95 protein-coding genes, 1 tRNA gene, 1 other RNA gene and 1 pseudogene (1 of these 98 running past the window's edge) are annotated in these 115,343 nt (G+C 34.5%); 61 read left to right on the top strand and 37 right to left on the bottom strand.

Translation table 11 applies throughout. From position 1 onward, the window contains the following. On the top strand, nt 1–909 hold the 3' portion of the coding sequence (thrC, locus tag ACNQGJ_RS09390; RefSeq protein WP_417972552.1) for a threonine synthase. The gene continues 381 nt to the left of window position 1, outside the view; 909 of the gene's 1,290 nt are visible here — the last part of the coding sequence; the start codon falls outside the window, past its left edge; its stop codon occupies nt 907–909. 654 nt (nt 910–1,563) lie between these two features. After that, nucleotides 1,564–2,994 (top strand): hypothetical protein, encoded by a 1,431-nt coding sequence (locus ACNQGJ_RS09385; RefSeq protein ID WP_417972458.1) that lies wholly within the window; start codon nt 1,564–1,566, stop codon nt 2,992–2,994. Between the two features lie 206 nt (nt 2,995–3,200). On the opposite strand, the gene ACNQGJ_RS09380 is transcribed toward ACNQGJ_RS09385, so the two are convergent. Continuing rightward, entirely contained in the window at nt 3,201–4,109 is a 909-nt protein-coding gene (locus ACNQGJ_RS09380) for an SH3 domain-containing protein (protein WP_417972459.1), read from the bottom strand. A 519-nt stretch (nt 4,110–4,628) separates the two neighbouring features. Here ACNQGJ_RS09380 and ACNQGJ_RS09375 point away from each other — a divergent pair. Both ACNQGJ_RS09375 and ACNQGJ_RS09370 read left to right on the top strand, forming a co-directional pair. Continuing rightward, nucleotides 4,629–4,868, top strand: coding sequence for a hypothetical protein (locus ACNQGJ_RS09375; protein WP_417972460.1), 240 nt, complete (start codon nt 4,629–4,631; stop codon nt 4,866–4,868). A 341-nt stretch (nt 4,869–5,209) separates the two neighbouring features. Further along, the gene (locus tag ACNQGJ_RS09370; RefSeq protein ID WP_417972461.1) at nt 5,210–5,695 is read left to right on the top strand and encodes a hypothetical protein; all 486 of its coding nucleotides are present in this window, start codon (nt 5,210–5,212) and stop codon (nt 5,693–5,695) included. A 69-nt stretch (nt 5,696–5,764) separates the two neighbouring features. Here the strand turns inward: ACNQGJ_RS09370 and ACNQGJ_RS09365 are convergent, their stop codons facing one another. Beyond that, nucleotides 5,765–6,241, bottom strand: a complete 477-nt coding sequence (locus ACNQGJ_RS09365; RefSeq protein WP_417972462.1) for a lipid-binding SYLF domain-containing protein — start codon at nt 6,239–6,241, stop codon at nt 5,765–5,767. Between the two features lie 261 nt (nt 6,242–6,502). On the opposite strand from ACNQGJ_RS09365, the gene ACNQGJ_RS09360 reads away from it, so the two are divergent. The 4 genes from ACNQGJ_RS09360 to ACNQGJ_RS09345 all read left to right on the top strand — a co-directional run bounded on the left by ACNQGJ_RS09360 (nt 6,503) and on the right by ACNQGJ_RS09345 (nt 10,831). Beyond that, nucleotides 6,503–7,012 carry a GNAT family N-acetyltransferase gene (locus ACNQGJ_RS09360; protein WP_417972463.1) on the top strand — a complete coding sequence of 170 codons (510 nt, stop codon included), beginning with the start codon at nt 6,503–6,505 and terminating at the stop codon, nt 7,010–7,012. A gap of 145 nt (nt 7,013–7,157) precedes the next feature. Beyond that, nucleotides 7,158–7,661 (top strand): SRPBCC family protein, encoded by a 504-nt coding sequence (locus tag ACNQGJ_RS09355; RefSeq protein WP_417972464.1) that lies wholly within the window; start codon nt 7,158–7,160, stop codon nt 7,659–7,661. 307 nt (nt 7,662–7,968) lie between these two features. Beyond that, on the top strand, nt 7,969–9,498 hold the full coding sequence (locus tag ACNQGJ_RS09350) for a S10 family peptidase (protein ID WP_417972465.1): 1,530 nt from the start codon (nt 7,969–7,971) through the stop codon (nt 9,496–9,498). Between the two features lie 142 nt (nt 9,499–9,640). Then, nucleotides 9,641–10,831: a BaiN/RdsA family NAD(P)/FAD-dependent oxidoreductase gene (locus tag ACNQGJ_RS09345; protein WP_417972466.1), complete on the top strand. Its 1,191-nt coding sequence runs from the start codon at nt 9,641–9,643 to the stop codon at nt 10,829–10,831. A gap of 255 nt (nt 10,832–11,086) precedes the next feature. On the opposite strand, the gene ACNQGJ_RS09340 is transcribed toward ACNQGJ_RS09345, so the two are convergent. From ACNQGJ_RS09340 to ACNQGJ_RS09330, 3 genes are all read right to left on the bottom strand, one after another. After that, on the bottom strand, nt 11,087–11,470 hold the full coding sequence (locus ACNQGJ_RS09340) for a DUF3037 domain-containing protein (RefSeq protein WP_417972553.1): 384 nt from the start codon (nt 11,468–11,470) through the stop codon (nt 11,087–11,089). Further along, nucleotides 11,448–12,242, bottom strand: a complete 795-nt coding sequence (locus tag ACNQGJ_RS09335) for a HipA family kinase (RefSeq protein WP_417972467.1) — start codon at nt 12,240–12,242, stop codon at nt 11,448–11,450. Before ACNQGJ_RS09335 ends, ACNQGJ_RS09340 begins: the two co-directional genes overlap by 23 nt. 77 nt (nt 12,243–12,319) lie before the next feature. Further along, nucleotides 12,320–13,174, bottom strand: a complete 855-nt coding sequence (locus ACNQGJ_RS09330) for an NAD(P)H-hydrate dehydratase (protein ID WP_417972468.1) — start codon at nt 13,172–13,174, stop codon at nt 12,320–12,322. A 373-nt stretch (nt 13,175–13,547) separates the two neighbouring features. Between ACNQGJ_RS09330 and gcvT the strand changes: the two genes are divergently transcribed. The 3 genes from gcvT to ACNQGJ_RS09315 all read left to right on the top strand — a co-directional run bounded on the left by gcvT (nt 13,548) and on the right by ACNQGJ_RS09315 (nt 18,094). Continuing rightward, complete coding sequence (gcvT, locus tag ACNQGJ_RS09325) at nt 13,548–14,630, top strand: glycine cleavage system aminomethyltransferase GcvT (protein ID WP_417972469.1); 1,083 nt, start codon at nt 13,548–13,550, stop codon at nt 14,628–14,630. Between the two features lie 57 nt (nt 14,631–14,687). Then, on the top strand, nt 14,688–15,401 hold the full coding sequence (locus tag ACNQGJ_RS09320) for a YebC/PmpR family DNA-binding transcriptional regulator (RefSeq protein ID WP_417972470.1): 714 nt from the start codon (nt 14,688–14,690) through the stop codon (nt 15,399–15,401). A gap of 620 nt (nt 15,402–16,021) precedes the next feature. After that, a complete protein-coding gene (locus ACNQGJ_RS09315) occupies nt 16,022–18,094 on the top strand; it encodes a hypothetical protein (protein ID WP_417972471.1) in 2,073 nt (690 codons plus the stop codon). An 86-nt stretch (nt 18,095–18,180) separates the two neighbouring features. Here the strand turns inward: ACNQGJ_RS09315 and ACNQGJ_RS09310 are convergent, their stop codons facing one another. Both ACNQGJ_RS09310 and ACNQGJ_RS09305 read right to left on the bottom strand, forming a co-directional pair. After that, nucleotides 18,181–19,221 (bottom strand): cysteate synthase, encoded by a 1,041-nt coding sequence (locus tag ACNQGJ_RS09310; protein ID WP_417972472.1) that lies wholly within the window; start codon nt 19,219–19,221, stop codon nt 18,181–18,183. A 70-nt stretch (nt 19,222–19,291) separates the two neighbouring features. Further along, entirely contained in the window at nt 19,292–21,427 is a 2,136-nt protein-coding gene (locus ACNQGJ_RS09305) for a S9 family peptidase (RefSeq protein ID WP_417972473.1), read from the bottom strand. 69 nt (nt 21,428–21,496) lie between these two features. Between ACNQGJ_RS09305 and ACNQGJ_RS09300 the strand changes: the two genes are divergently transcribed. Next, a complete protein-coding gene (locus ACNQGJ_RS09300) occupies nt 21,497–21,817 on the top strand; it encodes a YbaB/EbfC family nucleoid-associated protein (RefSeq protein WP_417972474.1) in 321 nt (106 codons plus the stop codon). Between the two features lie 71 nt (nt 21,818–21,888). Here the strand turns inward: ACNQGJ_RS09300 and ACNQGJ_RS09295 are convergent, their stop codons facing one another. Next, entirely contained in the window at nt 21,889–22,908 is a 1,020-nt protein-coding gene (locus ACNQGJ_RS09295) for a threonine aldolase family protein (protein ID WP_417972475.1), read from the bottom strand. A gap of 189 nt (nt 22,909–23,097) precedes the next feature. On the opposite strand from ACNQGJ_RS09295, the gene prfB reads away from it, so the two are divergent. The 6 genes from prfB (at nt 23,098) to ACNQGJ_RS09265 (ending at nt 31,066) form a co-directional block, all read left to right on the top strand. Continuing rightward, a protein-coding gene (prfB, locus tag ACNQGJ_RS09290; protein ID WP_417972476.1) for a peptide chain release factor 2 occupies nt 23,098–24,196 on the top strand; the annotation gives its coding sequence in 2 pieces (ribosomal slippage) (nt 23,098–23,160 and nt 23,162–24,196; 1,098 coding nt in all). Nucleotides 24,197–24,860: 664 nt separating this feature from the next. After that, nucleotides 24,861–26,243, top strand: coding sequence for an NAD-dependent succinate-semialdehyde dehydrogenase (locus ACNQGJ_RS09285; RefSeq protein WP_417972477.1), 1,383 nt, complete (start codon nt 24,861–24,863; stop codon nt 26,241–26,243). A gap of 112 nt (nt 26,244–26,355) precedes the next feature. Continuing rightward, nucleotides 26,356–27,354 carry an NADP-dependent oxidoreductase gene (locus tag ACNQGJ_RS09280; RefSeq protein ID WP_417972478.1) on the top strand — a complete coding sequence of 333 codons (999 nt, stop codon included), beginning with the start codon at nt 26,356–26,358 and terminating at the stop codon, nt 27,352–27,354. A gap of 215 nt (nt 27,355–27,569) precedes the next feature. Beyond that, nucleotides 27,570–28,568, top strand: a complete 999-nt coding sequence (gene lpxD, locus ACNQGJ_RS09275) for a UDP-3-O-(3-hydroxymyristoyl)glucosamine N-acyltransferase (protein WP_417972479.1) — start codon at nt 27,570–27,572, stop codon at nt 28,566–28,568. Nucleotides 28,569–28,734: 166 nt separating this feature from the next. Next, the gene (locus tag ACNQGJ_RS09270; RefSeq protein WP_417972480.1) at nt 28,735–30,363 is read left to right on the top strand and encodes an acyl-CoA carboxylase subunit beta; all 1,629 of its coding nucleotides are present in this window, start codon (nt 28,735–28,737) and stop codon (nt 30,361–30,363) included. Between the two features lie 280 nt (nt 30,364–30,643). Further along, on the top strand, nt 30,644–31,066 hold the full coding sequence (locus tag ACNQGJ_RS09265) for a DoxX family protein (protein ID WP_417972481.1): 423 nt from the start codon (nt 30,644–30,646) through the stop codon (nt 31,064–31,066). A gap of 188 nt (nt 31,067–31,254) precedes the next feature. Here ACNQGJ_RS09265 and ACNQGJ_RS09260 read toward each other — a convergent pair whose 3' ends face one another. Next, a complete protein-coding gene (locus tag ACNQGJ_RS09260; protein ID WP_417972482.1) occupies nt 31,255–32,304 on the bottom strand; it encodes an AMP-binding protein in 1,050 nt (349 codons plus the stop codon). Between the two features lie 36 nt (nt 32,305–32,340). Next, nucleotides 32,341–33,252 carry a CPBP family intramembrane glutamic endopeptidase gene (locus ACNQGJ_RS09255; protein WP_417972483.1) on the bottom strand — a complete coding sequence of 304 codons (912 nt, stop codon included), beginning with the start codon at nt 33,250–33,252 and terminating at the stop codon, nt 32,341–32,343. Between the two features lie 107 nt (nt 33,253–33,359). On the opposite strand from ACNQGJ_RS09255, the gene ACNQGJ_RS09250 reads away from it, so the two are divergent. Together ACNQGJ_RS09250 and ACNQGJ_RS09245 are read left to right on the top strand one after the other, a co-directional pair. Continuing rightward, a complete protein-coding gene (locus ACNQGJ_RS09250; RefSeq protein ID WP_417972484.1) occupies nt 33,360–33,704 on the top strand; it encodes an arsenate reductase family protein in 345 nt (114 codons plus the stop codon). A 96-nt stretch (nt 33,705–33,800) separates the two neighbouring features. Continuing rightward, a complete protein-coding gene (locus ACNQGJ_RS09245; protein ID WP_417972485.1) occupies nt 33,801–36,254 on the top strand; it encodes a TonB-dependent receptor in 2,454 nt (817 codons plus the stop codon). A 121-nt stretch (nt 36,255–36,375) separates the two neighbouring features. Here the strand turns inward: ACNQGJ_RS09245 and ACNQGJ_RS09240 are convergent, their stop codons facing one another. Continuing rightward, entirely contained in the window at nt 36,376–36,540 is a 165-nt protein-coding gene (locus tag ACNQGJ_RS09240) for a hypothetical protein (RefSeq protein ID WP_417972486.1), read from the bottom strand. Nucleotides 36,541–36,790: 250 nt separating this feature from the next. Here ACNQGJ_RS09240 and fumC point away from each other — a divergent pair, with 250 nt between their 5' ends. Further along, nucleotides 36,791–38,188 (top strand): class II fumarate hydratase, encoded by a 1,398-nt coding sequence (gene fumC / locus ACNQGJ_RS09235; protein ID WP_417972487.1) that lies wholly within the window; start codon nt 36,791–36,793, stop codon nt 38,186–38,188. A gap of 199 nt (nt 38,189–38,387) precedes the next feature. Here fumC and ACNQGJ_RS09230 read toward each other — a convergent pair whose 3' ends face one another. Both ACNQGJ_RS09230 and ACNQGJ_RS09225 read right to left on the bottom strand, forming a co-directional pair. Then, on the bottom strand, nt 38,388–39,395 hold the full coding sequence (locus ACNQGJ_RS09230) for an LLM class flavin-dependent oxidoreductase (protein ID WP_417972488.1): 1,008 nt from the start codon (nt 39,393–39,395) through the stop codon (nt 38,388–38,390). Nucleotides 39,396–39,566: 171 nt separating this feature from the next. Next, on the bottom strand, nt 39,567–40,769 hold the full coding sequence (locus ACNQGJ_RS09225) for an NAD(P)-dependent oxidoreductase (RefSeq protein WP_417972489.1): 1,203 nt from the start codon (nt 40,767–40,769) through the stop codon (nt 39,567–39,569). A 204-nt stretch (nt 40,770–40,973) separates the two neighbouring features. Here ACNQGJ_RS09225 and ACNQGJ_RS09220 point away from each other — a divergent pair, with 204 nt between their 5' ends. Further along, entirely contained in the window at nt 40,974–42,173 is a 1,200-nt protein-coding gene (locus ACNQGJ_RS09220) for a serine hydrolase domain-containing protein (protein WP_417972490.1), read from the top strand. Between the two features lie 111 nt (nt 42,174–42,284). Then, nucleotides 42,285–42,681, top strand: a transfer-messenger RNA (tmRNA) gene (ssrA, locus tag ACNQGJ_RS09215). 275 nt (nt 42,682–42,956) lie between these two features. On the opposite strand, the gene ACNQGJ_RS09210 is transcribed toward ssrA, so the two are convergent. The 5 genes from ACNQGJ_RS09210 to ACNQGJ_RS09190 form a co-directional block, all read right to left on the bottom strand. After that, complete coding sequence (locus tag ACNQGJ_RS09210; RefSeq protein ID WP_417972491.1) at nt 42,957–43,802, bottom strand: DUF2911 domain-containing protein; 846 nt, start codon at nt 43,800–43,802, stop codon at nt 42,957–42,959. 52 nt (nt 43,803–43,854) lie between these two features. Then, nucleotides 43,855–44,529, bottom strand: coding sequence for an HAD family hydrolase (locus ACNQGJ_RS09205; protein ID WP_417972492.1), 675 nt, complete (start codon nt 44,527–44,529; stop codon nt 43,855–43,857). 101 nt (nt 44,530–44,630) lie between these two features. Further along, entirely contained in the window at nt 44,631–45,344 is a 714-nt protein-coding gene (locus ACNQGJ_RS09200; RefSeq protein ID WP_417972493.1) for a tRNA threonylcarbamoyladenosine dehydratase, read from the bottom strand. Nucleotides 45,345–45,423: 79 nt separating this feature from the next. Next, nucleotides 45,424–46,077, bottom strand: coding sequence for a TatD family hydrolase (locus ACNQGJ_RS09195; protein ID WP_417972494.1), 654 nt, complete (start codon nt 46,075–46,077; stop codon nt 45,424–45,426). After that, nucleotides 46,077–46,679 (bottom strand): DUF1684 domain-containing protein, encoded by a 603-nt coding sequence (locus tag ACNQGJ_RS09190; RefSeq protein WP_417972495.1) that lies wholly within the window; start codon nt 46,677–46,679, stop codon nt 46,077–46,079. Before ACNQGJ_RS09190 ends, ACNQGJ_RS09195 begins: the two co-directional genes overlap by 1 nt. A gap of 96 nt (nt 46,680–46,775) precedes the next feature. Between ACNQGJ_RS09190 and ACNQGJ_RS09185 the strand changes: the two genes are divergently transcribed. The 4 genes from ACNQGJ_RS09185 (at nt 46,776) to ACNQGJ_RS09170 (ending at nt 50,751) form a co-directional block, all read left to right on the top strand. Beyond that, nucleotides 46,776–47,993: an MFS transporter gene (locus ACNQGJ_RS09185; RefSeq protein ID WP_417972496.1), complete on the top strand. Its 1,218-nt coding sequence runs from the start codon at nt 46,776–46,778 to the stop codon at nt 47,991–47,993. A 296-nt stretch (nt 47,994–48,289) separates the two neighbouring features. Then, nucleotides 48,290–48,658: a BlaI/MecI/CopY family transcriptional regulator gene (locus ACNQGJ_RS09180; protein WP_417972497.1), complete on the top strand. Its 369-nt coding sequence runs from the start codon at nt 48,290–48,292 to the stop codon at nt 48,656–48,658. Between the two features lie 23 nt (nt 48,659–48,681). Continuing rightward, the gene (locus ACNQGJ_RS09175) at nt 48,682–50,538 is read left to right on the top strand and encodes a M56 family metallopeptidase (RefSeq protein WP_417972498.1); all 1,857 of its coding nucleotides are present in this window, start codon (nt 48,682–48,684) and stop codon (nt 50,536–50,538) included. Nucleotides 50,539–50,610: 72 nt separating this feature from the next. Beyond that, the gene (locus tag ACNQGJ_RS09170; protein ID WP_417972499.1) at nt 50,611–50,751 is read left to right on the top strand and encodes an SsrA-binding protein; all 141 of its coding nucleotides are present in this window, start codon (nt 50,611–50,613) and stop codon (nt 50,749–50,751) included. Nucleotides 50,752–50,847: 96 nt separating this feature from the next. Here ACNQGJ_RS09170 and ACNQGJ_RS09165 read toward each other — a convergent pair whose 3' ends face one another. Beyond that, entirely contained in the window at nt 50,848–52,071 is a 1,224-nt protein-coding gene (locus ACNQGJ_RS09165) for a porin (protein WP_417972500.1), read from the bottom strand. A gap of 94 nt (nt 52,072–52,165) precedes the next feature. Between ACNQGJ_RS09165 and prmA the strand changes: the two genes are divergently transcribed. The 3 genes from prmA to ACNQGJ_RS09150 all read left to right on the top strand — a co-directional run bounded on the left by prmA (nt 52,166) and on the right by ACNQGJ_RS09150 (nt 54,217). Then, nucleotides 52,166–52,999 carry a 50S ribosomal protein L11 methyltransferase gene (gene prmA / locus ACNQGJ_RS09160; protein WP_417972501.1) on the top strand — a complete coding sequence of 278 codons (834 nt, stop codon included), beginning with the start codon at nt 52,166–52,168 and terminating at the stop codon, nt 52,997–52,999. 45 nt (nt 53,000–53,044) lie between these two features. Next, nucleotides 53,045–53,320: an ATP-dependent Clp protease adaptor ClpS gene (locus tag ACNQGJ_RS09155; protein WP_417972502.1), complete on the top strand. Its 276-nt coding sequence runs from the start codon at nt 53,045–53,047 to the stop codon at nt 53,318–53,320. 225 nt (nt 53,321–53,545) lie between these two features. Continuing rightward, nucleotides 53,546–54,217: a lysoplasmalogenase gene (locus ACNQGJ_RS09150; protein WP_417972503.1), complete on the top strand. Its 672-nt coding sequence runs from the start codon at nt 53,546–53,548 to the stop codon at nt 54,215–54,217. Nucleotides 54,218–54,261: 44 nt separating this feature from the next. Here the strand turns inward: ACNQGJ_RS09150 and ACNQGJ_RS09145 are convergent, their stop codons facing one another. Further along, nucleotides 54,262–54,678 carry a DUF6691 family protein gene (locus tag ACNQGJ_RS09145; protein WP_417972504.1) on the bottom strand — a complete coding sequence of 139 codons (417 nt, stop codon included), beginning with the start codon at nt 54,676–54,678 and terminating at the stop codon, nt 54,262–54,264. Between the two features lie 45 nt (nt 54,679–54,723). After that, nucleotides 54,724–55,284, bottom strand: a complete 561-nt coding sequence (locus ACNQGJ_RS09140) for a YeeE/YedE family protein (protein WP_417972505.1) — start codon at nt 55,282–55,284, stop codon at nt 54,724–54,726. Nucleotides 55,285–55,477: 193 nt separating this feature from the next. Between ACNQGJ_RS09140 and ACNQGJ_RS09135 the strand changes: the two genes are divergently transcribed. From ACNQGJ_RS09135 to ACNQGJ_RS09125, 3 genes are all read left to right on the top strand, one after another. Then, nucleotides 55,478–55,930 (top strand): 2-dehydro-3-deoxyphosphooctonate aldolase, encoded by a 453-nt coding sequence (locus ACNQGJ_RS09135; protein ID WP_417972506.1) that lies wholly within the window; start codon nt 55,478–55,480, stop codon nt 55,928–55,930. Between the two features lie 200 nt (nt 55,931–56,130). After that, nucleotides 56,131–56,949 (top strand): 3-deoxy-8-phosphooctulonate synthase, encoded by an 819-nt coding sequence (gene kdsA, locus ACNQGJ_RS09130; RefSeq protein WP_417972507.1) that lies wholly within the window; start codon nt 56,131–56,133, stop codon nt 56,947–56,949. Nucleotides 56,950–56,967: 18 nt separating this feature from the next. Continuing rightward, complete coding sequence (locus tag ACNQGJ_RS09125) at nt 56,968–57,813, top strand: hypothetical protein (protein ID WP_417972508.1); 846 nt, start codon at nt 56,968–56,970, stop codon at nt 57,811–57,813. Nucleotides 57,814–58,061: 248 nt separating this feature from the next. Here the strand turns inward: ACNQGJ_RS09125 and ACNQGJ_RS09120 are convergent, their stop codons facing one another. The 12 genes and pseudogenes from ACNQGJ_RS09120 to ACNQGJ_RS09065 all read right to left on the bottom strand — a co-directional run bounded on the left by ACNQGJ_RS09120 (nt 58,062) and on the right by ACNQGJ_RS09065 (nt 69,358). Then, nucleotides 58,062–59,324, bottom strand: a complete 1,263-nt coding sequence (locus tag ACNQGJ_RS09120; RefSeq protein WP_417972509.1) for an alginate export family protein — start codon at nt 59,322–59,324, stop codon at nt 58,062–58,064. Between the two features lie 2 nt (nt 59,325–59,326). Then, on the bottom strand, nt 59,327–60,007 hold the full coding sequence (locus ACNQGJ_RS09115) for an SCO family protein (protein WP_417972510.1): 681 nt from the start codon (nt 60,005–60,007) through the stop codon (nt 59,327–59,329). 18 nt (nt 60,008–60,025) lie between these two features. Next, the gene (locus ACNQGJ_RS09110; RefSeq protein WP_417972554.1) at nt 60,026–60,790 is read right to left on the bottom strand and encodes a formylglycine-generating enzyme family protein; all 765 of its coding nucleotides are present in this window, start codon (nt 60,788–60,790) and stop codon (nt 60,026–60,028) included. 35 nt (nt 60,791–60,825) lie between these two features. After that, nucleotides 60,826–61,131 (bottom strand): annotated as a pseudogene (locus tag ACNQGJ_RS09105) (c-type cytochrome); the annotation flags it as partial. Nucleotides 61,132–61,255: 124 nt separating this feature from the next. After that, on the bottom strand, nt 61,256–62,746 hold the full coding sequence (nirK, locus tag ACNQGJ_RS09100; protein ID WP_417972511.1) for a copper-containing nitrite reductase: 1,491 nt from the start codon (nt 62,744–62,746) through the stop codon (nt 61,256–61,258). Nucleotides 62,747–62,854: 108 nt separating this feature from the next. Then, on the bottom strand, nt 62,855–63,091 hold the full coding sequence (locus ACNQGJ_RS09095) for a cytochrome C oxidase subunit IV family protein (RefSeq protein ID WP_417972512.1): 237 nt from the start codon (nt 63,089–63,091) through the stop codon (nt 62,855–62,857). Nucleotides 63,092–63,094: 3 nt separating this feature from the next. Continuing rightward, on the bottom strand, nt 63,095–63,676 hold the full coding sequence (locus ACNQGJ_RS09090; protein WP_417972513.1) for a cytochrome c oxidase subunit 3: 582 nt from the start codon (nt 63,674–63,676) through the stop codon (nt 63,095–63,097). A gap of 23 nt (nt 63,677–63,699) precedes the next feature. Beyond that, complete coding sequence (locus tag ACNQGJ_RS09085; protein ID WP_417972514.1) at nt 63,700–64,665, bottom strand: DUF438 domain-containing protein; 966 nt, start codon at nt 64,663–64,665, stop codon at nt 63,700–63,702. A gap of 8 nt (nt 64,666–64,673) precedes the next feature. Further along, the gene (locus ACNQGJ_RS09080; protein ID WP_417972515.1) at nt 64,674–66,449 is read right to left on the bottom strand and encodes a nitric oxide reductase activation protein NorD; all 1,776 of its coding nucleotides are present in this window, start codon (nt 66,447–66,449) and stop codon (nt 64,674–64,676) included. Nucleotides 66,450–66,573: 124 nt separating this feature from the next. Continuing rightward, nucleotides 66,574–67,353, bottom strand: coding sequence for a CbbQ/NirQ/NorQ/GpvN family protein (locus ACNQGJ_RS09075; protein WP_417972516.1), 780 nt, complete (start codon nt 67,351–67,353; stop codon nt 66,574–66,576). Nucleotides 67,354–67,484: 131 nt separating this feature from the next. Continuing rightward, on the bottom strand, nt 67,485–68,912 hold the full coding sequence (locus ACNQGJ_RS09070) for a cbb3-type cytochrome c oxidase subunit I (RefSeq protein WP_417972517.1): 1,428 nt from the start codon (nt 68,910–68,912) through the stop codon (nt 67,485–67,487). Nucleotides 68,913–68,923: 11 nt separating this feature from the next. Then, a complete protein-coding gene (locus ACNQGJ_RS09065; protein ID WP_417972518.1) occupies nt 68,924–69,358 on the bottom strand; it encodes a c-type cytochrome in 435 nt (144 codons plus the stop codon). A 305-nt stretch (nt 69,359–69,663) separates the two neighbouring features. Here ACNQGJ_RS09065 and ric point away from each other — a divergent pair, with 305 nt between their 5' ends. The 11 genes from ric to tamL all read left to right on the top strand — a co-directional run bounded on the left by ric (nt 69,664) and on the right by tamL (nt 84,982). Beyond that, nucleotides 69,664–70,395: an iron-sulfur cluster repair di-iron protein gene (ric, locus tag ACNQGJ_RS09060; protein WP_417972519.1), complete on the top strand. Its 732-nt coding sequence runs from the start codon at nt 69,664–69,666 to the stop codon at nt 70,393–70,395. 39 nt (nt 70,396–70,434) lie between these two features. Then, nucleotides 70,435–72,546 carry a ribonucleoside triphosphate reductase gene (locus tag ACNQGJ_RS09055; protein ID WP_417972520.1) on the top strand — a complete coding sequence of 704 codons (2,112 nt, stop codon included), beginning with the start codon at nt 70,435–70,437 and terminating at the stop codon, nt 72,544–72,546. Between the two features lie 111 nt (nt 72,547–72,657). Continuing rightward, on the top strand, nt 72,658–72,822 hold the full coding sequence (gene nrdD / locus ACNQGJ_RS09050; RefSeq protein ID WP_417972521.1) for an anaerobic ribonucleoside-triphosphate reductase: 165 nt from the start codon (nt 72,658–72,660) through the stop codon (nt 72,820–72,822). Continuing rightward, nucleotides 72,806–73,495, top strand: a complete 690-nt coding sequence (locus ACNQGJ_RS09045) for an anaerobic ribonucleoside-triphosphate reductase activating protein (RefSeq protein WP_417972522.1) — start codon at nt 72,806–72,808, stop codon at nt 73,493–73,495. Before nrdD ends, ACNQGJ_RS09045 begins: the two co-directional genes overlap by 17 nt. Before the next feature lie 54 nt (nt 73,496–73,549). Continuing rightward, on the top strand, nt 73,550–73,999 hold the full coding sequence (locus ACNQGJ_RS09040; RefSeq protein ID WP_417972523.1) for a CopD family protein: 450 nt from the start codon (nt 73,550–73,552) through the stop codon (nt 73,997–73,999). Nucleotides 74,000–74,010: 11 nt separating this feature from the next. Next, entirely contained in the window at nt 74,011–74,475 is a 465-nt protein-coding gene (locus tag ACNQGJ_RS09035; RefSeq protein ID WP_417972524.1) for a hemerythrin domain-containing protein, read from the top strand. Nucleotides 74,476–74,552: 77 nt separating this feature from the next. Beyond that, a complete protein-coding gene (locus ACNQGJ_RS09030; protein ID WP_417972525.1) occupies nt 74,553–74,987 on the top strand; it encodes an RrF2 family transcriptional regulator in 435 nt (144 codons plus the stop codon). Nucleotides 74,988–75,313: 326 nt separating this feature from the next. After that, nucleotides 75,314–75,387, top strand: a tRNA-Arg gene (locus ACNQGJ_RS09025). Nucleotides 75,388–75,756: 369 nt separating this feature from the next. Then, nucleotides 75,757–77,439: a Na/Pi cotransporter family protein gene (locus tag ACNQGJ_RS09020; protein ID WP_417972526.1), complete on the top strand. Its 1,683-nt coding sequence runs from the start codon at nt 75,757–75,759 to the stop codon at nt 77,437–77,439. 166 nt (nt 77,440–77,605) lie between these two features. Then, complete coding sequence (locus tag ACNQGJ_RS09015; protein WP_470303338.1) at nt 77,606–82,582, top strand: translocation/assembly module TamB domain-containing protein; 4,977 nt, start codon at nt 77,606–77,608, stop codon at nt 82,580–82,582. A 105-nt stretch (nt 82,583–82,687) separates the two neighbouring features. Next, complete coding sequence (tamL, locus tag ACNQGJ_RS09010) at nt 82,688–84,982, top strand: translocation and assembly module lipoprotein TamL (protein ID WP_417972528.1); 2,295 nt, start codon at nt 82,688–82,690, stop codon at nt 84,980–84,982. 76 nt (nt 84,983–85,058) lie between these two features. On the opposite strand, the gene ACNQGJ_RS09005 is transcribed toward tamL, so the two are convergent. After that, complete coding sequence (locus ACNQGJ_RS09005) at nt 85,059–87,566, bottom strand: M14 family zinc carboxypeptidase (protein WP_417972529.1); 2,508 nt, start codon at nt 87,564–87,566, stop codon at nt 85,059–85,061. A 450-nt stretch (nt 87,567–88,016) separates the two neighbouring features. Here ACNQGJ_RS09005 and ACNQGJ_RS09000 point away from each other — a divergent pair, with 450 nt between their 5' ends. The 4 genes from ACNQGJ_RS09000 (at nt 88,017) to ACNQGJ_RS08985 (ending at nt 90,820) form a co-directional block, all read left to right on the top strand. Then, nucleotides 88,017–89,444: an L-serine ammonia-lyase gene (locus ACNQGJ_RS09000; RefSeq protein ID WP_417972530.1), complete on the top strand. Its 1,428-nt coding sequence runs from the start codon at nt 88,017–88,019 to the stop codon at nt 89,442–89,444. Nucleotides 89,445–89,529: 85 nt separating this feature from the next. Next, nucleotides 89,530–89,700 carry a hypothetical protein gene (locus ACNQGJ_RS08995; protein ID WP_417972531.1) on the top strand — a complete coding sequence of 57 codons (171 nt, stop codon included), beginning with the start codon at nt 89,530–89,532 and terminating at the stop codon, nt 89,698–89,700. Between the two features lie 135 nt (nt 89,701–89,835). Then, nucleotides 89,836–90,468 carry a SatD family protein gene (locus tag ACNQGJ_RS08990; RefSeq protein WP_417972532.1) on the top strand — a complete coding sequence of 211 codons (633 nt, stop codon included), beginning with the start codon at nt 89,836–89,838 and terminating at the stop codon, nt 90,466–90,468. 4 nt (nt 90,469–90,472) lie between these two features. Then, complete coding sequence (locus tag ACNQGJ_RS08985) at nt 90,473–90,820, top strand: hypothetical protein (protein ID WP_417972533.1); 348 nt, start codon at nt 90,473–90,475, stop codon at nt 90,818–90,820. Between the two features lie 42 nt (nt 90,821–90,862). Here ACNQGJ_RS08985 and ACNQGJ_RS08980 read toward each other — a convergent pair whose 3' ends face one another. Next, a complete protein-coding gene (locus ACNQGJ_RS08980; protein WP_417972534.1) occupies nt 90,863–91,306 on the bottom strand; it encodes a Cif family virulence factor in 444 nt (147 codons plus the stop codon). A 102-nt stretch (nt 91,307–91,408) separates the two neighbouring features. Here ACNQGJ_RS08980 and panB point away from each other — a divergent pair, with 102 nt between their 5' ends. The 9 genes from panB to ACNQGJ_RS08935 all read left to right on the top strand — a co-directional run bounded on the left by panB (nt 91,409) and on the right by ACNQGJ_RS08935 (nt 104,036). Then, entirely contained in the window at nt 91,409–92,227 is an 819-nt protein-coding gene (gene panB / locus ACNQGJ_RS08975) for a 3-methyl-2-oxobutanoate hydroxymethyltransferase (RefSeq protein WP_113665547.1), read from the top strand. 93 nt (nt 92,228–92,320) lie between these two features. Beyond that, complete coding sequence (locus ACNQGJ_RS08970; RefSeq protein WP_417972535.1) at nt 92,321–93,010, top strand: RluA family pseudouridine synthase; 690 nt, start codon at nt 92,321–92,323, stop codon at nt 93,008–93,010. A gap of 161 nt (nt 93,011–93,171) precedes the next feature. Then, entirely contained in the window at nt 93,172–94,500 is a 1,329-nt protein-coding gene (locus ACNQGJ_RS08965; protein WP_417972536.1) for an aldehyde dehydrogenase, read from the top strand. A 3-nt stretch (nt 94,501–94,503) separates the two neighbouring features. Then, nucleotides 94,504–94,749, top strand: coding sequence for a nitroreductase family protein (locus ACNQGJ_RS08960; RefSeq protein ID WP_417980350.1), 246 nt, complete (start codon nt 94,504–94,506; stop codon nt 94,747–94,749). Nucleotides 94,750–94,837: 88 nt separating this feature from the next. Next, nucleotides 94,838–95,614: a DUF2189 domain-containing protein gene (locus ACNQGJ_RS08955; protein WP_417972537.1), complete on the top strand. Its 777-nt coding sequence runs from the start codon at nt 94,838–94,840 to the stop codon at nt 95,612–95,614. A gap of 289 nt (nt 95,615–95,903) precedes the next feature. Then, nucleotides 95,904–99,761, top strand: coding sequence for a PAS domain S-box protein (locus ACNQGJ_RS08950; RefSeq protein WP_417972538.1), 3,858 nt, complete (start codon nt 95,904–95,906; stop codon nt 99,759–99,761). Between the two features lie 84 nt (nt 99,762–99,845). Next, complete coding sequence (ypfJ, locus tag ACNQGJ_RS08945) at nt 99,846–100,706, top strand: KPN_02809 family neutral zinc metallopeptidase (protein WP_417972539.1); 861 nt, start codon at nt 99,846–99,848, stop codon at nt 100,704–100,706. 201 nt (nt 100,707–100,907) lie between these two features. Beyond that, a complete protein-coding gene (locus tag ACNQGJ_RS08940; RefSeq protein ID WP_417972540.1) occupies nt 100,908–102,197 on the top strand; it encodes a DEAD/DEAH box helicase in 1,290 nt (429 codons plus the stop codon). A 363-nt stretch (nt 102,198–102,560) separates the two neighbouring features. Further along, on the top strand, nt 102,561–104,036 hold the full coding sequence (locus tag ACNQGJ_RS08935; RefSeq protein ID WP_417972541.1) for a hypothetical protein: 1,476 nt from the start codon (nt 102,561–102,563) through the stop codon (nt 104,034–104,036). A gap of 168 nt (nt 104,037–104,204) precedes the next feature. Here ACNQGJ_RS08935 and ACNQGJ_RS08930 read toward each other — a convergent pair whose 3' ends face one another. Further along, complete coding sequence (locus ACNQGJ_RS08930) at nt 104,205–105,740, bottom strand: YifB family Mg chelatase-like AAA ATPase (protein ID WP_417972542.1); 1,536 nt, start codon at nt 105,738–105,740, stop codon at nt 104,205–104,207. Between the two features lie 229 nt (nt 105,741–105,969). Between ACNQGJ_RS08930 and ACNQGJ_RS08925 the strand changes: the two genes are divergently transcribed. From ACNQGJ_RS08925 to ACNQGJ_RS08910, 4 genes are all read left to right on the top strand, one after another. After that, the gene (locus tag ACNQGJ_RS08925) at nt 105,970–108,966 is read left to right on the top strand and encodes an amidohydrolase family protein (RefSeq protein ID WP_417972543.1); all 2,997 of its coding nucleotides are present in this window, start codon (nt 105,970–105,972) and stop codon (nt 108,964–108,966) included. Nucleotides 108,967–109,039: 73 nt separating this feature from the next. Continuing rightward, nucleotides 109,040–110,344, top strand: a complete 1,305-nt coding sequence (locus tag ACNQGJ_RS08920) for an amidohydrolase family protein (protein ID WP_417972556.1) — start codon at nt 109,040–109,042, stop codon at nt 110,342–110,344. A 7-nt stretch (nt 110,345–110,351) separates the two neighbouring features. Further along, the gene (locus ACNQGJ_RS08915; protein WP_417972544.1) at nt 110,352–110,729 is read left to right on the top strand and encodes a PH domain-containing protein; all 378 of its coding nucleotides are present in this window, start codon (nt 110,352–110,354) and stop codon (nt 110,727–110,729) included. Between the two features lie 333 nt (nt 110,730–111,062). Then, nucleotides 111,063–112,379 (top strand): ammonium transporter, encoded by a 1,317-nt coding sequence (locus tag ACNQGJ_RS08910; RefSeq protein WP_417972545.1) that lies wholly within the window; start codon nt 111,063–111,065, stop codon nt 112,377–112,379. Nucleotides 112,380–112,753: 374 nt separating this feature from the next. Here ACNQGJ_RS08910 and ACNQGJ_RS08905 read toward each other — a convergent pair. Further along, nucleotides 112,754–115,343, bottom strand: a 2,590-nt coding sequence (locus tag ACNQGJ_RS08905) for an HYR domain-containing protein (protein WP_417972546.1), incomplete at its 5' end; no start/stop codon positions are given.

Raw genomic sequence — 115,343 nt, 5'->3', positions numbered from 1 at the left:
AGTAAAAATACGGTACTTGTAGCCACTTCCGGCGATACTGGTGGTGCAGTGGCGAGCGGTTTTCTAGGTATAAAAGATGTGGAAGTGATTATTCTGTATCCATCGGGAAAAGTGAGCGATATTCAGGAACGACAATTGACTACTTTAGGACAGAATATTAAAGCGCTTGAAGTAGACGGTGTTTTTGATGATTGCCAGGATATGGTGAAGAAAGCTTTTCTTGATGAAAGTTTAAAACATAAAAACCTGACTTCGGCTAATTCAATTAATATTGCGCGCTGGTTGCCACAAATGTTTTATTTCTTCTTTGCGTATAAATCCTTAAAGCAACAAAATAAACCGTTAGTTTTCTCTTGCCCAAGTGGAAATTTTGGGAATATTTGCGCGGGTATCATTGCCAAAAAAATGGGCTTGCCTATTGAACATTTTGTAGCAGCTACGAATGTGAATGATACGGTGTCGAGGTTTTTAGAAAACGGAATTTACAATCCAAAACCGTCGATAGCGACGATTTCGAATGCAATGGATGTTGGGAATCCAAGTAATTTCATCCGAATTCAGGAAATGTACCACAATGATTTGGAGCAGTTCAAAAAAGATTTTTCTTCGTTTACTTTCAGTGATGAAGAAACGATAGAAGCCATGAAAACTATTTATAATACTGACGGTTACATTGCAGAACCTCATGGCGCGGTTGGTTATTTAGGTTTGAAAAAAGAATTACAAAACCACCCTAATGCAATTGGTATTTTCTTAGAAACCGCCCATCCAATAAAGTTTTTGGATACCGTTGAACCAACATTAAACGTAAAACTACCAATTCCTACCCAAATTGAAAGTGTTTTAGGAAAGGAAAAAGTAAGCATTAAAATTAAAACGTATGAGGAATTGAAAGCTTTTTTGGGATAAAAGCTTCTCAAAATAACTAAACTACTATGGATTTAAAGTCCATAGACTTGGTTTGGTAGACTTAAAACCTGCAAGGTTAAAGCTTTTTAATTTGCCACAGATTAAAAAGATTCGCACAGATTAATCTGTGATAATCCATTTAATCTGTGGCCAAACATTTTTTAGAAGCGAAATGCACTAAAATGCATAGTTCTAACTATTTCTGTGACCAATAAAAAAAAGACTAAGAATCCAATTTTAGTCGTTTTTTTATGCCTAAATAAATCTAGTTATAAAGTAATCCTAAACTTGCATTTTGGAACACAAAAAAAAATTCCACCCGTTTGAGACTTCAATTTTAAGTCTATAATTATGAGTGATTTACAGGTAAATAAAACAATAAATTCCGCTGCAAAAAAATAATATTCCAGTTCTGAAAATATAGCTTGAATAATGATTTATTATACCTACTTTTGCAAAAAAATTAAGTTGTTTATATTCAAGTCTCGTACGAGTAAAAACAACCTGAACCCCATTAAAAAAGAACTAAGTATTTAAGAAGCTGTTTGAATTTTAACTAACAAATCAACAGATTAAAAAATATTTCAAAAAAACTACCTGATAAAGTAGCTTCCCATATCAACATAATTTATTAAAAGAAGGAGAAAAAAGTTTATGACGGATCATAGTATGAATGATGTTAGTTTTGAAATTGAATTGTTGGATAAACACAAAGATTATAGGAATCAATATAGGTCAAATGATTTGTATTGGGGCGTAGGAATCGAAAATGAATGTTATTTAGAGTTTGAAAATCATCGTGTGGTGGACAAACATTTTTTGCTGACTAAAGGAATTCCTGAAAAGTATAGTGTCAATCATTTTAAGAATTACAAAGAAAATATATACACCAATTCATTGCAAAAAATATTATCCGATAAAGAATATTATTTGCCCGTATTAATGAACTCTCATTCGTTTACAAAAACGGACATCAACAACCAGCATAAGACTTTTGACCCCATAGATAATGAACCAAATCCTGAATATTCAGGGGAAAGTATATTTGAAATATTACAAAAAAACAATCCTTATTTTATAGACGAGCTTCAAAAAGAATTCATTTTTGACGGCGACACAGTTGAATTTGTTACACAAAAATTTTACAAAACAGATATTGACTTGGCCATTACTGAACTAGCTACAATAAAACAAGGTTTCATAAACAATTTGCAAAGCGCCTTTCATAAAGAGAAAATCTTTACGGAATACGGCCCCATAAAAATATGTTCTGAAAACCATCCCTTTGCCATATTTATTTCAAACAACACTAATTATTCTGTTTTTAATAACATGACCTATCACTTCAATTTAACTATTCCTACTGAGTTAAATAAGGACGGTGAAATTACGGACAAATTAGGTTTTATAAAAAAACACCAGAGGGCTATTCGATTATTCCAATGGTTGAGTCCTTTATTTATGATAAAATTCGGTTCTTCTGATTATTTATCGCATAATGATAGCAGCGTCAATTTGACAAAAGCATCACAACGATGTGCCATGTCAAGATACATTGGGGTGGGTACCTATGACACCAATGTGATGAAAACCGGGAAAATTGTCCAGATGAATTTTGACGAACACCCCATGCATGCGAATCCAATGTGGTGGGTGAACCGTTATGCTGAAATATCAGATTATGAAAAAATTGATAAAATTGGGCTTGACATCAATTTCCACAAGCACAAAAATCATGGAATCGAGTTTAGAATATTTGATTATTTCGACGAAAAATACTTACAGGAGGTTTTGAATTTTCTTGTTTTTATTATGGATCATGCCCTATTAAACGAAATCGAAAATCCTATTTGTGATTTGGAATGGAATAACTTTGTCTATGAATCTATTATACATGGCAAAGAAACCTGTGTACCATCAAACCTTATCGTTCTTTTAGAAAACATATTGTCTATTAAAATAGAATCGAATGATCCTTTATTAATCTACGATCAAATATACAGCAGTTTACACGCTACCTATTATGAAAAAGGCTTTTGCAGTTCTTTACTAATTAAAAAACAAGCGACATTGCAAATGCAATAGTGTCTTTTTAAAAGAACCAGTAAACTCTTTGGGTATAATTAAAAAACGGTTCTCGATACATTTTTTGTTCCGTTTTACTTCACAAAAAACACTCGAACTGACGTTTTGAATAATTGCACCCAACGGAACGGGTTAACTAGTAAATAATTACACTTCTTGTTGACTGTAAGCCTACAAGAAGTGTAAGTATTCATAAGAAGTTTTATCTAATCATGATAATAAAAGATAGCAGAGGCATACCCATTTTGAGGATCTTTATTATCCCACCAATCTTCTCTGATTTCTGAAAAATAATTATAGTTATTAGTCCCTGCTTGGGACTGCAACGGATAAATTACTTTGCCGTCTTTCCTAAAGGCTTTATCAGTATCCGTTTCTGGAACCACCACTACAATATGCCCTGATTTGTTCAAGATAAATCTTTTAGCACAGATGATTCCCACTCCGCCATTGGCATTTACTTTCTTTTGAAGTTCATCAACATCATTAATTCTTTCCCATCCAAACTCATTACCCGATTGTAAAAACCAATCATAGATATAATTTGAATAAAAAGGTTTTACCGTATCATTAAAAACCACAGCCACTTCTTCGCCTTTTTTAAGTTGCTCGATTGCCTTATCAGTCCATCTCAGTCTGGGGATATACACCTTGGCAAAAAAACAATAATCAAAAGTATAAATATTACAATAGGTATCCGATGTATCTTTCTGATACCGGAAACTTTTTGAAACATCCAGCGCGTTGATGATGTTGCGAATTGACGTCAGTTTAGACTCAAGACTCGTTAAATCCCTAAACGGAATTGAAGGATCGCCAATAGGTTTGTACGTTTCCTCTTTACTGTCCAGACTTGCTTTTGCACCCAGTTCAAAATTAGGCACTTCAATATCAATACTTTTTTCCTTGGTTTCATCCACGAGCTCGATATCTTTTGAAAACACATATCCCTCTTTTTCAGTGTTTAAAAGTTTAACTTTCCACCAATCTGATGCTGTTTTCTCAATTAATTTAACGGTATGTCTAAAAGGTATTTGTATTAAAATTTTGGAATTATCCTGCGTTGCCGGAAAATCTCTTAGATTTAATGACGGGGTAGCGACTCTATATTTCATACTAATCAGTTCATTATAAATGATTCTACTGCCAAAATACTAAAAACAACCAAGAAAGCACCATAGGAACCCATTATTTTAAGATTTTTTTTAGAACTAATTGTAAAAACCAATAGTGCCAAACAGCAATAATGAGTCCTATTTAGCCTGAAGAAAAAGGGAGTGCATAAATTTAGATTTAGAAGGAATTGAAAGTGTTTTTAGGTATAGCGTTCAATATATATTTAAAAATGCACAACAACTGAGAAGTGATTTCCATTCGGTTTTTTTATAAAAACAAACCAAAACGTCTTTTTAGTGATGAGTTACTTTTCTGTAGGTAAAATCACTAATTTTGGTAGAACTAAAACATATTGAACTTTGACACAAAGCCAAGAAAAAAAGATTACAATATAGCCGCTTTATGGCTGTTTTCTAAAAGTTAGCTACAATTTACACGTAAAATAAAAATTAACGATATAATCAAATAATGACCCAAATTCTCAACAATTAATTAAAAAAATACAGCAAAATAATTTAGTGCTTTTTACAGGTGCTGGAATTTCTATAAATTCAGGATTACCAAATTGGAATCATCTAATTGAAAAAATGTTAGATGGGCTTGGTTCAAAAGAAGAAAAAAGCGAAAAATTTAAATTAGCGTTAAAAGACGAATTATTTACTCCTATTGAAATTTTGAATAAAAAATATAATAGAAATGATTTGATCAAAGTTTGCTACATCAATAGAGAAATTTCAGAAAATAAATCAAAAAAATAGAAAAAGACATTTATGATAGAAAATGTGTAATTATTGAGTAGGATACAACCGATTGTGGCAAGGGGAAATAAAACACGATTCAAATTGAATAGGCACGAGCGGAACGCCCTCAACACCAAAGGAAAACGCTGAATGCACAGATATCTACAATTCCCCTCAATTCGACAGGTAGAAATGCTACCCGTGCCCACAATGCTGAGACACAACAATGAGACAAAAAACAAAATAAGCTACTGACTTAAAAGGATGTAGCTTTTTTTTATATCTTGGCTTTAAAATAAAACCGGAACGATACCTATAAAATAGACGTTTAACAATTTGAATAACGAATAGGAAAAATTATGAACACAACAGAGCAAGTGTTACAAGAGCAGAAGCAATCAAGGTTCAGTATCAAAAATATTTTTCTTCCTGACTATGAGAACTACGAAGGGGTTCGCAGAATCAATATTTATGTGATGCGACTGTTCTTCGCGCTAATGTTTGTTTTCGTTGCCCCTGATTCGTGGACCGTTATTCTTACCCATGAAGGTGAATGGGATCCTACAAGAGCTGTTGCTTGGTGTACTTGGGCCGCTTACTCAACACTGGCACTTTTCGGAGTATTTCATACGTTGCGCATGTTACCCATAATGCTTTTTATGATTTTTTATAAAGGACTTTGGCTTGCAGTTGTCGCTTATCCGTTATGGTCTGCCGGCACGCTTAAAGGTTCTCCAGCCGAGGAAATGGCGTATATGTTCTCCGGAATTATCATCCCGATACTCTTCGTACCTTGGAAATACGTATTCAAAAAATACATTTTGATAGAGAAGAAAAAGAAATGATTACAGCATTTCATATATCTACTAAAAAGCAAAACGGCTGAGAAATTTTCTCAGCCATTTTGCTTTTTATCACAATTTATTAAACTTAAACTTTTGTCCTCCAATTGATGCCTCGTACATGAGCCCGCCTTTTTGCATGGTGAACACCATTACGCCATCGGTATATTTTACATTTGCTGAAGCGCCTTCTGTTACAGCGACCGCTGAGGCTTGCGCCGAAAACTCAAATCGGCTTTCTTTAAAGCGGTCAAGTTCGTTTTTTGACTCAAAAAATATCACCTCTCGATACGCTTGTCCACCAGCCTGAAATCCAATGCTCAATTGCGACAACTTGGCCATACCTACAATCGTGTTCTGTTCATATACCACTCCGTTACCAGCTGCTCCCCCAATACCGAGTCCTCCTTTGCCAACATTAGGGAATATAGCATAGCCATAGGCATTTTCAAAAATTCCTTTCATGAGAGCATCTTTTTTAATGAACTCCGCCATTGCTTTTTTGCTGTCAGCAATAACTTTATTCTTTTTAGCGGTAGATTGCCCCATAATAGGCGCTATATTGAGTAAGCAAGCCATCACTATCACCCAAAAAATATGTAACTTTTTCATAATCTTATATTTTAAATTGTTTTAAAGTTTCTTTAGTCAAAGATAAAAAAAATAATCTTATTTAATACTTAAATACATTGATTATCAAGTATTTATAAACTATTATAACTAATTATTTCATTAAAAATGAAGTGATTACGACCTTTTTTTTACCTTTGAAAAACATAAAGCAATAACTCAACAATCTAAGTATAATCCATGATTACAAAAGCAACAGTAGAAGATGTTTCCCTTTTAAATACATTAATCAATTCAGCGTATCGCGGCGAATCGTCTAAAAAAGGATGGACGACTGAAGCCAACATTTTAGAAGGACTGCGAACTACTGAAGCAGAATTGATTGAAATTATGCAAGAGCCTAAAAATACGATTCTGAAATTTATAGCGAACGAACAAATTATTGGTTGTGTATTGCTGACTGAAAAAAAACAGCATTTGTATTTAGGTATGCTGACAGTTAATCCGGAGCTACAAAATAGCGGCGTTGCCAAAAAATTATTGCAACAGGCAGAAATCCATGCTTCGGGATTAGGGTTGCTAAAAATTGTAATGACTGTAATATCTGTTCGAGAAGAATTAATTGCATGGTACAAACGCAACGGCTACATAGAAATTGGACCACGAGAACCCTTTCCGGCAAGCGATGTTCATATTCCAATTACGGAACAACCTTTGGAATTTATTGTTTTGGAAAAAAGGATTGGATAGTTTTTATAACTTGATTCTTCATAAATTCGATAATCGTTTGAGTAAAATAAAAGAGCTTTAAAAGTTGATTTTTCATTTTTATGAAAAAAATAACAACTAAATCAATCAATTAGAACTAGTATAATCAATCTTAAATCAAAATAAAATGGCAACTACTCTCAAAACACAGGTTGTAAAAAATTTAAAAGAAAAATCAATTTTGGTTTCCAGAACGTTTAGCGCCCCGCTTGAAAAAGTTTGGCGCGCGTACACGAAAAGTGAATTGTTGGAACTATGGTGGGCTCCAAAACCTTGGAAAGCAGAAACCAAAACGATGAACTTTTCTGTTGGCGGTTATTGGTTGTACGCAATGATGGGTCCTGAAAATGAAAAACATTACGGACGCATGGATTATACAGCTATAACGCCACATTTAAGTTTTGAAATTAGAGATAGCTTTTGTGACGAAGAAGGAACTGTAAACAATTCCCTGCCGATTTCTACCGGAACTATTGTTTTTACTACAACAGAATCAGGTACTTTGGTAGAATTTAAGATGTTTTATTCCAATGAAAAAGAGATTGAAACCATGATTGAAATGGGTTTTGAACAAGGTATTACTGCTAGTCTCGAGCAATTGGAAATGCTATTTCAAGAAAAAAAAATTTAGGGATACGTAATAGGAAATCTATAATTTCCATCAATCTTCGGGCGGCTCGCGTAAGGGATTGCGGCGGCATCCTTTATTTTTTTTCTTTAAAAAAATAAAGATAAAGCCAAAAGCCCGACCCCAAAGCTGCAGATATGTAAATGGGAAATGGCGTTTTTGTGCTTTGGGGTTACGCCCAAATGATGTTTCACGCTTCGGAAATTACAATTCCGCATCCGACTTTTGTCACTCTATTAAAAAACAATATATTAGTGCTGTCAAAATTGTTTTAAAAAAACAGTATTGAACACCCCTAACCAATCTACTTATGAAAAAAACAGTACTGTCCTTGCTCTTAGTTGCATTTTTTACGGCTTTACATGCCCAGCTACCAAAAACAACCATTACACCTACCGTTCCGAAAGAAGAAAATTCAGCAGCAAATTTAATTTTTAATCCAGATTCCCATGTGGTGACGGAACATACTACGACTATCAAAGGTCAAAAAGTGGTCTACAAAGCTACAACTGGTACGATGCCAGTTTGGGATGAAGACGGAAAAGCGATTGCCGGTTTATTTTACACGTATTATGAGCGCTCCGATGTAAAAGATCGTGCTGCCCGTCCGTTGGTTATTTCCTTTAATGGCGGTCCTGGTTCAGCTTCAGTTTGGATGCAGATTGCGTATACCGGTCCCAGTTTAATCAATATTGATGATGAAGGCTATCCGTTACAGCCTTATGGAATCAAAGAAAACCCGTATTCGATTTTGGATGTTGCCGATATTGTTTTTGTAAATCCGGTCAATACGGCGTATTCAAGAGCTACGAGTAAGGAAATACCAACTACTAAGTTCTTTGGTGTAAATGCCGATATTAAATACCTCGCCGATTGGATTAATGGTTTTGTATCCCGAACCAATCGTTGGGCTTCTCCAAAATATTTAATTGGTGAAAGTTATGGTACTACACGCGTTTCCGGACTTGCTCTAGAGTTGCAAAACAGTGAATGGATGTACCTGAACGGCGTTATTTTAGTATCGCCTACTGAATTGGGAATCGCTCGCGGAGTCGCTTCTGAAGCCGCACTGAAACTGCCTTATTTTGCCGCTACGGCTTGGTATCACAAAATGCTGCCTTCTGATTTACAGAACAAAGATTTAACTGATATGTTGCCGGAAGTGGAAGATTTTACCATAAATGAACTGCTTCCCGCAATGAGTAAAGGAGGGGCATTAGACGACCAATCAAGAAAAGAAATGGCTGTAAAAATTGCGCGCTATTCCGGACTTTCGGAAAAAGTGGTGATGCAAAATAATTTAGACGTGCCGTATGATTATTTTTGGAAAGAATTGTTGCGCGAGCAAGGATTTACAATAGGAAGATTAGATTCCCGCTACAAAGGAATTGACCGCAAAGCGGCTGGTAACGCACCTGATTTTAATGCGGAACTTACCTCTTGGCTTCATTCCTTTACTCCTGCCATCAATATGTATTTGCGAAATAATTTGAATTACAAAACTGATTTTAAATACAATATGTTTGGTCTTGTCAGACCTTGGGATGATTCCAATGATAAAACCGGAGAAAACCTGCGTCAAGCCATGGCACAAAATCCGTATTTGCATGTAATGGTTCAGTCCGGCTACTATGACGGGGCTTGTGATTATTTCAATTCAAAATACAACATGTGGCAAATGGATCCAAGCGGAATACTAAAAGATCGAATGTCATGGAAAGGTTACAGAAGTGGGCACATGATGTATTTAAGAAAAGTTGATTTAGAAACCGCCAATGAAGATATCAGACAATTTATAAAACAGTCCTTACCTAAAGCCGGAGAATCAGCGAAATATTAGGTTTAGCGTATTTATTTTACATTAAGAATTAAAAGGCTGTTCAATATGATTTTGAACAGCCTTTTTTGTGCTCTGCCAAAAAGCAACTAATATAAAAATCGATATTAAGTTTAATCCGTAAAACAAAACCTATTTTTGCAGGGTGAAGAAAACCGTTTCAATTATTGGAGGAGGACCCGCAGCACTTATACTTGCTGCTTTACTCGATTGTCAGAAATTTAAAGTTACCATCTATGAAAAGAATAAGACACTAGGAAGAAAATTTTTGGTGGCCGGAAAAGGAGGATTTAACCTCACCCACTCGGAACCTATTGCTGAATTGATTGCACGCTATACACCAGCTGATTTTCTAGAAAAAGCACTCCTTAATTTTGACAACGACGATTTTCGGAAATGGATTGATACCATCGGTATTTCAACCTACATCGGCAGTAGCAAACGAGTGTATCCTGAACGTGGTATCAAACCCATAACTGTACTGAACGCAATCCTGGACGTTCTCGACAAGCAAGGTGTTGCCATTCAGTACCAACACACTTGGACAGGCTGGACGAACAACGATAACCTTGTTTTTAATGCTACTACAGAAATAAAATCGGACTATACCATTTTTGCCTTAGGCGGTGGTAGCTGGAAGATCACCGGTTCTGATGGCACTTGGCTAGATTTATTCGAACAGCAAGATATCGCTATCGTTCCGTTTCAATCTTCTAATTGTGCATATCGTGTTGACTGGCCGGAAGATTTTATCAGCGAACATGAAGGCAGCCCGCTTAAAAATATTGCCATTAGCTGTTTGAATAAAAAACAAAAAGGCGAAGTCGTTATCACGCGTTTCGGTTTAGAAGGAAATGCCATTTATGCTCTTAGTCCACAAATTCGGGAAGAATTGCAAAGCCAACAAAAGGCGATTGTTTTCTTGGATATGAAACCAACTTTGCGTTCCGATGATTTGCTTCAAAAAATCAAAAAATCTACTTTTAAAAAGACGAGCGAAACACTGCAAAAAGAAATTAAATTGAGTCCTGCGCAGATCGGGCTTTTGAAAAAATACCTTTCGAAAGAAACCTACCTGAATCCAGCGCTACTGGCACAAAATATTAAGAAATTGAGTATCGAGATCACCGGTTCTGCCCTATTGAACGATGCGATATCAACAACAGGCGGTATCCAACTGAATGCTGTGGACGAAAATTTTCAACTAAAAGATAAAAAAAGTAATTATTGCATTGGTGAAATGCTCGACTGGGATGCACCTACCGGCGGCTATCTCTTGCAAGCTTGTTTTAGCATGGGGATGCATCTTGCGCGTCATCTGAACAGTCTTCCTTAAATTTTTTACACTATTTTCGTGACTCATTCCTAGTAAATCACGCATCAACGTTTTTAAAAAATTAGCCACAGATTCACAGATTAAAAATAGATTTTTGGCAAAAAAAACATAGATATTATCCAATTTAAAATCAGTGAATCCGTGGCAAAAAATGGTTAATACGTTTTGCGGACAGTCATACCCTCTCTATTCTATTGTTGACAGCATAAAAGTATTTTAATTATGAATTGACTTTCCAACAGTTTTAAAATTTATTTACAATACCATTTCTTCAAACAAGCGTTGTGCTGTTTGCTCTAAATCATCACTTAGTCCCGGATGTGGTCTTGAGGTTTGAATAGCGGAACTGCGAAGTGCAGTCAACCATCGGAAACGCGATGGAATATCAAATTGTCCTATTGGTCCACCTGATTTTTCTCCATGCGCTACTTTCTCAAATGCCTGTACATTTAAGTGCACTTGTTCTAAATCTAAGTCGGCTGAAAACAGTTGCAATTTTGCTTCGTTCATTGAACACAAAACTTTTATAAACTTTGCTTTTTTACAAAAAAGAATAATACCTACATTGAGGAATTCTTCGCGTTCTACCCTTGGCACAACCCGGATTACGGCGTACTCATATAAGTGCTTCTCTTGCATTTTGCGCTTCATTTATAAAAATTTCGGAATGGTTTAAACGTATGGATAAAAACTGAAAATAAACGTCTCGAATGGCCTCTGGAGTTTCATCGACATCTTCCCAATTGAGCCATACTTCTGGAATCATATTCACGATATTTTGCAGTATATCGTCAGTCAATATTTTTTTAAATACCGCATCCGTTTCTAACAATAAGGAAGCCTGAGGCAACATTACATGGTCTTTTATCAGTGCAAAAGGACTTTGCGCATGCTTTTCCCAATTGGTCCACGAATGATGAAAATAAAGGCAAGCGCCATGGTCGATCAGCCATAATTCTTTATGCCAAATCAGCATATTGGTGTTTCTAAATGTTCGGTCAACATTTGTAATAAAAGCATCCAACCAAACAATTTGGGAAGCAATTTTTGCGTCAACCAAAGTGACAACAGGATCAAAATTGATGGCTCCAGATAAATAATGTAACGCTAAATTAAGTCCTTGACTGCCTTGAAGCAAGTCTTGAATCTCTTCATCTCCTTCTGAACGTCCAAAAGCTTCATCGAGATTTGCGAAAACAAGTTCTGGCATTTTAAGATTTAAAGCACGTGCAATTTCTCCACCTATTAATTCGGCAATTAAGGCTTTTACGCCGTGTCCTGCACCTTTGAATTTTAATACATATTTAAAATCATCATCGGCTTCAGCAAGAGCAGGCAAAGAACCGCCTTCTCGCAACGGAGTGATGTATCGCGTAACATTTACGGTTCTGAGATGGGGAGTTTTTTCCATAATCGAATTGGATAAAGCAATTTTGCTTGGATACAAACTTACAAATAAGTGAGATAAAATTCATTTATGAGCGCTATTTACTCCATTTTTTTTAAACTCAAAAAAGCTTTTCCAATATTCGCAATTACATCAGAGGCGATAAAAGATTGATAACCCGTTTCAGGAAGTGCTATATCAGCGGTTAATCCGTGGAGGTACACACCTAGAATTGCTGCGTTTATTGGTTTATAGGATTGCGCTAGTAAACTCGTTATCATTCCCGTCAAAACATCACCACTTCCTGCAGTTGCGAGAGCTGCATTTCCGGTGGTATTTTCGTAAAAAGTTTCTCCATCTATGATTTGGCTTGGTGCGCCTTTCATCACGATTATCACTTGGTACTGTTTTGAAAAGGAGATCGCTTTATTGATTTTGTCCTCTTCGGAATGCCATTTTCCTATTAATCGTTCCAATTCTTTGGGATGTGGCGTTACGATTGTTTTGGGAGGTAATAAGGAAAGCCATTCTTTGTTTTGGGATAAAATATTCAACGCATCGGCATCAATTACTAGTGGGATTTTATTTGTTTTTAAAAAATGATGCAAAGCATTTTGGGTTGCAACTGCCTGACCTAAACCGGGACCAATTCCGATGGCTTGCGGCGTTATGTCGAAAGTGATATTTGTGATTATTTTTTCTTCATTATCAGTGAGAACCATGACTTCGGGAACAGCGACTTGCAGGATGTTATAGCCACATTCAGGGATTAAAACAGTGACTAATCCGCAACCGGTTTTCAAGCAAGCTTTGGCCGATAAGCTCACGGCGCCTATTTTCCCATAACTTCCGCCAATGATCAAAGCGTGTCCCTGAATTCCTTTGTGGGTGTGTTTATCCGGTATTTTGTAGCGTTTCAATATTTCTTTTTGCTCGATATAAATAAGATTTGTCATGGCTATTTGTTTGTTTAAAATTACATATTTAATAGGAAACTAATTCGTTATTTGAGCCTAAATTACTTAGCCCTGAATCCTTAACTTTTCTTCAATTTCAATAAAAGTTCAGTGAACTTCGTTTGCAACGGAAATCCTTCTTTTTACCCTGTCAGGGTTCAAAACCCTGACAGGGTAATACAAGATTGATGTGAAAAGCAGGACACGAGCGGAGCGAACTGACGAAGTAAATAACACCTGAAAATAATTGTCATAATCCTACAGAACGAGTTATTGCAAAAACGTTTGAAACTTTAAACTTTGCATCACTCCGCCTTTGTCACTCGAAATAAAATCAATAAATTAGCGACTTCAAATTTAATGTAAAAATACAATGAAAAATACTGCGCTTACGCACATACATGAGAGTTTGGGAGCAAAAATGCTTCCTTTTGCCGGATATAATATGCCCATTTTATATGAAGGTGTGAATGCCGAACATGAAACGGTGCGCAACGCCGTGGGAGTTTTTGACGTTTCACACATGGGTGAATTCCTGCTTACGGGTCCAAATGCAATGGCTTTGATTCAAAAAGTGACTTCAAATGATGCTTCTACTTTGACTATAGGAAAAGCGCAATATTCTTGTTTACCGAACAATGATGGTGGAATTGTAGATGATTTGCTGGTTTATAAAATGAAAGAGGAGCAATATTTATTAGTCGTAAATGCATCGAATATTGACAAGGATTGGGATTGGATTTCGGCTAAAAATGATTTGGGTGTGGAGATGAAAAACCTTTCGGATGATTATTCTTTATTGGCCATTCAAGGACCAAAAGCGGTTGAAGCGATGCAATCCTTGAGCTCAAAAGATTTATCTGCGATTCCATATTACCATTTTGAAGTGGGTGATTTTGCCGGTATCGAAAACGTAATTATTTCGGCTACAGGATATACCGGTTCTGGAGGTTTTGAAATTTATTGTAAAAATTCCGACGCAGAACAAATTTGGAATAAAGTTTTTGAAGCGGGTGCAGCTTTTGGCATCAAACCAATTGGTCTTGCGGCTCGTGATACGTTGCGATTGGAAATGGGTTTCTGTTTGTACGGAAATGATATAAATGACACGACTTCTCCACTGGAAGCTGGTTTGGGATGGATTACAAAGTTCACAAAAGAATTTACAAATTCTGAAAACCTGAAAAAACAAAAAGAAGCAGGAGTTTCTAAAAAACTGGTTGCGTTTGAAATGCAGGAACGTGCGGTGCCAAGACACGATTACGAAATTGTAGATGCATCAGGAAATGTAATCGGAATTGTAACTTCGGGAACAATGTCACCATCCATGAATAAAGGAATAGGAATGGGTTATGTCACGGTAGAAAATAGTGCTTTAGAGAGTGACATATTTATCAGGATCCGTAAAAATGATGTTCCTGCTAAGGTGGTAAAATTACCTTTTTACAAGAAATAAAATCATTGGATAAAGTATAGAATAACTGTATTTTTGCAGTTCAAAATAAAAATAGAAATGGGAAGAGCGTTTGAGTTTAGAAAAGGAAGAAAAATGAAACGTTGGTCAGCAATGGCCAAAGCATTTACCAGAATTGGTAAAGATATCGTAATGGCTGTAAAAGAAGGCGGTCCTAATCCCGATGCCAACTCTAGATTAAGAGCAGTTATTCAGAATTCCAAGGCCGTAAATATGCCAAAAGAAAATGTAGAACGTGCCATAAAAAAAGCTACCGATAAAGACACCGCTAACTATAAAGAAGTTTTATTTGAAGGGTATGCACCGCATGGAATTGCCATTCTAATTGAAACTGCCACGGATAATAATAACAGAACCGTAGCTAACGTTCGCAGTTATTTTAACAAATGCAGTGGAACTATGGGAACCCAAGGATCGGTCGAATTTATGTTCGATCATACCTGTAATTTTAGAATACCAACAAACGGAATCGACCCTGAAGAACTCGAATTAGAATTAATTGACTTTGGTGCTGAAGAAGTTTTTGAGGACGAAGATGGTATTTTAATATACGCGCCTTTTGGTAATTTCGGAACGATTCAAAAAGAATTAGAAAACAGAGGACTTGAAATTCTATCTTCTGGATTTGAAAGAATTCCGCAAATAACAAAAAAATTAACGGAAGCTGAAATGGCCGATGTAGAGAAACTGATCGAAAAAATGGAAGAAGATGATGACGTGATGAACGTATATCATACAATGGAAGAAGCTTAGACTTCATTTAAATTATATTTAAAACTCTAGCTTTAGCTGGAGTTTTTTTGTTTCACAATTATAAATTAAGAATTAAGCCTTTTTTATTTCTTTTTTTAATTAACCTTTGCTGCGTAACTGCTGCGTTTTTTAAAAATCGGCCTAAAGCATATTTTAAACATAAAGTAGAAAGTTACTTATAATTATGCATTTGCCCTCTTGCCCTTCCCTTTCTATCAAGTTTTCTTATAATAAATCAATTTATAAAATATAGTTTTTTAATACGCTTTTACCTGTAAATTATTATATCAATACAGTTTAAATAACGGAATATGGTGAAAGACAGAAAATTTAGCAAAAGAGTATTTTTTGATATCTTTTTTACTGCTAACAAGTTTCTTATATTTGCTAACTTTTACTAAGTGTAAAGCCTTAAAAACAAGCGATACATCAAACTATTGGGAGCACAATTATTTTGCAAACTAAATTTCCTTATTTGAGACAAAAAAGACTTAATAAAAATTTAGTTTTTGTGACGATTTTTTACAAAATATAGTCCGTAATTGAATGCGTTTTGTTAATTAGCTAAATATTCCTAATACAGAATATCGTTCCAAGGAACGTATAAAATTATAATACACATGACAAACAACATCCTGATTGAAAATCAATATAAGAGAACAAGTTTATTTGAAAAAGAAAATGTAAACTATTTAGTTCGCGTTTTAAAAAGATTTAATACCGTACCAAAGATAAATAATATCAATATTATCACCTCAACTAGTGAGCCTACTATTTTCAAAATTGTACCCAACAAATCAATTATAATTGGTTCATCCTTTTTGAGTAAACCCATTTTAGCTTTAGTCTATTTAAGATATGGCATCGAATGGCAGCTATGGTACAAAGCTTTGAATACCGAAAAACAAGATGTAGTTTTATGCGATATTGCAGCTCTTGAAGTAACTCGAATATTTTATAATTTGCTACCTAAAGATGATAAAGAAAAATTAGAAAATCTTGATTATGTTCTAATTAATTTAATTAAAAATAATATCTATTTAAATACTGAATCTTCATTAATAAACGAAGAACTCCAATCTTTTCATGGTTTAAAAAATTCGAACACTGAACTCAAAAAATCTTGGAAAGCTATTGTCGAAAATCTTGCAAAACCCACAGAATATATGTTGATGTCTGGAGGAGATCTTCGTTTGAATATCGATGAAATTCATTTGCTAAACAAGTACGGATGTCGTCCATTCCCCAGACCTGATGCATTTACTTTTGCTTCATCTACGGCGTCTAGCGTTTCTAATTTTGCTTTTGATAAAACAGATAAAGTGAGAAGTATATTAATTAGAAATAGCTTAAAAAATGGTTTTAAAAATACTACTATAGATTTTTCTGAATTACTAAAAAATAACCTTAGAAAAATATTTAGATTAAGTGAGGAATGTGAAATAATTTTTTCACCATCAGGTACTGATTCTTCACTTCAAATAGCTGCTATAACGCAAATTATTTCCGATAAAGAAATTACACATATTTTAGTGGCCTCTGATGAAACTGGTAGCGGTGTAGCTACGGCTTTAAAGGGATGTCATTTTGAAAATACTACTGCTTTAAATTATCCAATTAAAAAAGATGCTAAAATTGAAGGTTTTAGAGATGTTGATTTAGTACAAATCCCTTTTAGAGATCAAAATGGCGCATTAAAAACTTCTGCTCAATTAGATAAGGAAGTATTCGATGCCGTTATTAGGACTAAAAATCAAGGCAGGCATGTAGTATTACATACTATGGACCAATCAAAATTAGGGTATCAAGCTCCTAGTGACGAATTTATAAAAAAATTAAATAAACTTGAAAACTTATCAATTCAAATAATTGTTGATGGATCACAGTTGAGATTAGATCCAAAAGACATCCAAAATTATTTAAATAAAGGATATATTGTTACCATAACGGGGAGTAAATTCTTCACTGGGCCGCCATACTGCGGTGCATTAATTTTACCTCAAAGTGTCAATAAATTAATTCAATCTGTAAAAAATACATTACCAAAAGGCTTAAACAAATATTATAATAGTTCTGATTGGCCGACTTCATGGTTTTGTTCCAATGAATTATCTGACGGATATAATTATGGTTCTTACATGCGTTGGAATGCTGCCGTGGTTGAAATGGACAGGTATTACAAAACACCAATTTTATATCGAAATATGGGTATTGAGATGTTTTGCAATTTTGTTGATGACTCTATAAAAGAGGCCACATTTTTACAGCCTATTTATAGTGATGAAACAAAAACAAAGAGCTTTAGCAGTAAAGAATTTGGAATAAGAAACATCCGTACAATTTTTCCTTTCTTTATTTTTAAAAACAATGAGGTCTTAGCTGTTGATAAAGTAAAAAAATTGTACACCCTATTAAATTCTGATTTATCCGATCATTTTGAAGGTTCTTCATTAGAAATTATTCGACTTGCTGCCCAAAAATGTCATATTGGTCAAGCAGTTAATGTCAAATATACTACTGAAATTGAAAGTGCTATTTTAAGAATTAGTTTGGGCGCAAGAGTTATTTCTGAAAGTTGGGTCAGTAGAGATATCAGTCTTTTTTTTAGAAATATAGAATTACAAATGAGTCAGATCACAATCACAATTAAAAAAATTGAATTGATACTTAATAATTCTGAATTATTGGATTAAATTAAAAGTGTCCTTATTTATATTCAATAAAAAAGTCCCATTTACAAAAGCAAGTAGGACTTTTTTATTTACCTATAATTTTTAACTTATTTTATCATTTCAATTTTTTGAACTTCTTCTTCGTTGATGCTATCAAAGAAACCTTGTTCGTTCATCCAGTCATCGCTAAATACTTTACTCATGTAACGAGAACCGTGATCCGGGAAAATTGCAATTACATTACTGTTTTCGTCGAATTCACCTTCTTCAGCATATTGTCTTATCGCTTGCATTACTGCACCTGATGTATACCCTACAAATAAACCTTCTTTTCTGGTAATTTCTCTCGCAGCATGAGCACTTTCCTCATCCGTTACTTTCATGAACTTATCAATGATATCAAAATCCGTTGCGGACGGAATTAAATTTTTACCCAAGCCTTCAATTCGGTACGGATAAATTTCATCATTATCGAATTCTCTTGTTTCATGATATTTCTTCAATACAGATCCAAAAGCATCCACCCCAAGAATCCTAATATTTGGATTTTGTTCTTTTAAGTATTTTGCAGTACCAGATATGGTTCCACCTGTTCCACTACAGGCAATTAAATGCGTAATTGCACCATTAGTTTGTTTCCAAATTTCCGGACCGGTAGATTTATAATGGGCATCAACATTCAACTCATTAAAATATTGATTGATGTAAATCGAACCTTTCGTTTCTTCGTGCAAACGTTTGGCTACATTATAATAAGAACGTTCATCATCAGCAGATACGTGCGCCGGACAGACATAAACTTTTGCTCCTAAACTACGAAGCATGTCTATTTTGTCTTTAGATGATTTAGAACTAACTGCAAGAATGCAGTTGTAACCTTTTATGATACTGACCATTGCTAAACTAAAACCCGTATTACCGGAAGTGGTTTCAATTATCGTATCACCTGGAGATAAAACACCTCTCTTTTCAGCTTCTTCAATTATGTATAATGCTATTCTATCTTTTGAGGAATGTCCTGGATTAAAAGCTTCTACTTTAGCGTAAAAATTTCCTTTTAAATCTTCAGTAACTTTATTTAGCTTAATAAGTGGAGTATTACCTATCAATTCTAAAACATTATTACAAGCAGTTATTTCTTTTTTCATAAAAAAATAGTTAGTCGTAGCAATTTTTAATCAGACCACGAATATTACAAATTTAACAAAAAAAATCTAATTAGTTTTTAATTCCTTCTAAATCTAATAAAAAACTATATTCTTTTGCCAATTCTTTAATGGCTTCAAATCGTCCTGAAGCACCGCCATGTCCCGCATCCATGTTTGTATTTAAATACAAAACGGTATCATTAATTTTTTTAGTTCTTAATTTAGCAACCCATTTTGCGGGTTCCCAATACTGTACTTGCGAATCATGAAGTCCAGTAGAAACGAACATATTAGGATAGTTTTGCTCTTTTACGTTGTCATATGGCGAGTACGATAACATGTAATCGTAATATTTTTTCACGTTTGGATTCCCCCATTCATCATATTCTCCAGTTGTAAGCGGTATTGTATCGTCGAGCATGGTGCTTATTACATCCACAAAAGGAACCTGAGCAATCACTCCATTGTATAATTCTGGTGCCATATTTATTACTGCTCCCATTAATAAGCCTCCTGCTGAACCGCCTTCGGCGTATAAATGTCTCGGAGAAGTATATTTTTCCTGAATTAAAAATTTAGAGCAATCGATAAAATCAGTGAATGTATTTTTCTTTTTCAGTAATTTCCCGTCTTCATACCATTGTCTTCCTAAATCTTCACCACCACGAATATGGGCTATTGCGAATACAAAACCTCTATCCAGAATAGACAGACGTGTCGACGAAAAGTAAGTATCCATCGTGACGCCATACGAGCCGTACGAATAAAGCAATAAAGGATTTTTACCGTCTTTCTTTAAGCCTTTTCGATACACCAAAGAAATAGGCACTTTTGTACCATCGATAGCCGTGGCCCAAATGCGTTCTTCGATGTAATTGCTTTTATCAAATTTGCCACCAAGAACTTGCTGCTCTTTCTTGATTTCTTTTTCTTTAGTTTTCATGTTAAAATCGATAACCGATGACGGTGTTGCTAATGATTGATAGCTATAACGCAGGATATCAGTGTCAAAATCAACATTGGTAGTCGTATAGGCATTGTACGTTTCGCTCCCAAAAGGCAAGTAATATTCTCCTGTTCCGCTCCAAGGCATAATTCGGATGTGATTCAGTCCATTCGAACGTTCCTCGACAACCAAATAGTTTTCGAAAATCTCGATATCTTCCAGCAGAACGTCTTCTCGATGGGCAATTATATCTTTCCAATTTTTTTTAGCAGTAGCGTTCTCGGGCGTTTTCATTAATTTAAAATTAGTGGCCTTATCTTTATTGGTCAGAATATAAAAAGAATCCCCAAAATGAGAAATACTGTATTCTAAACCACGAACTCTGGGTTGAAAAACCACAAACTCACCTTCTGGCGTATCTGAATTAAGTATTCTATATTCTGTAGTCAATGTGCTCTCGGAACCAATTATGATGTATTTTCTTGATTTTTCTTTACCCACTGAAACGTTGAAAGTATCGTCCTTTTCATTAAAAACCAAAATATCATCGGTAGCATCAGTGGCTAATCTGTGTTTGAAAACTTTATCAGATCGCAAAGTAACTTCATCCTGTCTGGTATAAAAAATAGTTTTATTATCATTTGCCCAAACGGAGTTTCCTGTAGCATTTTCAATACTATCAGAAAGGATTTCTCCCGTTTCAAGATTTTTTATTTGTATCGTATAAATTCTTCTTCCTACAACGTCTACGCCAAAACTTGCAAATTTATTGTCTTGACTCACACTTAAACCTCCTAATTGAAAATAGGAATGCCCTTTGGCCAAATCATTGCAATTGAATAAAATTTCTTCATTGGCAGAAAGACTTCCTTTTTTTCGGGAATAAATAGGATAACCCTGCCCTTTTTCAAAACGTGTGATGTAATAATAGCCATTAAATAAATAAGGAACTGATTGATCATCTTCCTTTATTCTTCCTTTCATTTCATCAAACAATTCTTTTTGAAAATCTTTAGTATGTGCCGTCATTGCATCATAATACGTGTTTTCTTTATTCAGGTAATCAATAACTTCGGGATTTTCTCTGTCATTTAACCAGAAGTAATTATCAATTCTTGTTTCATTGTGTTTTTTTAATGATTTAGGAATTATTTTAGCGACTGGAACTGGACTTTTTTTTAACATTTGTTGTGCTTTTGTATTAGTAAATGAAGTTGCAAAAATAACACAAAGAGAAGTTATGATAAGTCTATTTTTCATGAATATTTTGTTGAATATGACTGTGCAATATACTAATTTTGTAATTCAATTAATTTAAAAAATTAAAATATGGACTTAATGGGAATGATGGGCAAACTTAAAGAAACCCAACAAAAGATAGAAGAGACTAAAAAACGTTTAGACACTGTTCTCATAGAGGAACAAAGTACCGATGGTTTATTGAAAGTGACACTAACGGCCAACCGATCAATAAAATCAATTACTGTCGATGATTCGTTGCTGGAAGACAAAGAACAATTAGAAGATTATATTATTTTGGTACTGAACAAAGCTATCGATAAAGCAACAAAAGTAAATGAAGCTGAGCTTGATGCAGTTGCAAAAATGGATATGCCAATGATTCCAGGAATGGATAATTTGTTTAAGTAATTAAGAATTATAAGTTGTGAATTATGAATTTTTCAAGTTATCAAATCTCATAATTCACAACTGCTTTTTTTTTACATTTTTTCTAGTGTCTCCAAAACATACGTGTGCATCACTTCTCTATAATCAAGATGCGTTACAATTCTCAATTTTCCATGTCCCATCGAGCTAATCGAAATGTTTTTTTGTTTTAGAACTTCAATTAAATTCTTCTCATTACAATTTGGTGCCAATGAAAAAATCAAAATATTAGTCTCAACTGGCTCCACTGATGCAACCCAACTTACCTTTTTTAATACCGCAGCAATTTCTTTAGCTCTTCGATGATCTTCGGCTAGACGTTTTATGTTGTTATCCAAAGCATAAATTCCGGCTGCCGCCAAATAGCCTACTTGACGCATTCCGCCACCTAATATTTTTCGAATACGTAACGCTCTGTGAATTGTAGCTTTGTCAGCCAATAAAACAGAACCAATCGGCGCTCCCAGACCTTTAGACAAACAAACTGAAATAGTATCGAATAATTTTCCAAATGCTTTTGGATCTTGTTTTTTGGCTACCAAAGCATTCCAAATTCGGGCGCCATCCATATGAAATTTCAAATGATTAGCGTCGCAAACTTGTTTTATTCGCTGTAAATCTTCTAATTCATAACAAGCACCACCGCCTTTATTCGTAGTGTTTTCCACACAAACTAAACTCGTCAACGGACTATGATAAAACTCAGGATCATTGATCGCTCCTGCCACTTGCTCTGCGGTTATCATTCCGCGGTTTCCGTCTAATAAACAACAAGAAACCCCGCTGTTAAAAGAAGCGCCACCACCTTCGTAATGATAAACGTGTGCATATTTGTCAGCTATTAATTGTTCTCCGGGTTGTGTGTGTAATTTTATCGCCGTTTGATTGGCCATTGTTCCAGAAGGAAAGAAAAGTCCGGCCTCCATACCAAACATCGCTGCTACTTTTGCTTCTAATTCAATAACGGTAGGATCCTGTTTGTAAACATCGTCTCCTACTTCTGCTTTGAACATATATCGTAACATTTCGTTAGAGGGCTTAGTAATTGTGTCACTAATTAAATTTATTTCCATATTTTTTTATTGTCAGTATGAACAATTTGAGAATTGTCCCTTCGTAAAATTTTTCTATTTTTGTGCCACAAATTTACATAATACCGTTTGTTAATTCAAGCTAGTTCAGTTAAAACTAAACTAAATTTATTACACAGCGGAATTTTATATAAATATTGAAAACAGAACTATCAAAATAATATAATATTTATGACAACTACCGAACAAATTAAAGGTATTGTGGAGCGCCTTGGTGCGTTGAGGAGGTATCTTTGACGTTGATGCCAAACTAATTGAGATTTCTAATGAAGAAGAGAAAACTTTTGCACCCAATTTTTGGAACAATGCAAAAGACGCTGAAGTCATTGTAAAAAATCTTAGAAACAAGAAAAAATGGATTGAAGATTACAATAAAGCCGTCGAGATGACGGACGAATTGCAACTCGCCTATGATTTTTACAAAGAAGGAGAGCTTACGCTAGAAGAATTAGACGAACAATACAATGCAACCCAAGCTCATATTGAAGCTATAGAATTTAAAAATATGCTTTCGGACGAAGGCGATACTTTGAGTGCTGTTGTACAAATAACCGCTGGTGCCGGCGGAACCGAAAGTTGCGATTGGGCCGAAATGCTCATGCGCATGTACATGATGTGGGGCGAAAAATACGGTTATAAAATCAAAGAACTAAATTTTCAGAAAGGAGAAGCTGCGGGTATAAAAACCGTAACACTCGAATTTGAAGGCGATTATTCTTTTGGATATTTGAAAGGTGAAAACGGTGTACATCGATTGGTTCGAATATCCCCTTTTGACAGTAATGCCAAGCGTCATACTTCCTTTGCTTCCGTTTATGTATATCCGCTTGTAGATGACAGCATAGAAATTGATATTAATCCTGCTGATATCGAGATTACAACGTCTCGATCCAGTGGTGCGGGAGGACAAAATGTAAATAAAGTAGAAACGAAAGTACAATTGTTCCATAAACCAACCGGAATTCAAATACAGTGTTCCGAAACACGTTCGCAACAAGACAACAGACAACGTGCGATGCAAATGTTACGCTCTCAGTTGTACGAAATTGAGTTAAAAAAGAAACAGGCACAACGCGCGGATATCGAAGCTGGAAAAATGAAAATAGAATGGGGATCGCAAATCAGGAATTATGTAATGCAGCCCTATAAATTAGTCAAAGATGTTAGAACCGGCCATGAAACCAGTAATGTTGATGGGGTTATGAATGGAGAAATCGACGAATTCTTGAAAGCCTACTTAATGATGATGGGACAAAAAGAGGAGGAATAATTTGCACTAAACATTTCATCTTACAACGTAAATAAAAACTAATCCTACTCGCTTCAAAACCGGTAGAATTTTTTTTTAGTATATGAATTGTCTTTGAAGATTTAAATAAAAAAGCAAAAGTTTGCAATATTAATCACAAAGTATAATCAATTAAACGAGCAGAAAAACTGTTTAAAAAAGTGTTATGATTATACTAACTTTAACCCGTTGGGTGTAATTAATAAAAATTTCAATTAATCTTATATAAAAAAATTGAACCACATAGAAACATAGGAATAAAGAGTAGGATAGCCTTATTCTTGGGTTCACATAGTATGGTTTTCTCTAAAAAAATGAAACGTTTTACATAATTTTAAAATCTATGTTTCTATGTGGTTAAAAAATCAAACAAATTTGAATTACACCCAACGGGTTAACTTTTAAACATAAAAAAAAGTTAATGTGGAAATTGTGTAAGTCCCCTTCTCTACCATATTTTTATCTTTGTTATTCAATAATTGGCTAACAAAAATTAAAGCACGTTTATTTTCAAAAAATAAAAATCTACTTTTTAAAAATTCAATTAATCAATTATTGAACATTAAATATGCAAAATAATGTGTTTTGCACACTAAATTAATTTTGACAGGTGCCGAAATAGTAATCATTTTTAAAACATAAAATTATGTCAATACAAACAGTTAATCCCGCAACCAATAAAGTAGTAAAATCGTTTGAAGAAATGACGGACAAACAAGTAGAACAAGCTGTTAATCAGTCCAATATTACTTTTCATGAATGGAAAAAAACATCTTATCCCGAGAGAGCAGCTGTTTTAAACAAAGTCGCATCATTAATGCGAGAGAAAAAAACAGCTTTAGCCACATTAATTACCCTTGAAATGGGGAAAATATTTTCTCAGGCTGTAGGTGAAGTAGAATTAAGTGCCAATATTTTAGACTATTATGCTGAAAATGGCGAAACATTTTTAGCCGATAAAAAGTTAGAACCTGAATTAGGTGAAGCTTTTATCAGATCAAGCCCAATAGGAGTATTATTAGGAGTTCAACCTTGGAATTTTCCTTTTTATCAGGTGGCTCGTTTCATAGCGCCAAATATGATGGTAGGGAACACCATCTTATTAAAACATGCTTCGATGGTTCCGCAATGTGCTATTGCAATTGAGGATTTATTTAAAGAAGCGCAAGCGCCAGTTGGATTATATACCAATTTGTTACTGTCAGGAAAAAGAGCTTCACTACTTGTTTCTGACAAGAGAATTAAAGGTGTTTCGCTTACCGGTAGCGAAGCCGCAGGTGCGAGTTTAGCCTCAGAAGCTGGAAAAAATCTTAAAAAATCAGTGTTGGAATTAGGAGGTAACGATGCCTTTATTGTTCTAGAAGATGCCGATATAGATAAAACTGTTGAATGGGCCGTGGTAGGTAGAATGAATAACAACGGGCAAAGCTGTATTGCCTCTAAGAGAATTATTGCTGTCGAGGCTATTGCCGATGAATTTATCGAAAAATACACCGCCAAATTAGCACAATTAAAAGTGGGTGATCCGATGGATCCAAACACTGAATTAGGCCCCTTAAGTAGTGAAGAAGCTTTATTACACTTGCTAGATCAAGTAGATAGATCCGTTGCAGCCGGAGCCACTGTTTTATTAGGAGGCAAACGGGTAAATGGACCAGGAGCATTTATGGAACCTACTATTTTGTCTGATTTAAACCCAGAAATTCCTGCTTATCATGAAGAATTATTTGGTCCAGTTTCCTCTTTTTACAGAGTTAAAGATGAAGCGGCAGCAATTATATTGGCAAATGATTCTGATTTTGGTTTAGGAGGTTCCGTATTTACACAAGATATCGAACGTGGAAAACGAGTTGCAGATCAAATTGACTCTGGAATGATATTTATTAATCACCCAACTTGGACGCAAACCGATTTGCCTTTTGGTGGAACCAAAGGTTCAGGTTATGGTAGAGAACTTGCAGAAATTGGAATTCATGAATTTGTAAATAAAAAATTAATTCGTGTCATTGGATTATCTGATCCGTTTTAGAAATTATTAATTAGCTAACGCCTATCTATTCTACTGCCAATTTAAAATTAGTAGAATAGATAGGCTTTGGCATTTATAGGTTTTTAAATACTCACTTTTAAAAAATACAATCATGACAACTAAACAAATCGTATTAGCAGCGAGACCTAATGGAACTCCAATATTGAATGATTTTAGATTTGAAAATATAGAATTAGACGCACTGCAACATGGCGAAGTACTGGTACAAGGAATGTATTATTCCGTAGATCCTTACATGCGTGGACGAATGAATGAAGGAAAGTCTTATGTACCTCAATTTGAATTAAACAAAGCCATAGAGGGCGGAGTCTTGGCAACTGTACTCGAATCAAAATCTGATCTTTTTAAAACGGGAGATGTTGTATTGGGAGCTTTGCCTTGGAGCGAAAAAATGATTGCCTCGGATAAAAACCTGCAAAAAATTGAATCAGCAGTAGAATCCTTGACGTATTATTTAGGAATCTTGGGAATGACAGGATTAACTGCTTATTTTGGTCTCATGCGCATTGGTAAACCAAAAGCAGGTGAAACTGTTGTAGTTTCTGGAGCAGCAGGAGCAGTTGGAATTGTAGTTGGCCAAATTGCAAAAATCCACGGAGCCCGTATAATCGGAATTGCTGGTTCTGACGAAAAAGCAACAATGCTAAAAGAAAAATTTGGTTATGACGATGTCATCAATTACAAAACAACCACTGATATAAATACCGCAATAGCTAATTTATGTCCAAATGGAGTTGACGTCTATTTTGACAATGTGGGCGGAAGCATTTCTGATGCGGTCATCCAAAACTTGAATTTTCACGCGAGAATTGCTTTGTGCGGGCAAATTTCTTTATACAATAGTACTGAAATTCCTATGGGACCCCGTATTCAACCGTTGTTATTAACCCACAGTGTATTAATGCAGGGTTTTATTATCAATAATTTTCAAAAAGACTTTCCAGTAGGAATTGCTCAATTATCAAAATGGGTAAATGAAGGAAAATTGAAATTCACAGAAACAATAGTAGATGGTTTTGATCAATTACCGGCTGCCTTACTTGGTTTATTTAAAGGAGAAAACAAAGGAAAAATGATTGTCAAAGCATAAAATATGAATGAAATAAATACAAATTAGCCGATACTATAAATTAAGTATCGGTTTTTTGCTTTAAAATTACTTACGACGATTCAATTAGGGAAACTCCAAGTTTTACAATAATATTCTATTTCTATAGATGTTAAAGAAATTAATAAGATTAGGAATTTCAACCCTAAATTCTTTTATTTGAAAAATATTTAACATCAAAATCCTATATCTACGTAATGAAATCCTACACCATTCAAGAAATAAATGAGATTCTAAAAGGAGAAATAGTCGGGAATACTTCCCAAAAAATTACTGCACCTGAACAACTTGAAGCCGCTACTGAATCTGAAATTTCATTTATTGGAAACAAAAAATATGAAAAATTTTGGTCAGCATCAAAAGCTTGTGCCGCAGTTGTCAACGAGGATATTACTATACAGCCTGGAGAAGACAGGGCTTTTATAAAAGTAAAAAATGCTGATTTAGCAATGTCTCAAATATTAGAACTTTTTGCACCTCCAACTCCATTATTTACAGTTGATATCCATCCAACCGCAGTAATAGATCCAACTGCAACTATTTGCAATGGTGTCAGAATTGGTGCAGGATGCTACATAGGTCCTAAAGTCATTATTGGTGATTATACGAGCATTTATCCTAATGTGACTATTCTTGACGAATGTACAATAGGAAAAAACACTGTGATTTGGTCAGGATCTGTTATCAGAGAAAGATGTCACATAGGAAATGATTGCATTTTGCATCCTAACGCAACAATTGGTGCCGATGGTTTTGGTTTTCGACCTGATCCACAAAGAGGTTTAGTCAAAGTTCCTCAAATTGGAAATGTGATTATAGGCAACAATGTTGAAATTGGTGCGAATTCATGTGTCGACAGAGGAAAATTCAGTTCTACCGTTTTAGGGGACGGTTGCAAAATTGATAATTTAGTTCAAATAGGTCATAATAGCAAATTGGGGAAATTCTGTATTATGGCTGGAAACAGTGGACTGGCAGGATCAGTAACGCTAGGAAATGGTGTAATCATTGGTGGAAGCGCTTCCATTAAAGACCACACTACTATTGGTGATGGTGCTATTGTTGGTGCTGGTTCAGGTGTTACAGGAGATATTGAAGCTGGAAAAACTATGCTAGGATATCCTGCCGTAGAAGCTAGAGACGCATTAAAACAGTGGGCAATTTTAAAAAGACTGGTAAATGAGTCTAAAAAATAATTACGTGCTTTTTTATTAAATTCATAAAAAAACAGACACAAACTTCTGTTTCTTTGTTTTAATAGTAACCATACATCCGATTTTCTTCACAAACCAATTAAAATAACAAAATTTATTTCGTTGGATTTTGTATTTTTGACGCAAACTTTTTTAATATTATTTCATCATGGATTTGAACTTTAACAAAAACGAAGACCACAATAAACTTTTACTTTCAGCATTGCGACAAAAATTTAGCGTAGTCAAATTAGGAGGTGGTGAAAAACGCATCCAAAAATTACATGGTGAAGGCAAAATGACTGCACGCGAACGAATCGATTATTTATTGGATCCAAAAGCGAAAAGTATTGAAATTGGAGCATTTGTTGGTGAAGGAATGTATGCAGAACACGGAGGTTGTCCCTCGGGTGGTGTCGTTGTCAAAATAGGATATATTAGGGGAAAACAATGTATTGTTGTGGCCAATGATGCTACTGTGAAAGCGGGCGCTTGGTTTCCTATAACAGCAAAGAAAAATTTGCGCGCGCAAGAAATTGCAATGGAAAATCGTCTGCCAATTATATATTTAGTGGATAGCGCAGGTGTTTATTTGCCTTTGCAAGATGAAATTTTCCCTGATAAAGAACATTTTGGTCGAATTTTTAGAAATAACGCTCAAATGAGCAGCATGGGAATTACCCAAATTGCGGCTGTAATGGGAAGTTGCGTTGCCGGTGGTGCCTATTTGCCAATCATGAGTGACGAAGCTATGATTGTCGATAAAACGGGAAGTATTTTCTTGGCGGGAAGTTATCTAGTCAAAGCTGCCATTGGCGAAAGCATTGATAACGAAACCTTGGGCGGAGCAACAACACATTGTGAAATTTCAGGTGTTATAGATTACAAAGCTAAAGATGACAAAGACGCATTAGACAAAATAAAAAACATAGTTGACAAAATAGGTGATTTTGACAAAGCCGGATACAGCCGAATTAAAGCGGGAAAACCAGCATTAGACGAAAAAGAAATTTATGGCATTTTGCCAAAAGCCCGAAATGAACAATACGATATGATGGAAATCATCAATCGACTTGTTGATAATTCAGAGTTTGAAGCTTACAAAGATGGATACGGACAAACCATTATTACTGGGTATGCCAGAATTGATGGTTGGGCGGTAGGAATTGTTGCCAATCAACGGAAAGTGGTTAAAACTAAAAATGGCGAAATGCAATTTGGCGGGGTAATCTACTCTGATAGTGCGGATAAAGCTACCCGTTTTATTGCTAATTGCAACCAAAAGAAAATTCCTTTAGTTTTTGTACAAGATGTTACCGGTTTTATGGTTGGATCAAAATCTGAACATGGCGGAATTATAAAAGATGGTGCCAAAATGGTAAATGCTGTTTCTAATTCAGTTGTACCTAAATTCACGGTTATCGTAGGAAATTCATATGGAGCGGGAAATTATGCTATGTGCGGAAAAGCGTACGATCCAAGATTAATTTTTGCTTGGCCAAGTGCGGAGTTAGCCGTTATGGGTGGAACACAAGCCGCAAAAGTATTGGCACAAATTGAAGCTTCTTCGCTTAAAGCAAAAGGAGAACTGGTAGATGAAACTAAAGAAAAAGAATTATTCGATAAAATTAAAGCACGATATGACGAGCAGGTGTCACCTTATTATGCCGCTTCCCGATTATGGACTGATGCAATAATTGATCCTTTAGACACCAGAAGCTGGATTTCTATGGGTATTGAAGCGGCAAATCACTCGCCTATTGAGAAAAAATTTAACTTAGGTGTAATCCAAGTTTAACTACTTCTTTATAGGATCTTAGATTATATTTCGTGTAGTGATACTTGTAAAAAATTATTATATTTTATAGCTTTAAAATTCTCCGTCATTTTCTAAAAATTAACTTTTTTATTATAGCCCTGCTTAAAATTAAAAAAGTATTAGTAGTATTTTATTTGTAAAAGCCTTACAACCGGTGTTTCTGCCTATCAAATATTTAAAGTTTAGTTTTATTTAACAATTTTAAATTATTCGGTTAAAAATCAGTAACTTAGTGCTTAATATTTAAAACTCCACTATTATGAACAACGTAAAAAATTTAAACAAATGGGCAAATATGCACACTTATTTAACTTTGGATTTGGCACGAATAGCACTTGGTGTATTTCTGTTTATGAAAGGAATCTCTTTTGTAACGAACATCCAATATTTAAATGATCTCATTTCACCTATTGACAGAATTGGTGGTGGAATGTTCCTCATTCATTATATTGCTCCAGCACACATGGTAGGTGGTATCATGATTGCTTTTGGTTTACTTACAAGATGGGCAATAATAGCACAACTACCGATACTTATAGGTGCTATCGTAATAAATTTTATGGGAGAAATGCATTCCCAAAATCTACTTTTGGCATTACTGATTTTAGGAATTTGTATCTTTTTCTTATTTTACGGAAGTGGAAAAAATTCAGCTGATTATTATTTTAAAATGCAGCAATAATTAAATAGAAATGCATCGGTTTTTAACGAAGGCACTAAAAAAATGTTTTTAGGAATAAATTGTTAATTAAAAGGAGTAGAAAAATTTGATTTCTACTCCTTTTTTTTTGTTTTTTTAAGTGTCTCTAATCAAAATAAGATATTTTTCAGTGCCCTTTAAAATTAGAAAGCTTTTTTAATAAAAATTGTTTAAATACGGTCAACAATTTCTTTGCGTTTTATTTTCCCGCTTTCGGTTTCACTAAATTTAGAAACATAAAAAACTTCTTTCGGCTTTTCATATTTGTCTAAGCCATCAAAAATAGTCTCGTCCAGTATTTGATGTTCCCCTTCTATAACAATTACAAGTTTTTCTCCTAAAACAGCATCTTGTTTTCCGGTTACAAAGAATCTTGAATCAATTTTAGCAGATAACTTTTCTTCAATTTTTTCAGGAATCAATTTGATTCCGCCGCTATTTATTACATTATCAAAGCGTCCTAAAAAGACAAATTGATTTTCCCCCACCAGTTCCACTAAATCATTTGTAACAATGGGTTCATCTGAAATTTTTAATGCATTTATCACCAAGCACTTTCTATCGTCTTGGCTAATTTCTATATTTGGTAAAATTGAAAAAGCCTCCTCCCCTATCTTTTTGGCTGCAATGTGAGTAATTGTTTCCGTCATACCATAGGTTTCATACACTTCAGTTTTCAATTTAGAAAGTCCTTTTTCTAGCGTTTTGCTTATTTTAGCACCACCAATAATCAACTTTTTTACATTTTTTAATGCTGATAAAGAGTTTTGAGCTTGTAATGGAACCATTGCCACAAAATCATATTTGATATCATTCTGCAACAAAGGATGAGAACTTGGCGCAACAAAATCAATATCAAGACCCAAAATAAAACTCCTCACAAACATCATTTTTCCAGCGATATATTTTGTAGGTAAACAATGTAATGCCTTATCCCCAGGTTCTAAATCAAAAAAATCACCCGAAGCAATGGCCGAATTAACCATAGCTTGTTTATCGACACGAATTAATTTAGGAACTCCCGTAGTCCCCGAAGTACTCATTTCGATGTACGACTTCTGATCAAACCAATCGAGTATAAAATCTCCCACCGATTTTTCAAACTCTTCTCCTTCTTTTATAAAACTGTACGCTACTCGGCATAAATCATTTCGATTCAGATGAAACCCGTTTAATTTAAAAAGGTTGTGAACATTTTGATGTGTTATTGTATCGATCATGATAGGTATATTTTAAATTATTGAACAGTTTATGGTTTAAATTTTTCCAGTTAATTTTTCTTTCCAGTTGGTCCAATTGTATTTTTTACTAAAGATAAATAAAAGTATCGGGTAAATAAGAACGACCGGCAGGATAACATCTAATCCGGCTGAAGGATCCGAAATATCTTTAAAAATAGAATTGGTTTGAAATGCAGACCAATCGGACGTAACGAGTAAAGCACCTACTAGATTATTGGCTGCGTGAAAGCCTAAAGCCAGCTCCATCCCTTCATCCATCAACGTAATGATTCCCAGTAAAAGACCCGTTCCTATATAATAAACAAGCACTATATACCCTATTTTAGTCACTTCAGGATTAAAAATATGCATTCCTCCAAAAATAACCGACGTCATCAATAAGGGGAACCATTTATTTTTGGCTAGATTTGCGAATCCCTGCATTAAGTATCCTCTAAAAATATATTCTTCGGAACTGGTTTGAATTGGAATTAAAATCACAGCTATTACCACTAAAATAGCGAAGGGTATTGGCTTAAAATTGACTACAAAATCGCTGGGACCAGAAAAATAGAAAAGTAAAGTGGATACGATTGTAAAAACGGACCATATCATAAAAGAAAATCCAACTCTTTTCCAATCTATTTTATCTCTTGATGTTGTTACTGAAAGCATCGTTTGACGGTGAAAATTACGGACTACCAGCACAATGCCTAGCATAATAAAAACAAATGAAATCAGTATTAAAAATAAAGTCAAATTAGAATCAAAAAAACGCATTAACGCTTCATTACTAGCGGGATAAGGCTTTCCGTTAAAAACTGTTTGATATAAAATGCCCATCAAAAACGGCAACTGACCTACTAATGAAGCGCAAATTATCACGAACGAACCTAAAATATATTTCCAAAACTTATTATCTGATTTTATTCCTTGTTCTACAAACATATAATTTTCGTTTTATTATATCCTTAAATTAGTTTAGCAAATATTACTTTTGTGCATTAATCCGAATCCTAGATGAACCTTTTTACAGTAAACCAATAGTAATAAATATGATACAAATATACCATAATTCACGTTGCGGAAAATCGAGAAATTGCCTTGCATTTGTCGAGAACTCAAAAAAAGAGTTTGAAGTTATCAATTATCTGATTAACCCGCCTTCATTTGAAGAGCTGTCTGTTATTCTCGAAAAATTAAACATGCAACCTATTGAATTAGTTCGTCAAAAAGAAAAAATTTGGATAGAAAATTTTAAAGATCAAGAAATGAATGACGAACAAATTATTCAGGCCATGATTTCTAATCCAATTTTAATTGAAAGACCTATTGTAATCAATGGAAACTCGGCAATCATAGGACGCGATTTAAAAAAAATTGAATCTTTTATTTTATAAAATTCCGATTCCTTTAATTAACATTTTTTTGTGATTTGCGGTGCTAAACCAAAACCAACTTTTGCAATCTAAAGTGGGTAACCAAAGTTTTTAAAAATGAAAAAAATAAAATCCGTTTTAATTCTTGTTCTATTTTTCACCACCCTGTTCAGTTTTGCTCAACAAGGTCCTGTTGTGTCAAGAATTAAAATAACAGGTAAAGTTGTTGAAAAAACCAGCAATCAACCTCTTGAATATGCTACGATTACTTTTTTAATTCCAAACAATCCAAAACCAGTTGCTGGTGGAATTACAAATCCAAACGGCGAATTTAATATTGAAATTAAACCGGGTGTATATGATATAAAAATTGAGTTTATATCTTTTAAAACACAAGAAATTAAACAAAAGAACCTTCAAAATAGCAGTAGTTTAGGTTTAATCTCTTTATCTGAGGATGCAAATCAATTGAATGAAGTAATTATTCGTTCTGAAAAAACAACTGTAGAAATAAAATTAGACAAAAAAGTGTACAACGTAGGGAATGACCTTATGGTAAAAGGTGGTACTGTTAGTGATGTTTTAGACAACATCCCTTCTGTCGCTGTTGATGTCGAGGGAAATATAAGTCTTCGTGGAAATGATAATGTTAGAGTTCTTATTGATGGCAAACCTTCAAACGCAATCAATATTGCTGAAGCCTTGCGATTAATTCCAGCCGATGCGATTGACAAAGTAGAAGTTATTACCAATCCATCAGCAAGATATGATGCCGAAGGTGGTGGTGGTTTATTAAATATCATCTTGAAAAAAGGAAAAAATCAAGGTTTAAACGGAACTTTTATAGCTTCAACCGGATACCCTGAAACGTACGGTTTAAGCGGTAACTTAAATTATAAATCGGAAAATTTTAATCTTTTCACTACTCAAGGTTACAATGACCGTAGTAATCCCGGAAATGCATTTACAGATTCAAGATATTTAAATGCTGATAATACAACTCGAAATTATGTAAATGAAACGAGAGAAAATGAAAGAGACAATAAAGGGTATAATGGAAACTTTGGAATGGAATGGTATTTAAGTGAAAGCCTTTCTTGGACCAATACCTTCAACTACAGAAAAAGTAATGGTGCTAACGTTGACAACGTTTTTCAAAACAATTTTAATTCCGGATTTAATTATGACTATACCCGTAATCGGATCAATTTAGAAAATAGCGACAGTGAGAATGTAGAATTTTCGACAAACTTCACAAAGAAATTTAAAAAAGACGGTCATAAATTAACAATTGACGGTTCCTTCTCGACTAATGATGATATAAACGAGGCATTGATTACTGACACATCAACAAACACAACAGTGGTGAAATTTGACAATACCCTCAATAATCAAACGCAAAGCCGAAATTTACTTCAAATGGATTATGTTTTGCCTTTTGGAAAAGCAAGCCAGTTTGAAGCAGGTTATCGTGGTGATTTCTCAGAATTACTAACGGATTACAGAGTTGAAAATGATGGTGTGATCAACAATAATTTTACAAATACATTACAATACAAGGAGAAAGTAAATGCATTTTACACACAATATGGTGTAAAGATTAATAAATTTTCAGCACTTTTCGGTTTGCGTTTTGAAGATTCTAATATTGAAATAAATCAATTAGCAACCAACGATTACAATACTAAAAAATACAACAATTTTTTCCCCAGTGCTTTCTTCACTTATGAAATATCAGACAAAAGCAGTGCTTCTGTAAGCTACAGCCGAAGAATACAAAGACCTAGAGGAAGAATGTTGAACCCATTCAGCAACTTGTCAAGTAACATCAATATTTTTGTTGGAAATCCAGATTTAAATCCAGCCTTCTCTGATGCTATTGATTTTGGTTACATCAAAAGATGGGATAAATTAACCTTCAATACTTCCCTATATGTAAATAAAACAACGGATGTTTTTCAATTTGCTAGAAGAGAATCAGGAGATTTTGTTAACGGAACTCCTATAATTATAAGTTCTCCAATCAATTTGGCAACTGAATATAGAACAGGATTTGAATTCACGTTAAATTATTCTCCATTTAAATGGTGGAAATTAAACAGTAATTTCAATTTCTTCAGAAACGAAACGCAAGGAGATTTTACGTATACTGATTTTAGCGATAATGAAATTGTACAAAATTTTGATAACGTAGCAACATCGTGGTCTACAAGACTAACATCCAAAATCACCTTGCCATATAAAATCGATTGGCAGACTAATGCATCTTATAATGGTCCTCAAAATAATGCACAAGGAAGAAGCTTAGGGATTTTTGCAGCAAATATAGCCTTCAGCAAAGACATCTTAAAAGACAAAGGAACACTTTCCTTCAACGTTAGTGATGTTTTCAATTCCAGAAAAAGAATGGTGGAAAGTTATCTTCCAGGAATTGTAAGTTCTTACAGCGAAATGCAGTGGAGAGAAAGACAGTTTAGCTTATCATTCACTTATCGTTTTAACAAACCAAAAAACGAAAGAGAACAACCTAAACGAAATCAAAATGAAAATGAAGGTGATTTTCAAGGATAAAAAAATAAGGGCTCGCGAAAACGGGTCCTTTTTCTTTTACTATAAAAGTAGAATAGCAGCTATCATAATGCATAAAAAAAGGACCCATGTAAATGAGTCCTTTTTTTATTTAACAAACAGGTTAAACTGATTGCTCTTTCTTTGCTTTTCTTTCTTTGTACATTTCCCAGAGAGCACCGCCAATCCAATATTGAACGAAACCTACAAGAAAAAACATTAACCAAAATCCTAAAGTAAGAATGGTTAAGAAAAGTAAAAAGCCTAAGTACTGTGAAAATTCAAACATGTTTTCCGGAATTTTTGAATGTAGCCACAAATGTAAGTTTAATTCCTTTTCGCACCAATAAAAAATCATAAAAACTACCAATCAATTTTTATAAAAAAGGAATTATCCGTATTTTTGAGCTCAGAATTTGGAGCTGTTTCCCGCTATTCATTACAATCTTTTCTTTTTTAAAGAAAAAAAGAAAAGGATTTACATTTCTATCGGGGCTAAAGACCTATTAAACGACATAATTATTTTTAAATATCATCAAATGAAATTCAGAATAGAAAAAGACACCATGGGTGAAGTGCAAGTTCCAGCTGACAAATACTGGGGCGCACAAACAGAACGTTCTCGTAATAACTTCAAAATAGGTCCATCGGCTTCCATGCCAAAAGAGATTATTGAAGGTTTTGCGTATCTTAAAAAAGCAGCGGCTTATGCCAATTGTGATTTAGGTGTTTTACCAGCAGAAAAACGCGATGCCATCGGTGCTGTTTGTGATGAAATTCTAGCAGGAAAACTGGATGATGAATTCCCTTTGGTAATTTGGCAAACAGGTTCCGGTACGCAAAGTAATATGAACGTAAATGAAGTCGTTGCAAATCGTGCACAAGTTCTTAAAGGATTCAACATTGGCGAAGGAGAACAATTTATTAAAGCCAATGATGATGTCAATAAATCACAATCTTCTAATGACACTTTTCCTACCGGAATGCACATTGCGGCCTACAAAGCAGTTGTTGAAGTCACCATTCCCGCTGTTGAAAAACTAAGAGACACGCTTCATGCCAAAGCGACTGAATTTAATACAGTAGTCAAAATAGGTCGGACACATTTAATGGATGCGACTCCACTAACATTAGGACAGGAAATTTCAGGATATGTAGCACAATTGAACTATGGTTTAAAAGCAGTTAAAAACACGTTGGCACACTTATCAGAAGTGGCTTTAGGCGGAACTGCAGTAGGAACTGGATTAAACACACCAGAGGGATATGACGTAAAAGTAGCGGAATATATCGCTGAATTTACAGGACATCCGTTCATAACCGCTGAAAATAAATTTGAAGCACTGGCAGCACATGATGCTATTGTAGAAACCCACGGCGCCTTAAAGCAACTGGCGGTTTCACTAAATAAAATTGCCAATGATGTACGTATGCTCGCATCTGGTCCCCGTTCAGGAATTGGAGAAATTATTATTCCGGAAAATGAGCCTGGTTCTTCAATCATGCCAGGAAAAGTAAACCCAACACAATGCGAAGCCTTAACGATGGTTTGCGCACAAGTTATGGGCAATGATGTTGCAATAGCTGTTGGCGGAATGCAAGGTCATTATGAACTGAATGTTTTCAAACCATTGATGGCGGCAAATTTCTTGCAATCAGCTCGTTTATTAGGCGATGCTTGTCTGTCTTTTGACGAACATTGCGCACAAGGTATTGCGCCTAACTATAAACGCATTAAAGAATTGGTAGACAATTCATTGATGTTGGTGACGGCTTTGAATACTAAAATTGGGTATTACAAATCTGCTGAAATTGCTCAGACGGCACATAAAAACGGAACAACACTGAAAGAAGAGGCCGTTCGTCTAGGTTATGTAACTCCAGAAGATTTTGATACTTGGGTTAAACCAGAAGATATGGTGGGAAGCTTGAAATAATTAATAGGCAATACTGAATTATTAATTAGTTCTGATGAGTTATAAAACAAACACCCTGCAACTTACATTGCAGGGTATTTTGATTTTAAAAGTTATCATGCGCAACAAAATTAAATAATCGCACGTTGCTTATTTGTTTAAAAGTTTAAACCAAAAAAGAGTAGCAAGCTACTGTGAGTTTTAAAAAAAAATTTAAATTCTATGCTTTATTGATTGTTTCCATTACTTCCTTCATTATTCGGATGCTTTTCAGTTTCTCTTCATGATCGAAAATTGGGCTGGTAATCATCAATTCATCAATACGCGTATACTCAATAAACTGTTTTAATTCGATAGCTAATTTTTCTTTGCTTCCTACAAAAGAACAAGCAGTCATTTGGTTCACATGAAAATGTTCCTCTTCACTCATAATTCCGTCGAGCGAATCAACTGGCGGCTGTAATGGTTTTCTATCATTTCGAATCAAGTTCAGAAACATCAGAGTCAAACTGCTTGATAATTTTTCGGCTTCTTCATCGGTATCAGCTGCAACTGCGTTCACACAGGCCATTGTTTTGGGTGCATCTAAAAATTCTGAAGGTTTAAAATTTTCTCTATAAAACTCAAATGCCTGATGCATTTGTTTAGGTGCAAAATGTCCTGCAAAGGCATAGGGCAATCCATTGGCTGCAGCCAAAGAAGCACTATCCATGCTAGAACCTAAAATCCAAATCGGAACATTAGTACCTTCTGCAGGAAAGGCTCGCACTTTTGCAGTAGCATTATTCTCCGAGAAAAATTCTTGGAGAGCGGCAACATTTTGAGGAAATCGTTGCGATTGTTCGAAGAAATCTTTGCGAATCGCTTGAGCGGTTAAACCGTCTGTTCCAGGCGCTCTTCCTAATCCTAAATCAATCCGGTTAGGAAATAGTGTTTCAAGAGTGCCAAATTGTTCCGCAATAATTAGCGGAGCATGATTCGGCAACATGATTCCGCCAGAACCAACACGGATATTTTGGGTTTGACTGGCAATATAACCAATCAAAACAACTGTGGCAGAACTCGCTACATGAGCCATATTATGATGCTCAGCTAACCAAAAACGGCTATAATCTAAATTGTCTGCCAGTTGTGCCAGCGCTTTTGTTTTTTGTAATGTTTCGCTTGCATTGCTATCTTCGGTAATTAACGCTAATTCTAGTAGGGAAATTGGAATATTTTTAGTCATTATAAATTTTGAATTTTGAACAAAATTAGGCAATTACACAAACTCATTAAATTCTGAGGTGTTAATTGATTTATAATATTTCAAAACGAAGCTATTCCTTTGCCTACAAATTTCCGTAAAAAAAACTGTATCGTTTCACTACAACCGCTAATTTTTTTTTTAAAGCAGCCTTTATTTCCCGTTGACATAATCTTGTAAATAACTGAATCTTGGGGTCAGTTTTCCATTTTCAGTTATTTTGGCTCTTAATAAGAGCCCATCTTTATCTTCATTGAAAAATGCCGGAATTACATGTTCCATAAACATTTCTCCAAATCCTTCACTGGCGTCTTTTGGCAACTCACATGGTAAATTATCAACTGACATGACTACAATTGCCGCAGGATGAAAAACATCAACTTCCTTATCTTCACTTGGTAAATATCCATAAAAAGGTTCCGCAATTGTTGAAGATCTAACAGTGCAGGCTATTGGACCATTCACATCACAGGAAACATCACCAACCACCTTAATTTTACAATCTTTAGAGTGAAGCATTTCACGGGTCAGAATTACTGGAGCTTCATTGGCATGAAAATGTCCTGTAATATAAATATCAGAGACTTTAGTAAATCGTTCAAAATCAGAAACGTATTGCTGTGGATTATCATAAAAATCAGTAAAATTCAATACTTGACCGTCTTTACGTTTGTTGTATTGTAATACATCAAGCTGAGTATAAACCGGTTGTGTGTAGTTTTTTGTCAAATAATTTTCAACTGAAACTTCTTTTACTTTTATGGCATCCAGAATCTCTTTTACGCCATTACCCACTTTTCCTGTTCCTGTTATCACAAATTTCAATGGAGGCAAAATCAATCGTTTCAAATGTGTAATTAAAGCTTCTTTACCGAATAGTGTTTCCGCTTTTGGCAATTTAAATAATTCAAATTTAATTCCAAAAGCTCTTATGCTATTATACGCGCCTACAATTCCAGCATACTGTCCAAATCCTATTAGTCTGTGATTATGAGAGTTTACGATGGTTTCATGATCGTATAAATCAATGTTTTTTTCTAGAACCGCTTGTAATAATTTTCTGTTGTAAGGCTGTTTTTTTATGGTGTGTGAAAAAAAGAAATAGGCTTTATTTGCTATTAAATTTTCTATCGGAACTTCTTTTACCCCAAATAAAAAATCACAATCACTGACGTCATCGGTTACTTCAATTCCTAAATTTTCATATTGTTCATCGGTAAAAACCCGAATGTCAGAGCTTTCAACTTGTACAGTAACACTTTGATACAGCTGTTTTAGTCTGACCAATTCATTTGGCGAAAAAATAACTCTTCGATCAGGCGGATTTTTTCTTTCTTTTAATATTCCGAATTTCATATTTTTCTATACTTATTATATATTTTTTATTGTAACTTTATTTAGCTGTTTTGTTACAAATATAACAATTTAAACCAAATTCGATTTATTTTTTTATATAAAAATCGCACTCTAGTGATACTGATAAAATAGTGTTAAGGTTTCAAAAAAACAACGTGTGAAAAGACATTGATTCTATATATTTGCCTTTCTAGCAAAACAGAAATGAATTTTATAAAAAAAACAAATATACTACATATATTGCTGCTCGTGTTACTTTTGAACGCTTGCAATAAAGAGAAAAAGAAAGTAGAATTAAGTGATGCCCAACTCCCAAAGAGTACATTACCGAAGATGAAGCCGTTAAGAAATCCGGAGAAAAAATTAACAGTTGAATACATTAATTTAAAAAAGGAATCCATTGACTCTTTTTATAAAAAAAACTGGCCCAACAATAGTGCAAACGGAGGCTTTCTAGTCGCAAAGGATGGACAGATTATTTATGAAAAATATGAAGGCTATTCTAATTTTAGACATAAAACATTAATTACTAAATCTACACCTTTACACATTGCCTCTGTGAGTAAAGTGATTACGGCGACTGCGATTTTAAAGTTAATAAATGCTAACAGAATTGAATTAGACCAAAAGGTAAATACCATCCTAAAAGAATTTCCGTATCCGGATGTTACTATAAAGACATTGTTAAATCACAGAAGCGGCATGCGTAATTATGCCTATTTTACGGATCGTGATAAAACTATTTGGGATAGGCACAACATACTTACCAATCAAGATATTCTAACTATTATGGCTACAAAGGACATTGGTCTAGAATTTAAAACCGACACTCGTTTTAGTTATTGCAATACAAATTATGCCATGTTGGCATTAATAATTGAAAAAACAACAAACCTCCCTTACAAAGAGGCTATGAAACAAATCATTTTTGAGCCTCTTGGTATGAAAAACACCTATGTTTTTGACTATGAAAGGGATAAAGATACTGCTGTTACATCCTATAAAGGAAATAAGGTAGAAATAGGGAAAGACTACTTAGATGCGGTTTATGGAGATAAAAATATCTACTCGACTCCACGTGATTTATTAAAATTTGACAGAGCGAGAAGCAGTTCCGCTTTTTTGACCCCTGCGCTGCAACGCAAAGTATACAAAGGATACAGTAATGAACGCAAAGGCACTAAAAACTACGGTCTTGGTATAAGAATGATCAATTGGGAGACAGGACAGAATTTTTATTTTCACAACGGTTGGTGGCATGGCAACACATCAGCTTACATTACTTTGAGAAAAGAAAGCGTTACTATCATTGCGCTATCGAATAAATTTACCCGTAAAACATATGATGTTAAGAAATTAGCCGTATTATTTGGGGACTATCCTTTCAAATTAAAAGATGAATAAAAAAAGGAATGATTTTTGAAAATAGAGATGCACGTTTAGCACTATTAATTCAAGTTTAAAAGCGTACATTTGCAAACTCCAAATTCACATATTTATTTTGGAATACTAAAAGGGGTCGACTGGTTTTGACAGCAAGTCGAATTGAGAAGTAAGCACGTCGAGAACTGGGACAATTCTCGTTAATAAAAGGTTTCAAAACACTTACACGGCGAAGGAAACTACGCTCTTGCTGCATAATCTGAATCATAGTAAGATTAGCCTCGTTCCTATCAGATAGGAAAGCAGGATTTACCTCGAAAGCTTTGGTTTATAGCGGTCGATAAAGGTGAATCGTAAATTTAAACCTAGATTTCTATAAGCTTCGGATGGATTTCGAAATTAAGAAGATAAGTCTTGTGCGACTGTTTCTGGTCAAACGCAAGATCGAAAATTTAATCAGGAAATAAACGCGTAGAAAGCTTTTTAGTTGCTTGTTTGGACCCGGGTTCGATTCCCGGCGACTCCACAGAATCCGAAAATCGTTTTGATTTTCGGGTTTTTTTTATGCCTAAATCTCAGTAGCTTGCGCCTTCTGGTTTTCTCTTCTGCTTGGATAAAGGCTTGCAACTTTTATAGCAATTCGTTCTCACAACGCGGTGCTTCAATCTCTAGAAGAAGCTCTTCAAGCTTAAATGCATAATCATACTTGACTTTTCTTTCCATAAAAATACCCCCAAATAGTGTCTAACTTTTTGGGGGCAGTCTAAAAAAGACGGGTTTTTTTAAATCAAAAAGCTGGACGAACTAATTCTTACTCCAGTCTCCGATACTATCTTTATTCATTTTTACATAATCCTGATTTTTAGCAATTTCAGCAGCAGCAAGAGATAATTTTGCAGTTTCGATTGCTCCTTTTTTATCTCCAAGCTTTGCTTGAATCAAAGACTTCAATCTGTTAAACCAAAACGGTTGTTCTTTGGACATATCTAACGCTTTGTTTACATAAACTAAAGCTTTTGCATTATCTCCATTCGATTGAAATAAAAATTGTGCTGCAGAAAAATAATCTGCGCCACTTGGTCCCGATAATGCTTTTTCAATATTCGCTGTTGTTTTTTGTAGCGTAGGCACTTCGAATTTTACAGCTGCATACGAGTTCTCCCAAGACATTTCTAAAAAGGCAAAGTTGTTATCTAAACCACTAATTCCAATAGTAAATGTTTCGACACGTCTATTTACCGTTTCTGGTTTAACTGTAGCTCTTAGTGCTACGTTTTCTTCTTTCCACTCCTCCGGATTTCCCCAGTTATCAGTAGTTTTGTAAAATATTATTTCCCAACTTTCTATTTTTGGAATAGTATACAAAGAATATTTTCCTTTTTTCAATGTTTTTCCATCAATCACGACGTCATCACTAAAGGATATGGTTGTATTTTCATTAGCTCCAGTTCTCCATACTTTTCCAAAAGGAATCAAATTGCCAAAAACAGCTCTTCCTCTGGCACTTGGTCTTGAATAATTAACCTCTACATCTGTCAAACCTACTGCTTGCATTATAGTAGCTTTTGGACTTGATTGTGGCGTTTTTACCTGTGCCTCAATGGTGAAATTTGCGATGATAATGGCAAATACAATAATTATTTTTTTCATAGTATACATTTTTTATGTTTCCCAAATTTACAAATTCAGTAGTTTGGAAATGTTAATTATTTCTTAATTTAGAATCTATGTTCCGTACTGCATTGAAATCTAATTCGTTAAAATGATTAATTACAACATCAGCCTCCGATAAATCTTGCGCCTCAGAATGAATACTGTTGTAACCAATGCACAAAATTCCGGCAGTTTTTGCCGCTTTAATACCGTTCGTGCTGTCTTCAATAACGATACAATTTTCTTTTGGAGCAATCGATAATGAAGCAGCATGCTCAAAAATAGCAGGATGCGGTTTCGACTTAGGGAAATCTTCTCCGCTTACCACATGCGTAAAATAGTCATGCAACTTAAACCTATTAAACACACGTTCTATGGTAACTTTTGAAGCCGAAGAAGCTAGAATCAATTGCATGCCGTTTTGATGCAATTCTATTATCAGATTTTCAACGCCTTCCAGTAATTCCAAGTCAGCTTTACTATCAAAAGCGTCATTAAAAATAGACCTTTTTCGTTGAATTAAATCCTCTACTTCTTGTTCTATTACAAAAACTTCTTTCAATTTTTGAAACGTATTTCGAGTGGAAAAACCCGTAAATGAAGTGTACAACGCTTCTGTGACAGCTATATTTAATTCTTCAAATTGTTTGAAATAAGCATAACGGTGTACGGGTTCCGTGTCGACAATTACGCCATCCATGTCAAAAATTACGGTTTGTATCATTTTTTTTAGATTATTAGACTTCTTAGATTACACTGATTTTCAATTCTGAATACTGACCACTAATCACTGATTACTGAGCACTAATTACTGAATTCTGAACGCTATTTTTTGAGTAAATAGCGAATCACGGTTTCTGCAGCATACAAACCAAATAATCCTGGCATGTAACTGTTTGTTCCGTAAAATGATTTTTTAAAATTGGATCCATCGGTCATTTTTAAACTCGTTTCGTCCTGAATTTCAGAAGAAAAAACCACTTTTAATTTATCAATTTTTACTTCTTTCAATCGTCTTCGGATAGTTTTGGCAAAGAAGCAATTCACAGTATTTGTAATATCCGTTACTTTCACTTTAGAAGCTTCCATTTTTCCGCCGGCGCCCATGCTACTGATGATTTTTACTCTTTTTCGCTTAGCGCCAATAATTAAATTCAACTTAGGAGTTACACTGTCTATGCAATCCAAAACATAATCAAACTCCTCTGAAACAATTTCGAAAGCACGCTCCGGCGAAAGAAATTCTTGTACGCGAGTTAATTTCAATTCTGGATTAATGTCCATCAATCGATCCCCAACAACAGTTATTTTAGGTTGTCCCACGGTAGAATGTAAAGCGGGTAATTGACGGTTTATATTGGTAATATCAACTACGTCACCATCTACAATAGTCATCGCTCCTACCCCTGCTCTAACCAGAAATTCAGCCGCAAAAGATCCAACACCACCTAATCCAACGACCAATACATTTGCATTTTTCAAATTATCTAAACCTTCTTTTTTGAATAAAAGTTCGGCTCTTTCTGTCCACTCTGCCATTTTCTTTAGTTTATTGTTTATAGTTTGTTGCTCTCAAAAATCTGAAATCAACAATCGTTACGCTACATTCTTAAATCAATTATAGTTCAATCTTGAATACTTCCAAAAAATTACCATTCACCAGTTGCTGCATTTCCTTGACTGAAATTCCTTTATATTTTGCGGCCAATTCATAAACTGCTTCAATTCCTTCTTCGACAGTATCCGTTTCTAGAAAAAATCGATTATTGGGAACGCTTCTAAAAACAACTTCTAGTTCCGTATTAAGCAATAAATATTTCCCAAACGAAATATAAAATCCAGTGTCCACTAATTGTTTGGCAACTTGTGTCTTTTTTGAAAATCCATGAATCAACATTGGAACTGAAATATTCAATTTTTTCTTAAGTGCAATTACTTCCTGAAAAGCCGCAACACAATGTATCACCACTGGTTTTTGATATTGCTGTGCCAAAAGCAATTGTTTTTCGAAAACCATTTGTTGCAATTCCATTGGGATTTCGGTACGTTTGTCCAATCCACATTCGCCAACAGCGAGACAATTTGCCTCATTCAATTTACTTTCGATTATCAACAAATCAGATTCTATTTGTTCTTCAACAATAAACCACGGATGAATCCCGATCGAATAATACGGAATTGTGGCATCAAATTCCTGCGGATATTGATTCACTATCTCTATCACATTGGGCTGAATCGTACTTTTATGCGTATGCAGATTAAAGAATTCCATTAATTGTGAAACTTTTTAACCCCAGCTTTTATCTCTAGATTTAAATCATTTTCCAATGGAACTTTTGGACAGGAATATTTAGAATTATAAGCGCAATACGGATTGTAAGATGTATTAAAGTCAATGATTAGCGTTTCTCCTTTTGGAATTCTTAAATCGATATATTTTCCGCCAATGTAACTTTCGGTACCCGAAGTCAAATCTGAAAACGGCAGAAATAAATAGTCTTTATATTCCTCCTTTTTCGAAAGCTCAATATTCTTGTACACATTTAGTTTAAAGTCTGAGCCTTCAATTCTAAAAGAAAGTTCACCATATTTTACGTACAATGGTTTTCTGTCCGTTGACGTTTTCATTTCAAAAGGCTGCTCGTTTTCCGTTCTCACAAATTTCGCGGTTACAAAAAACTTTTCGTCAATAGGATAAAAATCAAGTGTTTTGAATTCCGCTAAATCTTCTGCAGTCAAAGGGCTTGTCTTTGCATCCGCGTATTCTGCATTTAATTCCGTTTGAAATTTGGCTACAGCCGAAACGTCAAATTTATCTTGGCCACAGCCAAAATAGAATTGCAATAAAAGAATGAAAGTAAATAGGATCTTCATGTTTCTATTTTTATGCAAAAATAGTTTAAAAGTTACTACGACACAAAGACGCATCGGTACAAAGTTTTCTACCTTTGCAAAATTATAATTTTAGTTATGCTCAAAACTGCTTTTCAACGTTACATAAATAATTTCAGAGGCTTTACAAGAGAAGTTTGGATTCTTACACTGATTACTTTTATCAATCGTGCCGGGACGATGGTTTTGCCTTTTTTATCCAAATATTTGAAAGAAGATTTAAGTTTTTCCTACGCTCAAGTAGGATGGATTATGGTTTCTTTTGGTTTTGGTTCTATGCTCGGATCTTGGCTTGGCGGTAAATTATCCGACAAAATCGGGTTTTATAAAATTATGGTTTTCAGTTTATTTACCAGTGGAATTTTACTGTTTTTCGTACAATATATACGGACTTTTTGGGGATTGTGTTTTGCAATGTTCTTTATAATGACCGTTGCTGATATGTTTCGTCCCGCCATGTTTGTATCTCTGGGGACGTATGCCAAACCCGAAAATCGCACCAGAGCATTGACTTTAGTTCGATTAGCAGTAAATTTAGGGTTTACTGCAGGACCTGCCTTGGGAGGTTTGATCATCATGAATTTAGGTTACAGCGGATTGTTTTGGGTAGATGGAAGCTCGTGCATTGTATCTATTTTGATTTTCACCTTACTGGTAAAAGAACGTAAAAAACCAGCCGATTTGAACACCGAAAATAAGGAAACGGAAATACCTGCTTCTGTTTTTAAAGACAAAATATTCTGGATATTTCTATTTGTTTGTTTCATTTCGGCAATGCTTTTCTTTCAGCTTTTCACAACTTTACCCCTGTATCACAATGAGAAATTTGGGCTGACGGAATTTCAAAGCGGACTTTTATTATCGTTAAATGGACTATTAATTTTCTTTTTGGAAATGCCAATTGTAAGTATTAGTCAAAGAAAAAGTATCGATAAACTCAAAATTATTCTTTGGGGATCGCTGTTAATGTCTATTAGTTTTTACGTTTTAATGATTAATATGTGGGCTGGAATACTGATCGTCAGCATTCTTTTTATCACTTTTGGAGAAATGTTCATCTTCCCTTTCTCCAATTCATTCGCCTTAAGCCGAGCGCCAATAGGGCACGAAGGACGCTACATGGCTTTGTTTACGATGAGTTTTAGCTTAGCACATATAGCAAGTTCCAAAACCGGACTGGAGATCATTGCTGCCTTTGGCTACCAAACCAATTGGTTTGTCATGGGAAGTTTAGGAATTCTTGCGGTAGCCGGTTGTATTTGGCTGCAAAAACTAGTTCAAGAAGAACAAAACTGATCCTGTACTAATTCTTTGGGCGTGACCCCATTGTTAAAAGGGGCAAACATAAGTAGCTGGTTATAAAGCCCCTTTTAACAATGCGGTCGTGCTATACGCGCTACTTCGGTAGCTAGCTGCTATCACTCTCGCAGCTTCATTTTCAGAACAGCGTATCTGAAATACAACTATTTTACTTTCAAATAAACTTCATAAACGAGGTAAAATACACTAAAACTAAAAAAATAGTTTAATAACTGCTTTTTTAGTTGCGTAACTGTAATTTTAGTTGTAAGTTTGATTCAAATAATAGAATCATGCAAAAATTGACGAATAAAGAAGAAGAAATTATGCACATTTTATGGAAGCTCAAAAAAGCATTCGTAAAAGAAGTCATGGCAGAAATTACAGAAGAGCAACCCCACTATAACACCCTTTCGACTATTGTGCGTAATCTGGAAGAAAAAGGCTTTGTGTCACACAATGCTTTTGGAAACACGCATCAATATTATCCTATCGTTAGTATAGAAGAATACCGAAAACGCTTCATGAATACGGCGATTGATAATTACTTCAATAGTTCCTATAAAAATATGGTATCTCATTTTGCCAAAGAAGAGAAAATTTCTGCCGCCGAATTGCGGGAGATTTTGGCAATGATTGAAAATCCAAAAGAGGAAATATAAACTTTAGATTAACAACAATAATTATGGAAGCATTTTATATTTATCTTATCAAATCCAGTGGCTTAATTGCGCTGTTTTATTTGGCTTATCATTTTATGTTGCGAAAAGAAACCTTTTTTACGAGTAATCGTTGGTTTTTGCTATTGGGTTTACTCACTTCCGTACTTTTACCGTTAGTTGTATATACCAAAATAATACTGGTAGCACCAAGTGCTGAAAACTTCGACTGGTCGAGAATTCCTGTGACTAATAGTTTGGAAAATGACGCTTTTACAATTAATTGGTATTTGATTTCTGGAATTACTTACGCAATTGGATTAGTTGCATTTCTAGTCAAATTTGCTTTTGATTTTTATAGCCTACATACCGTTTTAAAAGGGAAAAACATTCAAAATCAAGCCGATTTTAAATTTATTGACACCACTGAAAACGTGGCTCCATTTTCCTATTTTAATACTATCGTTTACAATTCATCATTGTACAGCAGTTCCGAATTAGAGAATATTTTGGAGCATGAAAAAGTGCACAGCGATCAAAATCACACCATTGACGTATTGATTTCAAGACTATTTTGTGTTCTTTTTTGGTTCAATCCGTTAATTTGGTTATACAAAAAAGCTATTTTACAAAACCTGGAATTCATTGCCGACAGTGAAGCCTCAAAAAAGATATCCGACAAAAAAGCGTATCAATTCACGCTTTTAAAAATAACAACACACGAAAATTGTGTTGCCATTACCAATCATTTTTACCAATCATTAATCAAAAAACGAATCGTTATGTTAAACAAAAATCAATCAAAAAAATTGAATTCCTGGAAGTACGTATTAATACTTCCTGCTTTAGTGGCCTTTGTCCTTTTATTTCAAATAAAAACTATTGCACAAGAGAAAATTGTCGAAATGCAAGAAGTTAAAAATAAAAAAGAGGATTTAAATACTGTAGATATTTACAAAATAAATAAAAATACTACTGATAAAGAATTAGATCAAAAAGTATCAGAGATAAATGTTAATTATGGCATTAAAACCACTTTCTCTAAAATAAAAAGAAATTTAAACAACGAATTAATTGCCATTACAGTAGAACTTAAAAAAGGAAAAGAGATTTCAAAAGTTATGGAATTGCAAGGAAATGAAGCGATAAAAACATTTGGAATAGTAGTTTCTAAAAACATCAAAGGACTTTTAACAATCGATTTTGCAGCAGAAGATAAAATGAGTAATACGATACAAAGTAATGGTATTATTTCTCCTGATGCACCTTTGAGTACCGAAAAAGAAATCTTTATTAATGGTGCAAAAGCAAGTCAAAATGATTTGGATAAATTAGACCCTAATGACATTGAAAGTATAGATGTGATTAAAAATTCTAACAATCAAGAAATTCGTGTTGTTACAAAAAAATATTCTAAAACACTTAACGAAAATGACATCTACGTCAATGACGAAAAAGTAAGCAAACATGATTTATTACTATTAGATCAAAGTACAATTGAGAGTATGGACGTTGATAAAAATAAAAAAACAATTAGAATCCTGACTAAAAAAAGCATTAAATCTTCAAATGAAGATATTCCAACACCACCAAACCCTCCTATATTCCCAAGCGGACCAATAGCAAATCTTCCTGAAATTGATATGTCAAAAATGCCAACTCCACCAGTTCATCCAGCTGATGCAAATAATAAAAAGACGATAATACAGTTTAAAAAAGAGATGAAGGAATTTGAAGCAAAAATGAAAGTATTTGAACCAGATTCCAGTGCTCATGAAAAAGCAATTGAAGATGAAATGGCAAAACGATCCGCTATATTCGAAAAACAAATGGACGAATATGAAGATGCTATGAAGCGATATAGAGAGACAGTGAAAAAATAAAATTCTCATAAAACCCAAAAAGACGGTCTCATTCAAGATCGTCTTTTTTTATATCTTTGAAAAAAAAATAGTATGTATAAAATCCTGGCACAAATCAATAAAGTCATTTTACCTAGTTTCACCAAACAGCGATTGGATATGGCTAAAGCCAAGAAATGGCAAATGGCAATCATCGGTTTTAGATATTACGTAACCACACGTGCATTAAAGTAACACAAAATAGCCACAAAATTGTTCATTGACACTAATTCACTATTAATTCTTAAAAGACATTTGCAGTGGCCTCTTCATTTCACTATTTTTTCTTTTTTAAATTCCTATTTCTACCTGAAAACGTAAATACCAATTGTTTTTGGTACTTCCGTCAAAATAATTTAAAGTATCAAAAGTTAATTCGCTTTGTAATTTAAAAGTATGTTCCCAAATATATTTGGTCAAACCAACCGTATATTGTTTAGAATTTGGAGCCAAAATTCGGATATCAGCTCCTACTTTTTGAATAGAATATCTCCCGATGATCTCATAGTTTGACCGAAAATTATAACTCAACTGATGATCAAATCCATACCCTACATAGGCAAAATTCGATTGTGAAATATCAGCTGGATTTGCGGTAACGGCATTTCTGGCAGTAGTTCTCGACATATAACTTGACATCGCTGCCCATCCATTGTATTTTAACATCGCATCTAACATCACTGATTTCATGGTTCGCGCTTCAAACAAATCATTCCCTAATTGACCTTGAGTTCTTTTGGCGTGATTATTTTGCTGAAAAGCTCCAGAAAGTAGCAATTTTGGCTTTTTTTCTCTTAAAATATCACCTTCAAAATAGGTTCCGTCTCGAGAAAACGCGCCAAAGGGCAACAACTCCACTTTACCCGTTACGGCAACTCCTGCATCCGCATTTCCTGTTATATTCCTGCCTTCTCCTGTGGATATAGCTGTTTTTAAATTATAAGAGAATTTATCTTTAAACTCATTCATATTATGAACTTGAAAACCGAAATCCCTATCGATTGTAAATCTGGCATTATTGATCGATCTGTCCGTCAACTGCAACCCTCCGGAAGAGTTCACGCGCTGGCGATTTCCTGGTAATTTAGTCTGACCAAAACTGATATTCCAATTTTTATTGGGTCTATAAAAAACTACCGCGTCACGAATAATATTAATATTTTCTCCTTCTTTAATTTCACCTAAATCGCCCGGGGCAAATGACAATTGAACTGCATACAAAAATTTTGGTGTTCCCACATATCCGTCTAATCGCAAACGCAATCGTCGGATTTGGCCGTCATAAACGCCTTTTTCATCTTCATTTTCAGAGTAAGTAACTCGGTTTTGCATTCGGAACCGAATATTTAGTTGATATAAACTATCCGGAGATGTTATTCCAATTCCTTTACCAAAACTATAGTAAGGAAGCGCCGATAATTGCAAGTCATTATCTTGTTTATTTTGTTTTATGGTAACTTGAGCATTACCTGAAATACTGAAAAGAAAAACAAAAAATAAGATTATTTTTTTCATGGGAAATGGTGTATTTATGATGCAAATGTAAAATAAAATTTGATTTACAAATGCCGTTTAAATAGTGATCACTACCTTTGCAAAAAAAAGAAGCATGTCAAACATTTATATCGGCTATCATTTTACTATTGATCCTAAAGAATTGGGTTCAGAAATATTAATCGCAGAATTAGGAGAAAGAGCCTTTGAGAGTTTTACGGAAACTGAAACCGGTATTTCGGCTTTTGTTCAAAAAGATTTGTGGGACGAAATGATTCTTGATGATATTCATATTTTACAATCAGAGGAGTTTAAAATTGATTACACCTTTGAAGAAATCGAGCAGGTAAACTGGAATGAGGAATGGGAAAAGAATTTTGAAGCGATAGATGTTGAAGGAAATTGCCATGTACGAGCTCCTTTTCATTCAAAAACGGACGCCGAATTTGATATTATAATTGAACCGAAAATGAGTTTTGGAACAGGTCACCATGAGACTACTCACATGATGATTCAGCATTTATTAGAAATAGATGTTACCGGCATGAAAACGCTAGATATGGGATGCGGAACTGCTATTTTAGCCATACTTGCCGAGATGAAAGGTGCGCAACCAATTGACGCAATAGATATTGACAATTGGTGTTATTTGAATTCCATAGAAAATGCAGAGCGCAATAATTGTAAGCACATTACTGTTTATGAAGGCGAAGCAGCATTACTAAAAGGTAGAAAATACGATTTGATTATAGCTAACATCAACAGGAATATTTTATTAAACGATATGCAGCATTACGTTGATAGTTTAAATCCTCATGGAACACTACTTTTAAGCGGTTTCTATCAGGAAGATATACCATTTATAGATGCTTCTTGTACTGAAAAAGGATTAACTTATGTTAAAAAATTTGAAAGAAACAATTGGGTATCTTTAAAATATGTAAATTAGTGGTACTATTTTTTTATTAATTACGAAAGTACAAAAACCTCCAAAATGAGTACTAAAGAAAAAGTAAGAGAAAGAGTTAGCCTTAAAGAAGCTATAAGTTTAGACAATGAAATCGTGGTGTACAATGATGATGTAAATACTTTTGATCATGTCATTGACACTTTAATTCGCGTATGTGAACATTCTCCCGAACAAGCAGAACAATGTTCCTTAATTGTACATTATAATGGGAAGTGTATTGTGAAAACGGGTCCTTACGAAAAATTAAAACCACAATGCACCCAATTATTAGAAGCAGGATTAAATGCTGAGATAATATAAGAATGATTAAACTTTCCTTTGAGAAATAATTTACGGTGAATAATTCAAAAACATTCTCTTTTATTCTATATTTGAATAAATAAAAATGTTATTATGGAAGAATGTGGCAAAATTTTAGTTTTTGTAATGCCAATTTTCTTACTAATAATTGGCTGTAACCCGATATTTTGTCCACAGCCATTTTGAAAATGAAATACTGATTGTAGCTCAATATTGAAAGAAACTATGAAAAGCAACCTAATATTAAAGAATTTCATCGGGTTTAGTCTTGTCTATCTTTTGATAATTCTTTTTGGAAGTGAAGAAATTGCCTGGTTTTTGAAACCATTTTTAATGCCGTTTCTAATTCTGGCAGTTTATGTACACGAAAGATTTATAACCAAAAAAATTCTTTTAACTGCTTTGACCTTGTCATGGATTGGTGATGTTATTTTGCTGATTCCTGACCAAGGAGAAATATATTTTACTGCAGGGTTAATTGCCTTTCTATTTTCGCATATTTCATATATTATACTGTTCAGCAAACAATTAAAAATTTATTTAAAGAAAAGTAAAATCATTTTCTGGGTAGGCTTTACTGCAATTACCTTTTATTTAATCGTAATGGTATTAATTTTATTACCAAGTTTGGGTAACTTAAAAATCCCTGTTTTTGTTTACGCCCTCACCATTTCCATTATGTTATTATTTGCGCTGAAAGGTTTTTTAAATTGGCAAAAACCTGCCAGAATCTATATTTTAATTGGTGCTCTAATTTTTGCTGCTTCGGATAGTATTTTGGCATTTGATAAATTTTATGCGCCGCTACAAAACAGCTCATTCCTGATTATGGCAACCTATCTAACTGCACAATACTTAATTGTTACCGGCATTTTGAAATTAAACAAAAAAAACTAGCATTTTCATACAAGAATGCTAGTTTAATGACAGCGGTCTTCTGATTAATGAGGTAATTTATTTTTTAATAATCCATAGAGATACGTTCCTAAAAGAGCACCGAACAGTACGATCAAAACGGTCCAAAAACCCGCGCCCAATAAAATAAAGATAGGACCCGGACAGGAACCGACCAGTGCCCAACCCAATCCGAAAAATAATCCGCCAATCAAATACCGAGCAGAGCCTTTTTCTTTGTTTGGGAAATGTATGGCTTCTCCTTTTATATCTTTTATATTGTTCCTTTTTATGATTTGAATACCAATAATTCCCGTCAAAATAGCCACCGAAATAATTCCGTACATGTGAAAGGACTGAAATTGGAACATTTCGTAAATGCGATACCAGGAAACGGCTTCTGATTTAGTCAGGACAATTCCAAAAACAAATCCAACCAGTAAATATTTTATTATATTTTTCATGTTTTTTATTATAAAATTAAGATCATTATTATTGCCTTGCAACTCCTATTTTAATAGTAATGGAAATAAAAGATGCACCATTATCAACCCGCCGATAAAAAAACCAATCACAGCTTTCAAAGAAGGAATTTGTAAATTACTCAAGCCTGAAATAGCATGTCCAGAAGTGCAACCGCCTGCATAACGAGAACCAAAACCTATCAAAACCCCACCTATAAGCAGTATAAAAATACTTTTTGGAGATTCTAAAATAGCGGTTCCAAAAAGAGCCTCTGGAATTAATTTTCCGTTTGGCGCATCGATGCCAAGTTGCGCTAATTCTGAAATTGTTTTAGGATTAATAGCCACATTTGAAGCATCGCTCATATAATGAACTGCAACAAAACCACCTAACATAGCGCCTAGAACGACTACTAAATTCCAGCGTTGTGCTTTCCAATCAAAATCAAAAAAGGCTACTCGGTTTCCTAAACCTGCCATGGAACAAAGGGAACGCAAATTAGACGACATTCCGAAAGACTTCCCAAAATAAATTAACGAAAGCATAATCATACCAATCAAAAACCCAGAAATGTACCAGGACCATGTTTGAAAAATAATATCCATATTGTTTTTGTACAAAGATAAGAAGCATTTAGCTTGTTCAATGTGAGAAATGTTACATTCGATAAAAATAGGCCCTATATTTATAGTAGGAACTGGCACTAAGGTCTAAAGTTCTGTTTATATTTGTGTCAAAGTACTTTTTTTCAATTAAAAGGTGCAGTTTAAGTTTTGACATTATAAATTTACCTTAAATATGAAAAAAATAATCCTTTTTATTGCTTTGCTAATGAGTATGGCTTCTTGTTCGAGTACACAATCTACTTTGAAAAATACGGATGATAACGCACCAAATCTTACGCTTTCCCAAGACAATGTATTTGTGATTACTGTATATAGTAAAGACAAAAAATATGGATATGACAAAGATTATCCTGTCAATATATTCTTTAATAATACGACAAACGAAACCATCAACCAGCAGCGTTTTTTTAATGCTCTTGCTGGGCCTAATGGTGAAGCAATAACATATACCAAATTAGAAAACTGTTGTCCGTTTCCCACTAAAAGAAGTGAATTAGGTGCCGGTTTTTTGGATGTTTATGAATTAAAGTGGAAAGGACAAAAAAAACCGATTCAACTTTACGTGAACATCTATGAAAAAGGAATATTGATGGTTCCTGTGGGACTTTCACTAAAAAAACAATAGTTTTTGAATCCCCGAATATCCGGGTAAACTAAATTCCTAGCCCTGATGGCAGAGGAAATCCTCCCGTCTTTTTTCGGGAGATTGAAACGTACAGCAGGAAAAAGCTCCAAATAAAAATTTTATCCAAGAAATTATTCGCAAATCATAAATAGTAAATCGTAAATCATAACTACCTTTGCACCTTTAAAAAAAATCATATTATGAACCTACAACATATTCCACAAATTAAATTCACGGACAGTGGCAATTTCTTTCTGCTGGCTGGACCTTGTGCCATTGAAGGGGAAGAAATGGCAATGCGAATTGCTGAAAAATTAGTTGGCATTACTGATAAATTACAAATCCCTTTCGTTTTTAAGGGTTCTTTCAAGAAAGCAAACCGTTCCAGAATTGATAGTTTTTCAGGAATTGGCGACGAAAAAGCATTGAAAATCCTTCGAAAGGTTTCCGAAACATTTAAAATTCCCACCGTTACCGATATTCATACCAATGAAGATGCGGATATGGCAGCTCAATATGTTGATGTATTACAAATTCCGGCTTTTTTAGTACGTCAAACCGATTTAGTCATGGCTGCTGCCAATACTGGAAAAGTCGTTAACTTGAAAAAAGGGCAATTTATGAGTCCCGAAAGTATGAAACATGCGGTTCAAAAAGTATTGGATTGTAATAATGAAAACGTGATGATCACAGATAGAGGCACCATGTTTGGATACCAAGATATGATTGTTGATTTTAGAGGAATTCCTGCGATGCAACAGTATGCCACTACTGTTCTTGATGTTACACACTCCCTGCAACAACCCAACCAAACGGCTGGTGTAACCGGAGGAAGGCCTGATATGATTGAAACCATTGCCAAAGCAGGAATTGCTGTAGGCGTGGACGGGATTTTTATAGAAACTCATTTTGATCCTGCTAACGCAAAAAGTGACGGTGCTAATATGTTGCATTTGGATTATTTTGAGTCCTTAATGACCAAGTTAGTAGCCATCAGAAAAACAATAAATACATTTTAACTTTAGGCCCCAAATTCATTGAAGCATTTTTATTTATATTCCGCTTTCCTAATTGTACTATGTACTAATACTATACTTGCACAGGAAAAAACAACAATTCAAGATCGATATACCGCTCATAACAAAGGGAAATTTTTTGTTTCATGGGGAGGAAATAGAGACAATTACTCTAAATCTGATATTACTTTTCAGGGTAAAGAGTACAACTTTACTTTAGAGAATGTACCGGCACATGACAAACCAAAGGGATGGCACGTAGACTATATCAATCCATCCCGAATGACCATTCCACAAACTAATTTTAGATTGGGCTATTTTATAAATGACCATTATAGTGTTGCAATAGGCGTTGACCACATGAAATATGTGATGACGCAAAATAAGGCCGTAAATATCGACGGTTATTATCCTAATCCCGGATCATACAATGAGGTATTGCCCAACAATCAGGTGCTATTGACCGAAGAGTTTCTAATGTATGAACACACCGATGGTTTGAATTATGTAAATACTGAATTTTCACGACATGATGATATTTCCTCTATTTTTAAAATTGAAAACACCGACAAAATACAAATTAATTTAACGGAAGGAGTAGGTTTTGGTCTTTTGTATCCAAAAACTAATACAACTTTATTAGGAAAGGAACGCCATGATGATTTTCATGTTTCAGGTTATGGAACTTCATTAAAAGCAGGTTTGAATATTACTTTTTTCAAGCACTTTTATATTCAGGGAGAACTTAAAGGAGGTTACATCAACATGCAAGATATTAGAACAACACAGAGCATTGAAGATAGTGCTTCACAGGATTTTTTCTTTCTGCAGAGAATAATCGCCGTGGGCGGAATATTCAAAATATAAATTCTGCATAAATAAAATAAAAGGAGGCTGTCATTAAAATGTCAGCCTCCTTTTGTTTAATCTGTTTTTACGTAATTTATTGTTTTGCCATACAAAACATCCCGTACAAGATCAGTAATCTAGAAATAATAGAATTATATTCTACTCTTAATTTAACTTCTTAAAATAAACGTTGAACAGTTGACGGATTTAAGTTTTAAATTCAACGTAATAATTGTAGTTCAATGAAGTTATTTGCAATACAAAATTTATTTTAAAGTAAATAAATTGAGACTAAAAGAGACCATTACCCAAACCCAATTGTTAGTATTGGCAGCATCTGCAACATTTTTCAACCTTTCTAACGTTTTTGAAGCAAACATTTGGGAATACCCAGCCGAAGCAATAATATTTTTTTGAAGGGTATAAGATGCATTAACATCAACTTCCGTTCCTAAATAACGTTCCATTTTTTTATTAGAGGCGTCTAAAACCGTATTTGGTGCGGAGAATACATGGGGGATTACATTAAATTGCCATTTGTTTTGGGTATACTTCAATTTCAAATAACCATCTTGCAATCCAACGCTATTCACGTGATTCCCTACATAAAAATAATCCATAAAACCATTAAACCCGTGATTAGTTCCAAAAATAGGATTGAATGATTTTATAGTAGAGCTGCCATCGTTTTGGTTTTTGCCCGAGAGATATTCATATCCTAATTCCGCGTTAAATGTATGGGTAACTGCATATCCAAGATTTACACCAGCATACCAAGCGCCTACGCTTTTACCATCGCTTTTTCCAGTTTGTCCGTACAAACCTAAATTTGTATCCCATTTTTTATTTTTAAAAGTAAGATACGTTCCAAAAGTTTGTTTAAAATCGACTTCTAAAGTACCAATTGATTTCTCAAACTGATATCCGGTATTTAAAAACAATAAACTCAAATTTAATTTGCTTAAATGCGTATGGTACCATGCATATTGCAAGGATTTGTAGTTAGTCGTGTAGGCAGTTTGCGGCTCCAATAAATTTTCTGCCGTAGCATTCAGTGCCAATCCTAAATCCAGTTGATGGTTGTTAGAATGAAAAGAAAACACAGCAGCATCATGGCTTTGTCCTTGTTGTGCCCAATCAATTTCCCCAAAAATACGCTGATTGTCATACGAAATTACTTGGCGGCCAAAGCGCGCACTCCATTTAGTATCAAAATCATATTGTGCCCAAGCCTCAAATAAGGCAATTCCGTTTTTATCAACCTGTGTTGTTGTTGCTACATCCCCCCAAGTACGAATGTTCTGAAAAGTCAATTTGGCTTTTAATTTTTCTTGCTTGTAATTAAAATTTAATCGGGAACGTTGCGATACAAATGAGGTTGCCTTTTCGCCGTTTGGCATTGGGCTTTTAAAACCGTTTCGGTATTCATAACGAGGTCTGAGTTGCAGATTTACATCCAACTCTTGGGCATACGTCCCCATGCTTACCATTCCTAAAAATGACAAACCAATTATTTTAAATAGTTTCATGTTTAATTTATTTTTTGCGCTTCCTCAGTAATTTTTTGAATGGTTTGGTCTGAATTGATACTTAAACCCTCCTGTTGATAGGCTAATTCCCCATCAGCATTAAATACACTTATAATATTGGAATGGGAGAATTCCATTGGCGCTATTTTTTTATAATTCACAGCCAAAACCGCTGCAAATTCTCTTGTATTTTCTTCTGATGAACGTAAGAAAACCCATTGTGAACCGTTCATTTTATTTTCAATAGCAAATTCTTTCAAACGTTTGGGCGTATCTACAGCAGGATCGATACTCACTAAAACCAATGTCACATTATCCTTAATGTTATTCGGTAATCTTTGTTCAATATTACGCATGTCAGCCACTAATCTTGGGCAAGCAGCCTTACAAGAAGTGTAAATCATTACCATAACCAGCACTTTTCCTTTCAAATCTTTCATCTCTAGATTTTCACCTTCTTCATTGGTCCATTTTGAAGGCAGATTGTAAATCGATAAATCCGAAATAGGTTTGTCTACAGTTTCCGCTTTTGATTTATTAACACAGGATTGAAGTGATAAAAGAATGACAAGGAATCCTAAAAAAAGCGTTTTACAGCTGTTTATTTTAGTTTTTATCTTTGAAAGATATGCCTGTTTAGATAAGCTGGAATTGTGATTATATGATTTCATTTCTGTTGTCATTTGAGTTGATTTTGAGCGCTACTTTTTATCTTTCGCACATCGAAAACCGAGGTTTTTAGTAGTAAATCGTGCTTTAAGACTTCCTCTGAAAGCATAACGCATAAAAGCGGCATAATTCATTAAATCGGTAGCATTGACAGAACCGCTTCCGCAAAAAAGATTCTGGTCCGTATCCTTATCTTTTCTGGATTCCCCGGAAAGAAAAATACTGTTGAAGTCAGCTGTCCATTCCCATACCAATCCATGCATATCATAAACACCCCAATAATTTTTGAAGGTGCTACCAACTGGATTCGCAAAAGTTTGTGGCTTTTCATACCAAGCCATGATGTAAGAATTAAAGCGTTCTTTAGTACGTGCATCAATTCGTTTTTCATCGGCCATGGCAGCATATTCCCATTCGTCCATGGTGGGCAATCGTTTTCCTTGACATTCACAATATTTTTTAGCTATAAACCAAGAAACATTGGTTACCGGTGCAGTACTTAAATTGGCGGAGCCATAATTAAAATCACTTTCCCAATGCGATAAATAGCTTTTATCTGCAAAAATACCTTTCATTCTGGAGCGGCTGTTTTCTGGATATTTCTTTAAAAATTCCAAAAACTGAGCATTGGTCACCGGAAAAACATCCATGTTGAAAGCGTCAACTTGTACTGGTTTTTTACTTTTAACTCCATAAAGAGGGACATAAGTCCCCCTTTCAATAGAAGCCATTTTAACAACTTGAGACGATAGCGATGCAGTAATAAGAAATAAAAATATTGGCAAAAATTTTTTCATATGTGACATGGCTAATTTCTTTTAAGCTGTACGAATTATTTTCTTTGAGCTTTTACCATTGCTGGTGTAACCTTGGTTTTATTATTTCCCCAGCTAGCGTAAACATAAGTCATGGCATCCGCTATTTGCTGATCGCTTAATGCTTGTGCTGGCATGGCACTATTAAATTTTTTACCATTTACAGTAATTGGTCCCTTTAATCCCTTTACGACTCCTTTTATGGCGCGATTCACATCTTTATTTAAGTAATCTGATTTCGCTAAAGGAGGGAAAGCACCCGGAATTCCTTGCCCGGCAGCTTGGTGACAAGCGATACACGTTTTTGCATAAATTCCTTTTCCATTTACAGCGTTTTGGCTATATCCCTGTACAGCCAATCCCATCATTCCGATGCATAAAATATACTTTTTCATATTATTGTAATTATTGTTAAATACTTGTTTGAGTTAGGATTAAATCCTGTTTTTATTCATGAATATCTTTTGCTTTTGGAGCTACTTTTCCTCTCAATGTTTTAACCATTGCCGGCGTTACTACCGTTTTATTGTTTCCCCAACTATCATACACATAAGTCAACACACTGGCGACTTCATCATCCGTCAAATTTTGACTGGTCATGACGCTATTGAATTTTTTTCCATTTACAGTAACTTCTCCGCTCAGTCCGTTTAAAACAGCATTAATTGCTCTGTCAGCATTCGCGTTTAAATAATCTGATTTGGCTAGTGGAGGGAATGCATTGGGAATACCTTGCCCCTCGGCTTGGTGACAGGCGAGACAGGTTCGTCCGTATAGTTGTTTCCCTGCTTTCACATGTTCAGCTACAGTTTTTACCGCAACGTTTTGAGTTTTACCTTTCACTTTAGGCATATTCTGTATGGTACCTCCTTCTGGCAAATAAATCCCTTCTTGTGTTGTTCCAGAGTAGACTGCTTTGTTATCATCACCTTCTACTTTCAACATCCCCAGTGCCCCTTTATTGAAAGCTCTAAAAATGGAGTGATCTACTAATATAAACGTACCGGGAACTTCCACTTTAAATTCAACTATTGCAGCGCCACCAGCGGGTATCAAAGTTGTTTGGACATTTTTGTTAATTAAATCTCCACCTTCTACATGAACTTTATCAAATATTTCACCAATTGCGTGGAACGAAGAAACTAAGTTTGGTCCACCGTTACCCATATAAATACGTACCGTTTCCCCTTTTTTGGCGGTTAATGCTTTGTCACCTGTTAACGCCCCAACTTTTCCATTAAATACTACGTAATCCGGCTGCTCTTTAATCGCTTTATTCATGTCAAAAGGTTGAGCGCCTTGTTCTCCATAATTTCCTTTGGTATAAAAATCGCCTTGCATGATGTAGTATTCTTTATCAACTGGAGGTAAACCACCTTCTGGTTCCACTAAAATCAAACCATACATACCGTTTGCAATGTGCATCCCAACAGGAGCTGTAGCACAATGGTATACATAGAGACCCGGATTCAACGTTTTAAAATTAAATACTTTTTCATGTCCCGGTGCCACTAATGAAGAGGTTGCTCCTCCACCTGGTCCAGTTACCGCGTGTAAATCTATATTATGCGGCATTTTATTATCTGGGTGATTTTTCAAATGAAATTCCACCTCATCACCAACTCGAGTTCTTATAAAACTTCCAGGAACTGATCCCCCAAAGGTCCAATAGGTATATTTAACACCATCAAGCATTTCGCCCTCTTGTTCTTTAATCTCCATGTTCACAACCAACTTCGTAGCGGCACGATCGCCCACTGGTTTAGGTACAAAAGGTGGTGCAGTCAGTTCAGCTGTAGTTTGACCTTCTACCGTAATACGCTCATAATATGCCGCGTCTTTTTCTTCAATTTTTGAACATGAAAATAGACCGAGGGCTACAAAAAAAGCGGTAGCTATTACCCTACTCCGTTTGTTAAAATTAAATGTGATTTCCATAATAATCAGGTGTTAAATTTATCGTGATTGATAGTACAAAAATAAAAGACACTTTTATCCTTTATTATGACATTTGTCATGTTTTCCACCTTTTTTTAAGAATTTATTTTACAAAATTAACCCTAAAACGATCAATCCTAAAACCGAAATCAAACTTACTTTCCAAAAAGCATTTGCTTTGTTAAGCTCCATGAATTTGAAAGAAACCAAAAGAAATTTAAATACCGATAAGCCCATAATTAAAATAATAGTAAGGCGAGAAACAGTCATTGTATTAGAGATCAAAGCGGTTGAAACCGTCAATAAAATCAACAATCCGTACGTAATAAAAAGTGTTTTTTTCATTTTCTAAAAAATTAAGTAAAGAACAGGAAATAGTAATAGCCAAATCAAATCACACATATGCCAGAAAGCAGCACAGGCTTCGACATCGTCAACGCCCATATCGGAATTTTTCTTGGTTATTTCATAATTCGTACAAATTAAAATCACTAAACCCATAATAACATGTATCAAATGAAAGCCGGTTAGCATCCAGTAAAAAGTAAAAAACATGTTGGTATCCAATGAAATCCCCGCATCTATTTTATGATAGTATTCTACTGCCTTTAATATTAAAAACAACGTTCCACCAAGCATCGTCAATTTAAAATACATAGACGACTTTAAACGGTTATTGTTTTTAAACTCCACCACAGCATTGGCCATAAAGAAACCACTTGTCAACAAAAAAATAGTGTTTACTGCTCCATAAGTAGTATTGAGTTGCAACCTTGCCTGATGAAACAATTCGGGTTGCTCTTTTCCGTAGTAAACAAATGCAACAAGTGCCATCCCAAAAGTAAGAAGTTCCAGAAAAATAATAATCCACATTAAAATACCTCCTGGAGGGTAGTAGATGTTTTTGTAATCGATTTTGATTGTGTTCATTTTAATCTTTATTTAAAAATATTTTATTCCCAGTCTAGTAATCTTTTTTCGCCTTCTATTTTCTTGATATCAGTAATATCCTGTGACATTTCGATGACGCCTTTGTAGTTCTTATCAGCATCCCTGACCGCGAAATACCGAATATAAATCAGGCGTTCTTTGTAATTAATCCAAAATGAGGATTCGTTTTTTGTTCCTTTTCTAAATTCGTCTAGGATTTTAAGAACCGTTCCCACACTTTTTGGTGGATGACAAAATTTTACTTCACGGCCAATAATCCCGGCACTTCTTGGAAACACACGCTCTTCTCCCCGATTATAGAAAATAACCTTATCATTTTCGTCAACATAAGTCAGATCTAACGGCATTGTTTTGAAAAGTAAATTTACCTGCTCCACTGTCATGTAACCTTCATCATAATGAGCCGTATTTTCGAGTGAAAAAGACATTTCTCTTTTCGTAAAATCTTCACTTGGGTGAATGTATTCTTGTTTTGGATAAGAAGCAGGAGTTTCTGTCAGCATCCAGCCAATTTCTTCTTCGCCTTTGCGCATTTCAATCCAGTCAGATTCGGTAAGAAGATTTATCGCATTTGGAAACAAAACCGTTTCTTCCATCTGCATCAATCTGGTAATTCCATTGACCAGAAAAGGAGTATTCACAATAATTTTTTCCGGATTATTCATTTTAAGATAGTACTGAATTAAACGGAATTGCTCTCGTAAATTATCATGAAAGGACCACATTCCTTGAGAAGGACCGTTCCATCCTTTTTTTTCTAAAAACGGAAAAAGCTGATTTTCTTTTCGGGCAAATCGTTTTTCAATAGTAGACAGCTGATTGAATATATTAGTATATTTTTGAAAATCATCCTCAGGATTTGTTGTTGTTAATTCTTCCAAAAGTGCCTGAATAATGTCCTTTTCCTGAAAGTAAATTTGAACCGGATGTCCTTCCGGAAGTGTTGTGGTATTGGAAATATCGTTCATTATAGTATTTATTTTTGATGTTTAATTTTTTCGTACAATTGCACCAACGATCGCAATAGTTCAACTGGTGTTGTTAAGATTTGATAGTGATTTTGCCCGAACATTTGTGGCAGATAATATTTTGCCTGAGTTTCAATAGCCAAAGCATACGAATTAATATTCCTGTTATTGAGTTCACGAAGCGCTTGTTTCACATCTTTGATGCCGTACTTTCCTTCGTATTTATCATAATCATTGGGTTTGCCGTCAGATATCAGGATAACCCATTTATTCTTAGTGTTTCTTTTATCGAGTCGTGCTCCGGCATGACGCAAAGCGGCTCCAATTCTGGTATAGCCATTAGGTTCAATGGCTCCAATTTTATGTTTGGCAACATTCCAGTTTTCATCAAAATCTTTTACCGTTAAATAGGTCGAAAAATTTCGCGTTTTGGAATAAAAACTGTCAATAGAAAAATCGATATTGAATTCGTTTAAGATTTCGCCAAAAAGAATGGAAACTTCTTTCTCTACATCAATCACACGATTTCCCGCGGCATATCCATCACTGGAAAGACTAATATCCAAAAGGATTAGAATCGATAAATCCTTCTCTTTTTTCCGATTTGAAATGTATACATTTTCTGATGGCGTACGTTTCGAATGAACATCAATATACAAATCCGTAATGGCGTCAATATCAAATTCGTCGCCTTGTGCTTGGCGTTTTTGCTGTTGCATTCTGTTATTGACATTGGTCAGCATTTTTCGCAAACCCAATAAGGTCGAAGCATTTTTTGTAATGGTCTTTTTATAATAATTCGGGTCCGTTTTCTGTTGTAATTTCGGATATACTTTACAGAAATTCTCCTTGTAAATACGCTTGCTAAAATCCCATTCGTTATACGTTAGATGCAATCCTTTGGCATCAATTTCGGCACTTTCGGAAATGGAAGTATTCTCAATAAAATCAGATTGATAAACGGAATGCACCGTATCATCAACGCGAACCGTGTATTTCATATTCAACTCTTCCAATGCTTCCTGATGCTCTTCCAATTCGTCAGAACCGTCAAAGTCACGCCAGGTTCCATTGAATTCTTCGGCAGTTTCCACTTTTTCGAAATTATGCAGCAAGACATAATCTTCCTGTTGTTTTTTATCGACCTCAACAGTAATCACTTCTTCTACCGCTTTTGTTTTTAAAGTCGTTAAAGCTTGATTTTCATTCGCTTTTTTGGTTTTATCAGAGAAATTTTCGAGAATGGTATTGCTGTTTTTTTCTATTTCATTTTGCATCCATTTGCCATACAGCCAAGAAAAATCAGGAGTATTTTTTCCATTTTCCTTTTGAATGAAATGCTGTTTTGCTTCGGTATGAAACTTTTTATCGATAGAAAATTCTTCAAACAAAATGGCTAAAACAGCTTCTGATGTTTCAAATGCTTTTCGTTGAGAAAGTGCCAAAGGTTGGTCTTTATCTTCAAAAGTCCAATTCAAATTCAATCGCTGCTGCACGCCCAGGTACAAAATTCTAAAAAGATAAAAAGTAAGGTTCTCTTTTTTCGTTGGCAATTTGGAAAAAGAAATAGGAAGAAAAAAATTATTGTTTTTATATCCTCCTTCTCTTTCGGCAGGGAAAATTTCGATTGGTTTCCCGGTCAAAGCGCGAGCCAAAATAGTCAATCGAGGTTTTATATCACTAAGTGTTACAGTTCTTGCAATAATTTCGGGATGTATCTTTTTACTTTTTTTTAAGTGTCTGAATAACTTCCCAACTATATATTCATCTATTTCGAAACCCATTTTTTCTTAGTTTTTTGTCATTGCGAGGAACGAAGCAATCTCATCCAGATTATCCAGTATATAAATAGCAATCTATGCGAGTGTGATTGCTTCGTTCCTCGCAATGACCACTGATTACTTTTTATTATATCATCAAATCACATAAATCCTTCAATGCTTCCACGGTTTGCAAATCATCGGTTAACGGTTCCACAATAGCCACATGAACCGACAATCGTTTTGGAAGACCCGAATGAATAATTTTGGCGGCATCCACTAAAAGTCGGGTCGAAACGGTTTCTGTCAACCCCAATTCGGTTAGGTTTCTGATTTTATTTCCAATGGCTACCAGTTTTTTGGCAACATCAGGATCAACATTAGTTTCCTTTACCAAAATTTCAATTTCAATTTTCGTTTCCGGATATTCAAAAGAAACGGCAATAAATCGCTGACGAGTCGATGGTTTTAACTCTTTAAAACCTCTTTGATAACCAGGATTAAAGGAAGCAACCAACATAAAATCGTCGTGCGCTTTTACGGATTCGCCTAATTTGTCTATGAATAATTCCCTTCTGTGATCCGTCAGGGAGTGAATGGCTACAATAACATCCGGCCGCGCTTCGGCAATTTCATCTAGATAAATGATGGCTCCTTCTTTTACGGCAGTGGTTAATGGACCATCCAGCCACACCGTTTCGGCACCTTTAATTATAAATCGTCCTACTAAATCTGTAGATGAAGTTTCTTCGTGACAACTAATCGTGATAATTTTTTTATCCAATTGATGTGCCATGAACTCGACAAAACGGGATTTTCCAGTTCCGGTTGGTCCTTTCAACAGGAAAGGTATTTTGTTTTTATAGGCGTGTTCAAAGACCTCTTTTTCTTTGCCTACGGCGTGATAATATGGGATATTTGCTAACATTTTTTTTATTTTAGAAAAAAACCAGAACACGATAACTGTTGTTTCTTCGGAAATGCAATTCTAAAAAACAGTAGTTAAAGCATTCTGGAAATTTTATTTTAAGTATTCTGTTACACAAAAAGGTTTCAGTTTTAAATCACTGTTTTTCCTTTTTTCGCACTTGTTCCTGCTAGATTTTCAATTATATGATTATCGATTTTATATCCATCTACTTTATGTCCGTGATTGTCGGACTCCAAAGCTTCATCAGTAGGTCTACCGTATTTGATAAAATCAAAAATAAACATACCAATTCCGATAGTAAACATGGTGGCACAAATAAGCAGTACTACAAAGTGGATGCTAATTTCGCTTTGAACGACCATGAAATCCATTTTCATTTTTCGCTCCATATACACCTGAGCAACTCCTGCAACACCAAAGGCTACGGTCATCCCCAAAATTCCAATATTGGATAACCAAAAAGCCATCATTCCCTGTGCGCTTTCGTATCGTTTACGTCCCGTTAAATTGGGTAAAGCATAACTAATCATCGCAAGAACAATCATCGCATAAGCGCCCCAGAATGCATAATGAGCGTGCATTGCCGTTACTAAAGTTCCATGCGTATACAAGTTTGTTTGTGGCATTGTATGCGCAAAACCAAGTAATCCCGCACCCACAAAAGAAACGATAGCCGAACCAATAGTCCAGAATAAAGCAATTTTGTTCGGATGACTTTTTTCCCCTTTTCTGTACATGTTTACAGCAAATAATGCCATTGCTAAGAAAGCCAAAGGTTCTAATGCAGAGAAAATACCACCAACGATTAACCAAATTTTATTTACTCCAATGTAGTAGTAATGATGTCCCGTTCCCAAAACTCCGGAAAGAAAAGTAAGCCCAACAATTACGTACAACCATTTTTCGATTACCTCTCTGTCCACTCCAGTTAACTTGATCAATAAGAACGAAAGAATACCTCCCATAATTAATTCCCAAACACCTTCAACCCACAAGTGAACCACCCACCAACGGAAAAAAGAATCCATTACCTGGCTGTCAAACCAAATCATTCCGGGTATGTAAAGCAGGGCTGAAAAAAATAATCCCATTGTTAGTACCAAAGCCGTAGTAGTTTGTCGTTTTCCTTTGAAAAGTGTGCCCAAAATTATGAATAAGAACAACAGCACATTTACAACTACTAAATAGTCCAACTCTCTTGGAATTTCAAGAAATTTTCTTCCTTCCCAATGGTTGAAGTGAAAGCCAATTATTGTAACAACGCCCACAATGGCTAACGAAATCAGTTGAACATACGCCCATTTCACGCTTATTAATTCGCGTTGCGCTTCTTCGGGAATAATGTAATACGCCGCACCCATAAAACCGGTTAACAACCATACCACTAACAAATTAGTATGCACCGCTCGTGCCACGTTAAAAGGAATAATTTCATGTAAACCTTGAATTCCTATTCGGTCAAAGCCCATGATAAAGCCATAAATGATTTGCAGCGAGAACAAAAGCATGCACAATGCAAAAAACCAGTAGGCTACTTTCTGTGATTTATATTTCATTTTTAAAAATTTTAATTGTTTTCTTTAGCTAAAGGGGAAACGATTCGGTCGAAACCATTTAAATCTAATTTTCCAACCCATTGGAAATAGGCAACCATGGCATTGGCATCCGCTTCATTCATTTTATAAGCTACCATTTTTCGCCCATTTGGTGCCCATGGAATTGGCGACATCAAAACCGCTTTGATATATCCTTCGCCGCGACGCTCCAGTACTTTTGTTAACTCGGGAGCATAATAGCCTCCTTCGCCCATAATAGTATGACAGCCCATACAATTGTTGGTCTCCCAAATTTCTTTTCCTCTCACTACTTCTTTAGTAATCTTACTGTAGTTTGTTTGATCATTCCTTGGCATGAACGAATAAATAGTCAATCCTATAAAGATTAAAAAGGTGACTAATGTTCCTCCTAAAAAAAATGCTCTTGCCTGTGATTTTGAAAGCATAAGTATTTGTTTTTGTTTGTTAATAAATTTACTCTAATTCTAATAAAAGACAAAAATGTCCTTTATTTGTTTGTTGCAAATTAATGACTTTATAAAAAGCTAAAACATGATAAAAATCATATTCCAATTCTATTTTTATTGTTACTATTAAAAAGATAAAATACAAATAAAAAATAGTTATAATGCATTGATAATTAAATTTTTATCAACTATAAATGTTTAAAAATTTATTTCGGATAAAATTATCCTTTATTAAAAATAATGCTTAATTTTGCCTAAATAAATTATAATCGAAAACAGAACTTATGGAAACTTTAGAGAAAATAACAATCGGAGAATACGTTGCAAAAGATTTTAGAACAGCAGCAATATTTTCAAAATACGGAATTGATTTTTGCTGCAAAGGAAATCGAACAATCGAGGAAGCTTGCGAAAAAAAAGACGTTGACACGGAGCAATTAATGGAACAGATAAACACGGTTTTGGCAACCAAAAATGATAGTGCCATTGATTTCAAAATTTGGCCTTTGGACCTACTGGCCGATTATATTGAGAAAACGCATCACCGTTATGTAGAAGAAAAAACGCGAATTTTACTTCCTTTTTTAGACAAACTGTGCAAAGTACATGGCGCAAATCATCCTGAATTATTCGAAATTAATGAACTCTTTATTGGTTGTGCAGGCGAATTAGCGCAACATATGAAAAAAGAAGAATTGATGTTGTTTCCTTTTATCAAAAAAATGGCAAAAGCAGCCATTACAGAGGAAAACATTGTGAAACCACAATTTGGAACCGTAAAAAATCCGATAGCCATGATGATGGAGGAACATGTAGTCGAGGGAGACCGTTTTGTTAAAATAGCTGCATTAACCAATAATTATACACCACCGGCCGATGGTTGCACTACCTTCCGTGTGACTTACTCCATGCTAGCTGATTTTGAGCAGGATTTACACAAACACATTCATTTAGAAAATAATATTTTGTTTCCAAGCGCTATGCTCTTAGAAAAAAAATTCTCCGAACAAGAATAAAACACACTCCACCACTATAATATAAAATCATCGCATGCTATGGAAAAATATGTTATCAAAAGAAACGGCGAATACAAACCTTTTGAACCTTTCAAAATAAAAGACGTAATTGAAAAAAGCTTTCAGAGTGTTTCCATAGCATTTGATGAAATTCTTTTCGAAAAAATTATTCAGGATTTACAATCCAAAGAAACCTGGGCCGTGGAGGAAATTCAGGATTTAATCGAGAAAAACCTTTTTGAAAAACAATATTTCGAAGTCATGCGTTCCTTTATGTTGTTTAGACATACGCGCAAGTTGCAACGCGAACATGTGAATGGTATAAACGAGGACACCACGTATGTTGACAGCACGCAAACCATCGAAGAATACATTGAACAAACGGATTGGCGCATCAATGCCAATGCCAATACCTCCTATTCTAATGCTGGATTGGTCAATAATGTTGCCGGAAAAATTATTGCTAATTATTGGCTCGACAAAGTATATACAAAAGAGGAGGGTTATGCGCATCGCAATGGCGACATTCACATTCATGATTTAGATTGCTTGACCGGATATTGCGCCGGTTGGAGTCTGCGGGTATTACTCAACGATGGTTTTAATGGCGTTCGCGGACGCGTGGAAAGCAAAGCGCCTTCGCATTTTAGAGAAGCTTTGGGACAAATGGCTAATTTTCTAGGGATTTTGCAAAGCGAATGGGCTGGAGCGCAAGCCTTCAGTTCGTTTGACACCTATTTGGCTCCCTATGTTTTCAAAGATGATTTGTCTTTTGAGGATGTCTTGAAAGCCGTTCGTAGTTTTGTCTACAATTTGAATGTTCCTGCGCGTTGGGGACAATCGCCTTTCACGAATATCACTTTGGACTGGGTCGTTCCCGATGATTTGAAAACGCAAATTCCGACGAAAAATGACTACCATTTTTTCGAAAACAATTTTGATTACGATCTATTATTGCGCGCCAGGGAAAGAGGCGTTACAAAAGTAACCGAATTGCGTTACGAACATTTTCAAAAAGAAATGAATCTCATCAACAAAGCGTATTACACGGTAATGACCGAAGGCGATGCCAACGGACAGCCCTTCACCTTCCCTATTCCGACGGTAAATATCACTGAAGAATTTGATTGGGATGGAGAAAATACCGATTTGCTTTTTGAAAACACAGCCAAAATCGGTTCATCATATTTCCAGAATTTCATTGGAAGTCAATATGTTTTGGATGAAAACGGCAATAAAGTAGAAAACGAAAACGCATACAAACCCAATGCCGTTCGCAGCATGTGCTGTCGTTTGCAACTCGATTTAAGAGAACTATTAAAACGTGGAAACGGACTTTTTGGGAGTGCTGAAATGACAGGAAGCATTGGCGTAGTGACCATTAATATGGCGCGTTTGGGTTATTTATTCAAAGGGAATAAAGCCGAATTATTTAAACAATTAGATCGATTATTATATATTTCTAAATCTACTTTAGAGAAAAAACGAGTATTTATCCAAGAAATGTACGACCGAGGTTTGTATCCGTACACCAAACGATATCTGCAACATTTCAGAAATCACTTTTCGACCATTGGTGTAAACGGAATGAACGAAATGATTGCAAATTTTACTGGAAATCAAGACGCTATCACTTCATCGTCAGGAATAGAATTTGCATCAGAAATCTTGGAGCACATTCGGAATCGAATGAAAGAATTCCAGGAAGAAACCGGAAATTTATACAATCTGGAAGCCACACCGGCCGAAGGCACCACCTATCGTTTTGCCAAAGAAGACAAAAAACGTTTCCCAAACATTTTACAAGCCGGACAGGGCGACAATATTTATTATACGAACAGTTCCCAGATTCCGGTGGATCACACCGAAGATCCTTTTGAAGCGTTGTTTTTACAAGACGAATTGCAATGTAAATATACCGGAGGAACGGTTTTACACTTATATATGAGTGAAAAAATCAGTTCTCCGGAAGCCTGTAAACAGTTTGTAAAGAAAGTAATATCCAATTTTAAATTGCCATACATTACCGTTACGCCAGTGTTTAGCGTGTGCTCGGTTCATGGGTATTTGAATGGTGAACATGAATATTGCCCGAAATGCGATGAAATTCTCATTGAAGAAAAAAGTTCAAGATGTAAAGTTGAGTTATAAAACTTTAAAACCATTAAGAAATTAAGTTCCATTAAGCCAAATCACACTTAATGTTCTCAATTTCTTAATGGTTCAAAAAAATAATTTTAATTTTTTAAACCATAAAAAAATATGAAAACAGAATCCAACCCGATTTTAGAACAAAACCAACATTTGAGAACCAAATGTTTAGTGTATACAAGAGTAATGGGCTATCACAGACCCGTAGAAAGTTTCAACATTGGAAAAAAAGGAGAACACAAACAGCGAACTCATTTCAGTGAAGGAAAATGTTAATACTCCCATTTACAGCATAACGCCTTTCACTTTATTAGATTATGCGCATAAATCGGCTTGCATTCTTTGGTTTGCAGGCTGTAATATGCGTTGTTTGTATTGTTACAATCCTGAAATCGTGCTTGGAAAAGGAACTATTTCATTCGAAAAAGCGCTTACTTTTCTTCATTCCAGAAAAAATTTGCTGGACGCGGTGGTTTTTAGCGGAGGCGAATGCCTGTTGCACAAAAATAGTATTCAACTCATAACCGAAGTCAAAAAACTGGGCTTTCTAGTAAAAATTGACAGTAATGGTTCACGACCGGATGTTTTACAACAGTTACTTGAAAAGCAATTGATTGATTATGTGGCGCTGGATTTTAAAGCGATGCCCGCTCATTTTAAAAAGATAACACAGTCCAATCTTTTTCTGCCTTTTGAAAAATCGCTGCATTTATTAGTAGAAAATAACCTCCCGTTTGAAGTCCGCACCACGGTACATTCAGATTTGATAGATAAGAATCACATGCACGCCATGATACAGTATTTAGAGCTGCACAACTATGAGGGAAATTATTACCTCCAGCATTTTGTAAATGGAGCGACAACGTTAGAAAAACTGGGATATTCTGTTAGGGAATTAGAAAAGGAAAATCTTTCCACTGCACGTATTAAAGTATATTTTAGAGGTTGATTCTAAGGTTAAATTGCTGACAAAAGCGTATCTTTAAAAACAAATAAAATTTACATGAACCATCATTTATTGCTAATTATTCATCTTTTAAGCGCCACAGTTTGGGTGGGCGGACATTTATTGTTGCTCTTTGGTCATTTGCCACAAGCCTTGAAAGAGAAAGACCCGAGCATCATTTTAAATTACGAAAAGAAGTATGAACCTGTGGGAATGACGGCCTTGGTTTTACTGGTCGTTACGGGAATTTTTATGGCGTACAAATATGGCGTTAGCATTGAATATTGGTTCCAGTTTGCCACTCCTTTTGAGAAAGTGATTTCTACTAAATTACTTTTATTGTTTTTGACCGTAGCCTTCGCCTTGAGTGCACAGTTTAGGATAATTCCCAAACTTAAAAATAATCCAGACAAGTTGCCTGAAATGGCTTTTCATATTCTATCCGTTACAATAATTGGTGCATTGATGCTCATTTTTGGTTCTTACATTCGTTTTGGCGGGTTTTAAATTTATATATTATGACATCAAGTAAACCATTAAAAAGAGCTCCGGAATTACAACCTTTAAGCCACGATCATCATCATGCTTTACAATTGTGTTGGAAAATACGAACCGGTTTTTCGAAACAGATTGAACCTGATCGCATCAAAAAATATTTGGACTGGTTTTTTAAAACGCATTTGAAACCGCATTTTGAATTGGAAGAAAAACACATCTTTCCCATTTTAGGTGCAGAAAATGAACTTATAAAACGAGCGTTGGCAGAGCATCGTAGATTGAAACGCTTATTCAAGCAAACTTTCGATCTAGAAAAGTCTCTAGGTCTCATTGAAGAAGAATTGGAAGCACACATTCGTTTTGAGGAACGCATTTTATTTGTTGAAATCCAAAAAATAGCCACTCAAGACCAATTGGCTAAAATCAAAGTAATGCATACCGAAACGTCTTTTGTAGAAAAGGACGATGATCCTTTTTGGATCTAAAAAAGTAGGCAACTCAAAGAATAAAGAATATTCAAAAGGAATAGCAAGTATTTCTATAAATTTGTAAAAAAACAACTATGTTTTCTAAAACCTGCGAATACGGAATTCGAGCCACCATTTTTATAGCATCCGAATCCTATCAAAATAATAGAGTTGGGCTTAGAGATATTGCTGAAAAAATAGATTCTCCTGAGGCTTTTACAGCCAAAATTTTACAGATATTATCCAAGGCTAGTATTATCCGTTCTATAAAAGGTGTTGGCGGCGGATTTGAAATCCCAAAAGAAATTATGAGCCAAATAAAACTATCCCAAATTGTAACGGCACTAGATGGAGATCGCGTTTTTACCGGTTGCGGTCTGGGATTAAGTTACTGCTCTGAAGATCATCCCTGCCCGGTTCACGATAAATTCAAGGCCATCAGAAATGAATTGGCTTTCATGCTCGAAAACACTAATCTGGAAGAATTGGCAATGGGAATAAAATCAGGCGATACTTTCCTGAGGTATTAATAAAAGTAATCTTATTTTTACAAAATAATTGTTTTTAGCCGCATGCAATACAGTGAATAATCATTGATAATACTCAATTCCTTTCGTCAAATTGTTCTTGAACACGTTCCATTTTTTTATCTGCAAGCAACGAAAGCAATATATTTAAGCATTATTCCCTTGCTTTGCGGTCAATTACTAAAGGAGATATATCATTAAATAAAATTACTGCTTTACGAAATCCCTGAATATCACGTATATAATTCTTAAGTGTTATATTTTTTATTTTTTTTATAAATTTAGACTTGCAAATTACACAATTACACCTATATTTGCACCCGAATCAAGGCCTTGTGGCGCAACTGAATAGCGCACTTGATTACGGCTCAAGAGGTTACTGGTTTGAATCCAGTCAAGGTCACAAATAAAAAACGGTAAACTGCTAATAAATATGCGTTTACCGTTTTTTTATACAATTATTTAACCAACAATCTTCATAAACTCTCTTTTTACATCAGTAATCCAAACATTATATTTAATCCAAATCGTTTGATTCATATCGAAAGAACCGCTGATAATATTTCGATTTTGGATCATTAAGCGGGCTGGAGAAACAGTTTTCCTAAAAAACTATTGGGTGTTAGTTAAAAAACGCTTAATCCAAGAAAAGTTGTGTTCTATATCTAAAAATCATAAAGTCTTTACTTTTTTTAAATCTGAGCTTACAAATATGTTGTTACGAAAAGATTAAATGATCAATTATAAGTATCTTTAGTTCTATTTTTTAACTATGGAAACCCTCAATACAATATTAAAAATTTCTGCTGGCGTGGGTTTGTTTCTTTTCGCCATGTATCTTATGGAGGAATCCTTAAAGAATCTTTCGGGAAGAAATTTTAAATTGTTTTTACAACGAATCACAAAAAACAACCTCGGCGCAGTAGCTGGCGGAACAATAGTCACTGGGATTCTTCAAAGTAGTTCAATGGTTTCGTTGATGGTTTTGGCATTTGTGGGTGCAGGAGTTTTTACGCTGAAAAATGCGATGGCCATTATTCTAGGGGCAAATTTGGGAACTACGCTTGCAAGTTGGCTCGTCGCAACGGTTGGTTTTAAAACCAATATAGAAGTGATTGCTTATCCGGCAGTTTTTGTAGGAGGCTTTCTCCTAATCCTTCTCGGAAATCGGAAAACTATAAAATATGTTTCCTATTTTCTTCTGGGATTTAGTTTAATGTTTATCGGTCTTTCGTTTATGAAAACTGCCATGGAAGCTCAGGTTCAATATTTTGATTTTTCACAGTATGCATCAAAACCACTTATAATTTTTGTGATAGTTGGTTTTATAATTACGCTGGTTGTTCAATCGAGTTCCGTAACTATGGCACTTACCCTGAGCGCGCTCAACGCTGGAGTAATTGAATTTCCCATGGCTGCGGCAATCGTTTTGGGTAGTGAAACTGGCACCATCATAAAAATAGTAGTGAGTGCTATCGGCGGAAATGCTTGCAAAAAACGAGTGGCACTTGGCAATTTATTGATTAATATTTTTATTACTGCCATTGCTTTTGTATTGCTCAGACCTATTCTTTTACTACTGACCGATATCCTAAAAATCAAAGATCCACTTATTGGGTTGGTCGCTTTTTCGAGTTTAATTAATTTGATGGCTATACTAGTATTTCTTCCAGTTTTGAATTTATTTACCATTTTTTTGGAACGTTTTTTCAAAAATACAGATGGTTCGACGGCAGCATTTATAAACCATGCATCAATCGATGAACCTGAAACAGCTTTGGATTTATTTCGAAGAGAGACCAGATATTTCATTCACAACTCGATGCTTTTCAATTTAGAATTATTCAAAATTGAAACCCATGAACTTGACCAACATATGTATTATAAGGAAATCAATGAGAAAAGAAATTTTGATTCAAAAACTACCGAAGAAAAATATGAATTCCTAAAACAGTTGCAAGGCGAATTACACGCTTTTTATTTAAAATTAAGAATGAAATTAAATAGTGAACAAAATTCAGTACTGAACCAATTGATTTCGTCAGTGCGAAGCTCCATGCACGGGGTGAAAAGTATAAAAGACATTGGTAGCAACATTACAAACCTCAGCAATTCCTCAAAGGAAATTAAATATCAATTTTTCCTGCAATATAAAAAAGAAACTCAAGAACTCTACCTTAAATTAAATGCGGTTTTGAACACAGAAAAAAAGACCGGTTTTGAAGAATTGAAGATTCAATTTGACACCATAGAAAACAAATACAGCTCAGCGCTCAACACATTTTACTCTGAAGTACAACTCACACCTATTGAAGACATTGACATTACAACGGTAATCAACTTCAACAGAGAACTTTTTACTTCAAATAAAGCAATGGTAATGGCTGTAAAAGATCTAGTGTTAGACGAAAAACAAGCACAAAATTTTAATGAAATCCCCAGATATAAAACGTAAAACGCTTCAATGAATTACAATACCTTTTAGCAATTTTGCAACATTATTTTTGAATTATATAATGTATTGCGTTTTCAATTTTTAACCTTTGTATGTACATCCATTTGCACACAAGATTGCATTTCTGATTAAAATTGGTTAATTTTAACCAAAAAACACACCTCATTTGAAAACATATTTAAAGAAAGGTTTAAAAATTTTCCTTTGGATAATAGGATCCATATTCCTATTGTTCTTAATTCTGTTTGTGGTTATACAAATACCCTCTTTTCAGAATTATGCCAAAGAAAAAGCGGTGACTTATCTCGAAGAAAAAATAAAAACCAAAGTGAGGGTTGATAGTCTCGCTATTAAATTTCCAAAAAAAGTCGTTCTGATAGGTGTTTATTTTGAAGATCAAAAAAAAGACACTCTTTTTGCGGGCGAAAAACTAGCTGCCGATATTAGTCTGTTTCAATTGATAAACAACAAAGTAGAAATCAACTCATTAGAATTAGTGGGGATTTCAGCCAATTTAAATAGAGATTCCAAAGCCGTTTTTAATTTTGATTACATCATAAAAGCATTTGCTTCGCCAAAGAAACAGGAGAGTGATTCGCCACCAATGCAGTTTTCTGTCGAAGAAATTAAGCTCGATCGCATCAAGTTTAATTTTACCGATGCTGTCACAAAAAATGATATTTACGCTAATCTTAGGCATTTTGAGACGAAAATTAAAACTTTCGATTTAAATGAAATGAATTTTGAAATTCCAAAAGCAAAAATCAATGGTTTACAACTTAAATTAAAGCAAGGTTTAGTTCAAATATCCAATGCAACCAAAGTGGCAGCGACAAAGAACGCACCAGAATCCATCTTAAAATTAAAATTAGGTGAAATTGATTTGGCAAGAATCGATTTCGAATATGAAAGTGACGAAACTAAACTTTCCACCAACTTTTATTTAAAAAAATTGCTCGCTAAAATTGATAAAATTGACCTTAACAATCAGTTCGCAATTATTGAAAGTCTTGATTTAATAGGTGTAGAAGGTGCTTTAGCTTTTGATAAAGTCGATATAATCAAGCCTACAAAAGAAGCGATAAATACTGCATCCAACAATTGGCAAGTCAAAATAAACAAAACGGAATTCAAACGAGTAAACTTTCGGTACGACAATAATACTGTTGCAACAGTTCAAAAAGGAATTGATTACAACCATTTGAATATCACCAATCTAAACTTACAGGTCGATGTACTGAATTACAATCCGGAAAATATTTCAGGAATTGCCAATTCATTAACGGTTAAAGACAAAAGCGGTTTGAACATTCAATCCTTTAAGGCGGAATTTTTCTACGGCAAAAAGAATGCTTTTTTTAAAAAATTATTTTTAAAAACCCCACAAACAGAACTGAAGGATGAAATTAGAATTGGCTATCCTTCCATTGAATCATTGGCTAATAATCCGGGAGAATTAGGCCTCACAGCCAATTTGAAAAAGAGCAAACTGGGAATTAAAGATATTTTGCTTTTTGCTCCTACTTTAAATAATACGAACCCATTTATGAGCAATCCCAATGCAATATTGCTGATCGATGGAATTGTAAAAGGAAAATTAAAAAACATTGAATTTCCAAGTATCGAAATCAGCGGTATAGGAACTACAAAAGTAGCGGCAAGCGGCAGAATCATCGGTTTACCGGATGTCAACAAAGCCTATTTTGACTTAAACATTAAAAACTTACAATCCGGTTCGAAAGATTTCGTTGGTTTTTTACCCAAAGGAACCATTCCTAATTCGATTCAGTTACCGCCAAAATTTAACGTCAAGGGAATTTTTAAAGGAACCATTGCTAATTTTAATACTGATATGAATATTGTAAGCAGTTATGGCAACGCAAAAATCAAAGCTAAATTTGACCAAAGTAGAAAAAATTACGAAAAATATGACGCCCAAACAGAACTTAATAATTTTGATTTAGGGAAATTTATCAAAAACGACTCCATTGGAAAAGTAACTTTAAAAGCAACCATAAAAGGGACTGGTTTTGATCCAAAAACAGCAACTGCATCTTTAAACGGAAGTATTTTAAAAGCCTATTATAATAAATATACATACCAAAATGTAAACGTAAAAGGAACTATTCGCAATGGAAATTTTAAAGCAACTGCTTTTGCAAAAGATCGTAATCTGACCTTTGATTTGGTGAGCAGCGGAAGTTTTAAAGACAAATATCCTACCGGAAAATTAAAACTGAATTTAGATATCGCTGACTTGGAGAAACTGAATCTGCATGCTGGCCCACTAAAAATTAGAGGTGTTGTCGATGCTGATATTCAATCGGTAAATCTTGATTACCTCAACGGAACGGTAGATGCGCACAACATTACCATAGTAAATGCTAAAGAAGAATTTGTAATTGATTCCATTAGCGCAGTCGCCACATCCAGTGCTGAAAAAAATACATTCGCATTGAAATCTCCAATGTTAGATGTGAGTGCCTATGGAAAATACAAGTTGTCAACTATAGCAACTGCGTTGTCAAATTCTATTGCAAAGTATTACGACAGCGAACCAAATTCTAGAAAAAAAGTAGTTGAGAAACAAGAATTTATTTTTAAAATTGGCGTAAAGGACAGTCCTCTTCTATTAAAACTTATTCCTGATTTGAAAAGTCTGGAACCTATTAATATACAAGGAAGATACAACTCTGTTAACGACTCTATCGTTTTGAATGGTACGATTCCAAAATTAATTTATGGAGAAAATACGATTACAAATGCAGTCCTTACTGTAGATACTAAAGACTATTCTCTTGTTTACAGCTTTGTAGTTGATGACATTCAAAACAAACAAATTCAATTGCCTCACACCAGTATTTCCGGTAAAGTGCAAAAAAATATTGTGAATTATACGGTGCAGTTAAAAGATTCAAAAGATATAGAAAGATATTTAATTGCAGGAACATTAAAAGCTACCAACGGGAATAACGACATAAATCTTGATCCCACTAATTTGTTGCTAAACTATGATTCTTGGACAATAGTACAAGACAATTTAATTCGCTTTGGCAAAAAAGGAATTTATGCTGATAATTTCGAATTGAGTAAAGATGGAAGTAAAATCCTTATACAATCGCAATCGCAGGAAGCAAATGCGCCAATAGCAATTGATTTCAAAGATTTTGACATAAAAACTATTACCAGTTTCGTTGAAAAAGGCGATCTACAAATGAGCGGTAAAATCACTGGAAATGCATTGGTCAAAAATATAAGCACCACGCCCCTTTTTACTTCAGATTTAAACATTGAAAATTTTACTTTCAAAAAAGATACAATCGGAAACATTAGTATCAAAGTAAATAATGCGATCGCCAACCAATATGATGCCGTAGTTGAGATTACAGGTCAGGGAAATCAAGTCAATTTAGAAGGAAATTACAAGACTACTGACAGCAGTTTTGATATGAATCTCGACATCGATAAACTGAATTTAAAAAGCATTCAGGGTTTTACATTGGATAACATAACTGAAAGCACGGGTTTTTTGACAGGAAATTTTGAAATAACGGGAAATACAACCCAACCCAAAGTAATAGGAGAATTACAGTTCAATGAAATTGGTTTCAAAGTGAAGCAACTTAATGCAAAATTTAAATCAATAAACGATAAAATTGTATTTACACCCACTGCTATTCTTTTTGATAATTTTATTATAAAAGATGAAAAAGACAATGATTTAGCCATTAACGGAAAAATTGACAGTGCCAATTTTAGTAATTTTGGTTTTGACTTAGCCATCGATGCTGATAATTTTAAAGCCGTCAATTCTAAAGCTAAAGATAATGATTTGTATTATGGCGAATTGTACCTGGACAATCATTTGCAACTATCCGGAAATTTAGACAATCCCGTTGTGGAAGGAAACATCAAAATTAACAAAGACACCAAATTTACTATTGTGCTGCCACAATCCGATCCGGCAATTGCTGACAGAGAAGGAATCGTAGAATTCATTGATCAAGACAATCCGAAACTAGTAGAGACCATTGTTATGGATGAACTGAATAGTGAAATGGATATAAAAGGAATCAATGCATCAGTAAATATTGAGATTGATGAAGAGGCTGAATTATCGTTAGTTATTGACAAAGCCAACGGTGATTTTTTAAAGTTAAAAGGAGAAGCGCAATTAAACGGCGGGATTGATCCTTCAGGAAAAACTACGCTGACCGGAAGATATGAATTATCTGAAGGGAGTTATGAAATGAATTTTAATGCGATAAAAAGAAAATTCGACATTAAAAAAGGAAGTTATATATTATGGACTGGAGAACCTACAACGGCGGACATTAATATTACTGCGGTTTATAAAACTGAAGCTGCGCCCATTGATTTGATAAATGATCAATTAGGAGATATCACTGCCGAAGTGAGAAACACGTACAAACAAAAAATTCCTTTTGAAACCGAATTGAAAATGAATGGTGAAATAATGAAGCCAAACATTTCATTTGATATCATTTTGCCTGAAGGAAACAATAGCGTTTCAACAGAAATTATCAATGCTACACAAGCTAAATTAACCCAACTGCGTCAGCAACCTGATGAATTAAACAAACAGGTTTTTGCTTTACTGCTGCTGAATCGTTTTATTGGCGAAAATCCATTTGCCAGTGAAACCGGTGGAACGAGCGTTTCGTCACTAGCGCGAGAAAGTGCTAGTAAAATATTGTCACAACAACTTAATAATTTGGCGGGTGATTTAATTGAAGGTGTAGAACTCAATTTTGATTTAAATACTTCTGATGATTATACAACCGGTCAACGTGAAAACAAAACCGATTTGAGCGTAGGGATTTCAAAGAAATTACTTAATGATCGCTTAAAAGTTACTGTAGGAAGCAATTTTGGAATCGAAGGACCACAACAAGTAAATCAAAACGCCAGTAATATTGCCGGTGATGTTTCGCTAGATTATCAACTTTCAAAAGATGGAAGGTATAAAATACGTGTGTATCGCGTAAATAAATATCAAGTGGCACTTCAAGGAGAAGTTGTTGAAACTGGAATTGCTTTTATCATCACTATGGATTACAACAAATTCAGTGAATTATTTCGAAAAAATGAAGCGAAAAAATCAAGACAAAAAAACAAATAATAGTTTTCATACCATTTAGAAAAAGAGAAAATTGAATACTGTATTTTTATTAATTAAATTCCCTACAGTACTGGTTTAATTTTTTTTTATTAAATACTAAAATTGATGAACAAGAGCCATTTATTATATCTTCTTATTTTAGGATTGTTAGTTTCCTCTTGCAGCAATACTCGATTTCTGCCCGAAGGCGAGCTGCTCTATACTGGCGCAACAGTAACTGTGGAAGGAAAAGAAGTCTCTAAAAAAGAAAAAAAAGCATTAAAAACGGCATTAAAAGAAATAGTTAGACCAAAGCCAAATTCCTCAATTTTAGGATTAAGACCTAAATTGTATCTTTATAATCTGGCTGGCAAGCCAAAGAAAGAAAAAGGATTGCGGTATTGGTTGCGCACCAAAGTTGGCGAAGCTCCCGTTTTATATAGCCAAGTAGATTTAGAATACAATAAAAATGTTTTACAAAATTTTTCCGAAAACAGTGGTTATTTCAATACTAGATCATCCGCAGATTCAACCCGACATGGAAAAAAAGCGACTGCAGAATATATCGTAAAACCCGGAAAACAATATAAAATTAGAGAAGTAAAATTCCCTACAGATTCCACCATAATTTCGACCGCAGTTCGAGATACCAAAGAAAGAAGTCTGTTAAAAACAGAGATGGGTTATAGTCTTGATGCGATCAAAGAAGAAAGGATTCGTATTGATGCCAGATTAAAAGAAAAAGGATTCTTTTATTTTAATCCTGATTATCTGAAAGTACAAGTCGATACAACTGTTGCAGATCATCAGGTGGATCTTATTGTAAAGGTAAAAGACGAAGCTCCAAAACTGGCTGAGACACCCTACAAAATCAATAAAATTATCGTTTATCCCAACTTTTCAATCGGTTCTGACAGTGTAAAAACCAACTTGGATTCCATCAAAAAATACAATGATTTAACCATTATTGATCGCGAGAATTTATTTAAACCTCGCATTTTTGATCGCGCATTATACTTCAAAAAAAATGATTTATACAACCGTACCAATCATAATTTATCCTTGAATCGTCTAGTAAATCTTGGGACTTTCAAATTCGTGAAAAATCAATTCAAAGTTTCTGATACCACAGGAAACTACCTGGATGCGTATTATTATCTCACACCATTACCTAAAAAATCAATCCGACTGGAATTATTGGCCAAAACAAATTCCGCGAATTATACTGGAACAGAACTCAATTTAAACTGGAGCAATCGAAATACTTTTAGAGGTGCTGAATTGCTTACTATCTCTGCTTTTGGGGGCGTTGAAGTGCAAGTTTCAGGACAAAATAATGGATTTAATGTCTACCGTATTGGAACCGAAGCTAATTTAGTTTGGCCACGATTAGTCGCACCCTTTAAACTAAATTCTCCAAGTGGTTTTGTTCCCAAGACGAAGGCTACGTTAGGATATGAATTCCAGAACAGAACTAAATTATATTCCCTTCAAACTTTCAAAGGTTCATTTGGTTATTTATGGAAAGAAAATGAACGAAAAGAGCATTTATTCAACGTGACGGAGATTACATACGCCAGTCCACAAAATGTTACTGCTTTGTACCAAGAACAAATTCTGAAAAATGAATCCTTGGGGAAAGTCATTGAAAAGCAATTGATTTTTGGACCTACCTATTCTTACACGTATACCAACACGTTACAAAAAAGAAAGAAAAATAATTTTTATTATAAAGGAACTATCGACTTAGCCGGAAATGTGGCAGGATTAGTTTCAGGTGCGAATGTTCAAAAAGGTGATACCATTAAATTATTTGATGTTCCGTTTAGTCAATTTGTCAAAATAGAGAATGATTTTAGACATTATTATAAGTTCAGTCCAGACTCTCAACTGGCAAGCCGAATTATTGTAGGTGCTGGATTTGCTTACGGAAACTCCCGTGAAATGCCATTTATCAAGCAGTTTTTCATTGGTGGAACCAATAGTTTACGAGCCTTTAGAGCACGTTCTATAGGACCTGGAAGTTTTGATGGTGCATCTACTAATACCACTACTTTTTTACCCGATCAATCCGGTGATTTAAAATTAGAATTTAATACAGAGTATCGTGCTAAAATTTACGGATTGGTCAAAGGAGCTTTGTTTATAGATGCCGGAAACATTTGGTTATTACATGAGAATACTGATAAACCCGGAGCCAAATTTTCGAAAAAATTCCTGAATGAAATAGCCGTTGGTGCGGGAGCCGGATTGCGTTTCGATTTCTCGTTTCTGATTCTTAGAACGGATCTCGCCTTCCCTATTCGGAAACCGTATTTACCCGATGGTGATCGTTGGGTTGTAGATCAAATCAATTTTGGGAGCGGTGTTTGGCGAAGAGAAAATTTGATTTTCAACCTGGCAATTGGCTACCCATTTTAAAATAATACAATCTAGAAAAAAAGAGCCCGAAAATTATCGGGCTCTTTTTGTATAATAAGGTGGTCGTACTTTTTATTTAGTCCACTAAGAACAAAGCATTACTAAACAATAGATTTCCGTTTTCCCAAAAACCTCTAAACAAGGGGTTATCAACCATATAAATTACTTCGCCATTTTCTTTTTTGTCCACAGCAAAACTGACGGTATTATTCAATTTCTTTTTGATTTCATTACCAATAAAACCATAACTCTTATAATCTTTAGGCACGTAGACAACATTTGTCGCTTTTTTCAGTAATGAATAATGTCTGTCATCTGTTTTTAGACTGAAATATTTATCTCCCAAACCAAAAGACATCGGGTGTGTTTTATTTAAAAGATTCTCGATGATAGCACCGGGAATCGATTTAGAAATATACCGGCGTTCTGTATCTTGAAAATCTAAGAATCGTTCTTTTAACTCCGCTTCTTGCGCTTCTTTATCGGAACTGAGTTTGTCTTCATCCGTAGCGAAAGGGCTCAGCGCATATCCTTCTTTTCCTTCAAATAAGCTAAGGGCGCTATTCATGGCAATCACTTTTCCACCGTTTTTAACCCATTCTGAGATTTGTTTGTGTTGCTCTTCAGAAAAATTGTAATACCCATCAGGCAATATTAACGTGTTGTAATTGTATAATTTTATTCTTTTAAAATTATCTGCATCCACAACACTTACCGGATATCCAACTGTTTCTTCCAAGTAAAACCATATAGAACCAAATTCAGTAGAACCAACGCCTTTGCCCGAGAGCAAAACAATTTTTGGCGCTTTTAATAAATTAAAATTCTCTCCTCCAACATCTTTAGAATTTGAAGAAAAACCGGTTAAGATATAATTATAATCAGTTTTAATTTTAACCAGTTCAGTAATTGTTTTTTCAAAGTCAACTACTTTAGGATTATCTGTTTTGGTAACCAGCAACCCTCCTGGCTCAACCGTTGTGTCTCCAAAAACAGCTTTTTTCATTGCTGATCTAACCTTAATATTATTTTGGTGCAATACTGATAAAACCTGAGCTGAAATTCGATTATTCCACGGAATATGAAATGCATATACATTTTGAGGAATCGTTTTTTCCGGCACTTCAATAGACAATTTTGTTTTAAGGGTTACACTGTTTTTCAAGGCATAACCTTCAACTCCATATGCCAAAGGCAATGCCCATGAGGTAATATCGTACGATAAACTGTCATTTAATTTTTGGTTTGGTTCAAAAAGTACCTGCGCAAAAACGGCTTTTTGCTGGTCTACTTTTACAATCAAATCATTGGGTTCAATGGTAAAACCTTTCTCGGTTTTTGTATTATAATTGAATCCGGATGCTTTCTGACTGGCATCGGCATAACTGAATGCTACATTATTCTTTTTTAACAAATCAGCCATCTGAACTAACTTCGGATTGTTTTTCATCACATACATTTTATAATTTCCCTTAACCGTTTTTCGGGAATTATTCATAAAACCTCTGAATCCTTTTAACAAAACATCCGCTTGAGATGCCGCCGATTCCACAACCGTCAAAACTGCCGTTGCGTGATGCGTTAATCGGTCTTTTATAGTCAAATTGATACCATTGCTCATTACAACTTCTCTCCCCGCTCCTATTCCTCCTTGTTCCAATGTCATCCCTACAGCTCCGTTGTAAGTAGGATACGTATCGCCATAACTTGGATAAAACAAATCAAAACGCTCTCCGGTATTGTACATCCAGTTTTGAGTATCAAATTTTTTAGAAATATTTTTACCTAAAGTGTAATGAAAATCTTTTTGATACTTTTCAATATATTCGTGCAACGGTTCCGCTGAAGGTGGGAAAAAATACGGAGAATCATATCCCATTTCGTGTACATCCGTATGTACCTGCGGCATCCATTGATTGTACAATGCGATACGCTGTTGGGTTTCGGGTTGCGTTTGCCAAGCCCAGTCTCTGTTTAAATCAAAAATATAATGGTTGTATCTTCCACCTGGCCAAACTTCCATGTGCTCTCTGTCTGATAATTCCGGATGCGTTTTTTTACCTGAAATTTCTCTTAACCAATTCCCGTATCTGGAATATCCATCTGGATTAATGCAAGGATCAAGGATTACAATAGTATTCTCTAACCACTTTTTAGTTTCAGTATTAGAAGGATTTACTAATTCGTATGCCACGGTCATCGCACTTTCGGTTCCGGCAAATTCATTTCCATGAACATTAAAACTCAACCACACAATTAACTTATCGCCAATCATTTGGGATTTATTTTCGGATAAACCAATAGCGGCTAAATTATTGTTTCGTATTTGTTCCAAATTAGCCAAATTCTCCGGACTGGAAATAAAATACACATTCAAATCCCTTTGTTCCGGTGTTACTCCATATTTCTGGTGTGTGATAAAAGTGGACTTTTCCGTGAGGTGCTTGAAATAATTTTCAGTCTGATGGTAATAGCTAATTTGTTTTCCGTAATTGGGTAAAAATTGAGAAGGACTTTGTACTTGCGAATGAAGGCTCAGCACCAAAGTTAGCATTAAATAAAAAGAAAAAACGGCCTTTTGCATATTGTTTCGGGTTAGTTATGCTTCAAAAATAGCCATTTACCAAGTATTGTACAAGCTAAATTTTGGATTAATGAAATACTGATTTCACAAATCCGCTAACTTTTAGTAATTCCTTTTTTGTTGAAGAATAATACAAATACCGCATTATTAATTATTAAATAAACAACCCGTTATTAATAAAAATTTCAATTAATCTTAAATAAAAAAATTGAACCACATAGAAACAAAGAAAAAAAAGTCAGATAGTCCGAATCTTGAGTTCACATAGCTATTTTTTTCTGTAAATAAGTGAAACGCCTTCCATAATTTTAAAATCTCTAATTCTATGTGGTAAAAGATTAAACAAATTGAATTACACCCAACGGGTTAAATAAACAACATTATTCTAATTTTGACTAGTATGATTGCTACATTCTATTATATTTGTAAACAACAAAATTCACACGACAGATGGAAGAATGTATCTCCGTTTTTGACATGCTAAAAATTGGTGTTGGACCTTCCAGTTCACACACACTTGGACCTTGGAGAGCTGCCGAACGCTTTCTTAGCGAATTGAGAAACGAAAATTTAATTCCTGCTGTAAATCGGGTTAAAATAGATTTATACGGTTCCCTTTCTTTGACCGGAAAAGGACATGCCACAGATTTAGCCGTAATGCTGGGTTTGAGCGGACAAGACCCGGAATACATTCCTGTGGAAAATATTGCTGGAATTATTAAATCAATTGAATCTAAAAACGAAATCAATTTAGGAAACGAAAAACTAATTTCTTTTTATTTCCTTCAAGACATTGTTTTCAATAAAAACTTTCTTCCTTTTCATGCCAATGGAATGACTTTTACAGCTTATATGACTGATGATAGTGAATACGTATCTACCTTTTATTCTATTGGTGGCGGATTTGTGGTCAAAGAAGAACGCATCAACGCCAAAAAGAAAATCCAGATAAAATGTGCTTTTCCGTATCCAATTGATAAAGCGGCAGAACTACTGGATTATTGCAAAAAAGAGACTAAATCCATATCGGAAATTGTTTATGAAAACGAGAAATCGATGCGCACCGAAGCAGTTATCGATTATGAATTGATGCGCATCTGGAAGACAATGCTTGAATGCATGTATATAGGTTGTCATTCTGAGGGGATTCTTCCCGGAGGATTGAACGTGCGCCGCCGTGCATTTGATATGCACCAAAACCTCATCGGTTTAGCCAATTATGATTCGCCTCAAACTTGGCTCGAGGAAATTAGAAAAACGGAAGTGAAATTTCGCCAGATCCTGAAATGGGTTTCTTGTTTTGCCCTTGCGGTAAATGAGGTAAACGCAGCATTAGGCCGGGTGGTTACGGCTCCAACAAATGGAAGTGCGGGCGTGATTCCAGCTGTTTTGATGTATTATTTAGTGATTGAAAACCACAATGCTGGAGAAAAGGAAATCAAACAATTCCTTTTGGTTGCCGGAGAAATAGGCAGTATTTTCAAAAAAGGTTCCACAATATCTGCAGCAATGGGCGGTTGTCAGGCCGAAATAGGCGTTTCTTCCTCAATGGCAGCTGCCGCTTTATGCGAATTGATGGGTGGAACTCCCGAACAGGTTTTAGTGGCGGCCGAAATTGCCATGGAACATCACTTAGGATTGACTTGTGATCCTATTGGCGGCTTGGTTCAGATTCCGTGTATTGAACGAAATACAATGGGTGCCATTAAAGCCATTAATGCCGCTGAACTAGCCTTGGAAACCGACCCGAAAAACGCAAAAGTGCCTTTGGACAAAGTAGTGGACACGATGTGGCAAACGGCCAAAGACATGAATAATAAATACAAAGAAACCTCTGAAGGCGGATTAGCCATTGCCGTAAATATGGCAGATTGTTAAATTTAATAACACAAATTTAAATCACGGACAATCGAATATTCACCAATTTATAGTAGATTTAATCTATATTTTTAAACCAAAAAAAATGGAAATCAATTGGATAATTATTGGAATTGTTATCATTTGTGTGCTTATTTTGAATGTATTTCTTATTAGAAAAAATCAAAAGGATAAAAAAAAGTATACCAATTTTTTAAACAATGATTATAAAAAAGCAGATGAAGAAGAGTCAGATTTGAATGACGACACTTATTAATTTGTTCTTTTAAACTTTAAAATTTTTAGAACTTGATTTTGGCTTTCCCTTAAATTTTATTTTTAATTTCACTAATAATGAAATTATATGCTTTATTTCACTATTTTTGAAATAAAATACATAATTTCATTTTTTATGAAACATTACATCTTAATGGCGGATATTATTAATAGTGGAAAAAAGGAGCAAAAACCACTAATGGAAGATTTCAAAAATCTAATAGAAGAGGCGAATGAAATCTACAAAGCGGATATATTATCTCCCTTGACTATCACTTTGGGTGATGAATTTCAAGGCATAATAAAAAACGTAGCTGCATCAATTCAAATTATTCTTACTTTAGAGGAATATAGTATTCACAAGAAATTAAATTTTAAATTACGCTATGTTTTGAATCAAGGTGAAATAGAAACGCCAGTAAATGAAAAGATTGCTTATGAAATGTTAGGAAGCGGTTTAACGGAAGCACGATTGAAACTGAATGATTCGAAATATAAAAAATTTAGATTTAACATTGCAATAGACAATCTATTACAGCAGAGTGTTTTGAATGAAGCTTTCATAATTTTTGAAAATATTACTGACAAATGGTCTTTAAAAAATGACTATGAATTGGCGTCAAATTTCATTCAATTCAAAGACTATAAAATCGTTTCTGAAAAAATGAATAAAACCCGCTCCTTAATTTGGAAAAGAGAAAAAACACTACACATGGAATCCTATTATGCGACAAAAAATATAATTCAAACAATTACGTCAATAAGATAAAAGCATGGCAGTATTTCAATTTGTGGTTTTAGTTCTTTCTACAGAAGTGCTTCTGGGTATATTTTATTATATTATCACGCCAAAATCAATTCGAAAAACTAAAATAATAGATTATAAATCACTTCTTAAAGGAATCGTTGAACGAATCTTTTTATTAGTTTCAATGATTAATAATTATCCACATGCGCTGACTTTATTTGGCGCTTTAAAATTGGCTACACGATTGAAAAGAGACGATGAACAAGATAAAGTAAAGCAATCGCTATACAATGATTTTTATTTGGTGGGGAACTTTATTTCGGTTATGATTGCAATTTTATACGTTTTTCTATATAGAAAATACATTGGGTAAAACGATTATTTGCCTCTACTTTAAACTTATACTCAATCAAAACTACTTTCTTCGAGTATCAATAAGATGTACGATTTTCCATCCCGAGTTATCACGACTATTTTTTTTGAACAGTGTAAAAGCATTCACTCCTTTGTGACTTAATTTTCCATTTACATAAAACTCATAAGGCGTCCAAGCGTGCGCCATACTTCCATCGACTTGTATGGAATAACTCAGAATTTTTTCCTGAATTTTTAATTCGGAAGGAATAGATGCTATCGAATTAAAAAATACTTCTGGTTTTTCATTGGATAATGTAGCGCCTTTAGCATTCTCCGCTATGGATTGTAAAATCATCGTGTCCTCACAAAGAGCCTTTAATTTCAACGTATCTTTGGCATGAAAAGCCTCGAAAAAAGTTTCTACTACTTTTTGAATTTCTTGCTTTTGGGCCTGAGAATTAGCGGATATAATCAATGCGACTATCAATAAAAATTTCTTCATGGTTTCTTGGTTTAATTAATTGGTACTACAAATAACATTACTGTTCCATTTTTGAGTTAAAAATATACATTTTATTACCTTTACAATCTTAAAATAACAAATATGTCTGTCGCTAAAAAAGATTATAAAAGGATTACTACAAAATCACTGATTGAAATGAAAGCCAATGGAGAGAAAATTTCCATGCTTACCGCTTACGATTATACCATGGCAAAAATCGTTGATACAGCCGGAATTGATGTCATTTTAGTAGGTGACTCCGCTTCAAATGTAATGGCCGGTCATGAAACGACTTTGCCTATTACTTTGGATCAAATGATTTATCACGCTTCCTCAGTGGTGAGAGCTATAGAAAGAGCGTTAGTTGTCGTGGATTTGCCTTTTGGAAGTTACCAATCAGATCCAAAAGAAGCCTTGCGTTCTGCCATCCGAATCATGAAAGAAAGTGGTGGACATGCTGTAAAATTAGAAGGCGGTAAAGAAATTAAAGATTCTATCAAGAAAATATTAAATGCAGGAATTCCGGTTATGGGACATCTAGGTTTAACGCCACAATCTATTTATAAATTTGGAACCTATACCGTTCGAGCCAAAGAAGAAGAAGAAGCGCATAAATTAATAGAAGATGCTAAATTGCTGGAAAGACTAGGTTGTTTCGCATTAGTATTAGAAAAAATCCCTGCTCATTTAGCAGAGAAAGTCGCCCAAAGCATTTCGATTCCAGTAATTGGTATTGGTGCCGGAGGCGGTGTTGACGGACAAGTTTTGGTGATTCATGATATGTTAGGAATGAATAATGAATTTAGCCCGCGTTTCTTGAGAAGATACATGAATTTATACGAAGGAATGACAACTGCCATCGGTCAATATGTTGCCGATGTAAAATCAAGTGATTTCCCTAATTCTAATGAACAATATTAAATTAGACTTCTTAGGCTTTCTAAAATAATAGACTTTTTAGATTCACTATTTAAATCGTCTGCTATTCGAGAAATCTAAAAATTTAAAATCCAAATGAAAATAGTTTCGAATAAAAACAACCTTCAAGTTCTTCACGAAGACAATCACCTTATTGTGGTAAACAAGCGTGTAGGCGATATTGTACAAGGCGATAAAACTGGCGACAAACCACTGTCTGATGTGGTAAAAGAATACATCAAAGACAAATACAATAAACCTGGAGAAGTATTTTTAGGTGTGGTACATCGTTTGGATCGTCCTACAACTGGAATAGTTGTTTTTGCTCGGACTAGTAAAGCGTTGACCAGAATGAATGAGTTGTTCAGCAACCGTGAGACTCAAAAAACGTATTGGTGCATTGTCAAAAATAAACCTTTAATGCCTGAAGACAAACTGGTTCATTTTATAAAAAGGAACGAAAAAAACAATACTTCAAAAGCGCATTTAAAAGAAGTTGCTGATAGTAAACTAGCCAGTTTAGATTACAAAATTATTAAGGAACTCAATAACTATTTTGCGCTGGAAATCAATCTTCATACCGGGAGACATCATCAAATCAGGGCGCAACTTTCGGCAATTGGTTCACCAATAAAAGGAGATTTGAAATATGGTTTTGACCGAAGCAATCCTGATGGCGGCATTCATTTGCATGCCCGTAAACTAGTTTTTGTACATCCTATTTCCAAAGAAAATTTAGAAATCATCGCACCAACACCGAATGATGTGATTTGGAATGCAGTCTGATATTACTACTATTTTTTTATTTAAAATACAACAATAAACAAACTTTACAGACTAACAGATTATAAAACAGGAACAATTTTTCCTGTTTTATAATTTTTTTATTTTAAGATATTGAGTTCGTTTAAAATAATAATTATGTAATTTTAAATTAAAATCAACCAATGAAGTATCACACCGAAATAGCTTTTCGAAAAGAGTCTCTTAAAAAATTATTGCACAACATCATAGAGAATGAACAGGCCATTATTAAGGCTTTATACGATGATTTTAAAAAACCTGCTTTTGAATCCGTTTTAACCGAAACAAATTATGTGATTAGTGATTTAAAAGAAACCATAAAGCATATCGATTCTTGGGCTAAACCGAAAAAAGTTTTTGCTTCTCTTTTAAATTTTCCTTCCACAGATTTTATTTATAGTGAACCGTACGGAAATGTCTTGATTCTTTCTCCATGGAATTATCCATTTCAGTTGGCTTTATGCCCACTTATTGCTGCTGTTGCTGCCGGGAATAAAGTAACATTAAAGCCCTCAGAACTTACGTTCCACACGTCGAATATAATTTCCAAAATAATTACGGAAACTTTTGCAGTCAAAGATGTGGTGGTTGTTACGGGAGATGCTGTTATTGCACAGCAATTATTAAATCAACGTTGGGACTATATTTTTTTCACGGGAAGTGTGGCTGTTGGAAAAATAGTGGCAAAGGCTGCAGCCGAAAATCTAACGCCAGTTACACTAGAACTAGGCGGAAAAAGTCCATGCATTGTAGACGAAACCGCTAATTTACAATTAAGTGCCCGACGCATTGTATGGGGAAAAATCCTAAATGCCGGACAAACCTGTGTTGCACCCGATTATATTTTGGTACACCATAAAATAAAAGATACTTTCGTAACATTACTGATCCAAGAAATTGAAAAGGCACTAGGAACAAACCCAGAAGAATCTCAAGATTACGCCAGAATTATTAATTTAAAAAACTGGCAACGACAATTAAGGTTATTGGAAAATCAGACCATACTTTCTGGAGGTCAATCTCGCAAAGAGTCGTTGTACCTCGCTCCTACTTTACTTGACGAACCCAAAATGGATAGTTTAGTGATGAAAGAAGAAATTTTTGGTCCAATACTCCCTATACTTTCTTATGAATCGAAATCAGAAATTGAAAAAATAATTTTAAGCTTTGAAAAACCATTATCGCTGTATTTATTTTCGCAAAATAAATCCTTTATAGATGAAGTACTGCAAAAATATTCTTTTGGCGGTGGTTGCATCAATGATACGGTAATTCATTTAGTCAACAATCGCCTGCCTTTTGGGGGAGTAGGAAATTCCGGAATGGGAGCTTATCATGGAAAATTAAATTTCGATCTTTTTTCGCATAAAAAGGGAATTGTAAAAAAAGGGAATTGGCTGGATTTACAGCTTCGTTATGCGCCATATAGAGACAAATTAAAAACCATTCAGAAGGTTTTAAAATGGTTGTAACCAATACTAAATCAGAACATAAGGTTAAAATATACCAGCGATCCGTCCGTATTTTTAAAAAAGGAAGCTGTTAAAGCAAATAAAAGTCCTGGGCTTGCAACACAGAATTTTAGGATAAACAAGGCAACCATAAATTATGATATGTGCCCAATGGGAGGTTTTGATTCGCTGAGAATTAAAAAAATATTACATTTACCCGCTCGTTCAAATATAAACATGATTTTAGGTCGTGGAATAAAAGAAGAATAAGGCGCTTATAGGAACGCTTTTCAGTTTCTTTTAAAAAGTCTATTTTAAAAAATAAAAAACTAACAAACCAAATAATACCAAAAACCAAATGATTAAAACTACGCAGGACCGAATTTTAGAAATAAGAAAGAACGGATACACATTAGATTTTGAAAATGTTTTCAACCAGGCCTTCGAGAATTACAAAAAAATTGCGCTTTATGGGGGTTTAATAATTTTTGTTTTTTTTGTTCTACTTAGTATTTTGGCATTCGGAGCAGTAATTGCTATTTTTGGAGGTCCTGCAGTTGTAGATTTTTTAAAACCGGAAAATTTAAATCCACAAGAATTTACTTTAAATACATTATTAATTTTCTCTGGAATTTCTATACTAATTTCTTGTTTAATAAGTCCATTAACAGCGGCGCTAATAAAAATGGCATATTGTGCCGAAAGGGACGAGGAATTCCATATTTCAACGATGTTTGAATATTATAGAACTCCTTACTTTAAAGAAATTTTTATAGCTACATTTTGTGTATCCATAATTAGTTCGATACTCTCTGCTGTAATCAATTATACACAAATACCTGCTATTGGTTTTGTTGTTACAATAATTATCGAATTATTTACGGTTTTAATGATTCCGCTTATTATTTTTGGAAAATTGAAAGCTATTGAGGCTTTAGAAACTAGTATTCTAATCGTTTCAAAACAACCGTTGGTTCTATTAGGATTAATTGTTGTAGGAACTATAGGCACATTGGTAGGGCTTATCGGATGCTGCATTGGAATCTTTTTTACCCTTCCCTTTTTGAATTCATTATATTACGCTATTTATAGCGAAATAATAGGATTTGATGTTGCGAATGAAAACACAATCTAAATCCATTTTTTATAGCTAAATCCAAAATTAAAATTTTAATATATTTTGGTTTTTATTTAAAATAAATCCTTACTTTGAAACCAATATCGAGGTAGACTCCCAAATCTAGCCTTTCAAACCTAACCAAAATATTACTATGGTATTGTACTGTAGCCTACTGTCCAATTACAACTTAAATTTAGTTGTATTTTGGGCCACTAACTTTTTTACGACGAATACTCTTTTATGGGTACTAATTGTTGCATTATTTAATTTTCTGGCGTATAAAATTTATTCCATTAAATCTACTTTGAAAAGTAAACTTTTAGAAAAAAAAGTAAAAGCTGCTACTAAAAACAAGGAATATCAACTTTACCTACTTTTTTTAGGTATTATACTCCCATCAATAGAAGTAGTTTTTGAAATTTTTACGATAAGACCTATTAGTCTATTAATACCTAATTGTACTGCTGGCTTTTCTCTAATTTTCCTATATTATGTAAGTACAAAATCTACTATTGTATTTAGATATATCAAACAAATTTTCATTGCACTATTCTTAATCTATTTTTGTTTTATAGCCCGAAACCTAATTTATTCGCCTAGTGATGTTATTCCGATAACTTCTTTTCTTGTTTCTTTTTACTTTGCTTACAATGTCGTACGACCAATAAGAGTATATTGGGTTTTTGTTGCTTCTGTTTTTATCTTCTTGTCGATCGTCTGTGTATTTGAAATTATACCGTTAAAAACAAATATTGCGCTATTTATTTATTCTATTATAATTCTTATTATAAATTACATCCATCATGTATCATTATTAAACATTGATATTGAATTTCGTTTTAATAATCAAATTATTAACAAAGGAAATTCCCTTATTCTAGCAACAAATAAGAAAGGTGAAATTGTTTTTTGCAGCGAAAATGTAGAAACTATTTTAGGCTTTACCGTTGATCAAGTTATGGGACTAGGATATTGGAAAGTAACCCAAGATACTGAATTTTGTGCTGAAGAGTATCATCCTACATTTAAGGTTGACAGAATGTTTACTCGTAAAGTGAAGTGCAAAAACGGTGAATATAAGCACATACAGTGGAATGACAAAAAATTTTCTGACGATTTAATTATTGGTATTGGCCAGGATGTAACCAATGAAATCCATTTGCAGAATCAGTATAAAAATTTGATTCAAAATGCTATTGATCTTATTTTTGAGGTAGATGACAACGGCAGCTTCACATTTGTCAACGAATTTACGATCAAAACTTTAGGCTATACTGATAACGAAATGCTAACGAGGAATTATTTAGATTTCATTCGAAAAGATTACTGTAACAGCATAATGGATTTTTACCAAAACTTATTAAAAAATGAGCAAAACTTTCCCACAATCGAATTTCCATTATTAAAGAAAAACGGAGAAGAAATATGGGTTTCCCAAAAAGTAATCATCAATAGAAATGAGATAGGAAAAATAATAGGATACTCCGGAATTGCCCGAGATATTACTAAATTAAAGGATATTGAATTCGAAAATATAATTCGTCAGAATAAGGTACAAGACTATAATAAAACGATTAAAAAACTATCAACTACAAACTTTAGTAATTATAAAAACCTGGATCTGGGCATAATGCAAATTATTGAATCTGCTTCAAAGGTTACTAAATGCAGTAGAGTTAGTTACTGGAATTATACAGCAGAAAGAATTACTTGTGAAAATTTATATGATTTAGAAAAAAATACCTATAGCAAAGGATATGTTTTAGAAAAGGAAAATTATCCTATTTACTTTGAATCTATAAAAAGTAAAAAACAAATTAGCGCACCAGATGTTTTAGACAAATGGGAATTGTCAGAATTCATACAAACTTATTTTTTAAAATACAACATCAAATCACAACTCGACATACCCATTTTTATTAGTGGAGAATTAACGGGAACCGTCAGTTTTGAAACTTCAAAAAACAAAAGAGATTGGGATAATGACGATATCATTTTTGCAAGAACGATTGCGGATATTATATCACTGACCATAATTTCACACAGCAGGTATGAAGCTGAGATAAAATTAGAGTATAAAAGCGAACTTCTATCCGCAATGGCACTTTGTACCGAGAAATTTTTAAACAGTAAAGATATAAGCGATATTTTCTCGGACGTACTTATAATAATGGGAAAAGCAACAAAATCTCACCGAGCGTATTACTATGAAAATGATGAAAATAAAGGATTAATAAGTCAAAAATACCGATGGATAATCCATAATATAAAACTCTCAGAAAATAATGTAAAGCTTCAAAACTTGCCCATTGCGTATTTTGAAGAGATAATAACAGCACTTTCAAACAATAAAATATATAGAGCCGTACTATCGCAGATTGAAAACATTTCCTTGAGGAATAAATTAATGAACGTAGATGTCGTTTCGTTGATTCTTTTTCCCATTTTTGTGAGAAACAAATTTCATGGATTTTTAGGATTTGACGACACCCAGAATGAACGATTATGGTCAGATGATGAAGTTAATATTTTACAAACTTTAGCCAGTAACATCGCGTCTTCAATTGAACGTATCGCTAACGAAACAGCTATCAATGAAAGTGAAGAAAAGTTTCGCTTATTAGCTAATAATATTCCCGGAACCGTTTATTTATCTAATTATGATGAAAATAACACTAAAATTTACATTAATGATGAAATTGAAAAATTAACAGGACATCCAAAATCGAGTTTTTTAAACGATCAATTGTCTTTCATAGATTTAATTCATCCAGAAGATAAATTAATGACAATTGCAGGACAAAAAAATGCAATTGAGAACAAAAGAGCCATTCACTTAACGTACCGAATTATACATAAAGACAACCGAATTGTTTGGGTGGAAGAGTTTGGAGATACTATTTACAAAGATGGAAAAATTGCTTTTATAGAAGGTATTTTTATTGATATTACGGAGCGAAAACAAACTGAAACTGTAGTACAGCAAAAGGAATTAGCGGAAGCTGCAAATAAAGCAAAATCAGAATTTTTGGCAAATATGAGCCACGAAATAAGAACCCCTTTGAACGGAATTATTGGTTTTACAGATTTATTAATGAACACTAATCTTGGCGTAACCCAAGAAAAATATATCACTACTGTAAATCAATCAGCACATTCATTATTAGATATCATAAATGACATTCTGGATTTCTCAAAAATTGAAGCCGGAAAATTGGATTTATATATTGAGAAATATGATATTGTAGAAATGTTGAGTCAAATTATTGATTTGATATTATACGAATCCAATCATAAAAAATTAAACTTAAAACTGAATATAGCCTCAGATATTCCTAAATATTTTTGGACAGACAGCGTACGTTTAAAACAAATATTGATTAACCTACTTGCCAATGCCGTAAAATTTACAGAAAAGGGTTCTATACAATTAGATGTAATTGTTCTTGAAAAAATAGATGATGCTACAGCTACAATTCGTTTTGCAGTAATTGATACGGGAATTGGAATTTTAGAACAAAATAAAAAGAAAATATTTCAGGCATTTTCTCAGGAGGATAGTTCAACAACGAGAAAATTTGGTGGTACAGGATTGGGTTTAACTATTTCTAATCAATTATTAGGTTTAATGAATAGTCGATTACAACTGGAAAGTGAAATTGACTTCGGTAGCACTTTTTATTTTGATTTGGTTCTAAAAATCAGCAATGAACCCACAGAAAAGGTTACCATATGTAATACTGATTTCGATACTGTTAAAAATATCGCAGTTAAAAAAGACATCAATAGTAAAAAAATCAAAATAATGATTGTTGAAGATAACAAAGTAAATATGTTATTGCTAAAAACAATTATTAAAAACTTAGCTCGAAATACGGTTATTTCTGAAATTACAAATGGCAAAGATGCTGTTGATCAATTGGAAGCGATAAAGCCTGATATTATTTTTATGGATATCCAAATGCCCATCATGAATGGGTATGAAGCTACCCGATTAATTAGAACTTTAAAATATGGTCAAGATATTCCCATCATCGCAATAACTGCCGGTACCGAAAAAGAAGAAAAAGAAAAATGTCTAAAAGCCGGAATGAACGACTATATCGCAAAACCAATTATGAAAGGAATTATTGAAGAAACATTTATAAAATGGCTAAAATAACATCTTAAAAAATTTATAATTATTCTTTTAAATTATTTAATTTTATATTTATAATTGCATTGCTAACTAAAAAATCAATCCAATATGAAATGGAGTGGCAGACGTCAGAGTGACAATATGGAAGATCGCAGAGGAATGTCTTCAGGTGGGAAAACTATTGTAGGAGGTGGAATTATTGGTATTATTATTTTGTTACTGAATCTTTTTGGCGGAGAAAATGCCCAAATGCTTACGCCAATACTAGAACAAATGAATCAGGGAAATGGAGCTCCTACTGAACAGCGAGCCTTGACTGCAGCCGAAATTGAAGAAGGTGAATTTATAAAAACCATTCTTGCAGATAATGAAGATGTGTGGTCAAAAATTTTTCAGGAAAACAATATGCAATTTCAAAATCCAAAATTAGTATTGTTCAGCGAAGCTGCAGAAACAGAGTGTGGCAATGCTACTTCTGCATCGGGTCCTTTCTATTGTCCCGGCAATCAAACAGTGTATATGGATTTAGTTTTCTTTGAAGAGTTGAAAACAAGATTTGGAGCTCAAGGAGGTGATTTTGCCACCGCTTATGTAATTGCCCACGAGATTGGTCATCATGTACAAACACTGTTGGGAACTTCCGCTAAAATGAGACAGATGCAAGAAGGGAAAAGTGAAGCCGAAGCCAATAAATTATCCGTAGCGTTAGAATTACAAGCTGATTTTTATGCGGGTGTATGGACACATTATAATCAAAAAATGAACAATTTCTTGGAAGAAGGCGATATTGATGAAGCGTTAAGTGCAGCCCATGCTGTAGGTGATGATGCAATTCAATCAAAAATACAAGGCCATATTGTCCCGGAATCGTTTACACACGGAACCTCTGCCCAACGCAAAGCTTGGTTTATGAAAGGGTATAAAACGGGTGACGTTAATCAAGGAAATACTTTTGCGGAAATAAATTAAAATTTTATTTTAAAAATTACGTAGATAAAAAAACAGGCCAAATATTCCAATTATTTTTTATTTGTAATCGATTTAAATGAAGTACTACATTTTATTTGAACAAAGTCCAGCAATCAAAAGCACATCGAACAAATTAGCAGTACCTTTGCGCCAAATTAAGAAGTAACCTAAATAATAGTGTTTACTTTATAAACACCATTTATGTCATTCAACTCATTAGGCTTATCTGATGCTTTATTAAAAGCCATCAGCAAAAAAGGATATACAACCCCTTCTCCAATACAAAAAAAAGCAATTCCACCCATTTTAGAAGGCAATGATGTATTAGCATCTGCACAAACAGGCACAGGAAAAACAGCAGGTTTTACACTTCCTATTTTACAACTATTATCACAAGGTCAACAGTTAAGAAACAGACCCATTCGTGCCTTAATATTAACACCAACCAGAGAATTAGCTGCACAAATATTGGCCAATATAAAAGAGTACAGTGAATTTTTAGACCTAAAAAGTACTGTTATTTTTGGTGGAGTAAACCAGAATCCACAAGTGACACAACTACGTCAGGGTGTCGATATTTTAGTTGCCACTCCTGGTCGATTAATCGATTTGCAAAATCAAGGTTTGATTTCGCTTGCAAAAGTTGAAATCTTAGTTTTGGATGAAGCAGACCGTATGCTGGACATGGGTTTCGTACGAGACATTGAGCGCATTATAAAAGTATTACCTTCAAAAAGGCAAAACTTGATGTTTTCGGCAACCTTTTCAACAGACATCAAAAAATTGGCGATGGGCATTTTGCATCATCCCATTCATGTGGAAGCTACCCCGGAAAACACTACTGTTGATGCTATTACTCAAATAATATATCCTGTTGCAAAAGAGAAAAAAACAGAACTGATCATTAAATTAATTACAGAAGGGAACTGGAAACAAATTTTGGTTTTCACCCGTACCAAACAAGGCGCCAATAAGCTGACGGAAAGCATGATTAGTGCCGGAATCAAAGCAGCAGCGATTCACGGAAATAAAGGTCAAGGTGCACGCACCAAAGCTTTGGCGGGTTTCAAAGACGGAAGCCTAACCGCTTTAGTTGCTACGGATATTGCTGCCAGAGGTTTGGATATTCCGTTGTTACCGCATGTGGTCAATTTTGAATTGCCTAACATTCCTGAAGACTACGTTCACAGAATTGGTCGTACAGGAAGAGCTGGAGCCAATGGGGAAGCTATTTCTTTATTCAGCCCGGATGAAACAGTCTTTTTACGCGATATTGAAAAATTGGTAGGCTTGAAATTGCCTAAGGAAAACATCAAAGGTTTCGAACCAGATCCTAACGCTTCAAAAGAACCAATTAAACAAGGTCAAGGAAGACAACAACGCGATTCAACTCCGCGAAAACCCAAAACTGACGCTACAAACCGAAGTAGTAACAACAGTTTTGGTCCAAGACGCCCGAGTCAAAATAATGACCGACGTTCTAATAGATAATTAATTTTTATTGTTTTTTAGGAGTAGAACGATTTCGTTTTTTTACAACGTATTTCCCGCTATACATTACAATCCTTGTTAAGGCTGAACACCAGCCCTAACAAGGATTTTCATTTCTATCGGGGCTACTTAGAGCGTTTTTACTTTCATAATACATTTTTCAAATTCATCTCACGAATGTACAATAGCTAGATGACTTGTAAGAAAAAATCAATATATTTGAAGTAAATAGTATGAACGTTGTAAATACATATCTACCCTAAATTGGGTGGATTTGTATGATTTTGTTATATATATAAACAAGTTGAGCGGCATAATACACGAAAAGTAGAAGTAGAAGTAGAAATCGAAATCGAAATACAAATGAAAGAAATTGAAGAGTTAGAATATAAAATAGTAAATGAATTTGATAAGATTTTATTTAGAGAATCTGTAAATTGTTTAAAAGCTAAAACTTACAGAGCAGGTTATATCATTGCTTGGATTTCAATTGTAGAATCTTTGAAAAGAAAAATAAATGATTTGTCAAATATTGGAGATATTCAATCGCAACAATCATTGACTAAAATTGATGCGTTAGAAAAAAATGAAAAATCGGCAGACATTCAAATTTTAACTGAATCTTTACTTATAAGCATAATAGAACCTGATGAATATAAAAAATTACAATTTTTTTGGGGACAGAGATGTTTGTTTGCACATCCCTATGAAAAAGCACCAACTGAAGACGAATTAATTTTCATTATTAAACAATCTATAGAAATAACTTTAAGCAAAAAATTAGAATTTAAGAAAAATTATATTCACGAATTAATAGAAAACCTTTCGAGTAAAGCTCATTTTCTTTCAAATGATAATTCAGTAATTGAAAATTATGCTAAAAATGTAATCCCAAGAATTTCAAAAACTTTACATTCATATTTCTTCAAAATGTTAATTTCAAAAATTGGTGAGATTAAGGATGATGAAATAAAAAAAATATTTTTAAAAAGAATTAGAATATTTAGTGTATTACTTTTAAAAATAACAACTCAAAAACTTTCAGACATAAAATGGAGAATGGAAGATTTATCATTAAACCATACATATGAATTTGTTTTAGGAACTTGTGATTATAGAATTTGGAAAAAGCTACCTTCAAGATCTAAAGATATTGTTTTAGAGTTTATTTTGCAAAAAAGCAACAAAAGAGAGCGTTATTTCACAACAATAATGTTAAGCAAAATCTATAAAAAAAATCTATTTACAAAAGCCAATAGCGTTAAGTTTGAAAAGTTAATATCATCTATGGAAATAATTGAAGCTTCGGAATTGTTTAAAGATGAGAACGCGTTATCGGAACGCTTCATCATAGAATTTGATTCAAATGATTTTTACAGACAACAAGATTCAATCAGAGTATTAACTAGTGATTATGGTCAAATTTTCCAAGATAAAGTTAGTGAACATTACGCTGTTTTTATAGGTAAAAAAATTACAATATCGTCACAATATGGTTGCTATGAAGCTCAAAATGTTATGCTAAATATCAACTATAGATTTACTGATAATTTTAGAGTTGGCTTTGTTGTTGGTTTATTTTTGGACAATCAAATGACATTTAGACTTTCAGAAAAAATATTTTACACATTATTAAGTTTTATTGATGAAAGTGGATCAAATTTTTTCAATAAAGTCATAACATTTATAAGAATAAATAGGAATGATGAAGCTTTAGAAAGAACGCAAAAGGCAAGGATTAGTGATTTTAAGACTGAAATAGATAGAATTGATAATCTAAAAAAATATAAAAAAGAAACAATAGAGTTTCTGAAATCTGTAATATCAGAATTCAAATAAAATTACGCTCGCGTTAGCAATCCCCGCTCGTGAACACTAACAAAAGTAAATCATTATAAATTTGTAAGAGGAACGAGCGTTATGCTCACGCTAGCAATTGCATTATCAATTTTGCAGAGGTTAAGCATCTGAAATCAAAAATCGTTAATCAAAAATCTGAAATCTGTTTTAGCCCAACCATCCATCACGATCCAAACTTCTATACTGAATAGCTTCAGCAATATGGTTGGAAACCACTATTGGAGCGGCTTCCAAGTCGGCGATTGTGCGTGCTACTTTCAAAATACGATCGTAGGCCCGCGCCGAAAGATTCAATCGTTCCATTGCGGTTTTTAATAATAGCTTAGAAACATCGTCCAAGGCACAATATTCCCGAATGTGTTTGGTATTCATTTGGGCATTATAATGGATGTTCTCCATTTGCTCAAAACGTTCGGTTTGAATTTCTCGAGCCGCAGTCACTCTTTTGCGAATTTCCACACTACTTTCTGCTTTTTGGTCATCGGATAATTTTTCGAAAGGAACTGGCGTCACTTCGATGTGAATGTCAATTCTATCTAATAAAGGTCCGGATATTTTACTCAGATACCGCTGCATTTCGTGAGGGGAAGAAGTCTGGGGAGAATCTGGATCGTTAAAAAAACCACTCGGACTCGGATTCATACTCGCCACCAACATAAAAGACGACGGATAAGTAACCGTAAATTTAGCTCTTGAAATCGTTACTTCTCGATCTTCAAGTGGCTGACGCATCACTTCCAAAACATCGCGTTTGAATTCTGGTAGCTCATCCAGAAACAAAACGCCGTTGTGCGCCATAGAAATTTCACCGGGCTGCGGATAACTTCCTCCTCCAACTAAAGCAACATTTGAAATGGTGTGATGTGGACTGCGAAACGGTCTTTGATTCATCAAACCTACTTCTTTCAGTTTTCCTGCAACACTATGAATTTTAGTAGTTTCTAAAGCTTCCCGCAACGTCATGGGCGGTAAAATACTGGGCAATCGTTTGGCTAACATTGTTTTTCCGGCTCCCGGTGGACCAATCAAAATAATATTGTGACCTCCGGCTGCCGCAATTTCCATGCAACGCTTAATGCTTTCTTGTCCTTTGACATCCGAAAAATCAAATTCAGGGAAATCTAAATCTTTATAGAATTCGGCTCTGGTGTCAATTGTTGTTGGTTCCAGCGTTCCTTTTACTTCGAGAAAATCAATCACTTCCTGCACATTAGAAACACCGTATACATCCAATCCAGTAACAATTGCCGCTTCTTTCACATTTTGAATCGGAAGAAAAAAACCTTTAAAGCCTTCTTCTTTGGCTTTTATGGCAATGGGCAAAGCACCTCGTATCGGTTGAAGGCTGCCATCCAGGGAAAGTTCTCCCATAATGATGTACCTGTCTACCTCCTCAGCTTTTATTTGACCCGAAGCGACAAGAATTCCTATCGTTAAAGTCAAGTCATAAGCAGAACCTTCTTTACGCAAATCAGCTGGAGCCATATTGATGGTGATTTTTTTACCAGGCATCGCATATCCGTTATTTTTGAGAGCCGCCGCAATCCTGTAACTGCTCTCCTTAATAGCATTATCTGGCAAACCAACTAAATGATAACCAATCCCTTTGTCAATATTTACCTCTACGGTAATTGTCGTGGCCTCCACTCCAAAAACAGCACTTCCAAAAATTTTAACTAACATATTTACTTATTTGATTCTAAAATTAGCTAAACATTTTTAATTATTATACTTATTCCTACAAAATTTAAAAATGATGCAGAAGCGTAACTATTAATGTCTAAAAACTAAAATAATTGGGTGGAGTGTCCCAATTTGGTTTTTTTCTTCAAAAAATAAATGTTAAAAACAAAAAAAATAATGCTTAACATATTCCTTTTTTTACTTTTAGAGAATAATTAGAAACTATACTATGAAAAAAATCTTACTTCTACTCTATTTCAGTGTTTTATTACCCAAAACCTACGCACAAGAATACTTTCCAAATAATGAAAGTGTGCAAAACAAAAACACCAATTTCACCGCTTTCACCAATGCAAAAATTTATGTTACACCAACACAAATTATTGAAAAAGGTACATTACTAATACAAAACGGAAAAGTTATTGGTGCAGGAAATACCATCGCTATTCCTAAAAATTGCATGATAATTAACGTAGACGGGAAATCAATTTATCCTTCATTTATTGATATGTACACCAGTTTTGGAATCGAAAATCCGAAAGGAATTAACAGTACGGAAAGAAATCCTTTATATGACACCAAAAAATCAGGACATTACTGGAATGAAAGTATACGCTCAGAAGTAAATGGATATGAGAGCTTTAAATACGACCAACTTAAAGCCGAAGAATTATTAAAAGCAGGATTTGGTATCGTAGGCACTCACGTCCAAGACGGAATTGCTCGTGGATCAGGAACACTGATTGCCTTGAATAATTTTGATAAAAGCAGCCAATTATTATCGGATAAAGTAACCAATCATTTTGCGTTTACTAAAAGTGCCACAACAAACCAAGCCTATCCAAGTTCATTGATGGGAATGATGGCATTACTGCGTCAGATGTATTTAGATTTGGATTGGTACAAAAAAGGAAACGCCACAACCAAAGATTTATCCTTAGATGCCTTATCCAATAATGAAAAATTAGTCCAAATATTTGCTTCTGAAGACAAATTAAACAGTTTAAGAGCTTCTAAAATAGCGAAAGAATTTGGTTTAAATTACATCTTGAAAGGAAACGGAAATGAATTTGAACGAATTGAAGAAATCAAAAAAACAAATTCGAAATTTATTATTCCAATCAATTTCCCAGAAGCGTATGATGTTTCTGATCCAAACCTTGCCAATCAAATGGAATTGAAAGATTTACGTTTTTGGAATCAAGCCCCAACCAATCTTAAAATTTTATCCGATAATGGAATTGTTTTCGCTTTGACGACGGACAAGTTAAAGAAATTGGAAGATTTTAGACCCAATTTATTAAGAGCCATTAAATACGGATTTGATAAAACAAAAGCATTAGAAGCTTTGACAACTATTCCCGCTTCAATTTTAGGAAAAAGTAATGAAATAGGAAGTTTGAAAACAGGAAGTTTAGCCAATTTTATTATTGCATCCGGCGAGATTTTCAATGAAAAAACAATACTATATGAAAACTGGGTTCAAGGGAACAAATTTGTAATAAACGATATTACAATTAAAGATATTCGTGGTAATTATGATTTAACCATTAACAATGAAAAATTTAAATGGAAGATTGATGGCGAAGTTTCAGCACCAAAATCTGAGGTAACAACTAATGACAACCAAAAAATAAAATCAAAACTTACCTTTACCAATAACTGGATTTCAACGGTAATCAAACCTATTGATTCTACAAAAACCAGTTTCACAAGATTAATTGGATATGTTGAAGACAATCAGACTCTTTCCGGAAAAGCGGTTTTATTTAATGGAAATGAAGTAAAATGGTTTGCAATAAAAACTGCTCCTTTTATACAAGCTATTGATTCCTCAAAAATTGAAAAGAACAATGCAATTATGCCTACAACATTCCCTAATGTTGCTTATGGTAATTTGAAAAAACCAACGACACAAACACTGTTATTTAAAAATGCTACCGTTTGGACCAATGAAAAAGACGGTATTTTAATAGAAACTGACGTATTGGTCAAAAACGGAAAAATTGCATCTATTGGGAAAAATATTACTGACGCTTCAGCAACTATTATTGATGCTAAAGGCAAACATTTAACCAGCGGAATTATTGATGAACATTCTCACATTGCAATTTCTAATGGTGTAAATGAAGGCGGCCACAATTCCAGTGCCGAAGTAACCATTCAGGATGTAGTAGATTCTGAAGACATCAATATATACAGAGACTTAGCCGGTGGAGTTACCACTTCTCAATTATTACACGGTTCAGCAAACCCTATTGGCGGACGTTCAGCAATTGTGAAATGGAAATGGGGTGCTTCAGCAGAAGAAATGCTATATAAAGACCAACCTGGATTTATCAAATTTGCCTTGGGAGAAAATGTAAAACAAGCCAACTGGGGAATTACTAATCCTACTCGTTTTCCTCAAACCAGAATGGGTGTGGAACAAGTTTTTACGGATTACTTCCAACGCGCTAAAGAATATGATGCTGCTTGGAAAAATTACTATGTCTCTGGTAAAAAAGCAAAAGGGAAAGCACCTAGAGTAGATTTAGAACTGCAAACATTAGCTGAGATATTAAATAAGGAGCGCTTCATTACGTGTCACTCTTATGTACAATCTGAAATTTTGATGTTGATGAATGTAGCTGATAAATTTAATTTTAAAGTAAATACGTTTACCCATATTCTTGAAGGATATAAAGTTGCCGATAAAATGAAAGAACACGGCGTAGGAGCCTCAACTTTCTCAGATTGGTGGGCTTATAAATTTGAAGTAAATGACGCCATTCCTTTCAATGGACCAATTATGCATAATGCAGGACTTGTAGTAGCCTACAACTCGGATGATGCTGAAATGTCAAGAAGATTGAATCAAGAAGCTGCAAAAGCAGTAAAATATGGTAATATTTCAGAAGAAGATGCTTGGAAATTTGTAACTCTGAATCCTGCTAAACTACTGCATATTGATGATAAAGTAGGAAGTATAAAAGTAGGTAAAGATGCTGATGTTGTATTGTGGAACGCTAATCCGTTATCTATTTATGCAAAAGCTGAAAAAACGTTAATCGAAGGTGTAGTGTATTATGATCTTCAAAAAGATGTAGAACAAAGAGTCGCTATTGCTAAAGAACGCAATGAATTGATTGGTCAATTATTACAAGAAAAGAATAAAGGAATGATCACTCAAGAGCCTAAAAAAACGGAAAAGAGAGAATACCACTGTGATACTTTAGAGGAATAAAAATAAAATCTAAAATTCACTGCGAGGGTTTTGCCAAGAGGCAAAGCAATTCCAAATAAAAAATACAAATATGATGAGTAAAAAAACATATCTATTGCTATTGGTATTTAGTTTATCAATACTTACAAAAGCACAACAAACACCTGCTCCCAAGCAATCAAAGTCTGTACTAATTCTTAATGCTACAGCACATTTAGGCAATGGTCAAATAATTGAGAACAGCGCCATAGGATTTGTGGACGGAAAAATTACTTTAGTTGCAGATGCCCGAGTAATCCGATTAGCCGAAGGGGCCTATGATGTTACAATTAATGCCGCAGGAAAACATGTATATCCTGGATTTATTGCTCCTAATTCAACATTGGGTTTAGTTGAAATTGACGCCGTGAAATCTTCTGATGATGAAGACGAAATTGGAACAATGAATCCCAATGTTAGAAGTATTATTGCTTACACCGCCGATTCTAAAGTAATAGAAACAGTGCGACCAAACGGGATTTTAATGGCTCAAATTACACCTCGTGGCGGAACAGTCTCTGGGTCTTCATCAATTGTTCAGCTGGATGCATGGAACTGGAATGATGCGTTGCTAAAAGAAAATGATGGAATTCATGTAAACTTCCCTGCTACTTTTAGAAGAGGTGGTTCACGATTTGAACCAGGAAACATTGAAACCAATAAGGATTATGCAAAACAAGTTATAGAATTATCTTCTTTTTTAGCCAATGCCAAAGCATATTTAGGGGATAGTTCAAAAGATCGAAATTTAGTTTTAGAGTCTACTAAAGGGTTATTTGATGGAAACCAGACTTTATATATTCATGCCAATGAAGAAAAACAAATTATAGATGCCGTGCAATTTGCCAAAGAAAATGGAGTAAAGAAGATGGTGATTGTTGGTGGATATGAAGCCTATAAAACTGCTGAATTATTACAAAAAAACAATATTGGCGTATTGCTTAGACGTGTTCATGATATGCCTGAAAATGATGATCATGATATTGATTTACCATACAAATCAGCTAAATTATTGACCGATAAAGGAGTTGTTGTAGGTTTAGAAAATAGCGGCGCCCATGAAAGAATGAACACTAGAAACCTGCCTTTTTTAGCTGGAACATGTGCTGCTTATGGACTAGACAAAGAGCAAGCTTTGCAATTAATAACATCAAATACTGCTAAAATACTAGGAATTGACGCTCAATGTGGTACCTTAGAGCAAGGAAAAGATGCTACACTATTTATTTCCGAAGGAGATGCTTTGGATATGAGAACTAATAAATTGACCAATGCTTTTATTCAAGGTAGAATGATCAGTCTGGACACCCATCAAACAAAGCTGAACGACAGATACAAAACCAAATACAATCAAAAATAAATTAAAAATGGGACTATTTAACGCCATCTTAGGCAATGCATCTGAAGTTAACATTGAAAATGTTAGGAATGAATTTGAGCCAATCTTAATTGATGGAGAAATAATTGAAAAAGCATACAAACTTATTCGTGATATGTTTATTTTCACCAATAAAAGGCTAATCTTGGTCGAGAAACAATTGGTTGGAACCAAAGTTGATTATATGTCAATCCCCTACTCCAGCATTAAAAAATTCTCTAAAGAAAGTGCTGGAATATTAGATATGGATGCTGAATTAAAAATTTGGTTAAATAACGATAATACACCCATTGTCAAACAATTTGGTAAAGGAGGGAATAACATCAATGAAGTCTATAAAATTTTAAGCCAACATCTTTTAAAATAAAAACATTACTCCTTAAACTTACATAATTGCACCAATTGAATTAATTTCGATTGGTGCATTTTTTTTAATGACAATCGAGATTTGATGTGTACAACAGAAATACACGAAAATAGGTCTATTGATTCTTTGACAATTATAATAACCTCTCCTGACAAGATGATTTCTCGCATTCCTACTTTAACAAATTGTAAATTTTTACTTTAAATAATATTATACCCATAATTAAATAGGGTATAGATTAAAAAAATCATAAAAATTAAACATTAACTCATGCTTTTCAAGGGGATTGTTAATCAATTTTATATTTTTATCGAAATTTAAAACTAAAAAACAATGCGAAAAATTATTTTAAGTGTGATATTAATCACGATTTTGGTATTAACCCTTTTTTCAAATTATTTCATAATTGCCAGTCCTGCTCCAACAGAAGCAGTAAAATTTGATACTGGCGATACAGCATGGATGATCGTTGCTACTGCACTTGTATTAATAATGACACCTGGTCTTGGTTTTTTCTATGGGGGGATGGTAGGAAAAAAGAATGTTATCAGTACCATGCTTCAAAGTTTTATGGCTATGATAATTGTTACCGTTTTATGGATCGTTATCGCCTTTGGTTTATCATTTGGCCCTACAATAGGAGGAGTAATTGGTAATCCGCTACCTAATTTATTTTTTCAAAAGGTTGGCATCACTACTTCTTGGAGTCTTGCTCCAACAATCCCTTTTATGTTGTTTGCGCTATTTCAAGCAAAATTTGCAATCATTACACCTGCCTTAATAACAGGTGCTTTTGCAGAACGAATTCGTTTTTGGGCCTATTTATTATTTATGGTTTTATTTATATTACTTGTTTATACACCACTAGCACACATGACGTGGCATCCAGATGGTATTTTCTTTAAAATGGGTGTATTGGATTTTGCCGGTGGAACTGTAGTTCACATGAGTGCTGGATGGGCTGCATTAGCCGGAGCTATTTTTTTAGGAAAAAGGAAAGTTCAAAAAGTAGCCCCTGCTCATATCACTTATGTATTATTAGGTACAGGCTTATTATGGTTTGGATGGTTTGGCTTTAATGCGGGATCTGCTCTAGGATCGAATGGATTAGCGGTACAAGCACTTGGCACGACAACCATAGCGGCTGCGGCTGCGGGAATGGCTTGGGTATTTCTTGATAAAATTCTTGGACATAAACTTTCTGCGATGGGAGCTTGTATTGGTGTGGTTGTAGGTTTAGTGGCAATTACCCCTGCTGCAGGATTTGTCAGTATTCCACATGCAATGTTCATCGGTATATTTGCCAGTATTGTGAGCAATTTAGTGGTTAGAAGTTTTCATGAAGGAAAAATTGATGATGCTTTAGACGTTTTCGCCTGTCACGGTGTAGGTGGAATGGTTGGAATGCTTTTGACCGGCGTATTTGCTTCAAAAACTGTTAATGCAGCAGTAGGAGATAATCAAGGACTTATATTTGGTGATGCTACCTTATTTTTAAATCAATTAACTGCTTTAATTATCGTTTCAATATTTGCATTCTCAGCATCTTATTTCCTTTTCTTTATTGTAAACAAAATAACTCCGTTAAGAGTAAGTGAAGAAAAAGAAGAATTAGGTTTAGATATTTCTCAACACGGTGAGTTTGTGTAAATTGATGTTTAGATAAAATCAAAAAACACTCTGAAATGTCTCAGAGTGTTTTTTTTTTGCTTAAATCCCAACAAATAAATTTCATTTTTTTTCCTCTTCAAACTAATTGAATAGGTTTCAAACGGTTCCTGACACCGGCTTAGAATTAACCCAATCTCTTCCATAATAAATTCACCCATGTAGTAACAATCATTTTATGTAGCTAATTTTGGTATTCTACACTATAGTTATAAAGTGCGAATTCGTTTTATTGAATGATCTATTACTACTGATTACTATTGTTATCCTTTTCAGAAATACTAAACAGCATAAAAAACTCCATCCCAATAAAAATTGAGATGGAGTTAATTTAAACCTTACAAGTATAATAATTTTTACTGTTTTATCAATTTCACTGTTTTTTGTTTATCTCCTTGCTTGATAATTGCAATATATACTCCTGCGGAAAGCTCATCGCCAAACTTGATTTCTTGGCCATTACTAGTATCAATGTGTTTTATTGTTCTTCCCAGAACATCATACACCATTATGTCTACTTTTTCAGTGCTGCCGCCTTTCATCTCTACATTAAAGTATTGGTTTGACGGGTTAGGATAAGCAATAACGTTGAAAGGAACGGTTTCCACTGCTATCTCGTCCACTTGCTTTGCAATTACTGGAGCGCTTGTACGGGCGGAATGAGCAGAATTTACAGTTTGTGTAAAAGAGTTACTGCTTACAGCATATCTACTATCTCCTCCGTAATATGCGGTAATTGTATGTAATGCTGCAGATAATGAACCTACCGATAAGGAAGCTATTCCGGTTGTAGCATTAATAGCTATACTTCCAAGAACAGTATTAGTCATCACATCAACAAAGTTTACAATACCTGTAGGTTTTGTAGTTAAATTTCCGGTAACAGTTGCCGTGAATGTAACTGATTGTCCCACTGTAGATGGATTAAGCGATGAAGAAAGCGAAACTGAACTACTAGCTGTGCCAGTGCTAAAGGACCCTGTGCTATGAATTTTTATATTTCCACCATCCAGTACCTGTTGCTGTGTTCTTGTTCCATCCCAATTGCTGCTATACCATACATTACTGTTTTTGTCCCAAACTATAATTGATATGTCATCATTTTTTCCTGGCTCTCCTTTATCCGTCATAGTCACTTGTAAAGTAGCATTTCCATCGACAGAAATCACATTTAAAGGATCCGTAATATTCTGAATATTTGCTTTACCATTAAACACTGCTTTAGCAGGGCTATTTGACGCAGCAGGACTAACAGACAACGAACTCATCACATTCCCTTTTACCTGGTATGTTTTGCCATCCAAAGAACGAACAATCGTGTTGATATTACCTTGCAATCCGCCGTTTTTGTTTCTCTTAATGTTAAAACCAAAATTATTTTTCTTTCCTTGCTGTGGGTTGATACCGCCAATTGCTTTACTCATAATAATAAACCCACCACCTGTCACAAAATCATTTAGCGGTTTGGAAACGGTAATCACTGTATTATCATCAGAATTATTACGGAAATAGTAACCGTTATTATCAATGATTACTCCAATGGTAAACTGTTGCGCATCTGAACTTCCTATAGATGCTGTCCAGTTGGTTGTAGCAGTACCTGTTTTGGTGTCTCCTGAACTCACTAAACCTACTGCCAACCAATCAGAGATATAATATCCTGTTGTAGATGTAGCAGAACTTATTGCAGTTGGTGTCAAATCTCTATTTACAAAACGAACTCTTGCATTACGAATATCCCCTGAGTTTGGATCAATACTCGAATTAACTGCAGTCATATCTTTAATAGTTGCACTCAAGATTACCGTTGCTGTACTAGAAGTAGTAGAGGCAGTAGAAACAAATGATGATCCTGTATAATAAGGAACAGCATCTTCTCTGGTAATGGTTAAGTTAGTATTTCCTGAGCTTACAAATGCATTTGCAGTTCCCGCAAAATCTGCTGTTACTACTTTACTTCCTTCTTCCATTTGCCCATTTGAAGGAAAAATTGGCACACCTGAAGGATAAGAAAGCTCTAGCAAGGCTTTGTCAGATAATGTTGCTGTTCCATTCGCATCAACAATTGCTGTTCCCATAATTTGTGAACCAACCTTGAATGTAACTGTTCCACCCATAGCTGCCCCATCACAATTTGTAACCGTTGCTACAAAAGTTACCAAATCACTGTATTGTTGTGGATTTGGTGTAACTGTTACTGATGTTCTGGTGGTTACATTATTTATATTGATTGTTTGGTCGCAAGTAGTAAAATTTCCTGATGGATCCGTTGCTTTCCAAGTGATGGTAGTAGAACCAAATGAAAATAGAGCGTTTAACAACATTGCCCCATCACTTCTAATCCAAGTTACGGTAGCCGAGCAATTATCTTTTGCTGATGCCGTTCCAATCTGAGCCAATGTGAATGTTTTAGCACATAAACCGTCATCGGTATGAGCAGTAATATTACTAGGACAAGTAATAACAGGTTTTGTATTATCATTTACAGTTATTGTGAACGATGCGGTCTGAACATTATTATTCACGTCAGTCGCTGTATATGTTACTGTTGTTGTGCCTACTGGGAATGAAGCGCCACTTGTATAATTACTAGTGAATGTGGCTACACTACAGTTGTCCGAAGCAGTTGGTGCAATCCAGCTTGCCACTTGTGTACAGGTCGCTGTGTTGGCACTATTGCTATTGATTGTAATGTTCGCAGGCATTCCACTGATAATTGGTTTAGTATTATCAAACACCGTTACAGTGAACGATGCGGTTTGAACATTACTGTGAATATCAGTTGCAATATAAATAACTGTTGTAACTCCGATTGGGAACACAGTCCCCGAAGCAGCACCTGCAGTCTGAGCAATCGTGCTTCCAGCACAGTTGTCAGCAGAAGTTGGAGCAGTCCAAGAAACGGTAGCACCACAAACACCTGTATTATTATTTACAGAAATGTTG

This window comes from Flavobacterium cryophilum (assembly GCF_048286555.1).
Taxonomy (GTDB): domain Bacteria; phylum Bacteroidota; class Bacteroidia; order Flavobacteriales; family Flavobacteriaceae; genus Flavobacterium.
The sequence above is the reverse complement of the archived record's forward strand: the minus strand, read 5'-3'. Positions and strand labels throughout refer to the sequence as shown.

Excerpts from the sequence above, each read along its gene's own strand:
- ACNQGJ_RS09385 (WP_417972458.1), top strand. The coding sequence starts at position 1,564 with ATGACGGATCATAGTATGAATGATGTTAGTTTTGAAATTGAATTGTTG.
- ACNQGJ_RS09380 (WP_417972459.1), bottom strand. The coding sequence starts at position 4,109 with ATGAAATATAGAGTCGCTACCCCGTCATTAAATCTAAGAGATTTTCCG.
- ACNQGJ_RS09370 (WP_417972461.1), top strand. The coding sequence starts at position 5,210 with ATGAACACAACAGAGCAAGTGTTACAAGAGCAGAAGCAATCAAGGTTC.
- ACNQGJ_RS09365 (WP_417972462.1), bottom strand. The coding sequence starts at position 6,241 with ATGGGGCAATCTACCGCTAAAAAGAATAAAGTTATTGCTGACAGCAAA.
- ACNQGJ_RS09360 (WP_417972463.1), top strand. The coding sequence starts at position 6,503 with ATGATTACAAAAGCAACAGTAGAAGATGTTTCCCTTTTAAATACATTA.
- ACNQGJ_RS09355 (WP_417972464.1), top strand. The coding sequence starts at position 7,158 with ATGGCAACTACTCTCAAAACACAGGTTGTAAAAAATTTAAAAGAAAAA.
- ACNQGJ_RS09350 (WP_417972465.1), top strand. The coding sequence starts at position 7,969 with ATGAAAAAAACAGTACTGTCCTTGCTCTTAGTTGCATTTTTTACGGCT.
- ACNQGJ_RS09340 (WP_417972553.1), bottom strand. The coding sequence starts at position 11,470 with ATGCAAGAGAAGCACTTATATGAGTACGCCGTAATCCGGGTTGTGCCA.
- ACNQGJ_RS09335 (WP_417972467.1), bottom strand. The coding sequence starts at position 12,242 with ATGGAAAAAACTCCCCATCTCAGAACCGTAAATGTTACGCGATACATC.
- ACNQGJ_RS09330 (WP_417972468.1), bottom strand. The coding sequence starts at position 13,174 with ATGACAAATCTTATTTATATCGAGCAAAAAGAAATATTGAAACGCTAC.
- gcvT (WP_417972469.1), top strand. The coding sequence starts at position 13,548 with ATGAAAAATACTGCGCTTACGCACATACATGAGAGTTTGGGAGCAAAA.
- ACNQGJ_RS09320 (WP_417972470.1), top strand. The coding sequence starts at position 14,688 with ATGGGAAGAGCGTTTGAGTTTAGAAAAGGAAGAAAAATGAAACGTTGG.
- ACNQGJ_RS09315 (WP_417972471.1), top strand. The coding sequence starts at position 16,022 with ATGACAAACAACATCCTGATTGAAAATCAATATAAGAGAACAAGTTTA.
- ACNQGJ_RS09310 (WP_417972472.1), bottom strand. The coding sequence starts at position 19,221 with ATGAAAAAAGAAATAACTGCTTGTAATAATGTTTTAGAATTGATAGGT.
- ACNQGJ_RS09305 (WP_417972473.1), bottom strand. The coding sequence starts at position 21,427 with ATGAAAAATAGACTTATCATAACTTCTCTTTGTGTTATTTTTGCAACT.
- ACNQGJ_RS09300 (WP_417972474.1), top strand. The coding sequence starts at position 21,497 with ATGGACTTAATGGGAATGATGGGCAAACTTAAAGAAACCCAACAAAAG.
- ACNQGJ_RS09295 (WP_417972475.1), bottom strand. The coding sequence starts at position 22,908 with ATGGAAATAAATTTAATTAGTGACACAATTACTAAGCCCTCTAACGAA.
- ACNQGJ_RS09285 (WP_417972477.1), top strand. The coding sequence starts at position 24,861 with ATGTCAATACAAACAGTTAATCCCGCAACCAATAAAGTAGTAAAATCG.
- ACNQGJ_RS09280 (WP_417972478.1), top strand. The coding sequence starts at position 26,356 with ATGACAACTAAACAAATCGTATTAGCAGCGAGACCTAATGGAACTCCA.
- lpxD (WP_417972479.1), top strand. The coding sequence starts at position 27,570 with ATGAAATCCTACACCATTCAAGAAATAAATGAGATTCTAAAAGGAGAA.
- ACNQGJ_RS09270 (WP_417972480.1), top strand. The coding sequence starts at position 28,735 with ATGGATTTGAACTTTAACAAAAACGAAGACCACAATAAACTTTTACTT.
- ACNQGJ_RS09265 (WP_417972481.1), top strand. The coding sequence starts at position 30,644 with ATGAACAACGTAAAAAATTTAAACAAATGGGCAAATATGCACACTTAT.
- ACNQGJ_RS09260 (WP_417972482.1), bottom strand. The coding sequence starts at position 32,304 with ATGATCGATACAATAACACATCAAAATGTTCACAACCTTTTTAAATTA.
- ACNQGJ_RS09255 (WP_417972483.1), bottom strand. The coding sequence starts at position 33,252 with ATGTTTGTAGAACAAGGAATAAAATCAGATAATAAGTTTTGGAAATAT.
- ACNQGJ_RS09250 (WP_417972484.1), top strand. The coding sequence starts at position 33,360 with ATGATACAAATATACCATAATTCACGTTGCGGAAAATCGAGAAATTGC.
- ACNQGJ_RS09245 (WP_417972485.1), top strand. The coding sequence starts at position 33,801 with ATGAAAAAAATAAAATCCGTTTTAATTCTTGTTCTATTTTTCACCACC.
- ACNQGJ_RS09240 (WP_417972486.1), bottom strand. The coding sequence starts at position 36,540 with ATGTTTGAATTTTCACAGTACTTAGGCTTTTTACTTTTCTTAACCATT.
- fumC (WP_417972487.1), top strand. The coding sequence starts at position 36,791 with ATGAAATTCAGAATAGAAAAAGACACCATGGGTGAAGTGCAAGTTCCA.
- ACNQGJ_RS09230 (WP_417972488.1), bottom strand. The coding sequence starts at position 39,395 with ATGACTAAAAATATTCCAATTTCCCTACTAGAATTAGCGTTAATTACC.
- ACNQGJ_RS09225 (WP_417972489.1), bottom strand. The coding sequence starts at position 40,769 with ATGAAATTCGGAATATTAAAAGAAAGAAAAAATCCGCCTGATCGAAGA.
- ACNQGJ_RS09220 (WP_417972490.1), top strand. The coding sequence starts at position 40,974 with ATGAATTTTATAAAAAAAACAAATATACTACATATATTGCTGCTCGTG.
- ACNQGJ_RS09210 (WP_417972491.1), bottom strand. The coding sequence starts at position 43,802 with ATGAAAAAAATAATTATTGTATTTGCCATTATCATCGCAAATTTCACC.
- ACNQGJ_RS09205 (WP_417972492.1), bottom strand. The coding sequence starts at position 44,529 with ATGATACAAACCGTAATTTTTGACATGGATGGCGTAATTGTCGACACG.
- ACNQGJ_RS09200 (WP_417972493.1), bottom strand. The coding sequence starts at position 45,344 with ATGGCAGAGTGGACAGAAAGAGCCGAACTTTTATTCAAAAAAGAAGGT.
- ACNQGJ_RS09195 (WP_417972494.1), bottom strand. The coding sequence starts at position 46,077 with ATGGAATTCTTTAATCTGCATACGCATAAAAGTACGATTCAGCCCAAT.
- ACNQGJ_RS09190 (WP_417972495.1), bottom strand. The coding sequence starts at position 46,679 with ATGAAGATCCTATTTACTTTCATTCTTTTATTGCAATTCTATTTTGGC.
- ACNQGJ_RS09185 (WP_417972496.1), top strand. The coding sequence starts at position 46,776 with ATGCTCAAAACTGCTTTTCAACGTTACATAAATAATTTCAGAGGCTTT.
- ACNQGJ_RS09180 (WP_417972497.1), top strand. The coding sequence starts at position 48,290 with ATGCAAAAATTGACGAATAAAGAAGAAGAAATTATGCACATTTTATGG.
- ACNQGJ_RS09175 (WP_417972498.1), top strand. The coding sequence starts at position 48,682 with ATGGAAGCATTTTATATTTATCTTATCAAATCCAGTGGCTTAATTGCG.
- ACNQGJ_RS09170 (WP_417972499.1), top strand. The coding sequence starts at position 50,611 with ATGTATAAAATCCTGGCACAAATCAATAAAGTCATTTTACCTAGTTTC.
- ACNQGJ_RS09165 (WP_417972500.1), bottom strand. The coding sequence starts at position 52,071 with ATGAAAAAAATAATCTTATTTTTTGTTTTTCTTTTCAGTATTTCAGGT.
- prmA (WP_417972501.1), top strand. The coding sequence starts at position 52,166 with ATGTCAAACATTTATATCGGCTATCATTTTACTATTGATCCTAAAGAA.
- ACNQGJ_RS09155 (WP_417972502.1), top strand. The coding sequence starts at position 53,045 with ATGAGTACTAAAGAAAAAGTAAGAGAAAGAGTTAGCCTTAAAGAAGCT.
- ACNQGJ_RS09150 (WP_417972503.1), top strand. The coding sequence starts at position 53,546 with ATGAAAAGCAACCTAATATTAAAGAATTTCATCGGGTTTAGTCTTGTC.
- ACNQGJ_RS09145 (WP_417972504.1), bottom strand. The coding sequence starts at position 54,678 with ATGAAAAATATAATAAAATATTTACTGGTTGGATTTGTTTTTGGAATT.
- ACNQGJ_RS09140 (WP_417972505.1), bottom strand. The coding sequence starts at position 55,284 with ATGGATATTATTTTTCAAACATGGTCCTGGTACATTTCTGGGTTTTTG.
- ACNQGJ_RS09135 (WP_417972506.1), top strand. The coding sequence starts at position 55,478 with ATGAAAAAAATAATCCTTTTTATTGCTTTGCTAATGAGTATGGCTTCT.
- kdsA (WP_417972507.1), top strand. The coding sequence starts at position 56,131 with ATGAACCTACAACATATTCCACAAATTAAATTCACGGACAGTGGCAAT.
- ACNQGJ_RS09120 (WP_417972509.1), bottom strand. The coding sequence starts at position 59,324 with ATGAAACTATTTAAAATAATTGGTTTGTCATTTTTAGGAATGGTAAGC.
- ACNQGJ_RS09115 (WP_417972510.1), bottom strand. The coding sequence starts at position 60,007 with ATGACAACAGAAATGAAATCATATAATCACAATTCCAGCTTATCTAAA.
- ACNQGJ_RS09110 (WP_417972554.1), bottom strand. The coding sequence starts at position 60,790 with ATGAAAAAATTTTTGCCAATATTTTTATTTCTTATTACTGCATCGCTA.
- nirK (WP_417972511.1), bottom strand. The coding sequence starts at position 62,746 with ATGGAAATCACATTTAATTTTAACAAACGGAGTAGGGTAATAGCTACC.
- ACNQGJ_RS09095 (WP_417972512.1), bottom strand. The coding sequence starts at position 63,091 with ATGAAAAAAACACTTTTTATTACGTACGGATTGTTGATTTTATTGACG.
- ACNQGJ_RS09090 (WP_417972513.1), bottom strand. The coding sequence starts at position 63,676 with ATGAACACAATCAAAATCGATTACAAAAACATCTACTACCCTCCAGGA.
- ACNQGJ_RS09085 (WP_417972514.1), bottom strand. The coding sequence starts at position 64,665 with ATGAACGATATTTCCAATACCACAACACTTCCGGAAGGACATCCGGTT.
- ACNQGJ_RS09080 (WP_417972515.1), bottom strand. The coding sequence starts at position 66,449 with ATGGGTTTCGAAATAGATGAATATATAGTTGGGAAGTTATTCAGACAC.
- ACNQGJ_RS09075 (WP_417972516.1), bottom strand. The coding sequence starts at position 67,353 with ATGTTAGCAAATATCCCATATTATCACGCCGTAGGCAAAGAAAAAGAG.
- ACNQGJ_RS09070 (WP_417972517.1), bottom strand. The coding sequence starts at position 68,912 with ATGAAATATAAATCACAGAAAGTAGCCTACTGGTTTTTTGCATTGTGC.
- ACNQGJ_RS09065 (WP_417972518.1), bottom strand. The coding sequence starts at position 69,358 with ATGCTTTCAAAATCACAGGCAAGAGCATTTTTTTTAGGAGGAACATTA.
- ric (WP_417972519.1), top strand. The coding sequence starts at position 69,664 with ATGGAAACTTTAGAGAAAATAACAATCGGAGAATACGTTGCAAAAGAT.
- ACNQGJ_RS09055 (WP_417972520.1), top strand. The coding sequence starts at position 70,435 with ATGGAAAAATATGTTATCAAAAGAAACGGCGAATACAAACCTTTTGAA.
- nrdD (WP_417972521.1), top strand. The coding sequence starts at position 72,658 with ATGAAAACAGAATCCAACCCGATTTTAGAACAAAACCAACATTTGAGA.
- ACNQGJ_RS09040 (WP_417972523.1), top strand. The coding sequence starts at position 73,550 with ATGAACCATCATTTATTGCTAATTATTCATCTTTTAAGCGCCACAGTT.
- ACNQGJ_RS09035 (WP_417972524.1), top strand. The coding sequence starts at position 74,011 with ATGACATCAAGTAAACCATTAAAAAGAGCTCCGGAATTACAACCTTTA.
- ACNQGJ_RS09030 (WP_417972525.1), top strand. The coding sequence starts at position 74,553 with ATGTTTTCTAAAACCTGCGAATACGGAATTCGAGCCACCATTTTTATA.
- ACNQGJ_RS09020 (WP_417972526.1), top strand. The coding sequence starts at position 75,757 with ATGGAAACCCTCAATACAATATTAAAAATTTCTGCTGGCGTGGGTTTG.
- tamL (WP_417972528.1), top strand. The coding sequence starts at position 82,688 with ATGAACAAGAGCCATTTATTATATCTTCTTATTTTAGGATTGTTAGTT.
- ACNQGJ_RS09005 (WP_417972529.1), bottom strand. The coding sequence starts at position 87,566 with ATGCAAAAGGCCGTTTTTTCTTTTTATTTAATGCTAACTTTGGTGCTG.
- ACNQGJ_RS09000 (WP_417972530.1), top strand. The coding sequence starts at position 88,017 with ATGGAAGAATGTATCTCCGTTTTTGACATGCTAAAAATTGGTGTTGGA.
- ACNQGJ_RS08995 (WP_417972531.1), top strand. The coding sequence starts at position 89,530 with ATGGAAATCAATTGGATAATTATTGGAATTGTTATCATTTGTGTGCTT.
- ACNQGJ_RS08990 (WP_417972532.1), top strand. The coding sequence starts at position 89,836 with ATGAAACATTACATCTTAATGGCGGATATTATTAATAGTGGAAAAAAG.
- ACNQGJ_RS08985 (WP_417972533.1), top strand. The coding sequence starts at position 90,473 with ATGGCAGTATTTCAATTTGTGGTTTTAGTTCTTTCTACAGAAGTGCTT.
- ACNQGJ_RS08980 (WP_417972534.1), bottom strand. The coding sequence starts at position 91,306 with ATGAAGAAATTTTTATTGATAGTCGCATTGATTATATCCGCTAATTCT.
- panB (WP_113665547.1), top strand. The coding sequence starts at position 91,409 with ATGTCTGTCGCTAAAAAAGATTATAAAAGGATTACTACAAAATCACTG.
- ACNQGJ_RS08970 (WP_417972535.1), top strand. The coding sequence starts at position 92,321 with ATGAAAATAGTTTCGAATAAAAACAACCTTCAAGTTCTTCACGAAGAC.
- ACNQGJ_RS08965 (WP_417972536.1), top strand. The coding sequence starts at position 93,172 with ATGAAGTATCACACCGAAATAGCTTTTCGAAAAGAGTCTCTTAAAAAA.
- ACNQGJ_RS08955 (WP_417972537.1), top strand. The coding sequence starts at position 94,838 with ATGATTAAAACTACGCAGGACCGAATTTTAGAAATAAGAAAGAACGGA.
- ypfJ (WP_417972539.1), top strand. The coding sequence starts at position 99,846 with ATGAAATGGAGTGGCAGACGTCAGAGTGACAATATGGAAGATCGCAGA.
- ACNQGJ_RS08940 (WP_417972540.1), top strand. The coding sequence starts at position 100,908 with ATGTCATTCAACTCATTAGGCTTATCTGATGCTTTATTAAAAGCCATC.
- ACNQGJ_RS08935 (WP_417972541.1), top strand. The coding sequence starts at position 102,561 with ATGAAAGAAATTGAAGAGTTAGAATATAAAATAGTAAATGAATTTGAT.
- ACNQGJ_RS08930 (WP_417972542.1), bottom strand. The coding sequence starts at position 105,740 with ATGTTAGTTAAAATTTTTGGAAGTGCTGTTTTTGGAGTGGAGGCCACG.
- ACNQGJ_RS08925 (WP_417972543.1), top strand. The coding sequence starts at position 105,970 with ATGAAAAAAATCTTACTTCTACTCTATTTCAGTGTTTTATTACCCAAA.
- ACNQGJ_RS08920 (WP_417972556.1), top strand. The coding sequence starts at position 109,040 with ATGAGTAAAAAAACATATCTATTGCTATTGGTATTTAGTTTATCAATA.
- ACNQGJ_RS08915 (WP_417972544.1), top strand. The coding sequence starts at position 110,352 with ATGGGACTATTTAACGCCATCTTAGGCAATGCATCTGAAGTTAACATT.
- ACNQGJ_RS08910 (WP_417972545.1), top strand. The coding sequence starts at position 111,063 with ATGCGAAAAATTATTTTAAGTGTGATATTAATCACGATTTTGGTATTA.